General features: G+C 66.9%; 112 protein-coding genes and 1 pseudogene (2 of these 113 only partly in view). 71 read left to right on the forward strand and 42 right to left on the reverse strand.

Going from position 1 to position 113,260, the window contains the following annotated elements; all coding sequences use genetic code 11:
- Positions 1–143, reverse strand: partial view of a TetR family transcriptional regulator gene (locus A5645_RS05600; protein WP_065034330.1) — the start only. Its footprint begins 556 nt before the window's first position; the window shows 143 of its 699 coding nt (coding positions 1–143); it begins with the start codon at positions 141–143; its stop codon lies off the left edge, out of view.
- A 69-nt stretch (positions 144–212) separates the two neighbouring features.
- Here A5645_RS05600 and A5645_RS05605 point away from each other — a divergent pair, with 69 nt between their 5' ends.
- The 4 genes from A5645_RS05605 (at position 213) to A5645_RS05620 (ending at position 4,116) form a co-directional block, all read left to right on the forward strand.
- Complete coding sequence (locus A5645_RS05605) at positions 213–1,298, forward strand: flavin reductase family protein (protein WP_065128801.1); 1,086 nt, start codon at positions 213–215, stop codon at positions 1,296–1,298.
- A gap of 41 nt (positions 1,299–1,339) precedes the next feature.
- Positions 1,340–2,446: a fatty acid desaturase family protein gene (locus A5645_RS05610; protein ID WP_065128803.1), complete on the forward strand. Its 1,107-nt coding sequence runs from the start codon at positions 1,340–1,342 to the stop codon at positions 2,444–2,446.
- 108 nt (positions 2,447–2,554) lie between these two features.
- A complete protein-coding gene (locus A5645_RS05615) occupies positions 2,555–3,070 on the forward strand; it encodes an SRPBCC family protein (RefSeq protein WP_065034714.1) in 516 nt (171 codons plus the stop codon).
- Positions 3,070–4,116: an LLM class flavin-dependent oxidoreductase gene (locus tag A5645_RS05620; protein WP_065128805.1), complete on the forward strand. Its 1,047-nt coding sequence runs from the start codon at positions 3,070–3,072 to the stop codon at positions 4,114–4,116. Before A5645_RS05615 ends, A5645_RS05620 begins: the two co-directional genes overlap by 1 nt.
- Here the strand turns inward: A5645_RS05620 and A5645_RS05625 are convergent.
- On the reverse strand, positions 4,113–5,225 hold the full coding sequence (locus A5645_RS05625) for a DUF1214 domain-containing protein (protein WP_065128807.1): 1,113 nt from the start codon (positions 5,223–5,225) through the stop codon (positions 4,113–4,115). The genes A5645_RS05620 and A5645_RS05625 overlap by 4 nt on opposite strands.
- Complete coding sequence (locus A5645_RS05630) at positions 5,222–5,797, reverse strand: TetR/AcrR family transcriptional regulator (RefSeq protein WP_065128809.1); 576 nt, start codon at positions 5,795–5,797, stop codon at positions 5,222–5,224. The genes A5645_RS05625 and A5645_RS05630 overlap by 4 nt, the downstream gene beginning before the upstream one ends.
- Positions 5,798–5,897: 100 nt before the next feature.
- Here A5645_RS05630 and A5645_RS05635 point away from each other — a divergent pair, with 100 nt between their 5' ends.
- Positions 5,898–7,061, forward strand: a complete 1,164-nt coding sequence (locus tag A5645_RS05635) for a sulfotransferase family protein (RefSeq protein ID WP_253866860.1) — start codon at positions 5,898–5,900, stop codon at positions 7,059–7,061.
- Between the two features lie 19 nt (positions 7,062–7,080).
- Complete coding sequence (locus tag A5645_RS05640) at positions 7,081–7,965, forward strand: alpha/beta fold hydrolase (protein WP_065128813.1); 885 nt, start codon at positions 7,081–7,083, stop codon at positions 7,963–7,965.
- Here A5645_RS05640 and A5645_RS05645 read toward each other — a convergent pair.
- The 3 genes from A5645_RS05645 to A5645_RS05655 are packed head-to-tail and all read right to left on the reverse strand — an operon-like array spanning position 7,962 to position 9,841.
- Positions 7,962–9,008: a zinc-binding dehydrogenase gene (locus A5645_RS05645; protein WP_065128815.1), complete on the reverse strand. Its 1,047-nt coding sequence runs from the start codon at positions 9,006–9,008 to the stop codon at positions 7,962–7,964. The two genes, A5645_RS05640 and A5645_RS05645, sit on opposite strands and share 4 nt — an antisense overlap.
- Before the next feature lie 3 nt (positions 9,009–9,011).
- Positions 9,012–9,224, reverse strand: a complete 213-nt coding sequence (locus tag A5645_RS05650; RefSeq protein WP_065128817.1) for a TOBE domain-containing protein — start codon at positions 9,222–9,224, stop codon at positions 9,012–9,014.
- 11 nt (positions 9,225–9,235) lie between these two features.
- Complete coding sequence (locus A5645_RS05655; RefSeq protein WP_065034698.1) at positions 9,236–9,841, reverse strand: TetR/AcrR family transcriptional regulator; 606 nt, start codon at positions 9,839–9,841, stop codon at positions 9,236–9,238.
- Between the two features lie 126 nt (positions 9,842–9,967).
- Here A5645_RS05655 and A5645_RS05660 point away from each other — a divergent pair, with 126 nt between their 5' ends.
- Positions 9,968–11,293, forward strand: coding sequence for a cytochrome P450 (locus A5645_RS05660; protein WP_065128819.1), 1,326 nt, complete (start codon positions 9,968–9,970; stop codon positions 11,291–11,293).
- Here A5645_RS05660 and msrA read toward each other — a convergent pair.
- Positions 11,290–11,805, reverse strand: coding sequence for a peptide-methionine (S)-S-oxide reductase MsrA (msrA, locus tag A5645_RS05665; RefSeq protein ID WP_065128821.1), 516 nt, complete (start codon positions 11,803–11,805; stop codon positions 11,290–11,292). The genes A5645_RS05660 and msrA overlap by 4 nt on opposite strands.
- Before the next feature lie 81 nt (positions 11,806–11,886).
- On the opposite strand from msrA, the gene A5645_RS05670 reads away from it, so the two are divergent.
- Positions 11,887–12,393 carry a nuclear transport factor 2 family protein gene (locus tag A5645_RS05670; RefSeq protein WP_065034695.1) on the forward strand — a complete coding sequence of 169 codons (507 nt, stop codon included), beginning with the start codon at positions 11,887–11,889 and terminating at the stop codon, positions 12,391–12,393.
- The gene (locus A5645_RS05675) at positions 12,390–13,412 is read left to right on the forward strand and encodes an NAD-dependent epimerase/dehydratase family protein (RefSeq protein WP_065034694.1); all 1,023 of its coding nucleotides are present in this window, start codon (positions 12,390–12,392) and stop codon (positions 13,410–13,412) included. The genes A5645_RS05670 and A5645_RS05675 overlap by 4 nt, the downstream gene beginning before the upstream one ends.
- A gap of 18 nt (positions 13,413–13,430) precedes the next feature.
- On the opposite strand, the gene A5645_RS05680 is transcribed toward A5645_RS05675, so the two are convergent.
- Positions 13,431–15,200, reverse strand: a complete 1,770-nt coding sequence (locus A5645_RS05680; protein ID WP_081288180.1) for a sensor domain-containing diguanylate cyclase — start codon at positions 15,198–15,200, stop codon at positions 13,431–13,433.
- Between the two features lie 175 nt (positions 15,201–15,375).
- Between A5645_RS05680 and A5645_RS05685 the strand changes: the two genes are divergently transcribed.
- From A5645_RS05685 to A5645_RS05695, 3 genes are read left to right on the forward strand one after another with little or no spacing between them, the layout of a single operon-like run.
- Positions 15,376–16,020: a TetR/AcrR family transcriptional regulator gene (locus A5645_RS05685; RefSeq protein ID WP_231123021.1), complete on the forward strand. Its 645-nt coding sequence runs from the start codon at positions 15,376–15,378 to the stop codon at positions 16,018–16,020.
- A gap of 1 nt (position 16,021) precedes the next feature.
- Positions 16,022–16,858, forward strand: coding sequence for a class I SAM-dependent methyltransferase (locus A5645_RS05690; protein ID WP_172830476.1), 837 nt, complete (start codon positions 16,022–16,024; stop codon positions 16,856–16,858).
- A 25-nt stretch (positions 16,859–16,883) separates the two neighbouring features.
- Positions 16,884–17,258, forward strand: a complete 375-nt coding sequence (locus tag A5645_RS05695) for a DUF427 domain-containing protein (RefSeq protein WP_065034691.1) — start codon at positions 16,884–16,886, stop codon at positions 17,256–17,258.
- A gap of 38 nt (positions 17,259–17,296) precedes the next feature.
- On the opposite strand, the gene A5645_RS05700 is transcribed toward A5645_RS05695, so the two are convergent.
- Entirely contained in the window at positions 17,297–17,644 is a 348-nt protein-coding gene (locus A5645_RS05700) for a nuclear transport factor 2 family protein (RefSeq protein WP_155767872.1), read from the reverse strand.
- A 146-nt stretch (positions 17,645–17,790) separates the two neighbouring features.
- On the opposite strand from A5645_RS05700, the gene A5645_RS05705 reads away from it, so the two are divergent.
- On the forward strand, positions 17,791–18,702 hold the full coding sequence (locus A5645_RS05705) for a DNA-3-methyladenine glycosylase family protein (protein ID WP_065128825.1): 912 nt from the start codon (positions 17,791–17,793) through the stop codon (positions 18,700–18,702).
- Between the two features lie 59 nt (positions 18,703–18,761).
- Positions 18,762–19,337, forward strand: coding sequence for a Dps family protein (locus A5645_RS05710; protein ID WP_269199527.1), 576 nt, complete (start codon positions 18,762–18,764; stop codon positions 19,335–19,337).
- On the opposite strand, the gene A5645_RS05715 is transcribed toward A5645_RS05710, so the two are convergent.
- Positions 19,328–20,740: a chloride channel protein gene (locus A5645_RS05715; protein ID WP_253866856.1), complete on the reverse strand. Its 1,413-nt coding sequence runs from the start codon at positions 20,738–20,740 to the stop codon at positions 19,328–19,330. The genes A5645_RS05710 and A5645_RS05715 overlap by 10 nt on opposite strands.
- A gap of 88 nt (positions 20,741–20,828) precedes the next feature.
- Here A5645_RS05715 and A5645_RS05720 point away from each other — a divergent pair, with 88 nt between their 5' ends.
- The 8 genes from A5645_RS05720 (at position 20,829) to A5645_RS05755 (ending at position 28,771) form a co-directional block, all read left to right on the forward strand.
- Positions 20,829–21,791 carry a pirin family protein gene (locus A5645_RS05720; RefSeq protein WP_065128827.1) on the forward strand — a complete coding sequence of 321 codons (963 nt, stop codon included), beginning with the start codon at positions 20,829–20,831 and terminating at the stop codon, positions 21,789–21,791.
- Positions 21,792–21,793: 2 nt separating this feature from the next.
- Positions 21,794–22,426 carry a TetR/AcrR family transcriptional regulator gene (locus tag A5645_RS05725; protein ID WP_081288181.1) on the forward strand — a complete coding sequence of 211 codons (633 nt, stop codon included), beginning with the start codon at positions 21,794–21,796 and terminating at the stop codon, positions 22,424–22,426.
- A gap of 54 nt (positions 22,427–22,480) precedes the next feature.
- On the forward strand, positions 22,481–23,434 hold the full coding sequence (locus tag A5645_RS05730) for a class I SAM-dependent methyltransferase (RefSeq protein ID WP_065128829.1): 954 nt from the start codon (positions 22,481–22,483) through the stop codon (positions 23,432–23,434).
- A 5-nt stretch (positions 23,435–23,439) separates the two neighbouring features.
- Positions 23,440–24,372, forward strand: a complete 933-nt coding sequence (locus tag A5645_RS05735) for a class I SAM-dependent methyltransferase (RefSeq protein ID WP_155767873.1) — start codon at positions 23,440–23,442, stop codon at positions 24,370–24,372.
- Positions 24,372–25,295 carry an SAM-dependent methyltransferase gene (locus tag A5645_RS05740; protein WP_065128831.1) on the forward strand — a complete coding sequence of 308 codons (924 nt, stop codon included), beginning with the start codon at positions 24,372–24,374 and terminating at the stop codon, positions 25,293–25,295. The genes A5645_RS05735 and A5645_RS05740 overlap by 1 nt, the downstream gene beginning before the upstream one ends.
- 94 nt (positions 25,296–25,389) lie before the next feature.
- Positions 25,390–26,859 (forward strand): aldehyde dehydrogenase family protein, encoded by a 1,470-nt coding sequence (locus A5645_RS05745; RefSeq protein ID WP_065128833.1) that lies wholly within the window; start codon positions 25,390–25,392, stop codon positions 26,857–26,859.
- 77 nt (positions 26,860–26,936) lie between these two features.
- The gene (locus A5645_RS05750; RefSeq protein WP_065034682.1) at positions 26,937–27,797 is read left to right on the forward strand and encodes an SDR family NAD(P)-dependent oxidoreductase; all 861 of its coding nucleotides are present in this window, start codon (positions 26,937–26,939) and stop codon (positions 27,795–27,797) included.
- Positions 27,798–27,802: 5 nt separating this feature from the next.
- Positions 27,803–28,771, forward strand: a complete 969-nt coding sequence (locus A5645_RS05755) for an NADPH:quinone oxidoreductase family protein (protein WP_065034681.1) — start codon at positions 27,803–27,805, stop codon at positions 28,769–28,771.
- Positions 28,772–28,785: 14 nt separating this feature from the next.
- Here the strand turns inward: A5645_RS05755 and A5645_RS05760 are convergent, their stop codons facing one another.
- The 6 genes from A5645_RS05760 to A5645_RS05785 all read right to left on the reverse strand — a co-directional run bounded on the left by A5645_RS05760 (position 28,786) and on the right by A5645_RS05785 (position 38,211).
- Entirely contained in the window at positions 28,786–30,648 is a 1,863-nt protein-coding gene (locus A5645_RS05760) for a PE-PPE domain-containing protein (protein WP_065128947.1), read from the reverse strand.
- 210 nt (positions 30,649–30,858) lie between these two features.
- Complete coding sequence (locus tag A5645_RS05765; protein ID WP_065128835.1) at positions 30,859–32,535, reverse strand: PE family protein; 1,677 nt, start codon at positions 32,533–32,535, stop codon at positions 30,859–30,861.
- A gap of 88 nt (positions 32,536–32,623) precedes the next feature.
- Positions 32,624–34,279: a PE family protein gene (locus A5645_RS05770; RefSeq protein WP_065128837.1), complete on the reverse strand. Its 1,656-nt coding sequence runs from the start codon at positions 34,277–34,279 to the stop codon at positions 32,624–32,626.
- Positions 34,280–34,447: 168 nt separating this feature from the next.
- Complete coding sequence (locus tag A5645_RS05775; protein WP_065128839.1) at positions 34,448–36,088, reverse strand: PE family protein; 1,641 nt, start codon at positions 36,086–36,088, stop codon at positions 34,448–34,450.
- A gap of 79 nt (positions 36,089–36,167) precedes the next feature.
- Positions 36,168–36,998 carry a tyrosine-protein phosphatase gene (locus tag A5645_RS05780; protein WP_065128841.1) on the reverse strand — a complete coding sequence of 277 codons (831 nt, stop codon included), beginning with the start codon at positions 36,996–36,998 and terminating at the stop codon, positions 36,168–36,170.
- The gene (locus A5645_RS05785; protein ID WP_065034709.1) at positions 36,991–38,211 is read right to left on the reverse strand and encodes an acyl-CoA dehydrogenase family protein; all 1,221 of its coding nucleotides are present in this window, start codon (positions 38,209–38,211) and stop codon (positions 36,991–36,993) included. The genes A5645_RS05780 and A5645_RS05785 overlap by 8 nt, the downstream gene beginning before the upstream one ends.
- A gap of 118 nt (positions 38,212–38,329) precedes the next feature.
- Between A5645_RS05785 and A5645_RS05790 the strand changes: the two genes are divergently transcribed.
- Entirely contained in the window at positions 38,330–38,782 is a 453-nt protein-coding gene (locus A5645_RS05790; protein WP_065034675.1) for a nuclear transport factor 2 family protein, read from the forward strand.
- A 3-nt stretch (positions 38,783–38,785) separates the two neighbouring features.
- Here A5645_RS05790 and A5645_RS27560 read toward each other — a convergent pair whose 3' ends face one another.
- The gene (locus tag A5645_RS27560; RefSeq protein ID WP_099051159.1) at positions 38,786–38,911 is read right to left on the reverse strand and encodes a hypothetical protein; all 126 of its coding nucleotides are present in this window, start codon (positions 38,909–38,911) and stop codon (positions 38,786–38,788) included.
- A 130-nt stretch (positions 38,912–39,041) separates the two neighbouring features.
- On the opposite strand from A5645_RS27560, the gene A5645_RS05795 reads away from it, so the two are divergent.
- Complete coding sequence (locus tag A5645_RS05795; RefSeq protein ID WP_065034708.1) at positions 39,042–39,665, forward strand: TetR/AcrR family transcriptional regulator; 624 nt, start codon at positions 39,042–39,044, stop codon at positions 39,663–39,665.
- Between the two features lie 4 nt (positions 39,666–39,669).
- Here A5645_RS05795 and A5645_RS05800 read toward each other — a convergent pair whose 3' ends face one another.
- Positions 39,670–41,097: a PE family protein gene (locus tag A5645_RS05800; protein ID WP_065128843.1), complete on the reverse strand. Its 1,428-nt coding sequence runs from the start codon at positions 41,095–41,097 to the stop codon at positions 39,670–39,672.
- Between the two features lie 90 nt (positions 41,098–41,187).
- Positions 41,188–42,084, reverse strand: a complete 897-nt coding sequence (locus tag A5645_RS05805) for an alpha/beta hydrolase (protein WP_065128845.1) — start codon at positions 42,082–42,084, stop codon at positions 41,188–41,190.
- Between the two features lie 84 nt (positions 42,085–42,168).
- Between A5645_RS05805 and A5645_RS05810 the strand changes: the two genes are divergently transcribed.
- Genes A5645_RS05810 through A5645_RS05820 form a run of 3 tightly spaced genes read left to right on the forward strand, consistent with a single transcriptional unit; the run spans position 42,169 to position 45,388 of the window.
- Positions 42,169–43,254 (forward strand): NAD(P)H-dependent amine dehydrogenase family protein, encoded by a 1,086-nt coding sequence (locus A5645_RS05810; RefSeq protein WP_065128847.1) that lies wholly within the window; start codon positions 42,169–42,171, stop codon positions 43,252–43,254.
- A 17-nt stretch (positions 43,255–43,271) separates the two neighbouring features.
- The gene (locus A5645_RS05815) at positions 43,272–44,033 is read left to right on the forward strand and encodes a glucose 1-dehydrogenase (protein WP_065128849.1); all 762 of its coding nucleotides are present in this window, start codon (positions 43,272–43,274) and stop codon (positions 44,031–44,033) included.
- Positions 44,034–44,044: 11 nt separating this feature from the next.
- Positions 44,045–45,388, forward strand: a complete 1,344-nt coding sequence (locus tag A5645_RS05820) for an FAD-binding oxidoreductase (RefSeq protein ID WP_065128851.1) — start codon at positions 44,045–44,047, stop codon at positions 45,386–45,388.
- Here the strand turns inward: A5645_RS05820 and A5645_RS05825 are convergent.
- From A5645_RS05825 to A5645_RS05835, 3 genes are read right to left on the reverse strand one after another with little or no spacing between them, the layout of a single operon-like run.
- Positions 45,385–45,933 carry a TetR/AcrR family transcriptional regulator gene (locus tag A5645_RS05825; RefSeq protein ID WP_065034669.1) on the reverse strand — a complete coding sequence of 183 codons (549 nt, stop codon included), beginning with the start codon at positions 45,931–45,933 and terminating at the stop codon, positions 45,385–45,387. The two genes, A5645_RS05820 and A5645_RS05825, sit on opposite strands and share 4 nt — an antisense overlap.
- Positions 45,930–46,775: a thioesterase family protein gene (locus tag A5645_RS05830; RefSeq protein WP_065128853.1), complete on the reverse strand. Its 846-nt coding sequence runs from the start codon at positions 46,773–46,775 to the stop codon at positions 45,930–45,932. Before A5645_RS05830 ends, A5645_RS05825 begins: the two co-directional genes overlap by 4 nt.
- Positions 46,776–46,822: 47 nt before the next feature.
- Positions 46,823–47,644, reverse strand: a complete 822-nt coding sequence (locus A5645_RS05835) for an SMP-30/gluconolactonase/LRE family protein (protein ID WP_065128855.1) — start codon at positions 47,642–47,644, stop codon at positions 46,823–46,825.
- A gap of 126 nt (positions 47,645–47,770) precedes the next feature.
- Here A5645_RS05835 and A5645_RS05840 point away from each other — a divergent pair, with 126 nt between their 5' ends.
- Genes A5645_RS05840 through A5645_RS05850 form a run of 3 tightly spaced genes read left to right on the forward strand, consistent with a single transcriptional unit; the run spans position 47,771 to position 50,747 of the window.
- Complete coding sequence (locus tag A5645_RS05840; protein ID WP_436405470.1) at positions 47,771–48,652, forward strand: acyl-CoA thioesterase; 882 nt, start codon at positions 47,771–47,773, stop codon at positions 48,650–48,652.
- Between the two features lie 4 nt (positions 48,653–48,656).
- Positions 48,657–49,577, forward strand: a complete 921-nt coding sequence (locus A5645_RS05845; RefSeq protein ID WP_065128860.1) for an LLM class F420-dependent oxidoreductase — start codon at positions 48,657–48,659, stop codon at positions 49,575–49,577.
- Positions 49,578–50,747, forward strand: a complete 1,170-nt coding sequence (locus A5645_RS05850; protein WP_065128861.1) for an acyl-CoA dehydrogenase family protein — start codon at positions 49,578–49,580, stop codon at positions 50,745–50,747. It begins immediately after the preceding gene.
- On the opposite strand, the gene A5645_RS05855 is transcribed toward A5645_RS05850, so the two are convergent.
- Together A5645_RS05855 and A5645_RS05860 are read right to left on the reverse strand one after the other, a co-directional pair.
- Entirely contained in the window at positions 50,717–51,400 is a 684-nt protein-coding gene (locus tag A5645_RS05855; RefSeq protein ID WP_065128863.1) for a DUF427 domain-containing protein, read from the reverse strand. The two genes, A5645_RS05850 and A5645_RS05855, sit on opposite strands and share 31 nt — an antisense overlap.
- 129 nt (positions 51,401–51,529) lie before the next feature.
- Entirely contained in the window at positions 51,530–52,315 is a 786-nt protein-coding gene (locus tag A5645_RS05860; protein WP_172830472.1) for a crotonase/enoyl-CoA hydratase family protein, read from the reverse strand.
- Between the two features lie 220 nt (positions 52,316–52,535).
- Between A5645_RS05860 and A5645_RS05870 the strand changes: the two genes are divergently transcribed.
- The 9 genes from A5645_RS05870 to A5645_RS05910 all read left to right on the forward strand — a co-directional run bounded on the left by A5645_RS05870 (position 52,536) and on the right by A5645_RS05910 (position 59,984).
- Positions 52,536–53,705 carry a CaiB/BaiF CoA transferase family protein gene (locus A5645_RS05870; RefSeq protein ID WP_065128867.1) on the forward strand — a complete coding sequence of 390 codons (1,170 nt, stop codon included), beginning with the start codon at positions 52,536–52,538 and terminating at the stop codon, positions 53,703–53,705.
- 79 nt (positions 53,706–53,784) lie between these two features.
- On the forward strand, positions 53,785–54,330 hold the full coding sequence (locus tag A5645_RS05875; protein WP_065128869.1) for a hypothetical protein: 546 nt from the start codon (positions 53,785–53,787) through the stop codon (positions 54,328–54,330).
- A gap of 9 nt (positions 54,331–54,339) precedes the next feature.
- Complete coding sequence (locus A5645_RS05880) at positions 54,340–55,044, forward strand: NIPSNAP family protein (RefSeq protein ID WP_065128871.1); 705 nt, start codon at positions 54,340–54,342, stop codon at positions 55,042–55,044.
- On the forward strand, positions 55,041–56,249 hold the full coding sequence (locus tag A5645_RS05885; protein ID WP_065128873.1) for a cytochrome P450: 1,209 nt from the start codon (positions 55,041–55,043) through the stop codon (positions 56,247–56,249). Before A5645_RS05880 ends, A5645_RS05885 begins: the two co-directional genes overlap by 4 nt.
- Before the next feature lies 1 nt (position 56,250).
- Positions 56,251–57,219, forward strand: coding sequence for a zinc-binding dehydrogenase (locus A5645_RS05890; protein WP_065128875.1), 969 nt, complete (start codon positions 56,251–56,253; stop codon positions 57,217–57,219).
- Complete coding sequence (locus tag A5645_RS05895; protein ID WP_065128877.1) at positions 57,216–57,956, forward strand: HpcH/HpaI aldolase family protein; 741 nt, start codon at positions 57,216–57,218, stop codon at positions 57,954–57,956. Before A5645_RS05890 ends, A5645_RS05895 begins: the two co-directional genes overlap by 4 nt.
- Complete coding sequence (locus A5645_RS05900; RefSeq protein ID WP_065128878.1) at positions 57,953–58,354, forward strand: nuclear transport factor 2 family protein; 402 nt, start codon at positions 57,953–57,955, stop codon at positions 58,352–58,354. The genes A5645_RS05895 and A5645_RS05900 overlap by 4 nt, the downstream gene beginning before the upstream one ends.
- Positions 58,355–58,356: 2 nt before the next feature.
- The gene (locus tag A5645_RS05905) at positions 58,357–59,076 is read left to right on the forward strand and encodes an SDR family NAD(P)-dependent oxidoreductase (RefSeq protein WP_065128879.1); all 720 of its coding nucleotides are present in this window, start codon (positions 58,357–58,359) and stop codon (positions 59,074–59,076) included.
- Positions 59,058–59,984 (forward strand): alpha/beta hydrolase, encoded by a 927-nt coding sequence (locus tag A5645_RS05910; RefSeq protein ID WP_065128880.1) that lies wholly within the window; start codon positions 59,058–59,060, stop codon positions 59,982–59,984. The genes A5645_RS05905 and A5645_RS05910 overlap by 19 nt, the downstream gene beginning before the upstream one ends.
- On the opposite strand, the gene A5645_RS05915 is transcribed toward A5645_RS05910, so the two are convergent.
- Positions 59,974–61,074, reverse strand: coding sequence for an alcohol dehydrogenase catalytic domain-containing protein (locus A5645_RS05915; RefSeq protein ID WP_065128948.1), 1,101 nt, complete (start codon positions 61,072–61,074; stop codon positions 59,974–59,976). The two genes, A5645_RS05910 and A5645_RS05915, sit on opposite strands and share 11 nt — an antisense overlap.
- Positions 61,075–61,088: 14 nt before the next feature.
- Here A5645_RS05915 and A5645_RS05920 point away from each other — a divergent pair, with 14 nt between their 5' ends.
- Entirely contained in the window at positions 61,089–61,550 is a 462-nt protein-coding gene (locus A5645_RS05920) for an acyl-CoA thioesterase (protein ID WP_065128881.1), read from the forward strand.
- A gap of 29 nt (positions 61,551–61,579) precedes the next feature.
- Positions 61,580–62,017 carry an SRPBCC family protein gene (locus A5645_RS05925; protein WP_036361427.1) on the forward strand — a complete coding sequence of 146 codons (438 nt, stop codon included), beginning with the start codon at positions 61,580–61,582 and terminating at the stop codon, positions 62,015–62,017.
- 100 nt (positions 62,018–62,117) lie between these two features.
- Here the strand turns inward: A5645_RS05925 and A5645_RS05930 are convergent, their stop codons facing one another.
- A complete protein-coding gene (locus tag A5645_RS05930) occupies positions 62,118–62,825 on the reverse strand; it encodes a GntR family transcriptional regulator (protein WP_065128882.1) in 708 nt (235 codons plus the stop codon).
- A 168-nt stretch (positions 62,826–62,993) separates the two neighbouring features.
- Between A5645_RS05930 and fadD5 the strand changes: the two genes are divergently transcribed.
- From fadD5 to A5645_RS06000, 14 genes are all read left to right on the forward strand, one after another.
- Positions 62,994–64,658 (forward strand): fatty-acid--CoA ligase FadD5, encoded by a 1,665-nt coding sequence (fadD5, locus tag A5645_RS05935; protein WP_065128883.1) that lies wholly within the window; start codon positions 62,994–62,996, stop codon positions 64,656–64,658.
- A gap of 298 nt (positions 64,659–64,956) precedes the next feature.
- A complete protein-coding gene (locus tag A5645_RS05940; protein WP_390176232.1) occupies positions 64,957–65,694 on the forward strand; it encodes an MlaE family ABC transporter permease in 738 nt (245 codons plus the stop codon).
- A gap of 1 nt (position 65,695) precedes the next feature.
- On the forward strand, positions 65,696–66,565 hold the full coding sequence (locus tag A5645_RS05945) for an MlaE family ABC transporter permease (protein ID WP_065034648.1): 870 nt from the start codon (positions 65,696–65,698) through the stop codon (positions 66,563–66,565).
- A 4-nt stretch (positions 66,566–66,569) separates the two neighbouring features.
- The gene (locus A5645_RS05950) at positions 66,570–67,898 is read left to right on the forward strand and encodes an MCE family protein (protein WP_065034647.1); all 1,329 of its coding nucleotides are present in this window, start codon (positions 66,570–66,572) and stop codon (positions 67,896–67,898) included.
- A complete protein-coding gene (locus A5645_RS05955) occupies positions 67,895–68,935 on the forward strand; it encodes a virulence factor Mce family protein (RefSeq protein WP_065034646.1) in 1,041 nt (346 codons plus the stop codon). Before A5645_RS05950 ends, A5645_RS05955 begins: the two co-directional genes overlap by 4 nt.
- Positions 68,932–70,494: a virulence factor Mce family protein gene (locus A5645_RS05960; protein ID WP_065034645.1), complete on the forward strand. Its 1,563-nt coding sequence runs from the start codon at positions 68,932–68,934 to the stop codon at positions 70,492–70,494. Before A5645_RS05955 ends, A5645_RS05960 begins: the two co-directional genes overlap by 4 nt.
- The gene (locus tag A5645_RS05965) at positions 70,491–72,101 is read left to right on the forward strand and encodes a virulence factor Mce family protein (RefSeq protein ID WP_065128884.1); all 1,611 of its coding nucleotides are present in this window, start codon (positions 70,491–70,493) and stop codon (positions 72,099–72,101) included. The genes A5645_RS05960 and A5645_RS05965 overlap by 4 nt, the downstream gene beginning before the upstream one ends.
- Entirely contained in the window at positions 72,101–73,261 is a 1,161-nt protein-coding gene (locus A5645_RS05970; RefSeq protein ID WP_065128885.1) for a virulence factor Mce family protein, read from the forward strand. Before A5645_RS05965 ends, A5645_RS05970 begins: the two co-directional genes overlap by 1 nt.
- Entirely contained in the window at positions 73,255–74,814 is a 1,560-nt protein-coding gene (locus A5645_RS05975) for a virulence factor Mce family protein (protein WP_065128886.1), read from the forward strand. Before A5645_RS05970 ends, A5645_RS05975 begins: the two co-directional genes overlap by 7 nt.
- Positions 74,784–75,518: an Rv1363c family protein gene (locus A5645_RS05980; protein WP_065128887.1), complete on the forward strand. Its 735-nt coding sequence runs from the start codon at positions 74,784–74,786 to the stop codon at positions 75,516–75,518. The genes A5645_RS05975 and A5645_RS05980 overlap by 31 nt, the downstream gene beginning before the upstream one ends.
- Entirely contained in the window at positions 75,515–76,492 is a 978-nt protein-coding gene (locus tag A5645_RS05985) for an RDD family protein (RefSeq protein ID WP_065128888.1), read from the forward strand. Before A5645_RS05980 ends, A5645_RS05985 begins: the two co-directional genes overlap by 4 nt.
- Positions 76,489–77,040, forward strand: a complete 552-nt coding sequence (locus A5645_RS05990; protein ID WP_065128889.1) for an Rv1363c family protein — start codon at positions 76,489–76,491, stop codon at positions 77,038–77,040. The genes A5645_RS05985 and A5645_RS05990 overlap by 4 nt, the downstream gene beginning before the upstream one ends.
- A complete protein-coding gene (locus A5645_RS05995) occupies positions 77,007–77,732 on the forward strand; it encodes a mammalian cell entry protein (RefSeq protein WP_065128890.1) in 726 nt (241 codons plus the stop codon). The genes A5645_RS05990 and A5645_RS05995 overlap by 34 nt, the downstream gene beginning before the upstream one ends.
- A 17-nt stretch (positions 77,733–77,749) precedes the next feature.
- Positions 77,750–78,445: a YoaK family protein gene (locus A5645_RS06000; RefSeq protein ID WP_065128891.1), complete on the forward strand. Its 696-nt coding sequence runs from the start codon at positions 77,750–77,752 to the stop codon at positions 78,443–78,445.
- Here the strand turns inward: A5645_RS06000 and A5645_RS06005 are convergent.
- The 4 genes from A5645_RS06005 to A5645_RS06020 form a co-directional block, all read right to left on the reverse strand.
- Entirely contained in the window at positions 78,419–79,525 is a 1,107-nt protein-coding gene (locus tag A5645_RS06005) for a phosphodiester glycosidase family protein (RefSeq protein ID WP_172830477.1), read from the reverse strand. The genes A5645_RS06000 and A5645_RS06005 overlap by 27 nt on opposite strands.
- Before the next feature lie 84 nt (positions 79,526–79,609).
- Positions 79,610–81,094: a YhgE/Pip domain-containing protein gene (locus A5645_RS06010; protein WP_065128892.1), complete on the reverse strand. Its 1,485-nt coding sequence runs from the start codon at positions 81,092–81,094 to the stop codon at positions 79,610–79,612.
- 36 nt (positions 81,095–81,130) lie between these two features.
- Complete coding sequence (locus A5645_RS06015; protein WP_065128893.1) at positions 81,131–81,856, reverse strand: pirin family protein; 726 nt, start codon at positions 81,854–81,856, stop codon at positions 81,131–81,133.
- Positions 81,857–81,876: 20 nt separating this feature from the next.
- Positions 81,877–82,698: a MarR family transcriptional regulator gene (locus tag A5645_RS06020; protein WP_065128949.1), complete on the reverse strand. Its 822-nt coding sequence runs from the start codon at positions 82,696–82,698 to the stop codon at positions 81,877–81,879.
- A gap of 102 nt (positions 82,699–82,800) precedes the next feature.
- Between A5645_RS06020 and A5645_RS06025 the strand changes: the two genes are divergently transcribed.
- The gene (locus A5645_RS06025) at positions 82,801–83,943 is read left to right on the forward strand and encodes an NAD(P)H-dependent amine dehydrogenase family protein (RefSeq protein ID WP_081288183.1); all 1,143 of its coding nucleotides are present in this window, start codon (positions 82,801–82,803) and stop codon (positions 83,941–83,943) included.
- Here A5645_RS06025 and A5645_RS06030 read toward each other — a convergent pair.
- Both A5645_RS06030 and A5645_RS06035 read right to left on the reverse strand, forming a co-directional pair.
- The gene (locus A5645_RS06030; RefSeq protein WP_065128894.1) at positions 83,940–85,355 is read right to left on the reverse strand and encodes an alpha/beta hydrolase domain-containing protein; all 1,416 of its coding nucleotides are present in this window, start codon (positions 85,353–85,355) and stop codon (positions 83,940–83,942) included. The two genes, A5645_RS06025 and A5645_RS06030, sit on opposite strands and share 4 nt — an antisense overlap.
- On the reverse strand, positions 85,352–86,467 hold the full coding sequence (locus A5645_RS06035) for a sigma-70 family RNA polymerase sigma factor (protein ID WP_081288184.1): 1,116 nt from the start codon (positions 86,465–86,467) through the stop codon (positions 85,352–85,354). Before A5645_RS06035 ends, A5645_RS06030 begins: the two co-directional genes overlap by 4 nt.
- Here A5645_RS06035 and A5645_RS06040 point away from each other — a divergent pair.
- The 4 genes from A5645_RS06040 to A5645_RS06055 are packed head-to-tail and all read left to right on the forward strand — an operon-like array spanning position 86,415 to position 90,652.
- A complete protein-coding gene (locus tag A5645_RS06040; RefSeq protein WP_065036249.1) occupies positions 86,415–87,254 on the forward strand; it encodes an alpha/beta hydrolase in 840 nt (279 codons plus the stop codon). The genes A5645_RS06035 and A5645_RS06040 overlap by 53 nt on opposite strands.
- Positions 87,255–87,297: 43 nt before the next feature.
- Positions 87,298–88,047, forward strand: coding sequence for a DUF2786 domain-containing protein (locus tag A5645_RS06045; RefSeq protein WP_065036248.1), 750 nt, complete (start codon positions 87,298–87,300; stop codon positions 88,045–88,047).
- Positions 88,044–88,556 (forward strand): TIGR04338 family metallohydrolase, encoded by a 513-nt coding sequence (locus tag A5645_RS06050; RefSeq protein ID WP_065036247.1) that lies wholly within the window; start codon positions 88,044–88,046, stop codon positions 88,554–88,556. Before A5645_RS06045 ends, A5645_RS06050 begins: the two co-directional genes overlap by 4 nt.
- Positions 88,553–90,652, forward strand: coding sequence for a glycoside hydrolase family 3 C-terminal domain-containing protein (locus A5645_RS06055; protein ID WP_253866857.1), 2,100 nt, complete (start codon positions 88,553–88,555; stop codon positions 90,650–90,652). Before A5645_RS06050 ends, A5645_RS06055 begins: the two co-directional genes overlap by 4 nt.
- Positions 90,653–90,687: 35 nt before the next feature.
- Here A5645_RS06055 and mymT read toward each other — a convergent pair whose 3' ends face one another.
- Complete coding sequence (mymT, locus tag A5645_RS28540) at positions 90,688–90,843, reverse strand: copper-binding metallothionein MymT (protein WP_269199549.1); 156 nt, start codon at positions 90,841–90,843, stop codon at positions 90,688–90,690.
- Positions 90,844–91,023: 180 nt separating this feature from the next.
- Positions 91,024–92,730 (reverse strand): dihydroxy-acid dehydratase, encoded by a 1,707-nt coding sequence (gene ilvD, locus A5645_RS06060; protein ID WP_065128896.1) that lies wholly within the window; start codon positions 92,728–92,730, stop codon positions 91,024–91,026.
- 123 nt (positions 92,731–92,853) lie between these two features.
- On the opposite strand from ilvD, the gene ricR reads away from it, so the two are divergent.
- The 4 genes from ricR (at position 92,854) to A5645_RS06080 (ending at position 96,588) form a co-directional block, all read left to right on the forward strand.
- Positions 92,854–93,144: a copper-sensing transcriptional repressor RicR gene (gene ricR, locus A5645_RS06065; protein WP_065036245.1), complete on the forward strand. Its 291-nt coding sequence runs from the start codon at positions 92,854–92,856 to the stop codon at positions 93,142–93,144.
- An 82-nt stretch (positions 93,145–93,226) separates the two neighbouring features.
- Positions 93,227–94,474 (forward strand): MFS transporter, encoded by a 1,248-nt coding sequence (locus A5645_RS06070; protein WP_065036244.1) that lies wholly within the window; start codon positions 93,227–93,229, stop codon positions 94,472–94,474.
- A gap of 118 nt (positions 94,475–94,592) precedes the next feature.
- Positions 94,593–95,654: a L,D-transpeptidase gene (locus A5645_RS06075; RefSeq protein ID WP_065036243.1), complete on the forward strand. Its 1,062-nt coding sequence runs from the start codon at positions 94,593–94,595 to the stop codon at positions 95,652–95,654.
- Positions 95,655–95,676: 22 nt separating this feature from the next.
- Positions 95,677–96,588, forward strand: a complete 912-nt coding sequence (locus tag A5645_RS06080; RefSeq protein WP_065128897.1) for a L,D-transpeptidase — start codon at positions 95,677–95,679, stop codon at positions 96,586–96,588.
- 6 nt (positions 96,589–96,594) lie between these two features.
- On the opposite strand, the gene A5645_RS06085 is transcribed toward A5645_RS06080, so the two are convergent.
- Entirely contained in the window at positions 96,595–98,370 is a 1,776-nt protein-coding gene (locus A5645_RS06085) for a hydroxysqualene dehydroxylase (RefSeq protein ID WP_253866858.1), read from the reverse strand.
- 176 nt (positions 98,371–98,546) lie between these two features.
- Between A5645_RS06085 and A5645_RS06090 the strand changes: the two genes are divergently transcribed.
- Positions 98,547–99,128, forward strand: a complete 582-nt coding sequence (locus A5645_RS06090) for a TetR/AcrR family transcriptional regulator (protein WP_065128898.1) — start codon at positions 98,547–98,549, stop codon at positions 99,126–99,128.
- On the forward strand, positions 99,118–101,346 hold the full coding sequence (locus A5645_RS06095) for a molybdopterin-dependent oxidoreductase (protein WP_065128899.1): 2,229 nt from the start codon (positions 99,118–99,120) through the stop codon (positions 101,344–101,346). The genes A5645_RS06090 and A5645_RS06095 overlap by 11 nt, the downstream gene beginning before the upstream one ends.
- On the opposite strand, the gene A5645_RS06100 is transcribed toward A5645_RS06095, so the two are convergent.
- The gene (locus tag A5645_RS06100) at positions 101,347–103,332 is read right to left on the reverse strand and encodes a M13 family metallopeptidase (RefSeq protein ID WP_065128900.1); all 1,986 of its coding nucleotides are present in this window, start codon (positions 103,330–103,332) and stop codon (positions 101,347–101,349) included.
- Between the two features lie 42 nt (positions 103,333–103,374).
- Between A5645_RS06100 and A5645_RS06105 the strand changes: the two genes are divergently transcribed.
- Both A5645_RS06105 and A5645_RS06110 read left to right on the forward strand, forming a co-directional pair.
- Positions 103,375–104,061 (forward strand): hypothetical protein, encoded by a 687-nt coding sequence (locus tag A5645_RS06105; RefSeq protein ID WP_065128901.1) that lies wholly within the window; start codon positions 103,375–103,377, stop codon positions 104,059–104,061.
- Positions 104,058–104,744 carry a hypothetical protein gene (locus A5645_RS06110; protein WP_065128902.1) on the forward strand — a complete coding sequence of 229 codons (687 nt, stop codon included), beginning with the start codon at positions 104,058–104,060 and terminating at the stop codon, positions 104,742–104,744. The genes A5645_RS06105 and A5645_RS06110 overlap by 4 nt, the downstream gene beginning before the upstream one ends.
- Here A5645_RS06110 and A5645_RS06115 read toward each other — a convergent pair whose 3' ends face one another.
- The 4 genes from A5645_RS06115 to A5645_RS06130 form a co-directional block, all read right to left on the reverse strand.
- On the reverse strand, positions 104,745–105,260 hold the full coding sequence (locus tag A5645_RS06115; protein ID WP_065036237.1) for a hypothetical protein: 516 nt from the start codon (positions 105,258–105,260) through the stop codon (positions 104,745–104,747). It abuts the gene before it with no gap.
- Positions 105,257–108,244: an MMPL family transporter gene (locus A5645_RS06120; RefSeq protein WP_065128903.1), complete on the reverse strand. Its 2,988-nt coding sequence runs from the start codon at positions 108,242–108,244 to the stop codon at positions 105,257–105,259. The genes A5645_RS06115 and A5645_RS06120 overlap by 4 nt, the downstream gene beginning before the upstream one ends.
- 129 nt (positions 108,245–108,373) lie before the next feature.
- Positions 108,374–108,805, reverse strand: a complete 432-nt coding sequence (locus A5645_RS06125) for a type II toxin-antitoxin system VapC family toxin (RefSeq protein WP_065128904.1) — start codon at positions 108,803–108,805, stop codon at positions 108,374–108,376.
- A 5-nt stretch (positions 108,806–108,810) separates the two neighbouring features.
- Positions 108,811–109,071 carry a type II toxin-antitoxin system VapB family antitoxin gene (locus A5645_RS06130; protein ID WP_065128905.1) on the reverse strand — a complete coding sequence of 87 codons (261 nt, stop codon included), beginning with the start codon at positions 109,069–109,071 and terminating at the stop codon, positions 108,811–108,813.
- A gap of 145 nt (positions 109,072–109,216) precedes the next feature.
- On the opposite strand from A5645_RS06130, the gene A5645_RS06135 reads away from it, so the two are divergent.
- Entirely contained in the window at positions 109,217–109,741 is a 525-nt protein-coding gene (locus A5645_RS06135; protein ID WP_065128906.1) for a hemophore, read from the forward strand.
- Positions 109,742–109,762: 21 nt separating this feature from the next.
- On the opposite strand, the pseudogene A5645_RS06140 reads toward A5645_RS06135, so the two are convergent.
- Positions 109,763–110,811, reverse strand: a pseudogene (locus tag A5645_RS06140) (lysylphosphatidylglycerol synthase transmembrane domain-containing protein); the annotation flags it as partial.
- A 76-nt stretch (positions 110,812–110,887) separates the two neighbouring features.
- On the opposite strand from A5645_RS06140, the gene A5645_RS29035 reads away from it, so the two are divergent.
- Entirely contained in the window at positions 110,888–111,010 is a 123-nt protein-coding gene (locus A5645_RS29035; protein ID WP_301336982.1) for a hypothetical protein, read from the forward strand.
- Positions 110,997–112,145 carry an AI-2E family transporter gene (locus tag A5645_RS06145; protein WP_065128907.1) on the forward strand — a complete coding sequence of 383 codons (1,149 nt, stop codon included), beginning with the start codon at positions 110,997–110,999 and terminating at the stop codon, positions 112,143–112,145. The genes A5645_RS29035 and A5645_RS06145 overlap by 14 nt, the downstream gene beginning before the upstream one ends.
- 6 nt (positions 112,146–112,151) lie before the next feature.
- Here A5645_RS06145 and mmpL3 read toward each other — a convergent pair whose 3' ends face one another.
- On the reverse strand, positions 112,152–113,260 hold the 3' end of the coding sequence (mmpL3, locus tag A5645_RS06150; protein WP_065036231.1) for a trehalose monomycolate exporter MmpL3. It continues 1,744 nt past the right edge of the window; 1,109 of the gene's 2,853 nt are visible here — the last part of the coding sequence; its start codon lies off the right edge, out of view — the gene reads right to left on this strand; the stop codon is at positions 112,152–112,154.

The raw sequence follows: 113,260 nt of genomic DNA on the forward strand, positions 1-113,260 counted from the left end.
AGCGCCGCGGCGATGATCGCGCGCCTGGTGGCTTCCTTGCGTTCCTCGCGCGAAGGGCTTTCCCGGCCGTTGGAACCGCGCGAGTCACGGGCCCTGTCCTGGCCCGATCGCCGCGAGTGTGAGCTAGGAGTACGACTGTTCACTATGTGAACCGTAACACAGAGCCGACGAATCCCTTGACCACCTGCGGGAAACGGTGCGACGGTGTACACATGTTCACTCAAACTTTCACTCGGACGATCGCCAAGCGGGTCCTGAGTTCCGACCTTATCGATCTGCTCACCGGGCCGCATGGCGTCGACCGGTACACCGAGCTTGTGACGCCGACCTGGACGTCGGGCGAGGCCCGCGCCAAGGTGGTTGACGTCCGGCGCACTACGCCGCGCAGCGTCACGCTGACGCTGGCACCGAACGCCGCGTTCACTGACCGCTACACCGTCAGGGCCGGGCAGTTCGTCAACGTCACGGTCGAGATCGACGGGCGCAGGCACTCCCGCTGCTACTCACCGGCCAACGTCGAGGGCAGCACGCACCTCGAACTCACCATCGGCGTGCACGACGGCGGGCTGGTCTCGACTTACCTGTACGAGCGGGCCCGTCGGGGCATGGTCGTCAGCCTGGACGGCGTCGGGGGCGACTTCGTGCTGCCGGTTCATCGGCCCAAGCGGATCCTGCTCGTGTCGGGTGGCAGCGGCATCACGCCGGTCATGGCGATGCTGCGCACCCTCGTCGCCGAGCGGCACCAGCAATTCCGCAGGGGCGAGATCGCCTTCGTCCACTACGCCCGCACCCCAGAAGAGGCCTGTTACCGCGAGGATTTGGCCGCAATGCGCGGGGTACGGGTGCTGCACGGCTACACCCGGTCCGGTGACGGCGACCTGCAGGGCCGCTGCGGCGCCGAGCACCTGGCCGCCGCCATGGAATCACCCGACGCGGTGTTCGTCTGCGGGCCAACCGCTTTGGTCGACGCCGTACGGCAGCACTGTGAAAACGTGTTCACCGAAAGCTTCGTGCCGCCGGTGATCGAAGTGCCGGCCAATCCCACCGGCGGGCGAGTCAGCTTCGCCGACAGCAAGGTCGACGTCGTCGACGACGGTCGCTCCCTGTTGGAGCAGGCCGAAGCCGCCGGCCTCTCCCCGGAGAACGGATGCCGGATGGGCATCTGCCACACCTGCACGCGTCGCAAGACCTCGGGCACCGTACGCAACCTGGTCACCGGCGCCGTCTCCACCGGAGCCGACGAGAAGGTCCAGATCTGCGTTACCGTCCCCGTCGGCGACGTCGAAATCGACCTCTGACAGCCCCACCAAACACACCAAAAGACTTAGGAGGAAAAGCCATGCCTCAGGAGAAGATCACCCTCACCAAGGAGCAGGCCGAGGCCTTCGGCCGCGAACTCGACGCCATCAAGGAACGCGAGATGGCAGACCTCGGCGAAGAAGACGCCGAATACATCCGGCGCATGATCAAGATCCAGCGCGGGCTGGAAGTCGGCGGCCGAGCGCTGCTGTTCCTGCCGCCCGCCTGGCTGCTGGGCACCGGGATGCTCGGCATCGCGAAGATCATGGACAACATGGAAATCGGCCACAACGTCATGCACGGCCAGTACGACTGGATGCGTGACCCGGCGATCTCGGGCCGCGACTTCGAGTGGGACACCGCCTGCCCGGCCGACCAGTGGCGGCACTCGCACAACTACATGCACCACACCCACACCAACATCGTCGGGATGGACCGCGACATCGGCTACGGCATCCTGCGGATGAGTGAGGACCAGCGCTGGACGCCATACTTCCTGGGCAACCCGGTCTACGCGTTCCTGCTGATGGTGCTGTTCCAGTACGGCGTCGCCCTGCATGAACTGGAAACCGAGCGCATCCGCGCCGGCGAGATCAGCCTGCGGGACAAGCGCGACACCCTGAAGGAGATCTGGAAGAAGACGCGTCGCCAGTCGCTCAAGGACTACGTCGCCTTCCCGCTGCTGGCCGGCCCGTTTGCGCCGTTCGTCTTCACCGGTAACCTGACGGCCAACCTGATGCGCAACGTGTGGTCGTACATGATCATCTTCTGCGGCCACTTCCCGGACGGCACCCAGGAATTCACCATCGAGGAGACCAAGGATGAGACCCGCGGCCAGTGGTACTTCCGCCAGGTGCTCGGTTCGGCGAACCTGACCGGCGGCAACCTCTTCCACGTGCTGTCGGGCAACTTGTCGCACCAGATCGAGCACCACCTGTTCCCGGACATGCCGGCCCGCCGGTACCCCAAGATCGCGCCCGAGGTGCAGGAGATCTGCGAGCGCTACGGCATCCCCTACAACAAGGGCCCGCTGCTCAAGCAATTCGGCACCGTGGTCCGCAAGATCGTGCGGTTGTCACTGCCCGACTCGGTGCGGCTGCGCCGCAAGCCCACCGCGCCCGCCGAGTTGGAGTTGGTAGCCGCGTAAGGGACGAGGCCGGGCCGATGGCGCCGAGACTGCGTCCAGGGTGTGTCACTTCGACATCGGGTCACCCTGGACGCAGCCTCGGCGCCACATTGGGTGGACAATGGCTTGGTGCAATGGACCGGCGCACGGTATTCGGACACCCCGACGGTAGAAGGCACGACGTGGGTCGACGCCGACCAGCACCGAGTCTGGGATTTGATTTCCGATATCGAGCTGATGCCGACCCTCAGCAACGAGCTGTTGGCCGTCGAGTGGCTGGACGGCGCCACCGGTCCGCGGCTCGGATCCCGGTTCATCGGGCACAACGAGCACGACGCGTTCGGCCGGTGGTCCACCACCTCACAGATCATCGCCTGTGACGAGCCGCACGAATTCGCCTGGGCAGTAGGGGAACCCGAAACCCCGTCGGCTATCTGGCGGTTTCGGCTGACCTCCCGGGACGGCGGCACCGCGTTGTCGTTCTGGACCCAGCTGGGGCCGGGCCGGTCCGGGTTGTCCAGCGCCATCGACGCCATGCCGGACAAGGAACAGAAGATCGTGTTCGTGCGGCTACGGGAGTTCGAGGCCGCGATCGACAAGACGCTGGCGGCGATCAAGAGGTTGGCCGAACACGGGGTCCGCTGATGCGGACCGCCACCACCGTCGAACTGTCCGCGGGCCCGAACGCCAGACAGACCGCCGACTTTGTGGTCGAGTCCGAGCGACTCGGGCTCGACGTCTGCTGGGTGGCCGAGGCATGGGGCGCCGATGCGCCGTCGGCGCTGGGGTACCTGGTGGCCCGAACCGATCGGATGTTGCTCGGCTCCGGGGTCATTCAGGTCGGTACCCGCTCGCCGGTGCTGATCGCCCAGACCGCGATTACGTTGTCCAACCTTTCCGGCGGGCGGTTCCTGCTGGGTCTGGGGGCCTCGGGCCCCCAAGTGATCGAAGGCCTGCACGGCGTCGCGTTCGCGCGCCCGCTGGCCAGGGTCACCGAAACCGTCGAGGTGATCCGCCAAGCCTTCGAAGGCGGCAGAATCTCATACTCCGGCAAGGAGATTCAGATTCCGCGCCCCGGCGGGGACGGAAAACCGATGCGGTTGTCGACTCGCCCGGAACACGCCATCCCGATCTACCTGGCCACCCTGTCACCGGCGATGTTGCGGCTGACCGGAAGGATCGCTGACGGATGGCTGGGCACCAGCTTCGTCCCAGAAGGCGCCGACGACGCCTACTTCGCGCATCTCGACGAGGGCCTGGCGTCCGCCGGTCGCCGTCGCGCCGACATCGACATCTGTCAGGGCGCCGAAGTCGCTTTCGCACCGGACGAAGACGCGTTGCGCGATATGGTTGCCACCCGCAAGGCGGAACTCGCGTTCAGCCTCGGCGGCATGGGGTCGGCCACCACGAACTACTACAACCAGGCCTACAGCCGGCAGGGCTGGGCTGAGACGGCCGCGGCGGTGCGGGAACGCTGGCAGGCCGGCGACCGTGCCGGAGCGACCGGCCTGGTCACCGACGACATGGTGCTGGCCACCACGCTGATCGGCACCGAGGAGCGGGTGCGGGCCCGCCTGGCGGTCTGGCGCGACGCTGGTGTGGACACCGTCCGGCTCTATCCCGCCGGGGAGACGCTCGATGCCAAACTCTCGACACTGGGCCGCGCGATCGAGCTGGTCCGCGAAACCTAGTGCGCCGCAGTGGGCGCGTCGGACACCTTGACGAGTTCGACTTGCGGGCGTGCCGGCACACTGTCCGCGAGGAACCATCGGAATGCGAGATTCCCGCGCGGATAGCCAAGCGTGGTCAGCGAATTGGGATGCTCGGTCCTGTTCCGGGACAACACGATCGTCACCGAGCCGTCAGCGTTGGGCACCGCGCTGTGCCCGTTGACCGACCAACGGGCATCGGGACCTTCCGCGGGGCCGTAGGTCGCCATGAACTGGTTCCACACCACCATGTTCCAGAATCGGCACGACGGCGGCCGGTGCGTGATCACGAGCGCCTCTTCGTCGTCCAGTACGAAACTTCCGTAGGCGTAGCAGGCGTCGCGCGCCGACCAGCCGAAGTTGGCGTCGGGAACCTGGTAGGGGTCTGCGAATTGGTTTGCGGTATGGGCGACTTCGTGTCCCAGCGAATGCTGCCCGTCGGCCCGGCTGCCGACCGGCAGCGGCACGATCGCGAACATGGTGCGTAACCAGGTGGCCGCCGCCCGCAATCGGTCGGCGGTTTCGTTGTCCCCGTGTGCGATCGGGTCGGGTTCATCGAGCGCCTCGATATTCCAGACCACTGGGCGACCGGTCAGTGGGTCGGCCTGGTAGTCCCGGGTCATCAGGGCGGCCGCGTCGGGCGTCGGCGGGAACTCGAACGAGAAGTTGCCGTCGGCGTCGATGTCGAGATCGGTGTCGCGCACGATCGCCACCACCCGGTCTGACCATGCCCCAGGCGAGGGCTCGTTGTACGCGGTGACCGAAAAGTACACGCTGTCACCCTTATTGCCGCTGATGCGGTAGTGCCGGTCGGGGTCGACCGGGCACATGTAGTAGTACGCGTCGGTGTTGTCGCCGCCCCATCGGCGGTCGCGCCGGAAAGGCGTGTTGACCGCCACGAACTGCGGGCGGCCGGGCTCGGTGAACAGGTAGCTGTCGAACGCGACCCCGAGGGTGGCGGCGAGCATACGGTAGCCGTCGGCCACGTGCCGCTCGTCGGTGACCGCGCGGTCACCCTCGAGGAAGGAGCTGTCGAGGTCGCCCAGTGCGCTCAACAACTCCCGCCACGCGGTCGTCGATTCGTGCTTCATGCGCTGATTCCTTTCAGGAGCAACGTGGTGGTGCGATCGATCCAGGCGTCGTCGAGGCCGTTCGGGCGGGTGAGCAGGGCAAGCAGGATGACCCCGGCGACCGCGTCGGCCAGTTCGGCCGCGGTCACGTCGGCACGCACGTCGCCGCGCGCGGCGGCCTCGTCCAGCCACCCGGCCAGCGTGCCGCCGATCAGGCCGGAGAACCGTTGCAGCAGTGCCGAATGCAGGCTGGGATCGGCGGCCATCTCGCCGATCAGCCCCGGCAGCGCGGCCCTGGCCGCCGGCGTGGTCAGCACGGCCATTGTGCGGCAGACCATTTCGCGCATGTCCTGGCGCAGGGACCCCGAGTCGGGAATTGCCGTCGCGGCGTCGATCGGGAACACCGCCTCGTGGACGAGGTGCGCCTTGCTGGGCCAGCGCCGGTAGATCGCCGGCTTAGAGGTGCCGGCCCGCTCGGCGATGGCCGAAACCGCCAGTCCCGCATACCCGGTCTCGGCGAGCAACTCCACGGTGGCGGCCAGCACCGCGGCGTCGATACGCGGATCGCGGGGGCGGCCGAAGTCTACTACCATTACGAAACTCAGAGTAACATAAGTCGCCGTGACCGCCACCGTTCAACTAGACGACCTCGCCAACCCCCGGTTCAGCCCGGAGGCCCAGCCGATCCTGGACATGATGGCCGGGCTGGCCGCGGACTGCCCGCTGGACGCCGAGGCGCTGCACGCCCGGGCCAGTGCCGACACCGGCCTGCACGATTTCGGTCCCGCGGACTACCGGGAACGACTCGACGTCTACCTGGCGGCGCTGCGGGAGATCGACGGCGTGCACGGGGCCGGCGTGGTCAATTTCTACGGCCAACTGCTGCAGTTGCTCAAGAACCGCCTGCTGCTGGCCGACCTGTTGAACCGGCATCCCGAGATCAACGACATCGGGTTGCGCTCGCCGGTCGTCATCGCGGGCCTGCCCCGCACCGGCACCACCCATCTGCACAACCTGCTGGCGGCGCCGCCGACGTTCCGCACCATGCCGTACTGGGAGAGCAACGAGCCCTTCCCGCTGCCGGCCGAGGCCGGCCAGGAACCGGATCCGCGACGGATCCGGATGGATATGGCGGTCAGCGTGATCAACCTGGTGATGCCACATTTCGCGCTCATGCATGAGATGACCACCGAGCACGTGCACGAGGAGATCCAGCTGCTGGCCAACGATTTCTCCACCATGCTGTTCGAGACGCTCGCCCATGTGCCGCGCTGGCGCGACTACTACCAGGCCCACGATCAGACGCCGCACTACGAATACCTGGCGACGCAACTGAAGGCCATGCAGTTCCTTCGCGGCGGCCAGCGCTGGTTGCTCAAGTCGCCCCAGCACCTCGAGCAGGTGCCGGTCCTCGATCGGGTCTTCGGAGACGGCATCGTCGTGTTCACCCACCGCGATCCGGTTCCCGTCGCGCTGTCGATGGTCGCGATGATCACCTACTCCGCGCGCATGCACCGGTCGCCGGTGCCGGTGCGGCAGATCGCCGGGTACTGGATCGACCGGCTCGAGCAGATGCTCAATGCGCTCGTCCGCGACCGGGACACCATCGGTCCGGATCGCTCGATCGACGTTCGCTTCGACGACTTCATGGCCGACGAGCTCGGCCTGGCCGAACGGGTCTATGCCCTGGCGGGTGAGCCGTTCACGGAGGCGGCCCGGGGCGCGGTCACCGATTACCTCGCAGGCCATCGGCGTGGCCGGCTCGGCAGCGTCGAAACGTCTTTCGAGATGTTCGGGCTGAACGAAGCCGATCTGCGGGACCGCTTCGCGCCCTATGTCGAGCGGTTCCTGCGCTAGGACACTACGTTCTCAACTCATGAGTACTCTGCCCACGCTCGAAGGCGTCGAACACCGGTTTGTCGATGTGGGCGGGGGTGTCACGATCCATGTCGCCGACGCCGGACCGGCCGGAGGGCCGGCCGTGATGCTGGTGCACGGCTTCCCGGAGAACTGGTGGGAGTGGCACGAGTTGATCGGCCCGCTGGCCGCCGACGGCTACCGCGTGCTCTGCCCCGACCTGCGGGGCGCAGGCTGGAGTTCGGCGCCGCGCTCGAGCTACACCAAGGCCGAGATGGCCGACGACCTCGCGGCCGTGCTGGACCGGCTGGGGGTTGCGCAGGTGCGGTTGGCCGCGCACGACTGGGGTGGCCCGGTGGCCTTCATCCTGATGCTGCGTCATCCCGAAAAGGTGACCGGGTTCTTCGGGATGAACACCGTGGCGCCGTGGGTGAAGCGAGATCTCGGGGCGGTCCGCAACATCTGGCGGCTCTGGTACCAGATTCCGGTCTCGCTGCCGGTCATCGGTCCCCGCCTGCTTCGCGACCCCAAGGCGCGCTTCGCCCGCGCCCTGGGGAACTGGGTGGGCGGCGGGTTCAACCTGCCCGACGACGCCATCCAGCTCTACATCGACCGGATGCGCGAGCCGGGCCACGCCGAGGCCGGTTCTCGGTGGTACCGGTCCTTCCAGACCAAAGAGATGCTGAGCTGGATGCGCGGCGAGTATGACGACGTGCGGGTGGAGGTGCCGGTGCGCTGGCTGACCGGCACCGATGACCCGGTGATCACGCCGGATCTGAGCGATTCTTATGCCGACCACATCACCGATTTCGAGGCCGAGCTGGTTCCGGGCGTCGGGCACTGGATCGTTTGGCAGCGACCCGATCTGGTGCTCGACCGGCTGCGGGCGTTCCTGCGCCTCTAGCCCGGCTGTACCAGGATCCGGATCGGGTTGCCTTCCTGGCGCTCCAGCTTCTCGATGCCGGCGTGGATGTCTTCCAGCCCGATGATCTCACTGATGGATCGCGAAAGATCAAGGCGCCCAGCCGAAACCAGCTTCGCCAAGGTTTCGATGTCGACGTTCTGATAGCCGAGGTGGCCCAGCGCCTGCTTACGGCTCAGCCCGAACATCGCGGTGGGTCCCACCGTTGGTGACTCCGCGCTCATGCCCACCCCGACCAACCGCCCACCGGAGGTCAGGGAATCCAGCGCCTGCTCGAAGGTCGCCTTCAGGCCGACGGCATCGAACGCCACGTCCAGCTTCCGGCCGCCGGTGACCTCGGCGATCTTGTCCTGTAGCGCCTCGTCCCGGGTGTCGAACGCATAGTCCGCGCCGATCTCGAGCGCCCGGTCCAGTACGGCGGGGTTGATGTCGAGGGCGATCACCGGCACCGCACCGACCAGGCGCGCCAGCTGCACGATATGGGTGCCGACACCGCCGACGCCCCAGACCCCGACCGATTCCCCGACTGCGACCTTGCCGGTGCGCACGACGGCACCGAACGGAGTGGACACCGCGTCTGCCAGGATCGCGGCCTGCTCCAGCGGCACGTTGTCCGGCACCCGGGTCAGGCCCTGCGCCTGGGCGAGGGTGTATTCGGCCCACGCGCCGTCGTAGGCGAACGCCATCAATTGGATGCGCAGGCAATTCGACTCATCGCCGCGCCGGCAGTTCGGGCAACGCAGGCAGGGGCGGCCGGCGGCCACCACCACCCGGTCGCCCTCGGCCCAGCCGGTCACGTCGGGGCCGAGCTTGGCGATGGTGCCCGCGGCCTCGTGGCCCTGGGTCACCACCGGCGTCTGGGCCGGGAAGGTGCCGTTGATCAGACTCAGGTCCGAATGGCAGATCCCGCAGAACGCCACCTTGACCAGAACTTCGCCGGGGCCCGGCTCCGGAATCGGAACATCTTCCAGCACAACCTTTTTGGTGTCTGCATAGAAACGCTCAGCCCGCATGGTCGGTGCCATCGGTTAATCGACGCCGATGGTGACTTCGGTGGACTTGATGAACACCGTGGCCGGCTGGCCGACCTGCAGGCCGAGATCGGTCGCCGCGTCCTTGGTGATGGAAGAGGTGACGGTCTGATCGCCGCCGTCGAGGCGGATCTTGACGATTGCCATCACGCTGCCGAGATCGATTTCGGTGATGGTCCCCTTGAGCTGGTTTCGCGTAGACAGGCGCATGGCAACCGAGCCTAGGCCCGCGGTCCGAGCAATGCGATGGCAGCGTCCACGGCAGGTTCGACGATGTCGCGGGTGGACCTGCCGTCCTCGACCGCCAGCGCGACGAGTTCCCGCAGACCGCCCAACAGGATCACCGCCAACGGGACGCTCAGCGGCGGCAGGTTGACCCGGCGGAACCCCGGGCTGCCGCTCAGGTCGATCAGCAGGTTGGTCAGCAGGTCCAGGCCCTGGCGCTGGACGGGCCGGGCGACGTCGCCCAGGTACGGAAGCTCACGAATCCAGCTCAGGGCGATCGCCGGTCGCGACTCGATGCTGCCGACGTAGCCTTCGACCGCCTGACGGATCTGGACCTGCCAGTCGGCCTCGGGGTCGACCGCGTCGCGGATGTCGGCGGCCATGATGTCGATCTCGAGCCGCAACAACTCCAGGAAGCACTCTTCCTTGCTGGCGAAGCGGTCGTAGAACGTGCGCTTGGATGTCCGTGCGTGGCGGACGATGTCGGCGACGGTGGTCGCGCGGTATCCGCGCTCGCAGATCGAGGCATCCAAGCCGTCCAGCAGGCGACGCCGGAACGGATCGGGCTCGCTCAGAACCGTCTCGCCAGCTATTGCCGTCACGACCGGCTCCTTTCGGCCAAATGCTTGTCAGCCTGTGGTACCACAGAGTACCGTACGGGGAAAGCACTTGGTACACCGCAGTACCAACCCCCGTGTTGGGGTGTAGTCGTTGGGAGTTCCACCTCTATGAGCCACGCCATCACCGACGCACCGGCCTCCCTCGAGGTCAACTTGCCTCCGGCGGCGCGCATGCCGAAGTTGTTGCAGGGCTTGGGTTTTTCGATCTTCCGGCGGGGGATGATGCGGCGGCTGGCCGACCGCCACGGGACCGTCTTCACGGTGCACATCCCGATGTACGGCCGGCTGGTGGTGATCGGTGAGCCGCAACTGGCCAAGCAGGTCTTCACCACCAGTCCCGACGCGCTGGGCAACATTCAGCCCAATCTGAGCCGGATGTTCGGCTCGGGATCGGTGTTCGGACTCGAAGGGGACGACCACCGCCGCCGGCGGCGATTGCTGGCGCCGCCGTTCCACGGCAAGAGCATGAAGAACTACGAAGCCATCATCGAGGAAGAAACCCTACGGGAGACGGCGAATTGGCCGGAGGGACAGTTGTTTCCGACGCTGCCCTCGATGATGCACATCACCCTCAATGCCATCCTGCGAGCCGTTTTCGGCGCCGACGGCGCCGAACTCGACGAACTGCGCCGCATCATCCCGCCGTGGGTCACGCTGGGCTCACGCCTGGCCGCGGTCCCGATACCCAAACGAACGTACGGCCGGTACAGCCCATGGGGCAGGCTGGTTGAATTCCGGCGGAACTACGACCGGGTCATCGACCGCCTGATCGACCTGGAGCGCTCGGACCCCGACTTCGCCGACCGCAACGACGTGCTGGCCCTGATGCTGCGCAGTCGCTACGAAGACGGTTCGGTCATGTCCCGCAAGGACATCGGCGACGAGCTGCTGGCGCTGCTGGCGGCCGGCCACGAGACCACGGCGTCCACGCTCGCCTGGGCATTCGAACGGATCACCCGTCACCGGCAGATATTGGCCGACCTGGTCGACGAGGCCGACAACGGCGGCAGCGAACTGCGGCAGGCGACCATTCTCGAAGTGCAGCGGGCGCGGACCGTGATCGACCTGGCGGGCCGGCACGTGTACCCCGAGACGTATCAGTTGGGCGAGTGGGTCATTCCGCGCGGCGACTCGATCATCGTCAACATCGGGCAGATTCACGAGAACCCCGATGTTTTCGCCGATCCCGAGCGCTTCGACCCGCAGCGTTACCTCGGCGGCAAGCCGTCGGCGTTCGCGTGGATCCCGTTCGGCGGCGGCACCCGCCGGTGCGTGGGTGCCGCGTTCGCCAACATGGAGATGGACGTGGTGTTACGTACGGTGTTGCGCGAGTTCACCATTGAGACGACAACCGCACCCGGCGAGCGCCGGCACTCCCGAGGTGTCGCCTACACGCCCAAAGACGGCGGGCGCATCGTGGTGCACCGCCGCTAGCGGTTCGCCTCGGCGCGGCGCGGCAGCTTCCAGCCCGGCCGCACGAAGTGGCAGGTGTACCCGTTGGGGTAGCGCTGCAGGTAATCCTGATGCTCGGGTTCGGCTTCCCAGAAGTCCCCGGCCGGGCTGACCTCGGTCACTACCTTGCCGGGCCACAGGCCGGACGCGTCGACGTCGGCAATGGTGTCCAGGGCCACCCGCTTCTGCTCCTCGTCGGTGTAGAAGATGGCCGACCGGTAGCTGGGGCCCCGGTCGTTGCCCTGCCTGTTCCTCGTGCTCGGGTCGTGGATCTGGAAGAAGAACTCAAGGATGGTCCGGTAGTCGGTCACCGACGGCTCGAAGACGATCTCGACGGCCTCGGCGTGGTTGCCGTGATTGCGGTAGGTGGCGTTGGGGACCTCGCCGCCGGTGTAGCCCACGCGTGTGGAGATCACCCCGGGTTGCTTGCGGATCAGGTCCTGCACGCCCCAGAAGCAGCCACCGGCCAAGATGGCCTTCTGTGTGCTCGTCATTGCTGTCTCCTCACCTGGCCCGGGTTCTGGTGGACTCTGAGCAGCCCCAGGCTACACTCCGCCCGTGAGGTGTAACGGCTCGTGAGCGGCCCGAAATTCCCGCGCGCCGAACTGGCGGCCGCCTTCGAAAAATTCGAGGAGACGGTCGCGCAAGCCGCCGAAACACACGACTGGGACGCCTGGGTGCAGCACTACACACCCGACGTGCTCTACATCGAACACGCGGCGGGCACCATGCACGGCCGCGACGAAGTGCGGACCTGGATCCAGCGGACGATGACGTCGTTCCCGGGTAGCCACATGGTGGAGTTCCCCTCGCTGTGGTCGGTCATCGACGAACCCACCGGGCGCATCATCATGGAACTGGACAACCCGATGCGCGACCCGGGCGACGGCAGCGTGATCACCGCGACCAACATCTCGATCATCACCTACGCCGGTGACGGGTTGTGGCGCCAGCAGGAAGACATCTACAACCCACTGCGCTTCGTGCAGGCCGCGCTCAAGTGGTGCCATATCGCGCAGGAACACGGCAATCTGGACGACGACGCCGCGCAATTTCAGTCGCAGTACGGCGGCACTTCGTGAGCGCCACACCGAAACTGGTGATCGGCGCCAACGGTTTCCTCGGGTCGCATGTGACCCGGCTGCTCGTCCAGGACGGCAACCAGGTGCGCGTCATGGTGCGCCCGTCGGCGAATACCCGCTCGATCGACGACCTGGACGTCACCCGCTTTCACGGCGATGTTTTCGACACCGACGCGGTGCGGGAGGCGATGGACGGCTGCGACGACGTCTACTACTGCGTCGTGGACACCCGCGCGTGGCTGCGCGACCCCTCGCCGTTGTTCCGCACCAACGTCGAGGGCCTGCGCAACGTGCTGGACGTCGCCGTTGCAGAACCGGTTGCGGCCGGTCTGCGCAGATTCGTGTTCACCAGCACCTACGCCACGGTGGACCGTCGCCACGGCCACGTGGCCACCGAATCCGACCGAATCGGCCCGGACCGCAAGGTCACTCCCTACGTCCAATCCCGGGTGCAGGCCGAGGATCTGGTGCTGCGCTATGTCGCCGATCATGGCCTGCCCGCTGTCGCGATGTGCGTCTCGACGACCTACGGCGCCGGAGACTGGGGCCGCACTCCGCACGGCGCGTTCATCGCGGGCGCGGTCTTCGGCAAGCTGCCCTTCCTGATGAAGGACATCCAGCTGGAAGTCGTAGGCGTCGATGATGCCGCGCGGGCGATGATCCTGGCCGCCGAGCGGGGTCGCAACGGTGAGAAGTACCTGATCTCCGAACGGATGATCCCCCTGAGCGATGTGGTGCGCATCGCCGCCGACGAGGCGGGGGTGTCGCCGCCGCAACGGTCGATTCCGGTGCCGGTGCTGTACGCCCTCGGCGCGCTGGGCAGCCTGCGGGCCCGGCTCACCGGCAAGGACGCCGAACTGAGCCTCGCCTCGGTGCGGATGATGCGCGCCGAAGCCGATGTCGACCACGGCAAGGCGGTTCGCGAGTTGGGTTGGCAGCCGCGCCCGGTCGAGGAATCGATTCGCGAAGCGGCGCGCTTCTGGGCGGATATGCGCAAGGGCAAAAGCCGCTCGGGCTAGCTCAGGTGTGGGCCCGCCTCACGCGTGTTCAATCCGGTCGCGGCCCAGCGTTTTCGCCTGGTAGAGCGCGGCGTCGGCGCGGTTCACGGCCTGCGTGAGCGATTCCGGCGGTAGCCAGGTGGTATACCCGACCGAGCAGGTTTGGCCCGCGGGAATGCATGCCCGGATGCGATTCAAAAGGGAAAGGGTTTCCTGGGGTGGCGTCTCGGGAAGGGCGAGAATGAACTCTTCGCCACCCCACCGGGCGAAAAGATCGTGCGCCCGTAGTGCGGCACGTGCGGTGCCAGCGAAGTTGCGCAGCAATTCATCGCCTTGCGGGTGCCCGTAGGCATCGTTGTATGCCTTGAAGTGGTCGAAGTCGAACAGCGCTATCACCCACGGCGCAGCGTCCTGGCGGACGTGCGGCAGCAGCGCCGAAAGGCTCGTATCCCACCCGCGGCGATTTAGTAGACCGGTCAGCGGGTCGGTCGAGGCGAAACGTTCGAGTGCCGCGCGGGCGGCCGCGGCGGCGGTCACGTCGCGCATTTCCAGCAGCACCGCCGGGACGCCATGGTAGGTGATCAGCGTGGCGTTGATCTCTGCCGTAACTCGTGTTCCATCCGCCCGCTGCAGCAGGCTCTGGTGCGCGCGCAGCGGTGCCCCGCCCGCCAGCAACCCACCCAGCAGTTGACGGCCGGTGCCACGTACCCCGGCGGGCAGGAAGTCGAACGCACACCGGCTCTGCACGCGCGTTCCCGCGTCCATCCCGCACATGGCAATGGCTTGAGGATTGGCATAGGCGACCTGTCCGTCGGCGCTGACCACGGCCATGGCGACCGGGGACTGTTCGATCAACGCGCGCCAGCGTTGCTCGGCGGCCTCGTGCGCCGCGCGTGCGGCATCGAGCTCGGTGACATCCGTTGACACTCCGCCGATGCCGATGACTTCGCCTGCGTCGTTGATCAGTGGGAACTTGGTGGACCGGTAAGTGTGCGTGGATCCGTCGGGATGAATCAGATCTTCGGTGAAGACCTGACGTTCACGGGTGGCCATGATGTGGGTGTCATGGCGCCGGTATTCGTCGGCGATGTCGATCGGGAACAGTTCGTGGTCGGTGCGGCCGATCAGGCCGCCCGTTACCTGCGTCACCCGTTGTAGGGCGGCGTTGGACATCACGAAGCGCCCGTCGACGTCCTTGGCGTAGATCAGGACGTCGGTGTGCTCCAGCACAGCGGCCAGCATCCGTTGCTGTTGACGCAATGCGGCGCCCTGCCGTCGCATCTCCAATTGGCTGATCACCTGGTCCGCAAGCACGGTCAGGAACCGGCGCGCGGGCTCGTCGAGCACGCGGGTCTTGGTGTCGAGCACGCACAACGTGCCCAGCACGTGCCCGTCGGCGGTGCGCAACGGGGCGCCGGCATAGAAGCGCAGCTGCGGCCGGTCGACCACCAGGGGTATGGCGGCGAAGCGTGGATCAACCCGAGCGTCGGCAACCGTCATCGTGTCGGTGCTGTACAGCGCGTGAGCACAGAAAAAGTGGCGCCGGGCAACCTCGGTGAGGTCGAGTCCGTGTCGAGCCTTGAACCAGTGCCGCTCGGCATCCACGAGGCTGATCAACGCGATGGGTGCGGCACAGACGTGCGCCGCGAGGGCGGCGAGGTCGTCGAACACCTTCTCGGCGGGCGTATCGAGCACCGCAAAGGAGGCCAGCGCGCGCAGCCGGTCAACTTCGCCAGACTGTCGGGCGGGTGCGCAGGAGATCACGGCATCGAGCGGGGGCCCAGCGTGCCTCAGTTCAACCTGCGCCATTCGGGGATGTCCATGGTTCGTTCGCGTGTTGCACCGCCGGCCGAGCTGCTTTCGAAACGACGGTAAACATACAGATTGGCAGATCGAGCAAAGGGCCGCCACTATCACCGGTCAATTGGCTGCACGCCGCAGAATCTAGCCGAACGCGGGCGAGTTCTGAGATCATCTTGATAAATTGAGAGGTGCCGACGGCGTAGGGGGGACGGAGATTTCAGTCGCAAGCCAGCAAAGCGGCAATGCGCGCCGTGCCGACGACGAACGGTGGCAGCTGATCCGAAAAGTCGCGATGGAATTGTTCCGTCGGGAAGGGTTCGCGCGGGCCAGGCTGGAAGACGTCGCCATCGAAGTGGGCATCGACCGCGCCTCGCTGTGCTCCTACGTCCGGTCCAAGGAGGAGTTGTTCGTCGCGTTGATCGAGCGACCCGCTTACCAGATGACGCGGCGTTGCCGTGAGGCCCTCGCGTCGAATCTGACTGCCGACGAAAAGCTCCGCTATGCCTTGCGCGCCTTCGTAGAAGGGCTCACCGAGCACCCGGAGCTCTTCTTGCTGTTCAGCGAAAGTCAGCACCTGTCAGCCACTTTCGAGGCACGAGACATCGTCGCCAACGCCGATGCCTACGGCAAGACATTGGCCGCCATCGTCAGCGAGGGGATCAGATCCGGCGTGTTCCGCGCCGATCTGGACCCGCGCCTGGTCATGCTCGGCATCCTGGGCATGCACAACTGGATCCATCGTTGGTATGTCCCGGGCGGGCGCAACACGCTGACTGAGATCGGCGACACCTTCGCGGAGATGATCCTGGCCGGTCTGCGGGCCTAAGCTGGCGCCCGTGGACCGGGTTCACGTCGATCTCAACGGGCCGCCGCAGACCATGCTCGCGACGTTGTACGCCAAGGCGCTCGATGCTGACGCGCCGCAGCCGATCCTGCGCGACCAGTACGCGAAGGCGGCGGTGGCGCGCATCGATTACGACTGGGGCGTCACCACCATCACGCCCCGCCGGGCACCGTCGGTGGCGATCCGGACCGCCCACTTCGACACCTGGGTGCGCCAATTCCTCGCTGTCTACGACGCGGCCGTTGTGCTCCACGTTGGGTGCGGGCTGGATGCCCGGGTCTTTCGCATCGACCCGGGTCCGGGGGTGCGCTGGTACGACGTCGACTACCCGGAGGTGATCGAGCTGCGCAACCGGGTCTATCCGCAGCGCGCCGGATGCGTGACATTGCCGGCGTCGGTGACGGATCCGGGCTGGCTGGCCGAGATCCCGGTGGATCGTCCTGCCCTGTTCATCGGCGAGGGACTGACGATGTACCTGACCAAGGAAGACGGATTGATGCTGCTGCGTCGCGTCGTCGACCGGTTCGGTTCCGGTGAACTGCAGTTCGACGCGTTCAACACGTTCGGGATCAGGACGCAGGTGATCAATTCCGTCGTCCGTCGTTCCGGCTCGACCCTGCACTGGGGGATTGACACGCCCGCCGACATCTTGGCGGCCGTGCCGGGCTTGCGACTGCTGCAGTGGCAGTCGGTGTTCGACAGCGACACCTTCGAGCTGGTGTCGGCGCCGATACGCCTGCTGGGGCGCGCCATGTCCGCGGTACCCGCATTGCGGAACATGGCGCAGTATCACCGCTACGCATTTGGCCGGGAATGCTGACCGACGAGAGGTGTTGCAGATAACCATGAGCCATCCGGAAATCAAAGAGCCCAGTGCCGGGCACCCCATCACCATCGAACCCAACCCGAGCCGGGTGCAGGTGCGCATCAACGGCGAACTGATCGCCGACACCACCGCTGCGTTGGCGTTGCGGGAGGCGAGTTTGCCTGTGGTGCAATACATTCCGCTCGCAGATGTGGTGCAAGAGCGGCTGACGCGCACCGATACCAGCAGCTACTGCCCGTTCAAGGGTGAAGCCAGCTACTACAGCGTGACCACCACGGCCGGCGACACGGTCGCGGACGCGATCTGGACCTACGAACAGCCCTATCCCGCGGTAGCCGCGATCGCCGGGCACGTCGCCTTCTACCCGAACAAGGCCGAGATCACCCTCGGTTAGGCGTCTAGCAGGCGCCTAAAACTCGACGTAAAACTCGACTAGGAGAACATCCGCGCGAACGACTGGGTATCGCTGTATTCCCGCAGCGAGGTGATCATGCCGTCGCGCGTCTCGAAGATGCAGACGAACGGGCTCTCGTATTTGCTGCCGTCGCCGGTGACGCCTTCGGTCTGCCCCTCGATTACCACCGTCTCGCCCTCGTTGACGCAGCGGAGGAGGTCGATGTGGCTGACATCGAAGACCTGCATGCGCCGCTCGTTGGCCCGGCGCATCGTCTCCTTGTCCAAAGTTCTGCGAGTGACGATGCTCCAGTAGGTGAAGTCGTCGGCCAGCAGCGCGAAGCCTTCTTCCAAGTCTCCGCCCTGGCACAGGTTCTGCAGGAACATCCATGCCAGTTCGGCCTGCGGGTCGTCAAATGGCGTCGTCACGGCGTCATCACAAACGTCATCCTGACTTGCGACATAGTTGAGGGTCAATCGATGAAGCCGCGAAACGGACAACCGTTCGGCTATCGGATAGGAGAAGCGCCGGGTTGACCATCGCGCGAACCGTCACGTTCCCCGGCGCGGTCAGCTTCGGGCATACGCTGGCGCCGCTGCGGCGGGGTCCCCGGGACCCGTGCTTTCGGCCCGTGGGCGACGGCACGATCTGGCGAACCAGCCTGCTTGGCAGCGGCCCGGTCACGGCGCGGATCAGTCGTGCGGGCGTCGCCGAGGTGCACTGCTCGGCATGGGGTGACGGAGCGGCCGAGTTTGTCGAGGCGCTGCCCGCGCTGTTGGGCGCCGATGACGACGATTCGGACTTCGTCCCGCACCATCCGACCGTCGCCGCCGCACAGCAGCGGGTGCCGCACTTGCGGCTGGGCCGGACGGGTCGGGTGCTGGAAGCGCTGATCCCGGCGATCATCGAGCAGCGGGTGCCCGGCGCGGACGCCTTTCGGTCCTGGCGGGTGCTGGTGACCAAGTACGGGACTCCCGCCCCCGGTCCGGCGCCGGACGGCATGCGGGTGCCCCCATCGGCGGACGCGTGGCGCCACATCCCGTCCTGGGAGTTCCACCTGGCCAACGTCGATCCCGGGCGGGCGCAGACGGTGGCGGGCGCCGCCCGCCGGGCGTCGTCATTGGAACGGCTGGTGTCGGTGCCGTCGGTGCAGGCCCGCGCGGCGCTGATGACGCTTCCCGGAGTGGGCGTGTGGACCGCCGCGGAGACCGCGCAGCGGGCATTCGGTGACGCCGACGCGGTGTCCGTCGGCGACTACCACGTCCCGAAGATGATCGGCTGGACGCTGATCGGCCGACCGGTCGACGACGCAGGAATGCTCGAGCTCCTCGAGCCGATGCGGCCCCACCGCCACCGCGTGGTCCGATTGCTCGAAGCCAGCGGACTGGCGTACGAGCCCCGCCGTGGCGCACGACTGCCGGTGCAGCACATCCGGTTTCTGTAGCCGCTTTGTGTAGCGATTAGGGACCGGGCCATCGGGTACCCAAGCGAAGAGCAAAAACCGTGCAGGCGAAATCAGGAGAGAAATCCATGGCGCAGTTCACAATTCCGGGCTTGAGCGACAAGCAGGGAGTGCGGCTCACCGAGCTGTTGCAGAAGCAACTGAGCACCTACAACGATCTTCATCTGACGCTCAAGCACGTGCACTGGAATGTGGTCGGGCCGAACTTCATCGGCGTGCACGAGATGCTGGACCCGCAGGTGAAAACGGTCCGCGAGTACGCCGACGAGGTCGCCGAGCGCATTGCGGCGCTGGGCGGTTCACCGGAAGGCACCCCTGGCGCGATCGTGCGGGACCGCACCTGGGACGACTACTCGATCGGCCGTGACTGCGTACAGTCCCACCTGGCCGCATTGGACCTGGTCTACACCGGAGTCATCGAAGATCTCCGCAAGAGCATCGAGGAGACCGAGGAACTCGACCCGGTCACCCAGGATCTGCTGATCGGCCACGCGGGTCAGCTCGAGCAGTACCAGTGGTTCGTCCGCGCCCACCTGGAGAGCGCGGGTGGGGACTTGGCCCACGAGGGCGCATCAAGTGAGAAGGACGCGGCGAGTTCGGCTCGCGATCAGTCCTGATCCGGGGCGGCATTGCGGGCGCGTTGGGCCGCCTCCCGCTCCTGCAGTGCGGTTTGGCGGTCGAGCCGCTGCGCCTCGTACATGGTGACGTTGGTCAGCGACATCAGCAGCGCCGCGATACCGACGGCCAGGATCGCGCCTGGCACCACTGAGAACGACCCCGTCATCTCGGCGACCATGATCATGACCGCCAGCGGGGCGCGGGCGACGCTGCCGAAGCAGGTCATCATGCCGACCACCACGAAGATGCCGGGCTGTTCGGGCACCCCGGGCAGGCCCGTCAGCTCGCCCAGCCGCCACACGGCGGCGCCGACGAACGCGCCGATCACGATCCCGGGCCCGAACAACCCGCCCGATCCGCCGCTACCGATCGACAGACAGGTGGCGACGATCTTGGCGACGGGCAGCACCACGATGATCCACAGCGGGATCGACAGCAGCGTGCCGCGATCGGCGGCCAGTTGCGCCCACCCGTAGCCACTGCTGAGCACCTGCGGAATCAGCAGGCCCAGTAACCCGACCAGTAACCCACCCACCGCCGGCTTCACGATGGGACCGCCCGGAAGGCGGCGCGTCAGCGTGACAGACGCGTGGAAGGTGCGGGCGTAGAGGTAGCCGACAGCCGCCGCGACCACGCCGATCACCACGAACCACAGCAGCGGCCCGGCCCGCTCGAAGCGGTATTCGGCGTCGATGTAGCCGAACAGCGGCTCGAAGCCCAGGAACGAGCCGAGCACCGCGTACGCCGTGCCCGAAGTGATGAAGCCGGGCAGCAGGCTGCGGTAGTCGAAGTCGTCGCGGTAGGTGATCGAGGCCGCCAGCACCGCCCCGCCCAGCGGTGCGGCGAAGATCGCGCCGATGCCGGCGCCGATGCCCAGGGCCACCGCGATGCGCCCGTCCTCGTCGGACAGGTTGAGCCGCCGGGTCAGCAACGAGCAGAAGCCTGCCGAGATGTGCGCGGTCGGGCCTTCCCGGCCGCCCGATCCGCCCGACCCGATGGTGAGTGCACTGGCCACCAGCTTCACCAACACCGCCCGTCCGCGAATGGCGCGCGGATCGGTGTGCACCGCCTCGATGGCTTCGTCGGTGCCATGCCCGGTCGCTTCCGGGGCGAGCCTGGCCACGATGAGCGCCGAGAGCAACGCCCCGCCCGTCGTCACCAGCGGAATGGCCCACGCCCGGACGAACCCGGCGGACCCACGGTCGCCACCCTCGCCCACCGGGGTGGGCACGTGATAGCCGGCCAGGTAACCGAGCAGAAATTCGCCGGTGTATTTCAGCGCGAGATAGAACAGGACCGCGCCGAGCCCGGCGATGACACCGATCGTGATGCCCAGTCCGAGCCATTTGGGCAGGTAGGGCACGTTGCGAGCGGGCGCCTGATCCGGCTCCGGGTCGTCCACCAGGCCATCGTAGCCAGCCGGGTAGACCGGTCGGGAATAAGTGGACCCTAGTCCGGTTATACCGGGCAACCGAACGAGGAGGCGTCCAATGCCAGCTATCGCCGCAGACACACTCACCCTGACCCGGATCGGTCCACCCGCTCCGGCCGACACCGAACGCCCGGTCCGATCGGTCACCACCGGCCCGCGCGGCTACGAGGGGCTGGGGTTCCCGGTGGTGCGCGCGTTCGCCGGCGTCAGTTCCGCCGCACTCGACCCGTTCGTGCACATGGACCAGATGGGCGAAGTGGACTACGAACCCGGCGAACCACGGGGAACCGACTGGCATCCCCACCGCGGCTTCGAAACCGTGACCTACATGATCGATGGGAAGTTCGCGCACCAGGATTCCCATGGTGGCGGCGGACTGATAACCGACGGTGCCACGCAATGGATGACGGCCGGTTCGGGCATCCTACACATCGAAACTCCGCCCGTCGAGATGGTAAATAGCGGCGGCAAATTTCACGGGATCCAGTTGTGGGTGAACCTACCCAAACGGGACAAGTTCGCCACGCCCCGATACCAGGCCATCGAGGGCACCGATGCCAAGCTGCTCTCCTCCGATGACGGCGGCGCGCTGATCCGTGTGATCGCCGGCGAGATTGACGGCCACCGCGGGCCGGGCATTACCCACACCCCGATCACGATGGCGCATGCGACGATCGAAAGTGGTGCACGCCTTAATATTCCGTGGAGTCGTGACTTCAACGCCCTGGTGTATGTGCTCTCCGGCGAAGGGTCCGTCGGGCCGGTAGGGCACCCGATCAAGCAGGGCCAGCTGGCCGTGCTGGGACCCGGCGACCGGATCTCCGTCGCGGCCGGCCGCTCGGTGCTGGACGTGCTCCTGCTGGGCGGGCAGCCGATTCGGGAGCCGGTCTTCCACTACGGGCCGTTCGTGATGAACACGCGGGCAGAGGTGCTGCAGGCGCTGGAGGACTATCAAACCGGCAAGTTTCGTGGCATCCCGGCGAACGCGGTGATGCCGCACCGTGGCGGTGGCACACTCTAGTAATGCCACAAGTGGCAAGTCGCGGGCCGGGACGTCCCCCGGCCGCGAAGGCCGATGAGACGCGTAAGCGGATTGTGCGTGCTGCGCGTCAGGTGTTCAGTGAGCGTGGCTACGACGGTGCGACATTCCAGGCCATCGCCGTGCGCGCCGATCTGACCCGGCCGGCGATCAATCACTACTTCGCCAGCAAGCGCGTCTTGTACGCCGAAGTGGCCGACCGGACCAACGAACTCGTGGTCAGCGCCGGCATCGACCGCGCCCGCAGTGAAACCACGTTGATCGGCCGGGTGGCCGCCTTCATCACCGTGGCAATGGAGGTGGACGCCCAGAACCCTTGCACCGCAGCGTTTTTGGCTACGGCGGTATTGGACTCGCAGCGGCATCCGGAACTGCGTCGGGACGAGAACGACGCGGTGCGGCTGACCCGGGAATTCCTCGTCTGGGCGGTGAACGACGCCGTCAAGAGCGGGGAACTCGCCGCGCACGTCGAGGTCGACGCACTGGCCGAGGTGTTGTTACTGGTGCTGTGCGGTGTCGGGTTCTACGCCGGGTTCGTCGGCAGCTACCAACAGGTGCAGAACATCCTGGACACGCTGCGGCAGTTGATCGCCGGCAGTCTGTGGACGCCGCAGTGAACTGGCGCACAAAGCGTATAGGTTGCCTAACTTATTAGGTACCATGGGCGGGTCATGACTGAGCTCGACTCGCCCTCGCTGCGCACTGCCGGCGACAGTTGGGAAATCACCGAAAGCGTCGGCGCCACCGCTTTGGCCGTCGCGGCATCCCGCGCGGTCGAGACGGCGGGACCGCGCCCACTGATCCGTGACGAGTTCGCCGCCGCGCTGGTCTCGTCGGCCGGTCCGGCCTGGGCCAAGCTGGCCGATCCCGAGATCGCCTGGCTGGACGGAGACCGGCACGGGCAACGGCTGCACCGGATCGGCTGCGACTACCAGGCCGTGCGCACCCACTACTTCGACGGATACTTCGCCGCCGCGGGCGAGGCCGGCATCCGCCAGATGGTGATCCTGGCCGCCGGCCTGGACTCCCGGGCGTACCGGCTGCGCTGGCCGGACGGCACCAAGGTGTACGAGATCGACCAGCCGAAGGTTCTGGAGTACAAGGCCTCGATCCTGGCTGCGCACGGTGCAGCCCCGGCCGCGGACCGCCACGCCGTCCCGGTCGACTTGCGCGACGACTGGCCGGCGGCCCTCATCGCCGCGGGCTTCGAGCCCGGGCGGCCGACCGCATGGCTGGCCGAGGGCCTGCTCGCCTATTTGCCCAGCGACGCCCAGGACCGGCTGTTCGAGATGTGCACCGAGTTGAGCGCGCCGGGCAGTCGCATCGCCGTCGAGGCATTCACGATGCGGATCGACGGGAACAGGCAGCGCTGGAACCGGATGCGTGACCGGCTGGGTCTCGATGTCAACGTCGAGGCCCTCACCTATCACGAGCCGGACCGGTCCGACCCGGTGCACTGGCTGGCCGAGCACGGTTGGCAGGTCGACAGCATCGCCAACCACCAAGAGATGGCGCGGCTGGGCCGGCCGGTACCCGACGACCTGGCCCACGAGGCGGTCACGACCACGCTGATGTGGGCGACTAGATCAGTTGACGATTCGGAGAGAGTGAGAGCACGCGGATGAGCACACTGCGCAGCCACGACGACACCTGGGACATCAGGACCAGCGTCGGCAGCACCGCGGTCATGGTGGCCGCGGCGCGGGCCGTAGAAACCGAGCAGCCCGACGCGCTGATCCGCGACCCGTACGCCAAGCTGCTGGTTACCCAGGCCAACGCCGGGGTGTTGTGGGAGGCCATGCTGGACCCGGCAGTGGCGGCCAAGGTCGAAAGCCTGGACGCCGAAGCCGCCGCGATGATCCGGCACATGCGTGGTTACCAGGCGGTGCGAACCAACTTCTTCGACACCTTCTTCGCCGATGCCACCGCGGCCGGCATCAGGCAGATCGTCATTCTCGCCTCGGGACTTGATTCGCGGGCCTACCGGCTGGCCTGGCCGGCCGGCACCACCGTGTACGAGATCGACCAGCCGCAGGTGCTGGAGTACAAGTCAGCGACGCTGGCCGACAACGGGGTGACGCCGTCCGCGGACCGGCGTGCGGTGGCTGTCGACCTGCGCCAGGACTGGCCCGCCGCGTTGCGCGCGGCGGGATTCGACCCGACCGCGCGGACGGCGTGGCTGGCCGAGGGACTGCTGATGTACCTGCCGGCCGAAGCGCAGGACCGGTTGTTCACCCAGGTGGGAGAGCTGAGCCCGCCGGGAAGCCGGATCGCCGCGGAGACCGCCGCGTCCCACGCCGACGAACGGCGCGAGCAGATGCGGGCGCGGTTCAAGAAGATCGCGGAGCAGATCGGTCTCGAGGAGACCATCGACGTCGGCGAGCTGATGTATCGCGACGAGCACCGGGCCCCAGTAGCCGATTGGCTCAACGACCATGGCTGGCGGGCCGTCGGACAGAGTTCCGCCGATGAAATGCAGCGGTTGGGCCGCTGGGTCGCCGAAGTGCCGATGGCCGACGACAAGGACGCGTTCTCCGAGTTCGTGACCGCGGAGCGGTTGTAATGCCGCGCACCGCGGACGACTCCTGGGACATCGCGACAAGCGTGGGAGCGACCGCGGTCATGGTCGCGCTGGCACGCGCCGCAGAGACCACCGGCGCCGATCCACTGATCCGGGACGAGTTCGCCGAGCCCCTGGTCTCCACACCGGAATTGGCCGCGGTCCGGGAGCAGGTGGCGGCGTGGTGGGCGCCCGAGCCGGATGACGACCCGGAATACACGGTGGACTCCCAGCAGATGATCAACTACCAGGCCGTCCGGACGCACTTCTTCGACGAATTCTTCGCCGACGCCGCCGCGGCCGGTATTCGGCAGGTGGTGCTGCTGGCCGCCGGGCTGGATTCGCGCGCCTACCGGTTGGACTGGCCGGCCGGCACGACCGTGTACGAGATCGACCTGCCCAAAGTGCTCGAGTACAAGGCGGCCACATTGGCCGGCATCGGTGCCGAACCGACCGCGGACCGCCGAGCGGTTGCCGTCGACCTGCGCCACGACTGGCCCCGGGCGCTGCGCGACGCCGGCTTCGACGTCGACCGGCCGACGGCCTGGCTGGCCGAGGGTCTGCTGCCATTCCTGCCCGCGGCGGCGCAGGAATCGATGTTCGGTTCGATCGATGCGCTGAGCGCACCGGGCAGCCGGGTAGCCGTCGAGGTCTTCGGGGTCGACGGCGAGAAGCGTGCCGAAGCGCAACAGAGGTGGGAGCAACTCCGTTCCCGGCGCGCTGCACGCGGCCAGGACACGTCCTTCAACCCGTTCGATCTATGGTTCGACGACGAAGGCCGTCCCGACCCGGCAGACTGGTTCGCCGCGGGCGGTTGGACGGCCGAGGCGGTGTCGGCGCGCGACGAAGGGGCACGGTTGGGGCGGCCGCCACAAACCGACGACCGCCCGTTCCTGAACAGTTTCGTGAAGGCTGCCAAACGCTGATCGATCGGTTGGTCCTGATCTTTCCTATTGCCGTCCTACTGCCGCCCGAGCGGGGTGACTAGGATCGCGTCTATCACGGGAAGGAAGGACAACGATGACTACCGAATCCCCACCCAAGGCCGGCTCTGAGCCCGCCTCCGGGGCTGCCAATGGGCACGCGGCCCCCGACGCACCCGACATCCCCGGGACCGTGGCCCGGCTGCGCCGGACTTTCGCCACCGGACGCACCCGCGACATCGCCTGGCGAAAGCACCAGTTGCTGCAGCTGGCCAGGCTGGTGGAAGAGAACGAGCCGGCAATCGCCGCCGCTCTCGCCGAAGACCTGGACCGCAACGCTGTCGAGGCATTCATCGCCGACATCGCCACCACGGCGGGTGAGGCCAAGTATGCGGCCAAGAAACTGCGCAAGTGGACCCGTCGCAAGTACCTCCTGCTGGAGGCCCCGCAGCTGCCCGGCCGCGGTTGGGTGGAATACGAGCCCTACGGGACCGTGCTGGTCATCGGGGCGTGGAACTACCCGATCTATCTGACTCTGGGTCCAGCTGTCGGCGCTCTGGCGGCGGGCAACGCCGTGATCCTCAAGCCGTCGGAGATCGCGCCGGCGTCATCGCGGGTGATGGCGGAGTTGGTGCCCAAATACCTGGACAAGGACGCTGTCGCGGTGGTCGAGGGCGACGGTGCCGTCACCCAGGAATTGATCGCCCAGGGCCTGGACCGCGTCCTGTTCACCGGCGGCACCGAGATCGGTCGCAAGGTGTACGAGGGTGCGGCCAAGCACCTGACACCGGTCACGCTCGAACTCGGCGGGAAGAGCCCGGTGATCGTGGCGGCCGATGCGGACGTCGACGTTGCGGCCAAGCGGATCGCCTGGATCAAGATCCTCAATGGCGGCCAGACCTGCGTCGCGCCCGACTACGTGCTGGCCGACGCCTCGATTCGCGACGAGCTGGTCGAGAAGATCGGTGCTTCCCTGACCAAGTTCCGGGCCAAGGAGAACCAGGCCGGACTGCGCATCGTCAACCAGCGCCAGTTCGACCGGCTGAGCGGCTACCTCAGCGAGGTCGAGGCCGAGGCGAAGGCGGGCGCCAAGTGCAAGGTCGCCGCCGGCGGCAAGTGTGATGCATCAAGCCTGCGTATCCAGCCGACGGTGGTCGTGGACCCCGATCCGCAGGGGCCACTGATGCAGAACGAGATCTTCGGCCCGATCTTGCCGGTGATCACGGTCAAGTCGCTCGACGAGGCGATCGAGTTCGTCAACTCGCGCCCCAAGCCGCTGTCGGCCTACGTGTTCACCAAGTCCAAAGACACTCGTGAGCGGGTGATCCGGGAGGTGTCCGCGGGCGGCATGCTGGTCAATCACCTCGCCTTCCAGGTGTCGACGGCCAAACTGCCGTTCGGTGGCGTCGGCCACTCGGGCATGGGTGCCTACCACGGGAAGTGGGGGTTCGATGAGTTCAGCCACCGCAAGTCGGTGCTGACCAAGCCGACCCGCCCCGACTTCTCCGCGATGATCTACCCGCCCTACACCGACCGAGCCTTCAAGCTGGCTCGCAAACTGTTCTAGCCTGACGTCCGCCCGCGCCGGCACCGGTTGTCTCCCGGTGCCGGTGCTCAACATTGATAGCCCCAGAGAGGAACCTGATGCCCGGAGTGCAGGATCGCGTCGTCGTAGTCACCGGAGCCGGTGGCGGATTGGGCCGTGAATACGCCCTCACCCTCGCCCGGGAGGGCGCGAGTGTCGTCGTCAACGACCTCGGCGGTGCCCGGGACGGCACCGGCGGCGGATCGGCGATGGCCGACCAGGTGGTCACCGAGATCCGGGACGCGGGTGGCCGCGCGGTCGCCAACTACGACAGCGTCGCCGAGCCCGAGGGTGCGGCCAACATCATCAAGACCGCGCTCGACGAGTTCGGCGCCGTGCACGGTGTGGTCAGCAACGCCGGGATTCTGCGCGACGGCACCTTCCACAAGATGACGTTCGAGAACTGGGACGCCGTGCTCAAGGTGCACTTGTATGGCGGGTACAACGTCATCCGCGCCGCGTGGCCGCACTTCCGGGAGCAGAGTTTCGGCCGGGTGGTGGTCGCCACCTCGACCAGCGGGTTGTTCGGCAACTTCGGCCAGACCAACTACGGGGCGGCCAAGCTGGGACTTGTCGGCCTGATCAACACCCTGGCGCTGGAGGGTGCCAAGTACAACATCCACGCCAACGCCGTCGCCCCGATTGCCGCCACCCGGATGACCGAAGACATCATGCCGCCCGAGGTGCTCGAGAAGCTCACGCCCGAGTTCGTCGCCCCAGTGGTGGCCTACCTGTGCACCGAGGAAAATCCGGACAATGCATCGGTTTTCGTCGTCGGCGGTGGCAAGGTGCAGCGGGTGGCGCTGTTCCAGAACGAGGGGCTCAACTTCGACAAGCCGCCGACGGTGCAGGACATCGCGGACCACTGGAGTGAGATCACCGACCTGTCGGCGGCGCAAAAAGCTGGATTCAAGCTCTAAATGTAATGAAAGCCTGTGTCGTTCAGAAGCTTTCCGGCCCGTCCGGCATGGTCTATACCGATATTGACGACGTACCCGATGGCGGTGGCAACATCGTCATCGAGGTACGCGCCGCGGGTGTCTGCTTTCCAGACCTGCTTCTGACCAAAGGCAAATACCAGCTCAAATTGTCCCCGCCGTTCGTGCCGGGCATGGAGACTGCCGGAGTGGTGCGGTCAGCGCCCCCGGAGTCGGGTTTCCGCGTGGGCGAACGGGTTTCGGCATTCGGTGTGCTCGGGTGCTACGCCGAGCGGGTCGCCGTACCCGTTTCGAACGTGATTCGCAGCCCGGCCGAGCTCGACGACGCGGAAGCCGTGTCGTTGTTGGTCAACTACAACACCATGTACTTCGCGCTGTCGCGTCGCGCGGTGATGCGTCCCGGCCAGACGGTGCTTGTCCTCGGCGCCGCCGGCGGGGTGGGCACGGCCGCCGTCCAGATCGCGAAGGCGATGGGCGCCAGTCAGGTGATCGGCGTCGTACACCGGGAAAGCGCAATGGATTACGTCGCGGCGCTCGGAGCTGACCACGTTCTGCACCTGGCCCGGGGCTGGGTCGAGAAGGTGCACGAGCACACCAACGGCCAAGGGGTGGACATCGTCGTCGATCCCGTCGGTGGCCGCGCCTTCGACGACGCCATCCGCGCCTTGGCGATTGACGGCAAGTTGCTGGTGATCGGGTTCGCAGCGGGAAGCATCCCGACGCTGACCGTCAACCAGCTGTTACTGCGCAATGTCGGCGTACTGGGTGTCGCCTGGGGTGAATACCTCAACAAGGTCCCGGGTTCGGCCGTGGAGTTCTCCGCGGGCCTCAACCAGCTGGTCGCACTCGGGCTCAAACCCCCACCACCACAACGTTATCCATTGTCCGAAGCCCGAGCCGCGCTGCAAACGCTGGACGACGGCGGGGTGCTCGGCAAAGTGGTGCTGGAGCCCTAGGCGAAGTCAAATCTTCAGTTCGCGGCGCCGGTGAGGTCACCGATCACCGAGGAGATCGTGTCGATCGTCACGATGGTCTGGAACCCGCCGGCCAGGGTCAACAACGCGACGTCGGCGGCGATTGGATTGCCGAATGCGTTGACGATCCCCATCGGGTCACCGTTGACGGCTTGCTGGACTCCGTCGAGGAAAAGGTTGAAGTTGTACGACGGGAGCGTGGTGGCGATCGTGTTCGCGATGTCGGCGGTGGGTAGCAGCAGGGCATAGCCGTCGGCCGCCGCGCTGGTAATTGCGGTGGTGACGTTGGTGTTTGCCGCCTTGATCGCGTCGAAGATGCCATCGACGGAGAAGCCGGTGACGGGTGGCAATGCGAACGGAAGGCCGCCTCCGCCTCCGCCACCGCCGCCGCCGCTCGGCAGCAGGTCGGTCAGCGACGGCAGTGACGTCGGAACCATGGCGCTGATGTCACCGACAAAGGCACCCCAGCCCTGGTTAGCGAGGGCGATCTGATCGCCGACGAAGTTATCCGGGATCGGCGGGAGCAACCCGAATGGGGTGTGCACGTCCGCATAGCCGGTCGAGTAGCCGAGGTGCGGGTCACCGTACCCCCAGTTCACCAGGTAGGTCAGGTTCGGTTCGACCAAGTCCGCAAATGCGTTGCCGAACACCGGAATTGCGCGCAGCGGCTGCACCAGCGGCAGACCGTCGTAGGTGATCAGGAAGTAGCGGTCCAGGCCGTTGTTGCCGGGTGAGACGGGCAGCTGGATGGCGTTGTAACCGGGAGCAAGTGTGCCGTCCGGCCGGATGATGCTCGGATAGTCGCCGTGCACCGATTGGATACCCAGGAACGCATTCAGGTCGGCCAGGAAGTTGATCGGATACTTCGGGAACTGGGTGTAACCGTCGTACTGCAGCGAGAAGGTGTCGACCGGGTAACCCGAACCTGAGGGTGTCGGTCCGAAGAAATTCAGGCCGAGAGCCGGCATGTTCAGCCCCGGGAAGCGGGACAACAGGCCGCCGTTGGGTGCCATCGGGTTGCCCAGCAGGGTGAAGCTCAGTGGCGTGGCCGGATCGAACGGTATGCCAAGCGCCATCAAGTTGCGCAACTCCATCGAGGACAGGATTGCGCTCTGCGAATAACCCAGCACGGAAACGCTTGTGCCGTGGGATATCAAGCCCTCGGTGGGCCCGAACAGCGCGTTGTGCAGCATTTGAGTGCCCAGTTGGACCGACTGGGTAAGCGGTAGGTCCTTGATCTGGGTGAGCGGGTACAAGCCCTCGGGGGTGTTGAGAGGCAGCGACGGCGCCATTCCCGTCAAGAACTGAATCCAGGGTCGCACGCTGGCCATGTAAGGCAGCGAGGGGATCGGCGTGCCGCTGCCGGTCATGATCAACACCGATTCGAACGTGGTGTTTGTCAGGCCCGGCGGCGGACCTACCGGCAGGGTGACCGGAGTGCCGGGGCCCACCGAGTTCACTGCGGGGGCGAAGAAGGATTGGATTGGCGCCAGCAGCGGTTGCAGCGGCGCGAGCACCGGTGCCAGCAGCGCCTCTATCGGCGAAGCGGCGGCAAGGGCGCCCCCTACGGCGGCCGCGTTGAGGAATTCAGCGTCGGCATAGGCGATGCCGGCCGACGCCAGTGCCCGCTGGAACTGTTCGTGGAACAGCGTCGCCTGACCGATCACCTCCTGGTATTCCAGACCGAACGCACCGAACAGCTGGGCGGCTGCCTCCGACACCTCATCAGCCGCGGCGGCCGCCAGCCCGGTGGTTTGGCCGGCGACGGCCGCGTTCACCTCGCTGAGCGAGGCCTGCAAGCCCGCCAGGTTCTCGGCGGCAGCGGTCAAGAGTTGCGGTTGCGTCGTCAAATAGGACATGCGGAATCCCTTCACGGCCAATGTGTTTCGCAGCGACCGGAGCCCACACCGCTACGGCGTCGCGGAGCTGGCGCGTTCAGCCATTCGGGGAGTCCGGCACCTGTGAGCCTAGAACGGTCCGGCCGTTAGGTGGTGAAAATCGCGTGGATAGCTGCCCTAAATTTCTGTGAATTCGCTGGGGGCACCTCGGGTGTCCGGTATGCGAATTATTTAGGCGAAGAGACCCTGGATGTCCTTGACGTTGTTGCTCAGCGCCGCCAATATGGTGAGCCCTTCGACCCCGCCGGCGATCGTGGCCAAGCCGATGTCGGCCGCGATCGGATAGCCGAACGCGTTGATCAGGTTGCCCTGCGCGAGTTGCTCGACGAAGAGCTGAGCGTTGTACAGCGGCATTGCCGTCACGAAAGAAAGGCCGATGTCGGCCGTGGGCAGCAGCACGGCGTAGTCGTCCGAGATGATCGACGCGACCGTGTTGACTAGCTTCTCCGGCGACGGGAGCTTCAACGCGGCCGTCATCAGGTCGCCCGTGCTCGGCGGTGTGAACGAAGGCAGCGTCACCGGATTCGCGGCAAGGAGCTGCACGTCGCGGGTGAAGTCGTGGATGCCCTGCTGCGTCCCGGCGACCAACGCCTCGGCGATGACGTGTGGCGGCACCTCCGGGAACAGCCCGAACGGGGTGGGCACGTCGGCGTAGCTTGTCGAGTAGCCGTGGTACGGGTCGCCGTAGCCCAGGTTCACCAGCACCTTCAGGTCCGGTTGGATCAGGTTCGCCAACGGATTGCCGATCACGGGCACCGCCCGCAGCGGCGCGAGCAGCGGCAGGTTCTCGGTGGGAATCACGTAGTAGCTGGTGTTCCCGGTGTATCCAGGAGATGTCGGCAGCTGCACGGCGCTGTCGACGTGGGCCATCGTGAGGTCGAAATAGGTGGGGTGCACGAAGACGATGCCGGCCAGTGCGTTGAGGTCGGCCAGGAAGTTGATGGGGTACCGGGGGAAGTCCGCGAAGCCGTCGTATTCCAACGTGTAGTTGGCCACGTGGTAAGGGGTGTTCGAAGGCGTAGCGCCGTAGAAGTCCAGCCCCAGCGCGGCGAGATTGAGACCCGGGAACCGCGACAGCATGCCGCCGTTGGGGTTCATCTCGTTGCCGGTCAGCACGAAGTTGAGCATGCTCGGGTCCGGCGGATTGGCACCGAAGATTGACGTGCCCGCCATCAGGTTTCGCATCTCAAGGGACGCGATGATCGCGCTCTGCGAGATACCGAAGACGGTGACCGGCTTGTTGAGCGTGACGATCTGCTCGTAGAGCGTGTTGTCCAAGATCGTCAAGCCCTCTTGCACCGACGCGTTCAGGGTCAAGCTCCGTACGCCCGTCAGCGGGTACAACTGTTCTGGCGTGACGAGCGGGAATGAGACGGTTGGGTTTTGGGCGTCGGGGCGGATGTAGAGGTTGAGAGCGCCGTTGATCAGTTTTGCGGTCGGGATCGGAACTCCGGTGCCGCCCATGATGATCGACACCGGATTGGGCGGGAAAGGCGGCAATGCGGCCGCGGTCGGCGCGAAGGTCTGCCCGGGCGCGCCGCCCAGCAAGCCCTGCAAGCCGGTGGCGATGGCGGTCTCGGCGTTGGCATAGGCGGTGGCCGCCGCGGCCAGTGACAGCTGGAATTGGTTCTGGAAAGCCGAAATCTGTGTAAGCACGGCCTGGTACTCCTGGCCGTACGCACCAAAGGCATTCGCGATCGCCGCCGACACTTCGTCAGCGGCGGCCGCCAGCACAGCCGACGTCGGTGCCGCGGCCGCCGCGCTGGCGCTGGTGAGCGCTGAGCCGATCCCCTCGATGTTCGCGGCAGCCGTCGTTATGAAATCCGGCTCGGCAAGCAGAAACGACATGTATTTACGACCTTCCCGACAGGCAATGGTCGTCAGCGTAGAGGGATCTCGCGGTGCTGTCTGGCGTTTAGCCGCAGCGATACGAGGCTCAGGGAATGAGGGCCCGGATGTCGCTGATGTTTTGGGAGATCGCCTTCGAGATGACAAGGAACTGGACAATGCCGGCGATAGTGGCCAGTCCCACGTCCGCGGCGATCGGATAGCCGATCGCGTTGACGAGGTTGCCTTGCGCCAACTGTTCCACGAACAGCTGAGAGTCGTACAGCGGCAACGTGGTAGCGAATGCCATCGCGGTGTCGGCCGCCGGAAGCAGCACGGCGTAATCGGTGGAGATGACCGTGGCCGCGGTGTTGACGACCTTTTCGGGTGAGGGCAGCTGGCTCAGCTTCGCGAGGATGTCCATCGGTTGCGGCGGGGTGAACGTCGGGAACTGCGGCGGCTGGGCGGCCAGCGCCTGCAACTCGGTGTGGAAGTCGGTGATGCCCTGCTGTGTCCCCCTGGCGAACGCGTCGATGAGCGTGCCGGGACTGACCTCGGGGAACAACCCGAACGGGGTGTGCACATCGGCGTAGCCGGTCGAGTAACCCAGGTTCGGGTCGCCGTAACCCAGGTTGACGATGACTTCCAGGTTGGGCTCGATAAGCGCGGCCAGCGGGTTGCCGATCACCGGTATCGCCCGCAACGGGGTCAGCAGCGGCAGTTCCTCGGTGGGGATCATGTAGTACGTCGTATGGCCGGAGTAACCAGGAGACGTCGGCAACTGGATGGCACTGTCGACCTGCGCGGGAGTCAGATTCAGATATTTGGTGTGCACGGTGGCGATACCGAACACCGCGTTCAGGTCCGAGATGAAATTGATCGGGTAGCGCGGGAAACTGGCGAAGCCGTCGTACTCCTGTGTGTAGATCGCCACGTTGTACGGCGTGTTAGACGGTGTCGCGCCGTAGAAGTCCAGGCCAAGCGTTGGCAGCGTCAGGTTCGGGAACCGCGCGAGCATGCCGCCGTTGGGGTTCATCTCGTTCCCGACCAGGATGAAGTTGAGATTCTCTGGCGGGATGGGAAAGCCCGCCGCCGCCAGCTGCTGCATGTACAGCGACGAGATGATGGCGCTCTGCGAGTAGCCGAACACGGTGACGGAATTCTGGGGTATGGCCAATTGGGACTGAACGTAATTTCCGAGAATTGTCAAGCCTTCGGAAACCGACTGATTCAGTGTCAAGCTTTTGACGCCGGTGATCGGATACAACTCTTCCGGCGTGTACAGGATCTGCTGGAGACCGGTCGCATGCACATAAAGTTCATTGGCCAGCGTCGCGTATGCGGGCGGCGGTATGGGCACACCGGTCGGGCCAATGAATACCGAGGTTTTAAGGGCATCGAACGGCGGATTGCTCAGCGGCGACGCCGGGGGCAGTGCCGCCGGGGCGGCGGCCACTCCCAGGGCTCCGGTCAGGGCCGCGGCCGCTGCGTTCTCGGTTTGTACGTAGGCGTTCGCGGCCGCGGTCAGCGTCTGCTGGAACTGACCGGCGTACGCCTCGACCTGGCCGACCACAGCCTGGAATTGCTGTCCGTGTGCGCCAAAGAGATTCGCGATCGCCGCCGATACCTCATCGGCGGCCGCCGCCAACAGCCCGGACGTCGGCGCGGCCGCGGCCGCGCTCGCCGCTCTGATCGTCGAACCGATGCTGTCGATGTCCGTAGCGATTGTCGTGATGATCTGCGGGTCCACCAACAGCTGCGTCATCGCCTACCCCCCGTACCCCCGGCCACCAGATTTACTGGTGGAAACAATTGGTCAGCGTAATGGCTTGTGGCCATTCATGTACAAGTTTTCACGCAAAAGAAAGTTATTGAATGAAGTCTAATAGAGAACCAGCGTACAAAATGGGACGTTTGTGCAGAAATCGGCTTTTCAAATAGCGAGACTCTGCAAATCCTGAACGATCTCAGCAGCGGCCTCGACGACAGCAATGAACTCGATCATGCCGCCCAGCGCCGCCAGTCCGGCAGTGGCGGCGAGTGGCAGTTCAATGGCATCCCGGAGATTTCCTTGCGCGAGTTGGCTGAAGAACAACGTCGCGTCATAGGCCGGCATGGTAGTTAGAAACGCCGTGCCCAGGTCAGCCGTCGGAAGCAGAACCGAGTAGCCGGTGGACACCACCGAAGCAAAGGTGTTGACGATGTTGGCCGGTGTGGCCGGGACGGTCGGCGGCGGCGGCCCCACGTACTGCTGGATCAGCGGGGGGAACGCGGGCGGGGTGATCACCGGCGGCGTGGTAAGTGCCGTCGGCGCGACAGCCAGGAAGTCGTTGATGCCCTGGTGGGTGCCGGCGACGAAAGCATTGGCGATCACGTCCGGTGGCACCTCGGGGAACAGCCCGAACGGTGTCGGCACGTTCGCCGGTGACGTTGAATAGCCGTAGTTCGGATCGCCGTAGCCGAGGTTGACGATCACCTTCAGATTCGGTTGGACAAGTGCCGCAATCGGTTCCCCGATGACGGGGATGGCTCGGACCGGGTCCAGCAGTGGCAGGTCCGGGTGCGGAATGATGTAGTACTCGTTGTTCGTCGGGCCCTGGGTCGGCAATTGAATGGCCGACTGCACCTGCGCCGGAGTGAGGTCGGCGTACGTCGTGTGCACGGTGAGAATGCCGAACACCGCGTTGATGTCGGACAGGATGTTGAGGGGATATCGCGGGAAGTCGGCGAACCCGTCGTATTCGAGTGTGTAGGTGGTGGTTTGGTACGGACCGTCCGGGGTGGCGCCGTAGAACGGCAGGCCGAGGGTCGTGATGTTCAGACCCGGTATGCGTGCGAGGATCCCGCCGTTGGGGTTCATCTCGTTGCCGGTCAGGATGAAGCTGAGCCGCGACGGGTCCGGCATATTCGGGCCAAGAGAGATGTAGTGCTCCATCAGCAGCGACGAGATGATGGCGCTCTGGGAGTAACCGAAAACCGTGACGTTGTTTCCGGCCGCGAGTTGCTCTCCGATGGCCGTATTGAGGATTTGCAGTCCTTCGGACACCGATGTCGCCAGCGGCAGCGACCTGACACCGGTGATCGGATACAGCTCTTCCGGAGTGAATAAGGCTTGGACGATCGCTCCGGGCGAGATCGGCTGTACGAAGAGACTGTTGACGGCGTTCAGGTAGGTGGCTCCCGGTATCGGGGTGCCGGTGCCGCCCATGATGATTGCGGTGGTGGCGTTAGTCGGTGCGCCCACGGTCGGTGTGGTCAGACCGGCCGTGACGCTTTGCACCAATTGGGCGGTGTTGATCGCTTCGGCGTTGGCGTAGTACTCCACCGCTGCGGTCAGCCGCTGAACAATCCCGGCATAGAGAGCGCCGAATTGCGCGTTGACCGTTTGGAACTCCTGGCCGAAGCTTTGGAACAGGCCGGCGATGGCCGACGACACCTCGTCGGCTGCGGCGGTCGCAATGGCGCTCGTTGGCGCTGCCGCGATCGCGGTCGCCTCCCCGAGCGCCGACCCGATCCCCGCCAACTCAGTTGCCGCAGCAGCCAACGCGGGCGGCTGCGCGAGCACGTACGACATCTGACCCCTCCCGGTACCGGTCGAGGGTAAAGCGATTCCGCCTCGCTGTCCGGGCTTTGACCCGAGCTCATAGACTCCCTCAGCCGAGCAGCGCGCTCCGCAGCTTCGACAGGTCGGCCTCGGTGAGTCCGGCAGCACGCAGGTAGCTGTCCAGCGAGCCGAAGGACTCGTCGATCGTCTGCCATGCCGCCCAGAGGTATTCGGCGCGAACGCCGAGCACCCCGTCCGAGAGCCGCGCCTTGGTGAAGGTCTCCACCTCCGGAGTCAGCTCGACATCCGAGCGCTGCTGGATCATCTCGGTGATCCGGGTGCGCAGCTGCGGCACGGCGGCATTGCTGCGCAGATAGTCGGCGACGATCGCGTCACGGTCCACGCCCACCGCTTCCAACACCGTCGCGACCACAAACCCGGTGCGGTCCTTGCCCGCGAAGCAATGGGTGAGTACCGGCCGCCCGTCGGCCAGCAGGGTGAACACCCGGTGCACTGCGCGCTGGGCGCCGTTGCGTGTCGGGAATTCGCGGTACTCCTCGGTCATGTAACGCACCGCGTTGGCTTCGATGGCTTCATCGGATTCGTCGGAATCGCCGTTGGTGAGCAGGCGCTTGAACGCGGATTCGTGTGGTGCCTCGTCGGTTTCGTCGGCCTGGTCATCGGCAAGATCGGGAAACGGCAGCAGATGCACGTCGACCCCGTCGGGAACCCGGCCCGGACCGCGCCGGTTGACCTCGCGGGTGGAGCGCAGGTCGGCGACGTCGCTGATGCCCAGCCGGCGCAGGGTCTCCCGGCCTTGATCGTCCAGGCCGCTGAGCTCGCTGGAGCGGAACAGCCGGCCCGGCCTGATCCCGGTGGTGGCATCCGCTACGTCGCGAAAGTTCCACGCGCCGGGGAGATCTCGCAAGCCGTCAGCCATGGTTGGTGACCGCCGCGGCCAGCGCGGACTGTTCGCGTCCCAACTCGGTGCGGGCGATGGTGCGCATGTGGACCTCGTCGGGCCCGTCGAAGATCCGCATGGCGCGGTGCCAGCCGTACAGCCGGGCCAGGGGTGTGTCGTCGCAGACGCCGGCCGCGCCGTGCACCTGGATGGCCCGGTCGATCACGTCGCACGCCACCTGCGGGGCCACCGCCTTGATCTGCGACACCAGCAGATGCGCGGCCTTGTTGCCGTGCTGGTCGATGGTCCACGCCGCCTTCTCGCAGAGCAGCCTGGCCTGGTCGATTTCGTTGCGGGACTTGGCAATTGCATGCTGGACCAAGCCCTGATCGGCCAGCGGCCGGCCGAACGCGATCCGGTTGTTGGCGCGGTTGACCATCAGCGCCAGCGCCCGCTCGGCCCCGCCGAGGGCCCGCATGCAGTGGTGGATGCGTCCCGGGCCGAGCCGGGCCTGTGCGATCGCGAAGCCGGCCCCCTCTTGGCCGAGCAGGTTGGTGGCGGGCACCCGGACGTTGTCGTAGATGATTTCACAGTGACCGTGCTGGTCCTGCCAGCCGAACACGCCGGTCGAGCGGACCACCGTCACGCCGGGGGTGTCCATCGGCACCAGCACCATCGACTGCTGCTGATGGCTGGCCGCCTCGGGATTGGTGCGGCCCATCACGATCAGGATCTTGCAGCGCGGGTCCGCCGCGCCCGATGTCCACCACTTACGGCCGTTGATCACGTAGTCGGCGCCGTCGCGCACGATCGAGGTCTCGATGTTGCGGGCGTCGCTGCTGGCCACCGCGGGCTCGGTCATCGAGAACGCGCTGCGGATGTCGCCGTTCAACAACGGTTCCAGCCAGTCCTTGCGTTGCTGCTCGGTGGCGAACAGGTGCAGCGTCTCCATGTTGCCGGTGTCGGGCGCCGCGCAGTTGAGCGCTTCCGGTGCGATCTCGAGGCTCCAACCGGTCAGCTCGGCCAGCGGTGCGTATTCGAGATTCGTCAGACCCGACTCGGCCGGCAGGAACAGGTTCCACAGGCCACGCTCTTTGGCCTTGGCCTTGAGGTCCTCGATCACCGGCGGCGCCGTGTGGTCGCCCGGGCCGGCCTCCTGGCGGTAGTTCTCGTACTCGGCTTCGGCCGGGAAGACGTGGTCCGTCATGAATTCCGTCAACCGCTTGTGATAGTCGCTGGCTTTGGCCGACATTGCGAAGTCCATCCCGCCACGATATGACAATGGCCACCAACCCCCGCGAGCAGACGCAGAATCGCATCTGAGAGCACTAATGGGTGTGATTCTGTGTCTGCTCGCGGTAGAAAGGTGCATGCCCGCCCCGTTTCCGCCGTTCACCCTCGAGACCGCTCTGCAGAAGGTGCAGGCCGCCGAGGACGCCTGGAACACCTGTGACCCCGAACGCGTGAGCCTGGCCTACACCGTCGACTCGGCGTGGCGTAACCGCGACGAGCACGTTGTCGGGCGAGAGGAGATCGTCGCGTTTCTGACCCGCAAGTGGCAGCGCGAGCTCGATTACTCGCTGCGCAAGGGCTTATGGAGTTTCCACGACAACCGCATCGCGGTGCGGTTTCAGTACGAGAGCCACGACCGCACCGGGCAGTGGTTCCGCAGTTATGGCAACGAACTATGGGAGTTCGATTCCGAAGGTTTGATGGCGCGGCGCGAAGCCAGCATCAACGACGTACCGATCACCGAATCGGATCGGCGAATCTTCGGTCCGCGCCCGGCGAGCGAGCACGGTGCGGACTTCCCGCTGTGGTGAGTTCTAGACAGGCGGGTAGGCCGGCGGCGGGTATCCGTTACCGGACTCCACACCGCGTAAACCCCAGGTGAGATAGCTGAAGAAGAACTCGATCTCGTCGCTTCCGTCGTAGTCAGGAACCGGGTCCATTACTCCACCTCTCCAAGCGACTGCGTTCTCCCCAGCGAGTCTAGTCCTATCCGCTGCAGTGCGACAGGCGCGGCGTTGCTTAAACTGTCCAACCAGTTGATTGATAACGCAGCGACGATAGTGAGTGCAGATGCCGTCCGGAAATGGCCTTTCGCGCCGTGAGGAGTTGCTGGCTGTCGCCACCAAGCTGTTTGCCGCCCGCGGCTATCACGGCACTCGGATGGACGATGTCGCCGACGTGATCGGACTGAACAAGGCGACGGTATATCACTATTACGCCAGTAAGGCGCTGATCCTGTTCGATATCTACCGCCAGGCCGCCGAGGGCACCCTGGCCGCCGTGCACGACGACCCGTCCTGGACGGCCCGCGAGGCGCTGTACCAGTACACCGTGCGGTTGCTGACCGGGATCGCCGGCAACCCCGAACGCGCCGCCGTCTACTTCCAGGAACAGCCCTACATCACCGAGTGGTTCACTTCCGAACAGGTCGCCGAGGTGCGCGAGAAGGAGGCCCAGGTCTATGAGCACGTGCACGGGCTCATCGACCGTGGCATCGCCAGCGGCGAGTTCTACGAGTGCGACTCGCACGTGGTCGCGCTCGGCTACATCGGGATGACGCTGGGCAGTTACCGCTGGCTGCGGCCGAGCGGCCGGCGCACGGCCAAAGAAATCGCGGCGGAATTCAGCACCGCGCTGTTGCGCGGTTTGATTCGCGACGAGGAGATCCGCACCACCGCGCCGCTGGGTCCGTGACCGGTTAGTTGAAGATCGGCGGGATGATGTGCAGCACGTCGCCGAGTGTCCCGCTGAGCAGGGACAGCGCCGTCACCGGAGGCTGGCTCAGGGCGGGGCCGAAGTAGAGGTTCAGACCCGGGTTGACCATCGGAACCCACGGGTAGGCGTCCGGGAAGTACTCCGGTCCCCAGAGTCCGGCCTGAACGCCGATCTCGACGGCCGCGCCGTATGGCGCCTGCAGCAGTCCCTGGCCCATGTAGTAGGCGAAGTTGAACGGGTTCGGGATATTGATCAGCCCGGCGGGTGTGGGCAGATCCGCGTAACCGTCGGAATAGCCGAGGTCGATCATGACCCGTAACGGTGGCTGCAGCAGGTCGGCGATCACCGGTCCGGCGTAGGGGATGTCGCGGATCGGCTGCAGTATCGGCAGGTTCTGGGTCAGGAACATGTAGTACTCGGTGTTGCCCGTGTATCCCGGTGAGGTCGGCAGCTGTACCGCGGTGGTGGACAGCAGGTCCGGGTAATTGCTGTGCACGTAGAAGTAGCCCATCAGCGCGTTGATGTCGGCCAGGATGTTGGTCGGGTACTGCGGTACGTGCGCGATGCCGTCGTACTGCGCGGTGTAGAAGTAGGTCTCGTACGGGCTGTTCGCCGGCGTGGCGCCGTTGAAGAGCACGTCCAGACCGGGGATGTAGAAGCCTGGGAAACGCGACAGCAGACCGCCGTTGGGGTTGTTGCCGGCCGCGGCCAGGATGAAAGCCACGTCGTTCGCGTGCTGCCCACCGGCGGCGATCATGTTGACGATCTGGTTGTGGACGATCGATGCGCTCTGCGAGTAGCCGAAAACGGCGATCTTCTGGGTAGCGACGAGCGAATTGATCTCGGCGTTCAATAGGGCCACACCCCTGGCCACGGATTGCGTGTACGTCATCGTGCCAAGGTCGGGGGTTATCGGCCAGAACTGCTCCGGAGTGAAGAAGCCGAGCGGCGTGCCGCTATTGAAGATCGGCCGGATGTAGTTCTTGTTGATGTCCGCCACGTACCTGGCCAAGGGGAGCGGGTTGCCGGTGCCGCCCATGATGATCGCGGTGTCGATGTTCAATGCCGCCGCTGGCGCCGCCAATGTCGTGGCGGTCCCGCCGCCGGCGAACGTGTTCAGCAGGGCGCCGTTGAATGCTTCGGCCTGCGTGTAAGCGCGCGCCGCTTCGGACAGCGCCCGGTTGAACTCGCTCTGGAACAGCGCTGCCTGCCGGACAACGGTCTGATACTCGTCGCCAAAAGCGTTGAAAAAGCCCGCGATCGCCGCCGACACCTCATCGCCGGCCGCCGCCAGCAGGCCCGACGTCCGGCCGGCCGCGGCGGCATTGGCGGCGTGGATCGCCGCCGCGATCTGGTCGACATCCGTGGCCGCCGCCGCGAGCGACTCAGGGACTGTTAGCAAATAGGACATGGCCCCCGTCCTTCAATACCCGCAACCGCGGGTAGTAGATATGAGAGCAAGAGTAAAGCGGGTCCGTGGGGAAATCCGGCGTTTCGGCCGTTAAACGCCTGCGTTCTGCAGATGCCGGTGGAAGAAGGCGATCTGGTCGGTGACGACCCGCTCGAAGGCGTCGCCGACGTAGATGTCGAAGTGCCCCTCGGGATAGGTCTTGATTTCGCCGCGTGGAGCCTTGGCGGCGTGGCGCAGGGTCGGGCCTGACGGCGCGACCGAATCGGTCTCGCAAACGCAGAACAGAATCGGGCAGCCGATCTTCGCGGCGCTACGGCCGGGACGGTAGATCAGCACCTTCAGGCCGATGCGGGCGGCGACCTCGTTGGGCAGTTGGACACCGTCGGGCACGAGATTCAGATATCCGCTGTACGCGTCGGGCGCGGTCATCAACGCGACCTCACCTGGGCGGCCGGCCGTCGGGATCATCACCGGTGGCTTGCCCAACCGGCTGGCGATGACGTCGCGAATCCCCAATGCCGTGATGCGGGCCGCGGTCGCGGGGTTGATCGCACCTATGGATGCGAAGCCGTCGGTGAACGGGCACTGCGCCACCGCGGCGGCGATGCCCGGCAGCCGTGCCGCCGAGGCGATCACGTGTCCACCACCAAAAGAACTACCCCACAGGGCGATTCGGTTGGAATCCACTCGCGGCTGGGTCCGGGCGAAGTTGACGGCCGCCGCCCAGTCGGCCAGCTGCATGTCGATGTCGAGCAGCTGCCGCGGCTGCCCCTCGCTGTCACCGAAGTTGCGATAGTCGAACACCAGGCAGGCATAGCCGGCCGCGCTGAACCGCTCGGCATAGGCGTCCAACCGCATCGTGCGCACCGCGCCCAGACCGTGCGCCATCACGATCAGGGGGACGACGGCGTCGCCGGCGGGCCGGTACAGCCAGGCGCTGATCCGGTCGGTGCCGGAGGTGAACCACACGTCTTCGCGCTCAGGCATGACGCAACGATAGTGCCGCTTTATCGCCGACGAAATTATGGACTAGTGTCTAGAAAAATCGCAGCGTCGGGATGGAGGACACTCATGGCGATTCGCGTCGCCCACGTCGGCACCGGAAATGTCGGTGGGCTCGCTCTCGCCGCACTCATCACCAACCCGCAGTTCGAACTCACCGGCGTCTGCGTCTCCACGCCGGAAAAGGTGGGTAGAGACGCCGGCGAACTCTGCGGGGTCGGACTGGACCAGCCGGTTCAGACCGGCGTGAACGCCGTTAACGACCTGGACGAGCTACTGGCCGCCAAGCCCGACTGTGTCGTCTATTGCGCGATGGGCGATACCCGGCTACCGGATGCGATGGCCGACGTGATGCGCATCCTGGCGGCCGGCATCAACGTCGTGGGCTCGGCGCCCGGCCTCCTGCAGTATCCGTGGGGTGTGATGCCCGACAAGTACATCGGCCGGGTGGAAGCCGCTGCGCAGCAGGGTAATTCAAGTATTTTCATCACCGGTGTCGACCCCGGGTTCATCAACGACCTGTTGCCGTTCGCGCTTGCGGGAACCTGCCAGCGTATAGAGCAGGTGCGCTGCATGGAGATTCACGACTACGCGAGTTACGACGGCGCGGAGGTCATGCACTATATGGGCTTCGCGCGGCCGCTGGACGAGGTGCCGATGCTGCTGCAACCTGGCGTGCTCAGCATCGCCTGGGGGACGGCGATCCGGCAGCTCGCCGCCGGTCTGGGTATCGAGGTCGATGAGATCACCGAGTCGTATCGGCGCGAACCGGCGCCAGAGGACTTCGACATCGCGGTCGGACACGTGGCCAAAGGCACGCTGGCCGCACTGCAATTCGAGATTCGCGGCATGGTCAACGGACGCCCGGCCATCGTGATCGAGCACATCACCCGGCTACGGCCGGACCTGCAGCCGGACTGGCCGCAGCCCGCAGCGGGGGGCGGCTCGTATCGCATCGAGATCACCGGTGAGCCGTCGTACGCGGTGGATATCGTGCCCAGCAGCCGCAAGGGCGACCACAACCACGCCGCGATCGTCGGCGCCGCGGGACGGATCGTCAATTCAATCCCGGCGGTCATCGCGGCCCCGCCCGGAATCCGGTCCACTCTCGACTTACCACTGATCAGCGGCAAGGGTCTGGTCACACCGAACTAAACGGAAAGGAGCCCTTGATGGGGCGAGTAGACGGCAAGGTCGCGTTGATCAGCGGTGGCGCGCGGGGGATGGGGGCAGAGGACGCGCGCCTGCTGGCGGCCGAGGGCGCCAAGGTGGTGATCGGCGATATCCGCGATGACGAGGGCGAGGCGCTCGCCTCTGAAATTAACGATGCGATCGGTGACGCGGCGCGCTATGTCCATCTCGATGTGACCCAGCTCGACCAGTGGGAGGCTGCGGTGGCTACCGCCACCGGCGAGTTCGGCAAGCTCGACGTGCTGGTGAACAACGCCGGCATCGTCGCGGCGGGACCGCTGCGCGAGTTCCGGATGGACAAGTGGCAGAAGGTTATTGACGTCAACCTGACTGGCACGTTCCTGGGCATGCGGGCGGCCGTCGACCCGATGACCGAGGCCGGCGGCGGGTCGATCATCAACGTGTCCTCGATCGAGGGGATCCGCGGCGCGCCGCTGGTGCATCCGTATGTCGCCTCGAAGTGGGCGGTGCGCGGCATCACCAAGTCGGCGGCGCTGGAGTTGGCGCCGCTGAACATCCGGGTCAATTCGCTGCACCCGGGCTTCATCCGCACCCCGATGACCGCGCACCTGCCCGAGGACATGGTCACCATCCCGTTGGGCCGGCCGGCCGAGGCGCGCGAGGTGGCGACATTCGTCGTCTTTTTGGCCAGCGACGAGGCGTCCTACGCCACCGGCAGCGAGTTCATCATGGACGGCGGGCTGGTGACCGACGTGCCGCACAAGGACTTCAGCGCCGGATGAGGCCGTAGCCGATGCTGGAGAGCCTGGCCGCCGTGGTGGGCTCGAACCACGTCATCACCGACCCGGACGTGCTGGCCGGCCGGAGCGTCGACCACACCGGCCGGTACCGCGGCCGGGCTAGTGCGCTGGTACGTCCCGGCTCGGCGGAGGAGGTCGCCGAGGCGTTGCGGGTGTGCCGCGATGCGGGCGCGTACGTGACGGTGCAGGGCGGCCGGACGTCGCTGGTGGCCGGCACGGTACCTGAACACGACGACGTGCTGCTGTCCACCGAAAGGCTCAGTGCGATAAGCGATGTGGACACCGCGGAGCGGCGAGTGACGGCCGGTGCCGGTGCCACGCTGGCGGCGGTGCAGGGTGCCGCCGCGGCGGCGGGGCTGTTGTTCGGCGTTGATCTGGCCGCGCGTGACACCGCGACCCTCGGCGGCATGGCGTCGACGAATGCCGGCGGCTTGCGGACCGTCCGCTACGGCAACATGGGCGAGCAGGTGCTGGGACTGGATGTGGCATTGCCGGACGGCTCGGTGGTACGCCGGCACTCTGCGGTACGGCGTGACAACACCGGCTACGACCTGCCGTCGCTGTTCGTCGGAGCGGAGGGCACTCTCGGGGTGATCACCGCGCTGGATCTGCGCCTGCACCCCACCCCGTCGCACCGGGTGACCGCGGTGTGTGGATTCGACGACCTGGACGCGCTGGTCGAGGCGGGCCGGGTGTTCGCCGACGTCGACGGAATCGCGGCGCTGGAGTTGATCGACGCCCGGGGCGCGGCGCTGACGGGGGAGCACGCCGGGGTCGGCGCCCCGGTTCCCGGTGACTGGCTGTTGCTCGTCGAATTGGCCGGCGACCACGACCAGACCGACCGGCTGGCTGAGCTGCTCGACGGCATTACGGCTGCCCGAGGTTCGGAACCGGCCGTCGGCCTGGATGTGGCTGCGCAGCAACGGCTGTGGCGGGTGCGCGAGGCGCTGGCCGAGGTGCTTGGCGTGTACGGGCCGCCGCTGAAATTCGATGTGTCACTGCCGTTGTCGGCGGTGAACGGGTTCGCCCGGGACGCGGTCGCGCTGGTAGGGCGCCACGAGTCCGATGCGCTGCCGGTGCTGTTCGGTCACATCGGGGAGGGCAACCTGCACCTGAACGTGCTGCGTTTCTCGACCGAGCGCGAGGCGGCGCTGTACGCCGAGATGATGGACCTGATCGCCGGCTGCGGCGGCAACGTCAGCTCCGAACACGGCGTCGGGACCCGCAAGCGGCCCTACCTGTCGATGTCGCGTGAGCCCGCCGACATTGCGGCGATGCGGACCGTCAAGGCGGCGCTGGACCCCACGGGTTATCTCAACCCGGCCGTGCTCTTCTAATCCGCACCTTTGATGCCGACAGCGTGCCGCAGCTGCGCCAGGAACTGCTCGCCGTCGTCGCTGCGCACCACGTAGTGCGAGATGGCGATCCGGATGACGGTGGCCGCCTTCACCGCGGCGTTGGGGCCTGGCAGCAAGCGCTGCAAACCCGCGCGCATCTCCGGGATCACGCCCGACATCTGAGCAATAACGTGCTCGGGTTCGATGTCGACCATGCGCACGCCGGAGTAGGAGTACTGGTAGTCGACGATGAATCGCAGTGCGGCGTCCAGCCTTTCGACGCCCTTCAGCCCGGCGGTAGCTTTAGCCAAACCGCGTTCGAAGATCTCGCGCTCGTAGCGCGAGAACGCCGAGAGCAGTTCTTCCTTGGAGGCGAACCAGCGGTACAGCGTCGGCCGCGACACCCCGGCCTGGGTGGCGACCTCGGAAAGGCTGAGTTTGGTCTTGCCGCTGCGGGCCAGCACCTCGGCCGTGGCGGCCAGGATCCGCTGACGGGTCGAGGTGTCGGTGTCCGGGATTTCGTCCACCTGGGCATTCTGGCTCATGAGTTCTCCCCCGGTGGCTTGTTGGGCTTGGGTGGCCTGGGTCGTACCAGCACAGACTGCTGGATGGCGCCCACCGCGCTGTGTTCGTCGAACAATGTCCCGATTGTCGTTCCGATGCCGTCCGGCCCGTAGCTGGTTTCCGCCCGGATGCCGATCCAGTCTCCCTCCGGGACCCGGAACACGTGCACGGCCAGGTCCGTGTTGAGGAAAGTCCACTTGCTGATGTCGAGCTTGCTGCCGATGCCGTTGGCGCAGTCGGCCACCGCGAACAGCCGCTCCAGCTGGGTCATGGTCTCGCCGGCGACCAGGTCGGCGATCGGTCTGATCCACGATTCGCCCGGACCCGCTGTCAGCGGCTCGGTCAGCCAGAGCCACTCGAGGCTGTGCACGTAGTTGCGGTCCCAGTTCATCGCTTTGATGTTGCGGTTGTACGCCTCAGACGGCGGACGGGGCAGCGGGGTGGGTGCGTGCACCACGGCGGCGGTGTCGAGCTTCTGCAATCGCCAGCCGCTGGCCCGAGCGACCGGGCGGGGTTGGCCGTCGGGGGCCAGCGCCCGCATCTCGGCGGTCACCAGCTCGATCTGGCGGCCGCCGCGGTCCACGGAGGAACGCACCCACAGGTCGCCCTCGGCCGGGACCGGGCCAAGCAGGTCGATGACCACCCGGCTGAGCCGGGTATCCTCGCGCGCCTGGCAGCGTTCCAGCGCGCGGACCAGCAACCCTGACACCGGGCCGCCGTGCTGGATGGCCGCCGACCAGGTGCCCCGGGCCAGGTCGGTGGCCCGGAACTTTTCGCCCGCGGCGTCGTCGGCGTCGATCAGCTCGTAGTACGAGTCGGACATGGCACCTCTTTGCTCGGGGGTTCGCTCGCGGTTCGCTTCGGGTTCGCTCAGGGCAGCCCGGCGCCGGGGACGTCCACCCGCACGGCGTCCAGCCGGGACAGGCGGGTTCCCGCCAGTCGCTTGGGGTAAGCGTCGGTGCTGGACAACAGAAACAGGGTGCGGCGTTCCGGCCCGCCGAGCGCGCACGCGATCGCGACCCGGTCGCCCATGTCGATGCGGTCGGTCACCTCGCCGCCCTCGGTGATCCGCTCGAACTGGTGTGTCAGCGTCATGGCTGTCCATACTCCGCCCCCGGCGTCGAGCGCGATGCCGTCGGGCGGCCCGTCGAGCTTGTCGGCGAATATTCTTCTGTCGCTGAGGCTCCCGTCCGGGTCGATCGTGAACGCGGTGAGCCGCCGGCCCATCGACTCGGCGACGATGAGCGTCCTGCGGTCCGGCGTGATCACCATGCCGTTGGGAAACTCGAGGTCGGCGGCGACGACGGTCGCGTGATCATCGGGGTCGAGGCGAAGGATCACCCCGCCTTCATATGCCTGCGAGCCGATGTAGGCACGACCGCTGTCGTCGACGACCATGTCGCCGAGGTCGGCCGGAGCAAGTTCGGACAGGTCGACCAGGGGGAGAACGGTCTCGCCGTCGTAGCACAGCACCATCCGGTCCTCGGCCGACACGATCAGCAGACAGCCGTCGGGCCGGAAGCCCAGGCCGGACGGCGAGTGTCCCGGCAACGGGACGGTGGTCAGCGAGCCACGGATGTCGGATGTGTGGACGGCTTCACCGAGCATGTCCGAGAACCACAGCAGCCCCTCGAACCAGCGCGGACCCTCGCCGAAGCAAAAGCCGTGGGCCAGCGGCGTAGGCGGCGCCATACCTTTACAAATCACTGCAAAAGTGTCATGCACCACGGGCTGCCGTGTCAACGCGCATGCAACTTTACAAATAGTGAGCAAAGTGTCACGCTGAGCCGTGAGCTGCCGGAACGAGGGGTGAGCGCTTTGACGACAGAATCCGAACAGGTCCAGTGGTCGGTCCAGAGTCTGTTGGATCTTTTCGAGGTGGAGGCGGCCGGACCGGATCGGTTCACCGCGCAGACCGGCTTGGCCGGGCAGGACGGCAGGCAGGTCGTGGAGGGCACCCAGGTGGTCGCCCAGGCGATCGTGGCCGTGGCGAATCGTTTCCAGGGCAAGGCGGTTCGGTCCGCGCATGCGGTGTTCGCCCGCGCCGTGCTGGTGGGCCCGCCGCTCGAGTTGGTCCTCGACGTGTTGAACGAGGGCCGGTCCACCGCCACCGCGATCGTCTCTGCCGTGCAGAATGGCAAGCGCTGTGTCAGCGTGACCGTCCTGACCGACGTCCCGACCGGCGACGTTATTCGCCACCATGTGCCGCGGCCCGACGTCGCCGCACCCGCGGACGCGCACAACTCAGAGATGCCGATGCTGGGTCGGCAGGTGCGGGTCGTCGACGTGGTCGACGTCAACAGTCCCGACGAGGTCGGTCCGCCGGAATTGTACGCGTGGCTGCAGTACGACCCGATCCCCGACCGTGACGACCTGGCCAAGGCGCTCGTCGCGTACTTCACTGGACACCTGGGTATTTCGACCACGATGCGCGCGCACCCGGGAATCGGCACCAGTCAGGCTCACCTGACCGTGTCGACCGCGCCGATGTCGATCTTCGTGTCGTTCCACGAACCGGTGCGCTGGGACGACTGGTTGCTCTACTCGCACGAGAGCACTCAGGTGGGTGCGGGAATGTCGTATGTGCGCGGCACGGTGCACACCGAGGCGGGCGACCTGCTTTGTTCCTTCGCGCAGGAAGCGCTGATCCGCCCGCTGCGCACCACTGACACTTCGATCGACGCCGCGGCCCGGTTCTGATTCCATGCGATTCACCATCACCCATCCGATGCACAGCCACCCGTATAACCCGGAGCTGGCCAGTGGGTCGGGTATCGCGACCGTGGCGGGAGCGGCGGAAAAGGCGGGATTTCACGGTTTCGGGTTCACCGACCACCCCGCCCCGTCCCAACGCTGGCTGGACGCCGGCGGACACGATGCCCTGGATCCGTTTGCGGCCCTTGGCTTTGCGGCGGCACACACGACGACCCTGCGCCTGATTCCGAACGTGGTGGTGTTGCCCTACCGAAACCCGTTCGTGGTGGCCAAATCCGGGATGACACTGGATTTGCTTTCGGGTGGCCGGTTCACGCTGGCGGTGGGGGTGGGTTACCTGAAGAAGGAATTCGCCGCGCTTGGGGTGGATTACGACGAGCGCGCCGAGTTGTTCGAAGAAGCGCTGGAGGTGATTCGCGCGGTCTGGACCGGTGACGACATCACCTATGAGGGAAAGCATTTCACCGCACGCGGGATCACCGCGCATCCACGTCCGAGCTCCCAGCCGCATCCACCGATCTGGATCGGCGGCAACACGGCGGCGGCGCGCAAGCGGGTCGCCGAGCATGGTGATGGTTGGTGTCCCTTTGCGGCACCGGCGGGTTTGGCGCGCACCGCGGGCACCGCGGTCATCGATTCGGTGGATGCCCTCGCGTCCGGCATCGACGACATGCGGCGGCGGTGCGAAGCGGCCGGCAAGGACCCCGCGGCCGTCGATATCACCTTCACCAACTTCGAGGGCGGCAGCCCCGCGGCCGACGACTTCAACGCCGACGCATACCTGGCCGGGGTGGAAAAGCTTGCGGCCCTGGGCGTTACCTGGCTACAGGTCGGGCTCCCCGGCGACAGCGTGTCGCATGCGGTGGAAGTCATCGACCGGTTTGGTTCGCTGGTAATCGATGTGATCTGAATGGATTTCGCGCGCGTATCACTCTCCGATGAAGACGAGGCTTTCTACCGGCAGACCCGGGCCTTCGTCACCGAACACGTCACCGACGACGTGCGCCGCCGAAACCGCGAGTTCGGTGAGAACTTCGACGAAGGCGTGCATCTGGCATTGGGTGAAGCGGGTTACCTGGCTGGCGATTTCAAGCCCGAATCCGAGGGCGGCTTCAGCGCGGTGCGCCGGCGCATCTTCAACCTGGAGATCGGCCGGGCGCACACCCCTTGGTATCACTGGGGCACCACGTCAGCGGTCGCGCGATTGGTAGCGGAGTTCGCTCAACCGGAACTGGTGGACATGGTGCTGCCGGGGGTGCTTTCCGGGCATGTCCGGCTGTGTCTGGGCTACACCGAACCCGAGGGAGGATCCGACGTCGCCACCTGCAAGACCCGCGCGGTGCGAGAAGCGGATGGATCGTGGGTCATCAATGGCTCCAAGATGTTCACCTCGAACGCGCAGAACGCCAAATACGTCTTCCTGCTTACCAACACCGATCCCCAAGGGCTGAAACACCGGAACCTCACCATGTTTCTGGTCCCGCTGGATTCGCCTGGCATCGAGATCCAGGGGATCCGCACCCTCGACGGCGATCGCACCAACATCGTCTTCTACAGCAACGTCCGGGTCGACGACCTGTACCGGATCGGCGGGGTGAACGATGGCTGGACGGTGATGCGGTCGGCGCTCGCGGCCGAACACGGCCTGACACAGGGCGATGACGAGGGCTTACAGGACGCTGGAACCATGGCAGGACACGGCATGCTGATGGCGGAGGCGGTCGACCGGGTCGCCGCTTTGGTCTCCATCGCCGACGACTCCGCCCAGTACCGCCTCGGACGCGATTTCGCCCGTGTCGAGGCGGCGTTGTCCACGCCCAGCATGTACGGCCGCGTCGCGATCGGGCAGACGATGCGTGATATTGCCGCCGATCTGATGGATCTGTTGGGGCCGGCATCGGCCTTGCCGACCGAGGTCAAGGGGTCACCGGATGGCGGTGTCACCGAACACCTCTTCCGGCTGTCCCTGCCGATGGGAATTTACGGGGGCAGCCTGGAAGTGTTCCGCAACATGATCGCCCAGCAGGAACTGCGGCTGGGGCGGCCGGCTTATGGCGCGGGTAAATCCGCCTCGACCTGAACCTTTTCCGTATCGAAGCTCAAATAGTCTCGGATGGCCGCGCTTTCGGGTAGCGGTTCGTCGTAGCTCCAGGCGATGTCCTCGATGACCGTGCCGCCTTGGTCGATGGTGGCCGCCCAGTATGTGGCGACGCCCTTGTAGTTGCAGTACGACGACGTTTCGGTCTTGCGGAGCAAGTCGGTTCGGACGTGCTTCGGTGCCACGTAAAGCCTTGGGGCGAGCGCGGTCTCGAAGACGATCACGGTGTCGTCGGTGTCCACCAGCGGGATGCCGTCGATGGCGACGCGCAGGCGTCTGGTGGTCGGACGGCAGTCGACGCGGTGATAAGGGTTCGGCGGATAGTGCACCAGTTTGCGGCCCTCCTCGAACCAGGTGTCGACCGCGTGCCACGGAACGTGCACGTATCCGGGCGCTTCGGGTTCGGGCTCGGTAGGCAGGCCGGTGATACCTTCGGCGGGAAATGCATAGCTCAGTGGGCGATTTCGCCGGTGCACCAGCAACGCCTTCTCGGTGTCGATGACGGTCCGCCCGTGGCGGACGGCCTGAATGCGGCGCGGATGGGGTTCGATGTATACCACCTCGGCGGGTATCGGCGGCGCGAAGCGCCCCGCTGGATCGGCACTCAGTGGGCCGCGGCCGGCGACCAGGCTCATGGCGTTCCTCCCATTCCTCCCGGTGTGTAACCGTCCACCCAAACATCCCCTTGAACGACGAGGATCCCGCCGCCGGTGGCAAGACGATGTCGGCGGCCCTCAAATGCCGTTGCCGCTAACACTGTCGGATCACCACGCTTTGGAGCCATGTCGACCCGCACCATCGGCGAATCGCTGTGCGCCTGCCTGCAACTCGGATGCCGAACGTGACAGGCTGGTGAACTCGAAGTCCATGGCCTCGGCCTCGCTCCGGCCCCACTGATAGAGCATCGACATACGGTCGGAGCGCATGCACAGTTGCGGCAGCGCCGCAAGTTCGGCGGCAAGCTCCTCGGCGGCGGCTCGGGCGGTGCCAGTCGGCACAACGCGATTCGCCAAGCCGATGGCCAGCGCCTCGGTCGCGTCAACCGGGCGCCCGGTGAGGATCAGATCCATCGCCCGGCTGTGCCCGATCAGCCTTGGGAGCCGGACCGTACCGCCATCGATCAACGGTAATCCCCAGCGTCGGCAGAACACGCCGAAGGTTGCATCCTCCTCGACCACTCGCAAATCGCACCACACCGCCAGCTCTAGGCCGCCAGCGACGGCATAGCCACTGACAGCGGCGACCACCGGTTTGGACAGGACCATCCGGCTAGGACCCATCGGCCCCGGACCGGTCGGGTTCACCGGGTTGAAGTCACCTGTCTCGGCTCCTTTCAGATCCGCGCCCGAGCAGAAATTTCCGCGATCCCCCCACAGCACAGCCACCGACGCGGAATCATCATTGTCGAACTCCTCGAACGCGGCGACGAGCGCGGCGGCAGCAGATCCGTTGACCGCGTTCCGGGCCTCCGGACGATCCATGATCACGGTGGTCACTGCCCCGTTCTTCTCGACCCGAATGCCGCCGGTGCTCTTGGTTTCAGTCGTCATGCCCACACCTACGACGGTATCCGCACCGCCCGGACCGGAAGGGTAAATGCCCCGGTGCCCGCAGCACTACGGCGTCGGATTCGGACGTCGAACACTTCGATGGTCGGCGTGATCGGCAAGTCGCCGGTGACACCGTGCTTTGGACTTCGGTGACCGACCCGCGCGAACCAGAGGCGTTGCCGGACGATCCACCGTTGTAATGCGCGGTTAGGGTTCATTCATGGCCGGACCGGTTGAAGGCATCAGGGTCGTCGAACTCGGAGTTTGGGTGGCGGGGCCGGCGACGGGCGGCATCCTGGCCGACTGGGGCGCGGATGTCATCAAGATCGAGCCGCCGAGCGGTGATCCCGGACGGCTTTTCGGGCGGATGCTGGGTTGCGAGCTGGGGGTGAACCCGCCGTTCGAGATGGACAACCGCTCCAAGCGCAGCATCGTGCTGGACCTCACCACCGAGTCCGGTCGCGGCACCGCCCTCGAATTGCTCGCCGAGGCAGACGTTTTCATCACCAACGTGCGACCGGGGGCGCTGCAGCGGCTGGGGCTGGATTACGAGTCGGTGTCCGCCGCCAACCCCCGACTGGTCTACGGACTGATCACCGGCTACGGCGACAGCGGGGCCGACGCCGACCGGGCGGCCTACGACGTGGCGGCCTTCTGGTCGCGCGGCGGCATCGCGCATCTGCTCACCCGGCCCGGTGACACACCGCCCTTCCAGCGTGGCGGCATGGGCGACCATTCGGCCGGGATGACCCTGGCGGCGGCGGTCTGCGCGGCGCTGCTGGCCCGTGAGCGCACCGGCTCCGGGCAACTGGTGACCACCTCGCTCTACCGCCAGGGCGCCTACACCGTGAGCTTCGACCTCAACACCTACCTGCTCACCGGTCAACCGATCGCGATCGGACAGCGCGCGACCATGGGCAACCCGTGCATGAACAATTACGCCGCGGGCGACGGGCGGCGCTTCTGGATCGTCGGCCTCGAGGTCGACCGGCACTGGCCCGCCCTGTGCCGAGTGGTGGGCCGGACCGAGTGGCTGGACGACCCGAGGTATGCCGACGCGCGCGGCCGTGCCGTCAACGCAGTGCAACTCATCGCCGAACTGGACGAGATCTTCGCGACCAAGCCGCTGGCCGAGTGGTCGGAACTGTTCGCGGCCGAGCCGGACTTCTTCTGGTCGCCGATCAATTCCATCGAGGACGTCGTCGCCGACGAGCAGTTCCACGCCGCGGGCGGGATCGTCGACGTACCGGACGGCGATTCCAGCGTGCCGATGGTGGCCACCCCGGCGGATTTTCGCGGAACGCCCTGGTCACCGCGGTCGGTAGCGCCGACCCTCGGCCAGCACACCGACGAGGTTCTCGCTGAGCTGGCCGTCCGGCGGGACTCCTGAGCGCCCGCGACAGCTTTACAAATCTCCCTAAAACTGTCACGCTGTCCAATGCCCTGACAGCGCGGCGAGGAAGGGATCGATGGTCACTCCAACGTTCGACATCAGCGGGCACCCCGCGAACCGTGCTCGCCGGACCTCCGTCGACGGCGAGGTGCTACGGCATCGGCTGGACGTATTCGCGGCCCGGCCGGATGACGTCGTGCAGACGGCCGGCGGGTGGCTATTCGACCGGGTGATGGCGGGCTGGCAGGTGAATGTGATGCTGCCGGGCGGCGGCGATGACAGGTCGCTGCGCATCCTCGGTGTGCAGGTGCTGGACCTGGAATCGGAGCTGGACCTTTCGGCACCACTGAGCCAGAGTCTCGCCGTCAGCGGCGAAGCGTTCATCGCCCACGGGTGCCTGCGTGAAAAGATGCGCAAGGCCATGGGCAACCGGCTGGTCGAGGTCGCGCTGTGGGGTCAAGGTTGGCCCCTCGGTACCGACCGCAGCCTCGTCCGGACCGAGTACCAGCTCAGCGCGGCGGCCCGGGCCTTTAAGGGGCAGGCGTTACGCGCAGCCGGAATCGCCTACCAGTCAATCGATCCCAGCGAAACCTTGTTCACCGACTCAGCTTGGCTGGGCTGACGCATTGCGATGAAGAAGTATTTCGGCCACACCCTGCTCTACCTGCACGAGACGATCGAGCTGGGCTCCGGGCGAAGCGACCGCTTCACCGAGGTCTTCGTCGACACCTATCAGCCCTTGATGGAGGAGCTGGGCGCTCGGCTCTTCTCGATCTGGCAGAGCACGCCCTACAACGGGCACTGGCCGCAAGTGACGATCATCTGGGAGATCGACGCGTTCGGCGATTATGCCCGGATCGGGGCCGCGCAGGCCCGCGGCGGCAGCCACGAGGCCGCGGCCGGCAAATGGGCGGCGTTTCTGGCCGACATCGGCGCCAAGGGGGAGGGCCGGATCATGTACGCCGGACCGAGCAACAGGCCCCTGGCCCAGCTACGCGAGACCAATTTCGATGCGTCACTGGTCATTCAGGAGATCATGCAGACCAAGCCGGGCCGGCAGGACGACTACATCCGCGAACTGGAACGGTTGTATGTGCCATGGTCGGAGCGCACTGGCAAGCATTGGCTCGGTTCCTTCACCACAACCTTCCGGTTCAACGAAGTGATCCACTACTGGGCGCTGGAGGGCGGTTGGGAATGCTTCGCCAACCACTACCCGTCCTGGAAGGACAGCCCGCCCGCCGAGATCGTCACCTGGATGAGCGTGGCCCCGGCGCTGCGTGACGGTTGGGAGGACTCCATCCTGCAGGCGCTACCGCCGTCGCCACTGCAGTGAGTTTCTCCTACGACCCGTTCGACGCGCGTGTGATGGCCGACCCGCTGCCGTACTACCGCACGCTGCGCGACGAGCATCCGCTGTATTACATGCCGCAGTGGGACACCTACGCGTTGTCGCGCTTCGACGACATCTGGCGGGTGCTGGAAGTCAACGACGGCACCTTCGTCGCCTCGGAAGGAACGCTGCCGGCGGCATCTGTTCTGGCCCAGCACAATTCCGGGCCGATCCCCGACCCGCCACTGCATCCGCTACCGTTCCATGCGGTGTTCGACGCGGACCTGTACGGCGAGATCCGGCGTGCCCACTCACAACCGTTGCGGCCCAAGTGGGTCGCGTCGCTGGAGGGCAGGATCCGTGCGTTGGCCAATGAACGCCTCGACGAGCTGATCCCGCGTGGTTCCTTCGATCTGACCCAGGACTACGGCGGCATCGTGGTCGCCTCGATCGTCTGTGAATTACTGGGAATCGCAACGGATCTCGCTCCGCAGGTATTGGCCGCCGTCAATGCCGGCAGCCTGGCTGAGCCCGGCGAAGGCGTCGATACCGCGGAGGCCCGGCCGAACTACCTGGGCTTCCTGGTCCCAGTGGTCGAGCGGCGTCGCGCGGAGCGCAACGGCGCGTTGCCCGTCGTCGACGGACTGCTCGCCTACCGGCTGCCCGACGGCAGCGCTCTCGACGACACCGAAGTAGCCACCCAGATGCTGTGCATCTTCATCGGCGGCACCGAAACCGTGCCCAAGATCGTCGCCCACGGACTGTGGGAACTCAGCCGGCGGCCCGAGCAACTGGCGGTGGTCCGCGCCGACCCGAACGCCAACGTGCCGGTCGCCCGCGAAGAGATGATCCGCTATTGCGCACCGGCACAATGGTTTGCCCGCACCGCGCGCAAGCCGTTCACCTTGCACGACCACACCATCGCGCCGGGACAACGCATCATCACGCTGCTGGCATCGGCCAACCGAGACGAGCGGGAGTACCCCGACCCCGACCAGTTCATCTGGGACCGCCCCATCAAGCGCTCCCTGGCCTTCGGGCGGGGGCAGCACTTCTGCATCGGCTACCATCTGGCCAGACTGGAAGTCGCCGTGCTGGTTCAGGAATGGCTGCGGCGGGTTCCCGACTTCGGCGTCCGCGAGCGCGACGCCACCCGGTTGCCCTCCAGCTTCCAGTGGGGCTGGAACAACATTCCGGTGGAGGTGTGACGTGTGGTCCTACCGGATCATCGCTCCCTACCTCTTCGAGCGGACCACGATTGCGGACAAGACGCCCGAGTGCCTGGTGGATCGCCAAGTGCTGCTACGGTTTCAGGCCGCTGGTATCTGTGGCAGCGATTTGCCCGCGTTTCGCGGCGCCAAGGGACGGCTGCCGGGTGACGACGGTCGCAGCGCCGCGGAGATGGACGGCTTCCCCATTCACGAAGTGGCCGGTGAAGTCATTGCCAGCCGGCATCCCGACCACCGGCCGGGTGACCGCGTGGTGGGCTGGGCGTCGAGCTTCGACGGCCTGATGGAGCGCGTAATGAGCGACGGTGACGGACTGGCGCGCTACGACAGCGCCCTCACCCCCGCGCAGGCGGTTGGTTTGCAACCGCTGGCCTGTGTGCTGTACGCATGCGAACAGTTGCCGGACCTCGCCGGACGCCACGTGGCCATCATCGGCCAAGGCTCCATCGGACTGCTCTTCTCCTACGTGGCCAAGGCCGCCGGCGCCCGGCGGGTGACCGGGATCGATCCGGTCGACCGCGAAAAGATCTCGTACGCCTACGGTGTCGACGACGCGGTGCGGGCCACCAGCGACAGGTGGGTAAGCCGGCTCGCCCCCGAGGACCGGCCCGACGTGGTGGTCGAAGCGGTCGGCCATCAGGTGGCAACCCTGGGGCACGCCATCGAAGCCGCCGCACCGGGCGGCACCGTGTTCTACTTCGGGGTCGCCGATGACCCGACGTATCCGATCGATATGCGGGCCATGCTGCGCAAGAGCCTGACCCTGAAATCCGGTGTCACGCTGGACCGTCGGCGTGTTCTGGAAGCAGCGAGCCGATTCGCGGCCGAACACCCGGGTCTGCTCGAGAATTACCTCACCCACACGTTCCCCGTCGACCAGGTCTCCGAGGCGTTTGAGCTGGCCTGCCAACCGGACCCCGGGCGAGTCAAGATCGCGGTCACGGTATGAGTGTGTTCCGCAACAACTCCAAGTCACCCATCTGGGGCGGCTGGGTGACCGGGCCAACCCAGCACGGACCGCAGGAATTCGCCCGTGCCGGTTACGATTACGTCGGATTCGACACCCAGCACGGGTATCTCGACGACGGCGACGTGGCGAACCTGCTGCGCCACCTCGAACACGTTCCGATCGCGACCGCGGTTCGGCTGCCCAACGCCGACCCGGCACCCATCGGGCGCGTGCTGGACGCCGGCGCCGACGCTGTCATCATCGCCATGATCGAGTCAGCCGACCAGGCCGCGGCCGCGGTGGCTGCCACCCGCTACCCCCCGGCCGGCGTACGCAGCTTCGGCCCGCTGCGGGCCGGCCTGGGCCTCGATCCTGGCGCCCTGCAATCCCGGGCGAACGTATTCGCCATGATAGAGACGGCCGCGGCTCTGCAGGATGTGGAAAACATATGCGCGGTAACGGGTTTGACTGGCATCTACCTCGGACCCGCCGACTTGGCCATCTCGTTGGGTGCGAACGTTTCAGGGGCTACCAAGGATGAGCGGGTGCTCGAGGCGATCACCCGAACCCGCGAGGTGGCGGCCGCCGCGGGATTGGTCACCGGTATCCATGCCAGTGACGGCAAGACCGGTAACGCGATGGCGGAGCTCGGCTTTGAGATGATCACCCTGGCATCGGAGTCGCAGGCCCTGCGCCGGGGAGCGGCCGAACACCTGCGCGAGGCGACCGGCAAATGAGCGATATCGAGGCGATCCGGAGCCTGCTGTCGGAGTACGCGCTGGCCCTCGACGTGGGTGACTTCGACGGGGCCCTGCAACTGTTCGCCGCCGATGGCGAATTCCAGGTGTACGGCAAGACGTTCAAAGGCCGCGACGACATCGGCGGTATGTTTCGCGCGGCACCCCATGGCCTGCACCTGACCGGGGCCTCACGCATCGACATCGACCACGACACCGCCACGGCGCGATCCCAGGTGCTGTTCGTCAATGTTGTTCACCAAGCCGTCACCCAGCAGCTTCGTCCGGCTCTCTACGATGACGACCTGACCCGCCACGACGGCCGATGGCTGTTCGGCCGCCGTCGGTGCCGGTTCGTCACCGGTACCGGACTCAGCGACACACCGGAGGCCACGTAGCGATGACGCGAGTCGCATTGGTCACCGGAGCCGCCGGCGGGCAGGGCTGGGCGATCGTGCAGCGGCTGCGAGACCGCGGCTACTTCGTCGCGGCCGTCGACGTCCGAGCCGACGAACTGGGCGCAGCGGTGAGGAGAGCAGCGGACGACGCGGTGCTCGGCATCGCGCTGGACGTCACCGATCAGCGGCAGTGGGAGGCCGCCGTCGCCGCTACCGTCGACCGATTCGGCGGACTGACGACGCTGGTCAACAACGCCGGCCTGCTGCACCGCGCCGCACTCGCCGACGAGACCCCAGCGGACTTCGAAAACTCCTGGCGGGTGAACTGTTTCGGCGCGTTCCTGGGTATGCAAGCCGCGCTGCCATATCTGCAGGAGGGCGCGGCGATCGTCAACATCTGCAGCACCGGCGCGGTCCGCCCGTTCCCGCAGCACTGTGCCTATGGCTCGGCGAAGTGGGCGCTGCGGGGCCTGACCCAGACGGCCGCAGCCGAACTCGGCCCAGCCGGCATCCGCGTGAACGCCGTCCTGCCCGGACCGATCGCCACGCCGATGCTCGACGACGCCGTCCAGCAGCGGCTTGCCGCGGTAGCGATGTTCGGCCGGCTGGGCCGTCCCGCCGAAGTCGCCGATGCAGTCGCCTTCCTGGTCTCCGAGGAGGCGTCGTTCATCACCGGGGCTGAGTTGGTCGTCGACGGTGGGCAATGCCTGCAGATCCGCTGAGCGTCAGGCAGGTCGACCGGTTGGACCCGGAGTTGCGCCAAGTCGCGGTGACCCGCACCGTCTTCACCGCCGACGCGATCCCGCTGATCCGTGAGTCGATGAACCAGCGGCGCGCGCAGGCGCACCATGACGCCGCGGGCGTGCGGGTCGAACATGAGGTTGCCGCCAGTGTGCCGGTGCGCATCTATCGATGCGGCGGCACACAGGCGCCGGCGGTCGTCTACTGCCACGCGGGCGGGTTTGCGCTGGGCAACCTCGATACCGACCACCGGCAGTGCCTGGAACTCGCCCGCCGCGGACGCTGCTGCGTGGTGTCCGTCGACTACCGGCTGGCACCCGAGCACCCTTTCCCGGCAGCCCTGGATGACGCCGCCGCGGTGCTGAACTGGCTGGCGGACAACGCAACCCGACTGGGCATCGACTCAGCAAGGATGGCCGTGGCGGGCAGCAGCGCGGGCGGCGCCCTCGCCGCGGGCCTGGCGCACCGGGCTGCGGACGGCAAGTCACCGCCGGTGGTATTTCAGCTGCTCCATCAACCCGTACTCGACGATCGCCCCACCGCGTCCAAAACCGAATTCCGGGCGACTCCCGCGTTCGACGGCGAGGGCGCCGAATTGATGTGGCGCCACTATCTGGCCGGTCAGTCACCGAGTGCACAGTCGGTGCCGGCCCGGCGATCCCAAATGAACCGCATGGCACCGGCTTTGATCACTTGCGCCGAGATCGACCCGTTTCGCGACGAAGCGGTGGAGTACGGGTGGCGGCTGCTGCGCGCCGGTGTCTCCGCCGAACTGCACGTCTTTCCCGGCGCCTGTCACGGGTTCGATTCGCTGCTGCCGGAATGGCATGCGTCGCAGCGCCTGTTCGCGCTGCAAGGCGACGCCCTGTCGCGGGCGTTCAGAAGGTGATGAGCTGGCGTACGGAGGTGCCGTCGGCCAAGTGGTCCATCGCCTGATTGATGTCCTCGAGCCGGATCGTCGACGACACCAGGGATTCCACCGGCAACCGGCCCGAGCGCCACAGCGCGACGAACCGGGGAATATCGCGACTGGGTACCGCCGATCCGAGATAGCTGCCGATCAGCGACCGGCCTTCGGCGACAAAACCCAACGGTGACAGGTTGATCCGGGCATCCGGACGGGGCAGTCCCACGGTGATCGTGCGCCCACCCGGCGCGGTGATCCCGATCGCGGTTTCCAATGCCAACGGGTGCCCGACGGCTTCCACCACTACATCGGCCTTGATGCCTGCCGCCTGTTCCGGAGTGTAGGTTTCGTGCGCGCCCAAAGCGGCTGCCTTGGCGAGCTTTTCGGGCAACTGGTCCACGCCGATCACTCGTACGCCGTCGTAGGTGAGTGCGGTGAGCACCGCGGCCATGCCCACACCGCCCAACCCCACCACCGCCACGGACTGGCCCGGCCGGGGATTGCCCACGTTGAGCACCGCGCCCCCGCCGGTCAGCACCGCACAGCCCAGCAGCGCCGCGACGCCGGGTGGCACGTCGGACGGCACCGGCACCGCGCTGGCCAGATTGACCACGGCGTGCGTCGCGAAGCCCGACACCCCGAGGTGGTGATACACCGGGTGACCCTCCCGGCCCAGCCGGATGCCGCCGCCGAGCAGCGTCCCGGCGTTGTTGGCGGCGCTGCCCGGTATGCACGGCGTCATGCCCTCGGTCGCGCAGCCCGCGCAGTGGCCGCAGCGCGGCAGGAACACCAGCACCACCCGCTGACCGACGGCCAGGTCCGCCACGCCCTCACCGAGGGCCTCCACGATCCCCGCAGCTTCGTGGCCCAACAGCATCGGCACCGGCCGGACCCGGTTGCCGTCCACCACCGACAGGTCCGAATGGCAAATGCCGGCGGCCTCGATGCGTACCGCAACTTCGCCGGGACCGGGCCCGTCCAGGTCGACGTCGACGATGCTGATCGGCCGGGATTCGGCGTACGGGCGGGGGGCTCCGATGCGCTGCAGCACCGCGCCCCGGATGCCAAACATGTTGGAATACAACCATGACGTCAGTGCCGGACGCGAACGATCTCACCAGCGCCGACTTTCCGGTGCACTGGCCGGTTCTCACCCGCTGGGCCGACAACGACATGTTCGGGCACCTGAACAATGCGGTGTACTACCAGCTCTTCGACACCGCGATCAACGGCTGGATCGCCAGCGGCGCGGGCGTCGACCCGTTGACCATCCCGGAGCTGGGCATCGTCGCGGAATCGGGCTGTCGGTATCTCGTCGAGCTGGCCTTCCCGGAGCGGCTCAGCGTGGGGTTGGCGGTGACGCGACTGGGGCGCAGCAGCGTCACCTACCGCCTGGCGATCTGGAAGCAAGACCCAGCAACCGGCGAGCCCGGACCGATCGCCGCGCTGGGTCACTGGGTGCACGTCTACGTTGACCGGGTCGGCCGCAGGCCGGTGCCGATTCCCGAGGTCATCCGCTCCCTACTGGCCACCGCCTGCCTGAATTAGCCATCGTTTGCCGCACGTATGCTTCGCCAATGCCAGTTATGAGCAAGACGGTCGAGGTCAATGCCGACGCCGGCGCGATCATGGGCATCGTCTCCGACATCGAGCGGTACCCGGAATGGAACGAAGGCGTCAAGGGCGCCTGGGTGTTGGCCCGCTACGACGACGGCCGCGCCAGCCAGGTCCGGCTGGACACCAATCTCAACGGCTTCGAAGGCGTCTACATCCACGCCGTTTATTACCCGGGCGAAAACCAGATCCAGACCGTGATGCAGCAGGGCGATCTATTCGCCAAGCAGGAGCAGCTGTTCAGTGTGGTGGCCACCGGCGCCAGCAGCCTGCTGACGGTCGACATCGACGTGGAACCCAGCATGCCGGTGCCCGCCCCGATGGCGAAGATGCTGCTGAACCAGGTGCTGGACCAGCTGGCCGCCAACGTCAAGCAGCGGGCCGAGCAACTGGCTAGCTGAACTAGTGGCGATCGCAAGGGCGGCGTAGCCGGGCGCCGCGGGTCGCCACTATGAAAGTGGGGATCGCAAGGGCGGTGTAGCCGGGCGCTGCGGGTCGCCACTATGAACTGAAGATCCCGGTCCGGTCCAGCGTCTCGGTCAACCGGCGGGCCGCGTCGGTGAACTGCCACACCGTGTGCTCGACCACCGCGACGGCGTCCCGGGCCCGCAACCCGGCGATCAGCCGGCGATGGTTGTCGATCGCTGACGCTCCCCACTGCGGATCGGCGGCGTACAGCTGCGCCGGCATATAGCGCGCGGCGTTCAGCAGAAACCAGGCCAGCTTGATCCGGCCGCTGGCCTGGTTGAACACCCGGTGGAAAGAGAACTCCAGCGAGGCGATGGCTTCGGTGTCGGCGGCTGACACGGCCGCGGCGAGCAGGTCGTTGATCCGTTCGAGCTCGGCAATGTCGCGTTCGGTGATGCGGTCGGTGGCGGTGACGGCCAGCTCCCGCGCGATGGTGGCCTGCAGCCAGAAGATGTCTTCGATGTCCTGGCGGGTGAGCGGCAGCACTACATGCCCCCGGTGCGGCTCCAGCTGCACCATCCCCTCGCCGCGCAACTTCAGCAATGCCTCGCGCACCGGCGTGATGCTCACCCCGAGCTCGGCGGCGGTCTCGTCCAGCCGGATGAAGGTGCCGGGCCGCAACGTCCCGGACATGATCGCGGCGCGCAGGTGGCCCGCCACCGCATCGGACAGCTGTGCCCGGCGCAGTGGACGGCGCTTCCGGGACTTCTGCTCCGGGGCAGCCGAAAGAGGTGCGTTCACGTGGCCTGCCAGGCCTTTCAGCGGCGTATCGGGTCTTTATTCGGCTCTTGTTAAGGACTTCCAGGCCCGTTAATGTGACCCAGACAACACATGTTTTATCAAATATCAGCCTGGCGCAAGCGGTGCGTATGTAAACGGAAGACAGCTAAGGGACTTGAGGGGAACTAGTTGACCGCGCAACTGGCCAGCCACCGGACTGAGAAGTCCGAACAGGCTAAGGGCCTCGCTCTCGAGCAGCCCTATCGCGCCCGGCGCCAGAACTGGGTCAATCAGCTCGAGCGGCACGCCATGATGCAGCCGCAGGCCCCGGCGCTGAGATTCCTCGGGCGCACAGTGACGTGGGCTGAACTGCGGCAACGGGTGGTGGCGCTGGCCGGCGCGCTGAATCGTCGCGGCGTCGGATGCGGCGATCGGGTGATGATCCTGATGCTGAACCGCACCGAGTTCGTCGAATCGGTGCTGGCGGCCAACCTGCTCGGCGCTATCGCCGTCCCGCTCAATTTCCGGCTCACCCCGAGCGAGATCGCCCTCCTGGTGGAGGACAGTGGCGCCCGGCTGATCATCACCGAGTCGGTGCTTGCTCCGGTGGCAACGGGTGTCCGGGGGATCGCACCGTTGCTGGAATCGGTGATCGTCGCGGGGCATGCCGCCGGGGCGACGCGCGACGACGATGTCCTCTTCTATGAAGACCTTATGAATGAGGCGGGCGATGAGCCCGAGCCGGTGGACATCCCCAATGACTCGCCGGCGCTGATCATGTACACCTCCGGTACCACCGGCCGGCCCAAGGGTGCGGTGCTCACCCACGCCAATCTGACCGGTCAGACGATGACGATGCTGTACACCAGCGGCGTCGACCTGAATAACGACGTCGGCTTCATCGGTGTCCCGCTTTTCCACATCGCCGGCGTCGGCAACCTGCTTTCCGGGATGCTGCTCGGCCTGCCGACGGTGATCTATCCACTGGGCGCGTTCGATCCCGGGCAGCTCCTCGACGTGCTGGAAGCCGAAAAGGTCACCGGCCTGTTCCTGGTGCCCGCGCAGTGGCAGGCGGTATGCGCAGAGCAGCAGGCCAGACCGCGGGATTTACGGCTGCGGGTGATGTCGTGGGGCGCGGCGCCGGCGCCAGATGTGTTGCTGCGGCAGATGTCCGCAATCTTCCCGGGCACGCAGATCCTGGCTGCCTTCGGCCAAACGGAGATGTCGCCGGTCACCTGCATGCTGCTCGGCGACGACGCCATCCGCAAACGCGGCTCGGTCGGCCGGGTGATCCCGACAGTCGCGGCCCGCGTCGTCGACGACGACATGAATGACGTGGCGATCGGCGAGGTCGGTGAGATCGTCTACCGCGCACCGACATTGATGAGCGGGTACTGGAACAACCCGGAGGCCACCGCGGAAGCCTTCGCCGGTGGCTGGTTCCATTCCGGGGATCTGGTCCGGATGGACGCCGACGGCTACGTATGGGTCGTCGACCGCAAGAAGGACATGATCATCTCCGGCGGCGAGAACATCTACTGCGCCGAAGTGGAGAACGTGCTCGCCGGTCACCCCCGCATCGTCGAGGTCGCCGTCATCGGCCGGGCCGACGAAAAATGGGGCGAAGTGCCGATCGCGGTCGCCGCTGTAACGGACGGACCCCTCTCGATCGAAGAGCTAGATGAGTACCTGACCGAGCGGCTTGCGCGCTACAAGCATCCCAAGGCGCTCGAGATCGTAGACGCCCTGCCCCGCAACCCCGCCGGGAAGGTCCTTAAAACTGAATTGCGTTTGCGGTACGGGGCCCGGGCCGACTCCGAAAACCGTTCTGCGTCAACGGGTTCTGCGTTATGAGAGGAAGTCGACGGGCCAGAAAATGTTTGCCAGGTGCTGACGTGACACCAATTGCCGACTTGGTATACACACCTAGCCGACCATCGGGTACATTCCTGTGGTCTCCGTTACTACCTGTCGGTAGGGAGCCGTTGGTCACACACTTTGGGTCGGGGCAAGGAGGAGGCGTGCGACACCATCCGCCGCAGCGCCGTCGCATTTCTGCTTCCGCTGTGAGGGGGCAATCGTGACGACATCCTCATCCTCGCGTCCCCGCCTGGTGGGCTATCTGCGCGATCAACTCGAGACGCCGCTGACGATGATCGGCGGTTTCTTCCGGATGTGCGTTCTGACCGGCGCGGCACTGTTCCGCCGGCCGTTCCAGTGGCGCGAACTGATCCTGCAGTGCTGGTTCATCATGCGGGTCGCCTTGCTGCCGACGATCATGGTCTCGATCCCGCTGACCGTGCTGCTGATCTTCACGCTGAACGTGTTGCTCGCCCAGTTCGGCGCCGCCGATCTGTCCGGTGCGGGCGCGGCGATCGGCGCCGTCACCCAGCTCGGTCCGCTGACCACGGTGCTCGTGGTCGCCGGAGCCGGCTCCACCGCCATCTGTGCCGACCTCGGCGCGCGCACCATCCGCGAAGAGATCGACGCCATGGAGGTGCTCGGCATCGACCCGATCCACCGCCTGGTGGTGCCCCGGGTGATCGCCGCGACGGTGGTCGCCACCCTGCTCAACGCGCTGGTGATCACCGTGGGTCTGGTCGGCGGATACCTATTCGGCGTGTACCTGCAGAACGTTTCCGGCGGGGCCTACCTGGCCACACTCACCACCATCACCGGGCTGCCCGAGGTGCTGATCGCCATGATCAAGGCAGCGACGTTCGGCCTGATCGCCGGCCTGGTCGGCTGCTACCGCGGCCTCACCGTCCGCGGCGGGTCCAAGGGTCTGGGGACCGCGGTGAACGAAACCGTGGTGCTTTGCGTGGTCGCGTTGTACGCGGTCAACGTCATCTTGACCACGATCGGGGTTCGATTCGGGACGGGGCGCTGACATGTCGACATCGACGGTAGTTAAGGCGCGGTTCCCGAAGGCGGTAGCCAACGTCAACCGCTACGCGGGCGCGGTCACCCGGGGAGTCGACGAATCGGGGCAGCTCGCCTGGTTCTTCCTCACCAGCCTCGGCCAGATCCCGCACGCGATCAAGAACTACCGCAAGGAGACGCTGCGCCTGATCGCCCAGATCGGCATGGGCACCGGCGCGATGGCTGTCGTCGGCGGCACCGCCGCGATCGTGGGCTTCGTGACGTTGTCCGGTAGCTCGCTGGTGGCCATCCAGGGTTTTGCGTCGCTGGGCAACATCGGCGTCGAGGCGTTCACCGGGTTCTTCTCCGCGCTGATCAATGTGCGCATTGCCGGGCCGGTGGTGACGGGCATCGCGCTGGCGGCGACCGTCGGTGCCGGTGCGACGGCCGAACTCGGTGCAATGCGGATCAGTGAGGAGATCGACGCCCTGGAGGTGATGGGCATCAAGTCGGTCTCGTACCTGACGTCGACGCGCATCGTCGCCGGGCTGGTCGTGATCATTCCGCTCTACGCGCTGGCGATGATCATGTCGTTCCTGTCCCCCCAGATCGTCACGACCGCGCTGTACGGCCAGTCGACGGGAACTTACGAGCACTACTTCCGAACGTTCCTACGCCCCGACGACGTTTTCTGGTCGTTTTTGGAGGCGATCATCATCGCGGCCATCGTCATGGTGACCCACTGCTACTACGGGTACAACGCCGGCGGCGGCCCCGTCGGCGTCGGTGAGGCCGTCGGCCGGTCGATGCGTTTCTCGCTGGTATCGGTACAGATCGTCGTTCTGTCCGCCGCGTTGGCGCTCTACGGCGTCAACCCCAACTTCGCACTGACGGTGTAGCGCCATGACAGGTCCGTTGAAAACCAACAAGATCAAGTCGCCGCCCTACAAGACGGTGGGCCTGGCAGCCTTCCTGGTGCTGCTACTCATCTTCACCTTGGTCTACTTCCAGTTCCGCGGTGACTTCACCAAGAAGACCAATCTGACGATGTACTCCGACCGGGCCGGTTTGGTGATGGACCCCGGCTCGAAGGTGACCTACAACGGTGTTCAGGTCGGTCGGGTCGGCGAAATCCAGGAGGTCCAGCGCAACGGCAAGCCGGCGGCGAAGTTCACCCTCGAGATCTACCCGCAGTACCTGGGTTCCAAGGGCGTCATCCCGGAGAACGTGGACACGCAGATCAAGGCGACCACGGTGTTCGGCGGCAAGTACGTGTCGCTGACCACTCCGAAGGACTCGCAAGGCAACGTCATCTCTCGCGGTCACCTCACCGCCAAGAGCGAATTGCACGCCTCGGCTGTGACGACCGAGATCAACACGGTGTTCCAGACGTTGACCTCGATCTCGGAGAAGGTTGACCCGGTCAAGCTGAACCTCACCCTGAGCGCGGCCGCGCAGGCCCTGACCGGATTGGGCGACAGGTTCGGGCAGTCGATCGTGAACGGCAACGCGATCCTCGACGACATCAACCCGCAGATGCCACAGGCCCGGCGCGACATCCAGCAGTTGGCGGCCCTCGGTGACGTCTACGCCAACGCCGCGCCCGACCTGTTGGATTTCCTGAACAACTCGGTGCCCACGGCCCGCACGATCAACGCCCAGCAGCGTGACCTCGACCAGGCACTGCTCGCGGCGGCCGGCTTCGGCAACACCGGCGCCGACATCTTCGAGCGCGGTGGACCCTACCTGGCCCGGGGCGCGGCCGACCTGGTGCCGACCGCTCAGCTGCTGGACACCTACAGCCCCGAGCTGTACTGCACGCTGCGCAACTACCACGACATCGAGCCCAAGGCCTTCCAGTTCCTGGGCGGCAACGGCTACTCACTGAACAGCCACTCCCAGATCCTCTCGGCGCTGGGCGCGTTGCTGAACCCCGTGTCGCTGGTACCGCTGCTGCTGTCGCAGGTCGGCGGGCTGGCGGCGGGCCTCATCGGTGGGGCACCGAACCCCTACACCTACCCAGAGAACTTGCCGCGCGTTAACGCCCGCGGTGGGCCGGGCGGTGCGCCCGGTTGCTGGCAGCAGATCACCCGTCAGCTCTGGCCGGCCCCCGAGCTGGTCATGGACACCGGGAACAGCATCGCGCCTTATAACCACTTGGACACCGGTTCGCCCTACGTACTCGAGTACGTCTGGGGCCGTCAAGTAGGGGATAACACGATCAACCCATGAAAATCACCGGGACCCTCGTCAAACTCAGCGCCTTCGCGCTCGTGCTGCTGCTGTTCAGCATCATGATCATCATCGTGTTCGGTCAGATCCGCTTCGACCGGACGAACTCCTACACCGCTGAATTCAGCAACATCAGCGGGCTACGCAACGGCCAGTTCGTCCGCGCGTCCGGGGTGGAAATCGGCAAGGTCAGCAAGGTCGAACTCGTCGACGGCGGCAAGCGCGTGAAGGTGAACTTCAACGTCGACCGCGCGATCCCCCTCTACCAGTCGACCACCGCGCAGATCCGCTACCTCGACCTGATCGGCAACCGCTACCTGGAGCTCAAGCGTGGCGAGGGCGACGGTTCGGACAAGATCATGCCGGCGGGTGGAATGATCCCGCTCTCGCGCACCTCTCCGGCGCTCGACCTGGACGCGTTGATCGGCGGCTTCAAGCCGGTGTTCCGGGCGCTGAACCCGGACAAGGTGAACACGATCGCCGCCTCGCTCATCACCGTCTTCCAGGGCCAGGGCGGCACGATCAACGACATCCTCAATCAGACCGCCCAGCTCACCTCGCAGCTCGCCGAGCGTGACCAGGCGATCGGCGAAGTGATCAAGAACCTGAACACGGTGCTGGACACCACGGTTCGGCACCGCAAGGACTTCGACCAGACCGTCAACAACCTCGAGGTGCTGATCACTGGGCTGAAGGACCACGCCGACCCGCTCGCGGCGGGAACCGCGAACATCAGCAACGCCGCCGGGACGGTGGCCGACCTGTTGTCCGAGGACCGCGCGCTGCTGCACAAGGCGATCAACTACCTCGACGCCGTCCAGCAGCCGCTGATCGACCAGCGTCAGGAACTGAACGACTTCCTGCACAAGGTCCCGACCGCGCTGAACCTGATCGGGCGCGGCATCGGCTCCTACGGCGACTTCGTGAACTTCTACTCCTGCGACATCAGCCTCCGGATCAATGGCCTGCAGCCCGGTGGGCCGGTCCGCACCGTCCGGCTCTTCCACCAGCCGACTGGAAGGTGCGCGCCCCAATGAGAACCCTGGAACCGCCCAACCGGCTGAAGATCGGCCTCATGGGCATCGTGGTGACCCTGTTGGTCATCGGCGTGGGCCAGAGCTTCACCAGCGTGCCGATGTTGATGGCCAAGCCCTACTACTACGGGCAATTCACCGACACCGGCGGCATCAACAAGGGCGACAAGGTCCGCATCGCCGGCATGGACGTCGGCAAGGTGGAGGCCATCAAGATCGATGGCGACCACATCGTGATGAAGTTTCAAATCGGCACCGAGAGCATCGGCACGGAGAGCCGGCTGAACATCCGCACCGACACCCTGCTCGGTAAGAAGGTGCTCGAGATCGAGGCGCGCGGCAACCAGCCGCTGCGGCCGAACGGCGTGCTGCCACTGGGGCAGAGCACCACGCCCTACCAGATCTACGACGCCTTCCTGGACGTCACCAAGGCGGCCACGGGCTGGGACATCGACACGGTCAAGAAGTCGCTGCACGTGCTGTCGGAAACCATCGACCAGACCTACCCACAACTGAGCCCAGCGCTGGACGGCGTTTCCAGGTTCTCCGACACGCTTGGCAAGCGTGACGATGAGATCAAGCACCTGCTCGCCCAGGCCAACCAGGTGGCCAGCGTCCTCGGTGACCGCAGCCAGCAGGTGGACCGGCTGCTGGTCAACGCCAAGACCCTGCTCGCCGCGTTCAACGAGCGCGGCCGCGCGATCGACGCGCTGCTGAGCAACGTCGCCTCGTTCTCCACACAGGTGCAGGGCCTGATCAACGACAACCCGAACCTCAACCACGTGCTCGAGCAGCTGCGCACCGTCAGCGACCTGCTCGTCGAGCGCAAAGAAGACGTGGCTAACGGGTTGCTCATGGTCGGCGGCTTCCTGCCGTCACTGAACGAGGCGATCGGTTCCGGACCGTTCTTCAAGGTCGTCATCCACAACCTGGTGCCCGGGCAGATCATCCAGCCGTTCATCGACGCTGCCTTCAAGAAGCGTGGCCTGGACCCCGAGCAGTTCTGGCGCAGTGCCGGGCTGCCCGCCTACCGGTTCCCCGACCCGAACGGCACCCGGTTCCCCAACGGTGCGCCGCCACCGGCACCACCGGTGCTGGAAGGCACCCCGGAGCACCCGGGACCGGCCGTCCCGCCTGGGACGCCCTGCTCGTACACGCCGCCCGCCGACGGGCTGCCGCGGCCGGAGAACCCGCTGCCATGCCTCGGGCTCAACATCGGACCGTTCGGTGGCCAGGGCTTCCCGGCACCGTTGGATGTCCAGGCCTCGCCGCCGAACCCCAACGGCGTCCAGCCGGCACCGGGCATCCCGATCGCCGGACGGCCGGGTGACCCGGCACCGGACGTGCCTGGCACGCCCGTGCCGCTGCCGCCGAACTCCCCACCGGGCTCGCGCACCGAGCCGCTGGGACCGGCGGGACCGGTGGGACCACCGTCGACATTCGCGCCCGGACTGCCCCCGGGACCGCCGGCACCACCTGGACCCGGCAACCAGTTACCGGCACCGTTCATCAACCCCGGTGGCACCGGCGGTAGCGGCGCAGCGGGAGGTAGCGAGAATTGAGCACCATCTTTGACGTCCGCAACATCCGGCTCCCCCGGATGTCCCGGACCACGGTGGTCATCGGATCACTGGTGTTGGTCCTGGCCCTGCTGGCCGCTTACTTCGGCTGGCAGCTGTACCAGAAGCTGACCAACAACACCGTGGTCGCGTACTTCTCCCAGGCGCAGGCGCTGTACGCCGGGGACAAGGTCCAGATCATGGGCATGAAGGTGGGCCGGATCGACAAGATCGAACCGGCCGGCGACAAGATGAAGGTCACCTTCCACTACGAGAACAAGTACAAGGTGCCGGCCAACGCCTCGGCGGTGATCCTGAACCCGACGCTGGTCGCCTCGCGGGCCATTCAGCTGGAGCCGCCCTATAAGGGTGGTCCGGCGCTGGCCAACAACGCGGTGATCCCGCTCGAGCGCACGCAGGTGCCGGTGGAGTGGGACGAACTGCGCAACAGCATCACCAACATCATCTCCAAGCTGGGGCCCACCGAAGCGCAGCCCAAGGGTCCGTTCGGTGAGGTCATCGAGTCGTTCGCGAACGGCCTGTCCGGCAAGGGCAAGCAACTCAACTCCACGCTGGACAACTTGTCGAAGGCACTGACCGCGTTGAACGAGGGTCGCGGCGACTTCTTCGCGGTCGTCAAGAGCCTGGCGTTGTTCGTCAACGCGCTGCATCAGGACGACAAGCAGTTCGTGGCGCTCAACCAGAACCTCGCGGACGTCACCGGCCGGTTGGCCAGTTCGGACCAGGCGCTGGCCAGCGCACTGCGGCAGTTGGACAGCCTGCTGACCACCGTGCGCCCGTTCCTGGACAAGAACCGGGAGGTGTTGACGCACGACATCAACAACCTCGCGACGGTGACGAACACGCTCCTGCAGCCCGAACCGCTGAACGGGCTGGAGACCGCGCTGCACGTCCTGCCGACGGCCGCGGCGAACGTCAACATGATCTACCACCCCTCGCACGGTTCGGTGGTGGCCGTCCCGGAGATCACCAGCTTCGCCAACCCGATGCAGTTCATCTGCAGCTCGGTGCAGGCGGGTAGCCGACTGGGCTACCAGGAGTCGGCGGAGCTGTGTGCGCAGTACCTGGCCCCGGTGCTGGACGCGATCAAGTTCAACTACTTCCCGTTCGGGTTGAACACCTTCAGCACGGCCGAGATCCTGCCGAAGATGGTCGCTTACTCCGAGCCGCGGTTGCAGCCGCCCAACGGCTACAAGGACACCACCGTGCCAGGTATCTGGGTGCCGGACACCCCGTTGTCGCACCGCAACACCCAGCACGGCTGGATCGTGGCGCCCGGCATGCAGGGCACGCAGGTGGGTCCGATCACCGCTGGTCTGCTGACGCCGGAGTCACTGGCCGAGCTGATGGGTGGGCCGGACATCGAGCCGGTTCAGTCCACGCTGCAGACGCCGCCGGGACCGCCCAACGCCTACGACGAGTACCCCGTGGTGCCGCCGGTCGCGCTGAACGCACAGGTACCGGTACCGCCGCCGGCACCAGGGCCGAACGTCGTCCCCGGGCCGGTCGCTCCGACACCCGCCGCACCGGGACCGCCGCCCCCAGCACCGGTCGGCGCACCGCTGCCCGCTGAGGCAGGAGGACAGTGATGGGCTTGCTACGTAAGTTCCGCTACCGGAGCTGGCAGGTTCTCGTGCTGTTGGTGTGCGCGGTGCTGCTGAGTTCCTGTGGGTGGAAGGGCATCTCGCAGGTCCCGATCCCGGGCGCACCGGGCAGCGGCGACGGCGCCTACGTCGTCTACGCGCAGGTCCCCGACACCCTGGCCATCAACGGCAACAGCAAGGTGATGGTCGCCGACGTCGAGGTGGGCTCGATCCGCAAGATCGAGCTGAAAAACTGGGTCGCGACGCTGACGCTGGGCTTGAAGAAGGACGTCAAGCTGCCGAAGAACGCGTTGCTGAAGATCGGCCAGACCAGTTTGCTGGGCTCACAGCATGTCGAGCTGATCTCGCCGGAGCAACCGCAGGGACAGCTAAGAAACGGCGACACGATCCCGCTGAAGAATTCGTCGGTGTACCCCAACATCGAGCAGACGCTGGCCGTGGTCTCGCTAATCCTGCGCGGCGGCGGCATTCCCAACCTGGAAGTGCTGCAGAACGAGATCTACGCGATCTTCAAGGGGCGCGGCGAGCAGATCCGCGGCTTCCTGAACAAGCTCGACACCTTCACCCGCCAGCTCAACGAGCAGCGCGACGACATCACCCATGCCATCGACTCGACCAACCGGCTGCTGAGTTACGTCGGCAACCGCAACGATGTGCTGGAACGGGTGCTGACCGACTTCCCGCCGTTGCTCAAGCACTTCGCCGACACGAAGAACCTGCTGATCAACGCGGTGGACTCGGTGGGCCGGTTGAGCTCGGCGGCCGACCAGTACCTCGGCGAGGCGCGCAGCAACCTGCACACCGACCTGGAATCACTGCAGTGCCCGCTGCGGGAACTCGGCAAGGGTTCGCCGTACCTGATCGGCGCACTGAAGCTGATCCTGACGCAGCCGTTCGACATCGACGCGGTGCCGAAGATCTTCCGCGGTGACTACCAGAACGTGAACGCCACACTTGACGTCACGCTCAGCGCAGTCGACAACGCCGTGCTGACGGGCACCGGGTTCAGCGGTGTGCTGCGTGCGATCGAGCAGTCGTTCGGCCGCGACCCCGAGTCGATGATCCCGGACGTCCGCTACACGTCGAACCCCAACGACGCGCCGGGTGGACCGCTGGTGGAAAGGGCGGAGCGAGGCCAATGCTGACACCGTTCATCAAGCGCCAGTTGTGGATCTTCCTGGCCCTGACCGTGGTTGCCTTGTCCGTGCTGGGCATCTACTACCTGCAGGTGCCGACGTTGGTCGGGATCGGGCGCTACGACCTGAAGGCCGACCTGCCCGCCTCGGGTGGCCTGTACCCGACGGCGAACGTGACCTACCGTGGCATCACCATCGGCAAGGTCGACGCGGTCGAGCCGACCCCCACCGGTGCCCGGGCGATCCTGAGCATCGACAGTCGGTACAAGATCCCGATCGACGCCACGGCAAACGTGCACTCGGTGTCGGCGGTCGGTGAGCAGTACCTGGACCTGGTGTCGGAAGGCAACCCCGGACAGTTCTTCCGTTCGGGTCAGACGATCACCAAGGGCACGGTGCCCAGCGAGATCGGTCCGGCGCTGGATACGGCAAACCGCGGGCTGGAAGTGCTGCCCAAGGAGAAGATCCCGAAGCTGCTCGACGAAACCGCCCTGGCCGTCGGTGGACTGGGTCCGGCGCTGCAGCGATTGACCGACGCCACTCAGGCGCTGGTGGGCGACTTCCACAACCAGATCGGCGACATCAACGACATCATCCAGCACTCCGGTCCGATCCTGCAGAGCCAGGTCGACTCGGGCAGCGCCATCGAGCGGTGGGCGCGCAACCTCAACACGCTGGCGGCCCAGAGCGCGGCCGAGGACCAGCACCTGCGCAGCGTGCTGACCCAGGCGGCGCCGACGGCTGACCAGGTCAACGAGGTGTTCACCGACGTGCGGGATTCGCTGCCGCAGACGCTGGCGAATCTCGAGGTGGTGTTCGACCTGCTGAAGCGCTACCACAAGGGTCTCGAGCAGGTGCTGGTGTTCCTGCCGCAGGGCGCTTCGATCGCGCAGACGGTGGCCGCGCCGTTCCCGAACATGGCCGCCCTGGACCTGGCGCTGGCGATCAACCAGCCGCCGCCGTGTCTGACCGGTTTCATCCCGGCCGAGCAGTGGCGGTCGTTCGCCGACACCAGCCCGCAGCCGTTGCCGGTAGGGACGTACTGCAAGATCCCGATGGATACCCCGGCCAACAGCGTGCGCGGCTCGCGCAACATCCCCTGTGTCGACGTGCCAGGCAAGCGAGCCGCCACACCCCGGGAGTGCCGTAGCACCAAGCCGTATGAACCCGCGGGTACCAACCCGTGGTACGGCGACCCGAACCAGCTGCTCAGCTGCCCGGCGCCGGCGGCTCGGTGTGACCAGCCGGTCAAGCCCGGCCTGGTCGCCCCGGCACCGTCGGTGAACAACGGCATCAATCCCATGCCGGCCGACCGGCTGCCACCGGGCGGGTTGACACCACCGCCGATGAGCGACCCGCTGACCCGCCCCGGCACCGGGGCAGTGCAGTGCAACGGCCAACAGCCCAACCCCTGCGTCTACACTCCGGGCGGACCCCCTTCGGCGGTCTACAGCCCACAGAGCGGCGAGCTGGTGGGGCCCGACGGCGTTAAATACTCCGTCGAAAACTCAACCAAAACAGGAGACGACGGATGGAAGGAGATGCTGGCACCAGCCGGCTGAACCCCATCGGCGAGGACGATTCACTGACGGCCACGGCGACGGACGAGGATTCCGAGACCACAGCGGCCGAGGCTGAGCCCGACGCTTCGGAGACCGAGGCGTCCGAGGCGGCTGAAGCGGCTGACGTGGCCGAAGGGTCCGAGGAATCTGCAGAAGCTCCCGCCGACGAACCGGGCGTGGAGCACCCGATCGTGGAACGCCGCCCCTCGCGGGTGAATCGCACCTGGCTCGCCGGAGTGGCGGCGTTGCTGCTGTTGGCCGCCGGCGGTATCGGGGCCGGCGGATATTTCGCGTTGCGGTCCCATCAGGAAATCCAGACGTTTGCGCGCAACGACGCGCAGGCCCTGCAGATAGCCAAGGACTGCGTCGCCGCGACCCAGGCGCCGGACACCAGCAGCATGGCCGCCAGTGAACAGAAGATCATCGACTGCGGCACCGACCAGTACCGCACCCAGGCGCTGCTGTACAGCAGCATGCTCGTGCAGGCCTACCAGGCCGCCAACGTGCATCTGCAGGTGTCCGATATGCGTGCCGCCGTCGAGCGCAACAACCCGGACGGCACCGTCGACATCCTCGTCGCGCTGCGCGTAAAGGTCTCCAACGACGAGGCGCAGAACCAGGAGACGGGCTACCGCCTGCGGGTGAAGATGACGCCGACGGAGGGTAGTTACAAGATCTCCAAGCTCGACCAGGTGACCAAGTGACGGTGGTGGTCGAAGACATCCCGACCACGGACACCGCGCAGGACCTACCCGAGAAGGCCGCGGCGCCATGGCGGTTGCGGGCCGCCGCGTTCTGCGTGGACGTCCTGCCGGGGCTCGCGGTGATCGCCACCCTCACGCTGACCTCGTTTGCACTGCCGGCGCGCAGCTTGTGGTGGTGGGCATGCGTGTCGGTCCTGGCGGCCGTCGTGCTGCTGGTGCTGGTCAACCGGTTGCTGCTGCCGACCATCACCGGCTGGAGCCTGGGCCGCGCACTGTTCGGCATCGCGGTGGTCCGGTGTGACGGCACGCAGATCGGCCCGTGGCGGCTGCTGGTCCGCGAGTTCGCGCACCTGATCGACACCGCGGCGCTGCTGATCGGCTGGCTGTGGCCGCTGTGGGATTCCGAGCGCCGCACCTTCGCCGACATGCTCGCCCGCACCGAGGTGCTTCGGGTCGTCCCGCACGAGCGACCCGCCAAGGTTAGGCAGTGGATCGCGGTGACGCTCCTGGTCGCAGCCACGCTGTGCCTGGACGCCACCGGGATTGGCTACCAGGCGGTCTACGCCGAGGCGCAGGCCGGTGACCGCGCCCGCGCTGAGATCTCGACACAGGGCCCCAAGCTGGTCGCCCAGATGCTGACCTACGACCCGGCCACGTTGCACGAGGACTTCGCCCGCGCGCTGGCATTGACGACCGATCGATACCGTCCGGAGCTGGCCGCCCAGCAGCGGACCGTGGAGAAGGGCCACCCGGTCATCAATGAGTACTGGGTATCGGCCAGCTCGGTGTTGTCGGCGACGGCGGATCGAGCCACGATGCTGCTGTTCATGCAGGGCCGGCGCGGCGCCGGGAACGACGTTCGCTACATCACCGCCAGCGTCCGGGTGAAATTCGCCAAAGACTCCCAGCAGCACTGGCGCGTCGACGATCTCACCGTCCTGGCCAAGCCGAAGCCACCGGAGAATCCGAAATGAGCCCGCGCCGCAAGTTCAAGCCCGGTGAGGAATCGCTGCTCGTTGCCCGGCCGATCCCGCGGCGGCGATGGGAGCTGCAGCTCGTCTCGACCTTCGCCGCGTTGGTGATGGTTGCGGCGATCACGGTATCCACGCTGATGTTGGCCGACCACCTCACGCGCGACCGTGCCGCCGAGCGGGAGACGTCGGCGGTCAACTACGTGAAGTGGTTCATGACCGGCTTCACCTCGATCGACCCGTTCCACGCGAACGACTACATCGACCGGGTGCTGGCCCAGGCCACCGGCGATTTTCACAAGCAGTACGAGGAGAAGGCCAACGAGATCCTGCTGCAGGTGGCGCGCGCGGAGCGGGCCACCGGCACGGTGCTGGAGGCCGGCGTAGAACGATGGAACGACGACGGCAGCGTCACCGTGCTGGTTGCGACCGACGTAACCTCCAAGTCGCCGGACGGCAAGCAGGTCTTCGAGAACACCAACCGTTGGTCGGCAACAGCTAAGCAGGAAGGGAATCAGTGGAAGATCAGCAACCTGCAGCAGGTGATCTGACCGTCAACGACGAGACGGAAGCCGCGACGGAAGCCGAAGCCACGGAAGCCGAGGCTACAGACGACGCCGCAGAGACCACCGAGACCGTCGAAGAAGCTCAGGAAGACACCACGGACGAGTCCGAGGACACCGCGGCTACCGAGGCAGCTCCCAAGGAAAAGAAACAGAAGAAGAAGCGGACCGGGCGGCGGCTGGCCGCGGTGTTCGCGCTGATCGCGGCCCTGTTCGTCGGCTCCGCTGCCTTCGCCGGGGCGACGGTCCAGCCCTACCTGGCCGAGCGGGCCACCATCGAGGTCAAGCTGAAGGTGGCGCGCGCAGCGGCGAACGCGATCACCACGCTGTGGAGCTACACGCCGGAGAACATGGACAGCCTGGCCGACCGCGCCGCGAACTACCTCTCCGGGGACTTCGGTGCCCAGTACCGCAAGTTCGTCGACCAGATCGCCGCACCCAACAAGCAGGCGAAAGTCACCAACTCCACCGAGGTGACCGGCGTGGCGGTCGAGTCGCTGGACGGCCCGAACGCCGTCGCGATCGTGTACACCAACACCACCACGACCAGCCCGCTGACCAAGAACATCCCGGCGCTGAAATACCTGTCCTACCGCTTGGTGATGAAGCGCGACGACGACCGCTGGAAGGTGACCCGGATGACCACCGTCACCCAGCTGGATGTGACCCCGCACCTGTAGCGGATAGCGGTTCGGCAATGGTCGTGTCGTCCCCGGTGTCCAACCGGTTGACCGTGACGGCGCTACTGTTGCTGACGTTTTCGACCGGGCTGGCCGACGCGATCAGTGTGCTGGTGCTGGGGCATGTGTTCGTCGCCAACATGACCGGAAACGTGATCTTCCTGGGCTTCTGGTTCGCGCCCAACACCACCGTGGACCTCACCGCCGCCGTCGTGGCGTTCCCCACCTTCGTCACCGGCACCATCATCGGCGGACGGTTGATGCGGCACTTCGGTGAGCGCACCAGGCCGTGGCTGACCGCCGCGTTGGGCAGCGAGGCGATGCTGCTGGCGGCCCTGTCGGTGCTAGCGGGCACCGGGGTGCTGCACTATCACGACAACACCAAGCTCGTCCTGATCGGCGGCATGGCGATCGCGTACGGCGTGCAGCATTCCACCGCCCGGCAGTTCGGTATTCAGGAGCTCACCACCACGGTGCTGACCTCGACGATCGTCGGCCTCGGCGTGGACAGCCGGCTGGCGGGCGGAACCGGACAGCGTGAGAAGCTGCGCTACAGCGTGGTGTGCACGATGTGCGCCGGAGCGGTGGTCGGCGCCACGCTCACCTGGATCACCGTCGCACCGGTGCTGGCGCTGGCGGCGGCGGTCGTGGCGACCAGTCTGTTGATCTTCCGGTACGGGCCCGACTCAGTTGAACGCAAGCCAGCTGGGTAGCGCCCGCTCGCGCGAGTCGCACAGCACCTGACGCGTGTCGCACGAACCCTTCGGCGACCCTGCGCCGGCCCACATGCCACCGGTGTCGCGGCGCAGCACGATCGCCGACGAGCCTCCGCCATCGAGTAGCACCGCGGTGTCGCTGCCCAGGCCGCGGAACAGATCCTGGATGTTGTCGGGGGTGTAGCTGCCGCCCTCGAAGATGTACATCTCGTCGCGCTGCTTGGCGTAGGCCAGCGCGGTCCGTGCTGCACTGGGCCCCCCGTCGTGCAGCTGCCCGGTGTTGCCCGGCGACAGCAGGCCGATCCCGGCCACCGCGACGAACTTGGCGTTCTTGTTCAGCAGGTCCTCGACGACCGGGGTCGCCAGGTCATAGTCCTCTCTGCCCTTGGGCCGCAACACGTATGGCGCACCCCCGGCCGGCAGGATCATCGTCGTCAGCGAGGTCCAGGACTCGTTACCGCCGGACAGGCCCTGCTTGCCGGGATAGGCGACGGCGCCGGTGACGGCCTGGTTGGCGCGGCCCTGGCCGTTGGTGTTGTCCACGAAAGCGCCCAGCGGGGAACTGCAGCCGGTGCTGCGCCAGGAACCGCCCTTCTGTCCCCGGACATCGAAAAAGTTGGCGTTGATGGCGATCGTGGGTTGCCCCATGCGCTGCCACGCTTGCAGCGGCGGGTAGATCTCCGAGGCTTGCCACAGCCCCTCGCCGGTGCGGGCGCCCGGGTTGTTCTCGCAGCGGGCCTGGTCACCCCGGTGGGTGTCGACCAACAGGTGAGGCTGCAGCCGGGACGACGCATTCTTGATGATCATCAGGTGGCCACCGTTGTTCATCTCGTACCAGTGGCCGGACCCGTCGAGCAGCGGCATCGGATGGCCGCCGCCGAAGTTGTACACCAGGTAGGAACCCTTGGTGGTGGTGATGGCCTGCTCGAGCATCTCCCGGGCATCGGCGGCGTGAGCGACCGGCTGCCCCGCGGTGACAGCGAGGGCAGCGCAGAATGTCAGCGCGGCGAAGCTCGCCGTCAGCCTGCGCAAGACCGCGGATGGGGTCAGCACGGGGAGCCCTTTCGGCCGCGAAATCCGGAACAACCATCCAAGGATTAGTCACATCTGTCACACTGTCAACTTTGGTAACAGGTGCGTGACGGTTAGGGCGCGCCGGAATTACGTTTTCTCGCTTGGGCTTTCGGGCTTCGCGTCCATCTCGGGTGCTGGCTCGGGCTCGGTTTCAGCTTTGGTTTCGGACTCCGGCTCGGGGCCCGGCTCCGGCTCGGGCCCCGGCTCCGGCTCGGGCTGGGTCTTCTCGGCTTGTGCCTCCTTGCGCTTGCGCGCCTGATGCTGCGCCTGGTGTTCGGCGGCGATCGCCAGCGCGACCGCTCCCTGGATCCGGTGGAAGCCCTTGCGGTCGTACAGCGTGGTGACGATGCCGCCCAGTAGCAGGCCGATGACCAGCCCGATGGCGGTCATGAGCAGCGCCTGGGACAGGCCGGCTTCGGCATGGCCGTTGAGATACAGCAGCGACCGCACGCCGAGGAACACCTGATGCATCGGCTCGAACTCGGCCAGCCAGCGGAAGAACGAAGGAGTGGCTTCCAGCGGCACCGTCGCGCCCGCAGACGGCAGGCCCAGGATCACGAAGATCAACATGCTGACCAGCAGGCCCATCGAACCCAGCACCGCGATCAGCGAGCTGGACGTGATGCCGACCGCGCTGATCGCGAACACCCCGAACAGCCACAGCTGCCAGCCCTGGGGAATCGGCATGCCGAGCTTGTGGGCTATCGCCATATAGACGCCCGACGTCAGCAACGCCAGGGTCACCATCAGTCCCCACTTGACCAACAGGGTGCGGAATCGGGAGATGTGCACCTGCTCGGCGAACCGATAGACGGGGCCGAATTCGGCTGGTACATAACCGAGCATCGAATCGACCAGTGTGCTGACCACGATGCTGCCGGTGAACCCGGCGAGCAGCAGCAGCAGGGCGTAGTAGAACGCGGACAGCCCGTTACCGGTGCCGTTGGGTAGCGGGTTGTACACGTTGACTTTGACATCGATCGGGTTGGCCAGAGCCAGCACCGATGCGCCGGCCAGTGGCGCACCGCCGGTCTGGGCTGCCACGTCCGCCGAAAGCCGTTCGCCCACTTTGCCGTTCGCTACGCCGATGGCTTGGGTGAAGGTCTGGCTCGCGATGCTCGAACCCAGCGTGCCGGCCCGCGGATTGGTCGAGATGGTGATGGAGGGCCGCTCGGCGCGATTGGCGGTCACCGCGCTCTCACCGAGGTCCCGCAACTGCGAGGAGAACCCGGGCGGAATGACCAGCTCGCCGTACGCCTGGGCCCGGTCCAGCAGTTGCTTCGCCTCGGCCTGCGTCACCAACCGTACGTCGAACTTCTCCTTGTCCAGGCTGCCCACCATGCCGTCGGCGATTTGCTTACCGTACGGGCCGGCGTCCTGGTTGACGATCACGATCGGGAAATGCCGCAGGTTCGTTGTCGGATTCAGAATGCCGCCCAGGTACAGCGCGGACAGCGCGGACATCAAAGCCAGGGTGATAACGATCGGCGCCAGCCAGAACCGGACCGTGCGAAGCGCCTTGGTGCTCCGGTTGGGTTTGGGCGCCGCGTGCCGGGCGTGTTTCTGAGACATGCGGGCTCCTGTCTGTCGAGCCCACTCTAATGTCGGTCAGCCGCCCAGCTTCGCGTGCATCTCCCATACCAGCACCTCGGCGGGCTCCGATGCGATCAGGCGTCGCCCGTCGGTGTCGGTGAGCCGGAGCGCGTCGCCCGGTCCGAGCTCCCCGGCACCCTCGCATGACACCGTGCCCCGCGCCACGAACACATGCAGATAAGGTGCCGCGGGCAGGTCGACGGCATCACCGGTGTCCAGTCGGGCGACGTGCAGCGCCGCGGCGCGCTGGTGCAGTTTGATGGCGGCGTCGTGTCGGGGGCTGCCCGAGGCGATGGTGACCAGCCCGCCGCGCAGCAGGTGGTCCTCGATCTGCTGCTGCTGATAGCCCGGCGCGATGTTGGACTCGTCGGGCTGGATCCACATCTGCACGAAATGCACTGGCCGCGTGCCGGAATCGTTCTTCTCCGAGTGCAGGATCCCGCTGCCGGCCGACATGCGTTGCGCCAGTCCGGGATAGATCACGCCCTGATTTCCGGCGGAATCCCGGTGTGCCAGTTCGCCTTCCAATACCCAGGTGACGATCTCCATATCACGGTGCGGGTGGGTGTCGAAGCCGGTGGCAGGTGCCACGACATCGTCGTTGTTCACCAGCAGCAGCCCGTGGTGGGTGTTGTCCGGGTCGTAGTGGTCGCCGAACGAGAACGAGTGTCTGGACTCCAGCCACCGTGTTCTGGTGACGGCCCGGTCGGCGGCGCGCCGAATATCCACGGTGGCAGTCATGACACTCACAGTAATGACAGTTACGTCGGCGCGGTCAGCAGCCGCTGGGCATGCCGCAACGTGGTCTCGAGCTCCGCCAGCGTCATGCCGACGGCACCGCCTAGGTGGATCTCGATCTGATACTCCGGCTGGCCGTCGCGGCCGAATATCGGCATTACCACGAATTCTGTTGCGGTCAACTCGGTTTCGAGCACATCGGTCACCGAACGCAGCGTCATCATCGTCATCAGCGCGGTGAGTTGGCGGGTTACCCGCTCAGTGGGCCCCAGCGAGGCCAGCACGGCAGCTAACCGGTCGTGCAGCGATTGGTGGGTGTCGTCGAACCGCCATGCGCCATAGCCGCGGGCCCGGATATCGGCCAGCACGCGACGATGCCCGGCGATCTCGGCGGGCGTCGGCGGCGGCGTCACCCTACGCAACCATGCCTGCACGGACTCGTCGTCGCGCCATGCCATGGCGACCAGCCCGAACGGCGGGTCGATCGGGAAGCGCTGACCGACGGCGTGTTCTGAATCGGTGCCGTGGCCCACGGCGTCGATGGTGGCCAGGTGCCGTTCGCCGATCTTGGACATCGAGCAGCCCGCGCCGAGCGTGCCGTGCAGGAAGTTCAGTGCATCACGCCCCCGGTCCAGCAGCGGGAACTGCCGCCGTAACCCATGTACCAGTCCGAACAATCCGCTGCCCAGGGCGTAGCGACGGTCGTCGCGTCGGGCCACCCAGCCGCGTCGCTCCAGCTCGGTCAGGATCAACGAGCAGGTCGAGGTGCTGATCCGGCAGTGCTTGGCCAGCTCTGCCGAGGACCGCGGACCGGGCGAATCCGCCAGCGCGGCAAGCACATCCATCACCCTGGCCGTCGGCGGCGACTTCGCGGTTGACGTCACCGGTGTCGGCTCCCTACCATGCGTCCGAAATATAGCGATAGCAATCCTAATAATAGGAGAAAAATGCTGAAGGTGGGGGTGTGGGGACCGGGCTCGATGGGCCTGATCGCGCTGCGTGGTGTCATCGACCATCCGCAACTGCAGTTGGTGGACCTGGTGGTGCACAGCGATGCCAAATCCGGTCGGGACGCCGGCGAGCTCTGCGGCGTGCCACCCGTGGGAGTGGTGGCGACCCAGGATCCCGCGGCAATGCTGGCCGGTAACGCCGACGTGGTCGTGTATGCCGCCGCCGCCAACCTGCGCCCGGTGGAGGCCATTGCGGACATGGCCTCGATCCTGCGGGCCGGAAAGAACGTGGTGTCGTGCTCGGTGGTGCCGCTGGTGTTCCCGGACGCACCGGAGCCGGAGCGTCAGGCGCTCACCGAGCCGCTGCGGGAGGCGGCCCTGGCCGGTGGCGCTTCGTTTTTCACTACCGGCATCGACTCGGGATTCGCCAACGATCTTCTGCCACTTGTGCTTACGGGTGTCTCGCGGGTAATCGAGTCCGTACGGGTGACGGAGATCTTCAACTACGCCACCTACCCGGACCGGGCCGCGGTGTATGACATTCTCGGCTTCGGCCAGCCGCCGGAGGTCACCCCGTTCGCCGCCACGCCCGGGATCTTCACGTTCGGCTGGGGCCCGGTGCTGCATCAGCTGGCCGCCGGGTTGGACATCAGGCTCGACCGCATCGAGGAGAACGTCGAACGCATCGCCAGCCCGACAGCCTTCGACACGCCGACCGGCCACATCGCGGCCGGCACCATCGCGGCGATGCGCTCCACCCTGACCGGCTACGTCGGCGAAACGCCGATTCTGGTCGTCGACCATGTGACCCGGATGCGCGACGACATCGCACCGGACTGGCCGCAACCGCGCATCAGCATCGAGCCCAAAGACCTGGGCTTCGGGCCGGCCTCGGGACGCGGCCTGTATCGCGTGGAAATCGACGGATCCCCGAGCATGCGGTGTGAATTCGAGATGGCCGAGGACCGCGACCACGACCTCGGTGCCCGCGTCGCGGGCGCGTCGCGGATGGTCAACGCGATTCCCGCGGTGTGTGCGGCCAAGCCCGGGCTGCTGTCCGCCCTCGACCTGCCGTTGGTCACCGGCGCGGGCCTGGTGCGCGCGGTGTCCGGCCCCCCGCCGGACAGCCGGCTGTTTTAACTGCTGGGGTAGGCCGCCGCCGCGAGCTGCAGGATCTCCTCGCGGTCTGCGGCCAGGATGAAGCCAGACTGGATAGCCCGGTCGAGTGCCGCGGTGAAGCCCGCGACATAGTCCTCCGCTCCGCCTGGGTAGAGGCGTTGCAATGTCGCGTCGTCGAAGGGTTCACCGGAGCCGAAGATGGCCGCCATGATGTTCTCGTCGGTGGTGACCCCGGTGGTGCGGGCAATCGGGACATCCACCCACGGGGTGCGCACGCCGCCCTCGGCGATGCCGTGGGCATCGAGCACCGGCTCGGGATGGCCGTTGGGATGGCCATCGCGCACGGTGAGTGGCGGGCCGCTCGGCGGCGGGGTGCCGGTGCGCACCCAGGTGTCGAGCGCGGACAACGATGCCTGGAGCACGTAGTGGTGTTGCGGGCCGAAATTGATGAAGTGCCCGAGTTGCTGGCCCATCAGGTTGTCGGTCGGCGCCCATGCGGCCACCAGCGCTTCGAGGGGCGCGGAGCCCGAATCGATGGCCGCGACCTGGATTGTGTAGTTGTCGGCGTGCGCGGCGCCGGCGATCTCCCACACCCGCAGCAGATCGTGGTCGGGTTGACGTGCCCCGTAATAGCCCTGCCGTCCGGCGCCGTACAGGTCGGTTTCGGTGATGATCGCCATCAGCGGTACCCGCAGATCCGGCCGGAACTTCACCGCGGGTGCCGCGCTGTCGTTTTGCAGTTCGTCGAAGATAGAGCTGCTGTCCAACGGCCCGACCGGCCCCAGTCGAGAATGCACCAGGAAACCGTCGTACGCCTTGGCCAGCGGGTCGACCGCGTTGATGTAAGTGGTGAGGAACATCGCCGACTGGGATTCGCCCAGCGCAATCACGTGTTCGGCCCTCAGCCCGCCCAGCACGCCGTTGGCCCCACTGTCGCGGACCAGGCCGCCGATCTGGGAGAAGATGTCGTAGGCGAACGCGTCACCGGGATGGCTCAGGGCGGCGTAACGCGTCGGGTTCTGGCTCTTGAGGGACAGATCGAAACCAAGCAGGTTCTGCCCGCCGTCCACGCCCACCTTCTGCGCCGAGACGGTGACGTAGGCATAACCCGCGCGCAGCACCTCTCGGTGGGCCATCATCCACACAGCGGGAGCATCGATGCCGCCGCTGACGTTGAGCCATTCCACCAGCGCCGTCCCGGTGAACCGCAGCGGATCGGCCGGGGTGAGAACCACGATCCGGGTGGTGTATTCGGCTGTGTCCCTAGCCGATACGTTCCACCGCCCGTCTTGACCCGGTTCGGAATCCGGGCCGAAGGACGAGGCCGTCCCGGACACGAAGAACTCCTGCGCGACGTAACCCGCCTCGCCGATGTCGAAGCCGCCCAGCAACAGCGTCGGCGTCCCGGCCACCGGTGTCACATCCGGCTTCACAGCGACTCCGGCAAGCCGAACTTGGCGAACAGGGATCCGTCGAGGAAGGCCACCACGTGCGACACTCCGTCCGGCCGGATGTCGAGCACGTGCAGCTGGAACGGCACGTGGTGGTCGCCGGCGCGCATGTACATGGCGGCGCCGGGCTGCCCGTTGGCTTCGAACGGGATCATTCGCATGTCGCCGGGCAGCTCGGCCGGGCACTGCTGGTGGATGAGCGCGATGATGTCGCGCGCGCCCTGGTACCAGCCGGTGTAGGGCGGCATCTCCCAGATCGCCTCGGCGGTGAACAGGTCGACCAGCTTGTCGATGTCATAGGACTCGAATGCGGCGATGTAACGGGCCAGCAAGTCTTGCGCCTCGGCCGAATCCGGCGCCACCAACCGATCGTCGGCGCTGGGCGCGACGGCGTCCATCTGGGTGCGGGCCCTCTGCAGCAGACTGTTGACGGCGACAGTCGAGGTGCCGATCGCTTCGGCGACCTCAGCCGCCTTCCACTGCAGGACGTCGCGCATCAACAGCACCGCGCGCTGCCGCGGCGACAGATGCTGCAGCGCGGCGACGAATGCCAGCCGCACCGATTCCCGGGAGCCGACGATGTCGGACGGGTCCTCTGCCGCTTGCGGAAGTGGTTCCAGCCAGGGCACTTCGGCGCGCTCCACCAACTCGTCCGTGGGGTCCGAGCTGGGCGCGCCCAGCCCCGTCGGCAAGGGCCGCCGCTGCCGGCCCTCCAGTGCGGTAAGGCAGGTGTTGGTGGCGATCCGGTGCAGCCAGGTGCGCACCGAGGACTTCCCCTCGAACCGGTCGAAGGATTTCCAGGCCCGCAGCAGCGTCTCCTGCACCAAATCCTCGGCGTCATGCAGGGAGCCGGTCATCCGGTAGCAGTGCGCGAGCAGTTCACGGCGGTAGGGCTCGGCATGGGCGGAGAAATCCCCACCCGGCCCGCCCGGGCTTTCGCCAATTGGATTCTCAGCGAGGACACTCACCCGTCTGAGGTTACGCAGCATCTCTGACAAACACAGCGAGAGGAGCGTTCGGCAAACCCGTAAGCTGCCCGTGATGACTACCACCCGTTCTGAACGGACCTTCGACGGCGTCGGCGGCGTGCGCATCGTCTACGACGTTTGGACCCCGGGTGTTCCGGCGCGTGCAGTGGTGATCCTTGCGCACGGCTTCGGCGAACACGCCCGCCGCTACGACCACGTCGCGCAGCGGCTCGGCGCGGCCGGCCTGATCACCTACGCCCTCGATCACCGCGGCCACGGCCGCTCGGGCGGCAAGCGGGTGCTGGTGAAGGACGTCGCGGAGTTCACCGCCGACTTCGACACCCTGGTCGGCATCGCGACCCGGGAGAACCCGGGCGCCAAGCGCATCGTGCTCGGACACAGCATGGGTGGTGCGATCGTGTTCGCCTACGGAGTGGAACGGCCGGACAACTACGACCTGATGGTGCTCTCCGCCCCGGCGATCGCCGCCCAGGAGATGGTGCCGGGGGTGGTGGCGCTGGCCGCCAAGGTGCTCGGCGTGCTGGCGCCCGGCCTGCCGGTGCAGGCCCTGGATTTCAACGCGATCTCGCGAGACCCCGACGTGGTGAGCGCCTACAACAACGACCCGCTCGTCTACCACGGCAAGGTGCCCGCCGGGACCGGCCGCGCGTTGCTGCAGGTGGGCGAGACGATGCCGCAGCGGGCCCCGGCGCTGACGGCCCCCATGCTGGTGGTGCACGGCACCGGGGACACGCTGATCCCCATCGAGGGCAGCCGCCGCCTGGTGCAGTGCGTGGGTTCGGCCGATGTCGCACTGAAGGAATACCCCGGGCTCTACCACGAGGTGTTCAACGAGCCCGAGCAGAACCAGGTGCTCGACGACGTGGTGTCGTGGATCAATCTGCGCCTGTGAATAGCGAACTCGAGATGTCCGGCGGCTGCGTTAGTTTGGCGAGATGACCGACGACAAGATGTTGTCCCGTATCGCGGCGTTGCTGCGTCAGGCCGAAGGCACCGACAATCCCCACGAGGCGGACGCCTTCCTCAGTGCCGCCCAGCGGTTGGCCACCGCATCGTCCATTGACCTGGCGGTGGCGCGGTCCCATTCGGCGAACCGTTCGGCAGCGCAGGCCCCGACTCAGCGCACCATCACCATCGGTGAGGCGGGCACTCGTGGCCTGCGTACCTACGTGCAGCTGTTCGTGCTGATCGCGGCCGCCAACGACGTGCGCTGCGACATCGCGTCCAACTCGACATTCCTCTATGCGTATGGGTTCGCCGAGGACATCGACGCGACGCATGCCCTGTACGCCAGCCTGGTGGTGCAGATGGTCCGGGCCTCCGATACCTACCTGGCAACCGGTGCGCACCGGCCCACCCCGACCATCACCGCGCGGCTCAATTTCCAGCTGGCCTTCGGGGCTCGCGTCGGCCAGCGGCTGGCCGAGGCTCGCGAGCAGGCCCGCCAGGAGGTGACCAAGGATCGCAGTCGCGCGCCGGGCACCGCGATCGCCCTGCGGGACAAGGAACTTGAGCTGCGGGATTACTACCGCAGCGCATCGAAGGCCCGCGGTACCTGGCAGGCGCATCGGGCCTCGGCCGGATATTCGTCGGCGGCGCGACGCGCGGGCGACCGGGCCGGCCGCCGGGCCCGGCTGGGCGATAGTCCCGAGCTGCCCGGGGCACGAACCGCGCTGGGCCGGTGACGCGGGCCGACCCATCCGGGCGCGACTCGCAGCGCGCCAAGGTTTACGCGGCCGAGGAATTCGTGCGGCTCATGTTCGACCGTGCCGCCGAGCGCGGCTCACCCAGCGTGGAGTTCTTCGGCACCCAGCTGACGTTGCCGCCCGAGGGCCGGTTCGCCTCGGTGGCCTCGGCGCAGCGTTACGTCGACGAGGTACTGGATCTGCCGGCGGTGCGCGATCAGTGGCCCGGCGCCTCGGCGCCGCGGGTGCGGGCCCGGCGGGCCGCGACCGCCGCCCATTACGAAAACCGCGGCGGCGTAGGCGTTATCGCCGTCCCCGACCGGGTGAGCGCCGGCTGGGCGATGCGCGAGCTGGTGATCCTGCATGAGGTGGCCCATCACCTGTGCCAGGAATCCCCGCCACACGGACCGGCCTTCGTGACGACCATGTGCACGCTGACCGAGCTGGTGATGGGCCCCGAGGTGGGCCATGTGCTGCGCGTCGTCTACGCCAAGGAAGGGGTGCGGTGAACGAACGGGCCGATCCTGATGCACGGGCTCGGGAGGTCGAAGCCGAGCTGACCGACGACGAGCGCCTCTCTTTGCTGGTCGGCGTGATGGGCGCCGGGGACTTCTGGCCGCTGCGCGACGAGCGGATACCGCCGGACGTCCAGATGAGCGCCGCGTACGTGCCCGGGGTTCCCCGGCTGGGGGTGCCCGCACTGCGGATGAGCGACGCCGGTCTGGGCGTGACCAATCCCGGGTTCCGGCCCGGCGACTCCGCCACCGCGCTGCCGGCGGGACTGGCGTTGGCGGCCACCTTCAACCCGGCGCTGGCCCGGGCCGCCGGGGCGGTGCTCGGGGCGGAGGCGCGCAGCCGCGGCCTCAACGTACAGCTGGCCGGTGCCATGAACCTGGCCCGCGACCCGCGCAATGGCCGCAACTTCGAGTACTTCTCCGAGGACCCCTGGCTGACCGGGCTGCTGGCGGCCGAGCAGGTCATCGGGATCCAGCGGCACGGGGTCATCTCCACGGTCAAGCACTTTTCGCTGAACTGCAATGAGACGAACCGGCACTGGCTGGACGCGGTGATCGATCCCGACGCGCATCGCGAATCCGACCTGTTGGCCTTCGAGATCGCCATCGAGCGCGGTGAGCCCGGCGCGGTGATGGCGGCCTACAACAAGGTCAACGGTGAGTACGCCGCCGCGAACGATGTCCTGCTCAATCAGATACTCAAGGGCGCTTGGGGATTTCCGGGCTGGGTGATGTCGGACTGGGGTGGGACACCGGGCTGGGAGTGCGCGCTTCACGGATTGGATCAGGAGTGCGGCGCTCAGATCGACGCCATTCTGTGGCAGGCCGAGGCGTTCGGTGGGCCGCTGCGCGCGGCGCTGGCCGATGGCCGGTTGCCAAGGCAGCGGTTATCGGACATGGTCCGGCGGATCCTGCGATCGATCTACGCTGTCGGACTCGACCGGTGGGGCGCCGCTGCCGAACCGGATGTGCAGGCGCACAACGACATCGCGTTGGAGATCGCGCGGCAGGGCATCGTGTTGCTGCAGAACCGCGGCGTGCTGCCCCTGATGTCGGCCGGGCGCATCGCCGTCATCGGTGGCTATGCGCAACGCGGGGTGCCGGCCGGTTTCGGTTCCAGCACCGTGCTGCCCGCGGGCGGGTACGCCGACGTGATCCCGATCGGTGGGGCGGGCTTGGAGGCTGGCTTCCGCAATCTGTATCTGTTGCCGTCAAGCCCGCTCGACGAACTGCGAAAGTTGTTCGGCCAGGCCCAGATCGACTTCGACCCCGGCATCAGCCCGGCGGAGGCGGTGCCGGTCGCGCGGGCGGCCGACGTGGTGATCGTGTTCGCGGTCCGGGCCGAAGGGGAGGGTTTCGACAGTGTCGATTTGTCGTTGCCCTGGGGCCAGGACGCTCTTATCGCCGCGGTCGCCGCGGTGAACCCGAACACGGTGGTGGTGCTCGAGACCGGCAACCCGGTGGCGATGCCGTGGCGGGATTCGGTCAACGCGATCATTCAGGCCTGGTACCCCGGGCAGCAGGGCGGCCGGGCAATTGCGGAAATCATTGCCGGACAGGTCAATCCGTCCGGTCGGTTGCCGCTGACCTTCCCCGTCGACCTGGACCAGACGCCGCGGCCGGAGTTGGGGACGCCGACCACCATCGAGTACTCGGAGGGCGCCGAGGTCGGGCATCGCTGGTTCGCCGCCACCGGCCGGACCCCGTTGTTCGCGTTCGGACACGGGTTGTCCTACACCAGCTTCGAGTATCACGACCTGGAAGTGACCGGCGGCGACACCGTCACGGCTACCTTCAGCGTCGTCAACACCGGTGACCGCCGCGGCAGCGATGTGCCGCAGCTCTATCTGACCGGCGCGCCGGACGGGCGACGACTGCGGCTGCTCGGGTTCGAGCGGGTCGAGTTGCAGCCCGGCGAATCGCGGCGGGTGAGCATCAAGGCCGACCCGCGCCTACTGGCTCGCTACGACGGCAAGGCGCAGTGTTGGCGGATCAGCCGGGGCCGCTTCGCCGTGGCGGTCGGGGCCTCGGCGGCGGCCGTCGATTTGGCAGGAGAAGTAGAGGTGGCCGGCCGTACGTTCGGACGCTGAGGGGCGCACCCGTACGCACGACCGGCCGACCGGGCCTACTGGACGGGAACGAGTTCCGCGCCGCAGGTGCAGCGGTACGGTTCGGTGGCGTTGGAGCAGTGGCAGGGGACCTCGACACGGACGCGACAGCCACAGCCCTCGTGGCCACAGCTCAACAGGGTGCCGGCTTCGTTGGTTGCCATTCGAATCACCTTCATTCGTCGTGGGTTTCTTGCACCTCAGTATATACCCCTCGGGGGTAAGGGTAAACAGGCCGACCCATGCGAATTCGGGTTGACGGTCCGCGCGACCAGAACACCCGCGCCCGTCACCGCGGTGCTGCGAAGCGTCGGTGGCAAGGGCTGGGACGGGTTCGCGATGGCGCCGGTGGGTCAGCCGCAGACCGCGCCGGTCGCCGCCGACCCGACCAGCTTGACGTACTTGGCCAGCACGCCGGTCTTGTAGCGGGCCGGCGGGGGAGTGAATCCCTCTCGCCGCGCGGCGAATTCGTCGGGATCCACCAGCACGTCCAGGGTGTGGTTGGCGACGTCGAGCCGGATGCGGTCGCCGTCGCGCAAGAACGCAATGGGGCCGGCGTCCACGGCCTCCGGCGCGATGTGGCCCACGCACAGGCCGGTCGTCCCACCGGAGAACCGGCCGTCGGTGAGCAGCAGCACGTCCTTGCCCAGCCCGGCGCCCTTGATGGCGCCGGTGATGGCCAGCATCTCGCGCATGCCGGGGCCGCCCTTGGGGCCCTCGTAGCGGATCACCACGGCGTCACCATGGGTGATGGTGCCGTCCTCGAGCGCGTCCAGCGCCGCCCGCTCACCGTCGAAAACCCTTGCGGTGCCTTCGAACACGTCGGAATCGAAGCCGGCGGACTTGACCACCGCACCCTCCGGCGCCAGCGATCCGCGCAAGATGGTGATGCCGCCGGTCGGGTGGATCGGGTTGTTCAGCGCGCGCAGCACCTTGCCGTCCGGGTCCGGCGGCGCGATGTCGGCAAGATTCTCGGCCAGGGTCTTGCCGGTCACCGTCAAGCATTCGCCGTGTAGCAGGCCGGCGTCCAGCAGCGCTTTCATTACCACCGGCACCCCGCCGATGTGGTCGACGTGCGACATCACGTGCCGGCCGAACGGCTTGACGTCGGCCAGGTGCGGCACCTTCGAGCCGATCCGGCTGAAGTCGTCCAGGGTCAGCTCGACTTCGGCTTCGTGGGCGATGGCCAGCAGGTGCAGCACCGCGTTGGTCGACCCGCCGAACGCCATCACCACCGCGATGGCGTTCTCGAAGGCCTCCTTGGTCAGGATGTCGCGGGCGGTGATGCCGTGGCGCAGCAGCTCGACGACGGCCTGGCCGCTGCGCCGGGCGAACCCGTCCCGGCGTCGGTCGGTGGCCGGCGGGGCGGCGCTGCCCGGCAACGACATGCCCAAGGCCTCGGCGGCGCTGGCCATCGTGTTGGCGGTGTACATGCCACCGCAGGCGCCCTCGCCGGGGCAGATGGCCCGCTCGATGGCGTCGACGTCGGCGCGGCTCATCAGCCCGCGTGCGCACGCGCCGACCGCCTCGAAGGCGTCGATGATGGTGACCTCGCGCTCGCTGCCGTCGGAGAGCTTGGCCACCCCGGGCAGGATCGATCCGGCGTAGAGGAACACCGAGGCCAGATCCAGGCGGGCCGCGGCCATCAGCATCCCGGGCAGCGACTTGTCGCAGCCGGCCAGCAGCACCGAACCGTCGAGGCGCTCGGCCTGCATCACGGTCTCGACGCTGTCCGCGATCACCTCACGCGACACCAGCGAGAAGTGCATGCCCTCGTGACCCATCGAGATGCCGTCGGACACCGAGATGGTGCCGAACTCCAGCGGGTAGCCGCCGGCGGCGAAAACGCCTTCCTTGACGGCCTTGGCCAGCCGGTCCAGGGAAAGGTTGCACGGCGTGATCTCGTTCCAGGACGACGCGACGCCGATCTGCGCCTTGGCGAAGTCCTCGTCGCCCATGCCTACCGCCCGCAACATCCCACGCGCGGCGGCCTTCTCCAGACCGTCGGTAACGTCGCGACTGCGGGGTTTGATGTCAGCTTGCTCGACGGGAGGGGTCATGGTGCAAGTATGCGGTGCGGCGCGATCCCGCCAAAATCAATTAACCGCGCGGCCTGATACCCTAGCGGGGTATAGAATGGTGCGGCAACCCACCCGTCCGCCCGGTATTCGTTTGGAGAGCAGATGACCACACCACACGGATACACGCAGCAGAAGGACAACTACGCCAAACGGCTGCGTCGCATCGAGGGTCAGGTGCGCGGTATCGCGCGCATGATCGACGAGGACAAGTACTGCATTGACGTGCTCACTCAGATCAGCGCCGTCAACAGCGCGCTGCGGTCGGTGGCGCTGAATCTGCTCGATGAGCACCTCAACCACTGCGTCACCCGGGCGGTGGCCGAAGGCGGTGACGAGGCCGACGACAAGATCGCCGAGGCGTCGGCGGCGATTGCGCGCCTCGTTCGTTCCTGATCTGGCGTGTTGGCGGGGTAAAGCGGGGTAAAGCCCCGCTGGGTGCGTACCGTGAGGACAACGCGCACCTGCGTCTCACACTATGACTGCCATGACTGCCGAACCCGGAACCACCGCGCGAACGTGGACGCCACGGATCGCGGTGCAGCTGGTGGTGCTGGCCTCGGCGGCCTTCATCTACGTCACCGCCGAATTGCTGCCGGTCGGCGCTTTGTCGGCGATCGCCCGCAATCTCAACGTCAGCGTGGTGTGGGTGGGCACGCTGTTGTCCTGGTACGCCCTGGTCGCTGCGGTGACGACGGTGCCGCTGGTGCGCTGGACCGCGCATTGGCCGCGGCGCCGGACGCTGCTGCTCAGCCTGGTCTGCCTGACCCTGTCGCAGCTCATTTCGGCAGTGGCGCCCAACTTCACGGTGCTGGCCGCCGGACGGGTGCTGTGCGCGGTGACGCACGGCCTGCTGTGGTCGGTGATCGCGCCGATCGCCACCCGGCTGGTGCCCCCGAGCCACGCCGGCCGGGCGACCATGTCGATCTACATCGGCACCAGCCTGGCGCTGGTGATCGGCAGCCCGCTGACCGCGGCGCTGAGCCTGATGTGGGGCTGGCGGCTGGCGGTTGTCTGTGTGACCGTCGCGGCCGTGCTGGTCACCGTGGCGGCGCGGCTGGTCCTGCCGGAACTGGTCCTGACCGACGACCAGCTGCAATTCGTCGGCCGACGCTCCACCCATCACCGCAACCGGGGGCTGATTCTGGTCAGCCTGATCACCATGGTCGGCGTCACCGGTCACTTCGTCTCCTACACCTACATCGTGGTGATCATCCGCCAGATCGTCGGTGTGCGCGGACCCAATGTGGCGTGGCTGCTGGCGGCGTACGGCGTCGCCGGGGTGCTGGCGGTGGCCCTGGTGGCGCGGCCGCTGGACCGGCGGCCCAAGGGCGCGATCATCTTCTGCATAGCCGGCCTGACTGCGGCCTTCGTTCTGCTCAGTGCGCTGGCCTACGGCTGGCACCGCTCGGCGCTGACGGCGCTGGTGGTCGGGACGGGCGCGATCGTGCTGTGGGGTGCGATGGCCACCGCGGTGTCGCCGATGCTGCAGTCCGCGGCGATGCGCGCGGGTGCCGACGACCCGGACGGGGCTTCCGGGTTGTATGTGACGGCGTTCCAGGTCGGCATCATGGCCGGGTCCCTGGCCGGGGGTTTGCTGTACGAGCGCAGTGTGGCGATGATGCTCACCGCGTCGGCGGGTCTGATGGGTGTCGCGCTGGTGGCGATGACGGCGATCAGGCCGATCGTCGAGGCCCCGCCCGTACCAGATTCTCAGGGCGACTAACGCCGCTGGTCAGGGCCGTGAACGGCGGTCCGTAACGATGTGTTGGCGTCCGCCGAATGGCTAACGGGGAGTTCCGTTGTGCCACACTGGGGCGAGAATTTGACCGGAGGGAATCGATATGGCGCGCTGGATCACAGGCCGCGCGAAGGGGCGGCGAACGGCTAGAGTCGTCGCCGCTGCCAATGCTTGCGGCGTGGTCGCCGTGCTGATGTTGGGCGCCGGACCGGCCCTGGCGGACCCCGAGGACGCGCCGGCCGATCCTGGCCCAGTGGTCGGCCCCGCCGAGCCGCTCCCGCCGGGCCCGTTGGCGCTGCCGCCGCTGCCCGACCCGCTCGCGCTGCCGCCACTTCCGGGTGACCCGTCCCCCGTCCCGGGCGGTGTCCCTGCCCCTGTCCCGGGCGCTGACCCGGCAGCGGTGCCGGTCGCTTCCGGGCCGGTGGCAGGGCAGGACCCGACGCCGTTCGTCGGTGACCCGCCGTTCCGGCCGCCATCGTTCAACCCCGTGAATGGCGCGATGGTCGGGGTGGCCAAACCGATCATCATCAACTTCCAGGTGCCCATCGCCGACCAGGCGATGGCCGAGCGGGCCATTCACATCTCGTCGATCCCGGCGGTGCCGGGCAAGTTCTACTGGATGACCCCGAGCCAGCTGCGGTGGCGGCCGCTCAGCTTCTGGCCGGCCAACACCGCGGTCAACATCGACGCGGCCGGCACGAAATCAAGCTTCCGGACCGGTGACGCGTTGGTGGCCACCGCCGACGACGCCACCCACCAGATGACCATCACCCGCAACGGGACCGTGGTGCAGACCTTCCCGATGTCGATGGGAATGGCTTCCGGCGGCCACCAGACCCCGAACGGCACGTATTACGTGCTGGAGAAGATGGCGTCGGTGGTGATGGATTCCTCGACCTACGGGGTGCCGGTGAACTCGGCCAACGGCTACAAGGTGACGGTGTCGGACGCCGTCCGGATCGACAACAGCGGCAACTTCGTGCACAGCGCGCCGTGGTCGGTGGGTGATCAGGGCCGCCGCGACGTCAGCCACGGCTGCATCAACCTGAGTCCATCTAACGCCAAGTGGTTCTTCGACAACTTCGGCAGCGGTGACCCCGTGGTCGTGAAGAACTCCGTCGGGGTCTACAACAAGCCCGACGGTGCATCAGACTGGCAGCTGTAAAACACGACCGGAGGGATGCTTCATGAGGGGACGCCGTTTCGGGACACCGGGGGCACTGCGGGCCGCCTTGATCGGCTCCGTGGTCGGTTGCCTGCTGATGCTGAGCGGGGGGACCGCGCTGGCCGACCCCGAACCCGCTCCGGATGATCCCGGGGTGATCGCGCCACCGGCGGTGCCCGCCGCGGACGCCCCGCCGCCGTTCGCCCCGCCGCCGTTCGTCGGCACGGCGCCGTTCGGGCCGCCGCGGATCGCTCCCGCCAACGGCGCGACGGTGGGCGTGGCCCAGCCGATCATCATCGACTTCCCGGCCCGGGTGGACGATGCGGGCGCCGCCGAAGCCGCAATCCGGGTGACCTCGACACCGCCGGTCGACGGAAAGTTCTACTGGCAGACGCCCACCCAGTTGCGGTGGCGTCCGCTGAGCTTCTGGCCGGCCCACACCGACGTGACGGTCGACGCGGGCGGCACGGTGTCCAGCTTTCGCACCGGCGATCAGCTGATCGCCACCGCCGACGACGCCACCCACCAATTGATCGTCGCGCGCAACGGCACCGTGGTGCAGACCTTCCCGATGTCGATGGGCATGGCGTCCGGCGGCCACCAGACCGCCAACGGCACCTACTACGTGCAGGAGAAGATGGCGTCGGTGGTGATGGACTCCTCGACGTACGGGGTGCCGGTCAACTCGGCCAACGGCTACAAGATCACGGTCGCCGACGCCGTGCGATTCGACAACAGCGGCAACTTCGTGCACAGCGCGCCGTGGTCGGTCGACGATCAGGGCCGCCGCGACGTCAGCCACGGTTGCATCAACCTCAGCCCGGCCAACGCCAAATGGTTCTTCACCAACTTCGGTCCCGGCGACCCGATCATCGTGAAGAACTCGGTGGGCACCTACACCCGCAACGATGGGTCCAACGACTGGATGAGCTGATCCGGGTCAACTTCCGGGGCGGCGCGTGTCGAGCAGGTCCAGCACGTTGGGCTTACCGGCCCGGTAGCGGGCCTTGTCGGCCGCTTTGAACGGCTTCCACCACGGCGCCTGGAACAGCGTGACGATCTTGACCGTCTGACCCGAGTAGTTCGACGCGTGCAGCACCGCGTTGGCGGCCTGGCGTCCGCCTTCGTTGGCGCCCTCCATGGTCGTTACGTTCTGGTCGGTCTGAACCCACTCGCCGGCCAGGAACAGGTTGTCGATGCCGGTGCCCGAGGTGGGGCGCCGCCCCCACGAGCCCGGATCCTGGATGAACAGCGGCTCGTCGTTGCGCACGTTGGGTGTCCCCGAATCGATGATCGCCGGATCCAGGAACCAGGAATGCAGCATCCCGTCGTCGAGCACGCGACCGGTGTCGTTGAGGTGGGCCTTGATCTGGGCCCACGCCTCGGCGGCGATTTCGGCGGGCGTGCACCGCCGCGCGCTCTTGCCGTTGAAGTTTCCCGGCGTGCTCCAGTCCGAAAGGATCGCCGAGAGACAATCTTTGACGGTGCCGTCGCCATAGGTGGTGAGGCTGCGTTTCCAGAACTGTTCCTCACTGATCGACGTGATGCCCCAGCCGGAGTCGACATAGTTGACGTGGCCCTTGGTGACGTCCACGCGCTCCCGCAGATAGAACATCAGCCCGTTCATCCACTCGGTGCGTAGCGCGGCTACGTTGGCCAGGCCCGGGTCGGCGGCGATGACGTCGTCGGTGAGGACCGCGGCGAGCTTCTCGCAGGGGATCGCCGAGACGTACCAGTCCGCGACGACCGGCTGCTGGATGCCATTGGCATCGACGACGGTCGCCGAGGCGATGTGCCGGCCATTCGGTGTCAGGCGCGAAAGGGCCTGTCCCACTCTGAATGTCACACCCATCGAGGTGAGGTGGTCCACCCACGGATCCAGCCACTGGGAACTGGTCGGGCCGTTGAGCACTCGGTCGAAGCCCTTGCAGTCGGTGTCGTTGCCGAACAACAGGATCGACCACACCGACGCCTCGCCCACCAGCCCGATCGAATGCGCGCTGGCGTCCCTGGACTTCGATGCGGCGAGATTACGGATGATCCCGTCGGCGAGGTACCGGTTGTACTCCACCGACCGCTTGTTCGCGCCGATGTAGTCCTCCCACGTCATGTGGTCCCACTGACCGAGTTTGCGTTCGTCGCAACTGGTTACGTAGACGGCGAGCTTCTGGGCCGCATACGCCGCCTCCCACAGTGGCAGCCGGAAGAGCGTCTGCAGCACGGTGGTCACCGATTCGATGAAGGACTTCGGTGTGATCGGGTTCGGGATGGTGGGCAGTGGAAACGGCAGCGGGATGGTCAGGTCCGCGCGGCCCAGTCCCGAATGCAGATAGGACGTCGCGCGGGTCAGATTGTTCCAGACGCCATTGCGGTTGCCCGGGAACGGGATTCGGCGCATGGTGTCGGTGACGTTGCGGTAGAAGCCGGGGAAGAACCGGAAGCCGTGTTCGGCCGGCAGCGGGGTCGTCCCGGAGTTCGGCACCGGAATCGAGCGCGCCTTGCCGCCGAGGGCCTTACGTTCATACACCGTGACGGTGTAGCCGCGCTCGGCGAGCTCGTGCGCCGCGGTCAACCCGGCCACGCCCGCCCCGAACACCGCCACCGACTTGCCCGGCGCCGCGTTGGTGACCGGCATGGAACGGGTCAGCGCGGCCGCGGTCCCGGCGGCAACCGTCGCGGTGAGCAGGGTGCGACGTGACATCGTCGAGCCGGTCACGTCACTAAGTTAATGACGATTCTGATGTGGCTATGGATGCTGAGCGGCGTGTCGTCGCGTTAAGCGGAACAAGTGAACAGCCAATGTCATGTGTGGATGGGTGTGGCGCTCGTGGGTGTGGCGTGTCATTATGTAGAGCGTCATACATATTTTGTTGCGTTGCCCCGGGGAGTCTGATGCGTAGTCCACGTGAGCGGATGGTGGTATCCGCTGCGCTTCTGATCAGGGAGCGCGGTGCGCACGCGACGGCCATCTCCGATGTGCTGGCGCACAGCGGCGCGCCGCGCGGATCGGCCTACCACCACTTCCCCGGCGGGCGGACCCAACTGCTATGCGAGGCGGTGGATTACGCCGGTGAGTACATTGCCGCGCTGATCGACCAGGCCGGCGGCGGCTTGGATCTGCTGGACGCGATGATCGAGTGGTACCGCGAGCAGTTGCTCAGCACCGACTTCCGGGCCGGATGCCCGATCGCCGCGGTGGCGGTGGAAGCCGGCGAGCCGCAGGACCGCGAGCGGATGGCCCCGGTGGTCGAGCGCGCGGCGGCGGTGTTCGACCGCTGGTCGGAGCTGATCGGACAGCGTCTCATCGCCCACGGTGTGGCACCGGACCGCGCGGCGGAGTTGGCGACCTTGACCCTTTGCGCACTCGAGGGCGCGCTGCTGCTGGCCCGGGCCCGGCAAGACCTGGCGCCATTGGACGTCGTGCACCGTCAGCTGCGCGAGGAATTTGAAAGGAGCCTGCCCGATGACCAATGAGTGGCAGCACACCGCCTGCATCCTGTGCGAATGCAACTGCGGCATCGTCGTCCAGGTCGAAGACCGCAAGCTGGCGCGGATCCGGGGCGACAAAGAGCATCCATGGTCGCAGGGTTACACCTGCAACAAGGCCCTGCGGCTGGACCACTACCAGAACAACCGCGCCCGCCTGACGTCGCCGATGCGTCGGCGCGCGGACGGTACTTTCGAGGAGATCGACTGGGACACCGCGATTGTCGAGATCGCCGAGGGGTTCAAGCACATCCGGGACACCTACGGCGGCGACAAGATCTTCTACTACGGCGGCGGCGGGCAGGGCAACCACCTGGGCGGGGCCTACAGTGGGGCATTCCTGAAGGCGCTGGGTGCCAAGTACCGGTCGAATGCGTTGGCGCAGGAGAAGACCGGGGAGGCCTGGGTTGACGCGCAGCTGTATGGCAGCCATACCCGCGGCGAGTTCGAGCATGCCGAGGTATCGGTGTTCGTCGGCAAGAACCCCTGGATGTCGCAGAGTTTCCCGCGGGCCCGGGTGGTGCTCAACGAGATCGCCAAAGATCCCGCACGGTCGATGATCGTGATCGACCCCGTCGTCACCGATACCGCCAAGATGGCCGACTTCCACCTGCGAGTGCGGCCGGGGACGGACGCGTGGTGCCTGGCGGCGCTGGCCGCCGTGCTGGTTCAGGAAAACCTCTGCGACGAAACCTTTCTCACCGAACACGTGCACGGAGTGGAACCCGTTCGCGCGCAGCTGCGCGCGGTTCCCGTCGCAGACTATGCGGGGCGCTGCGGCGTGGACGAGGAGCTGCTACGAACGGCAGCCCGGCGCATCGCCGATGCGGACAGTGTGGCGGTGTTCGAGGACCTGGGCGTCCAGCAGGGCCCGAACAGCACCCTGTGCTCCTACCTCAACAAGCTGCTGTGGATCCTGACCGGCAACTTCGCGAAAAAGGGTGCGCAGCATCTGCATTCATCGTTCGCGCCGTTGTTCAGCACGGTTTCCGGCAAGACGCCCGTCACCGGCGCGCCGATCATCGCCGGGTTGATACCGGCCAATGCCGTGCCCGAGGAGATTCTGACCGATCACCCGGACCGGTTCCGCGCCATGATCGTCGAAAGCGGCAATCCCGCGCACTCGCTGGCCGATTCGACGGCGTGCCGCAAGGCCTTTGAATCGCTGGAACTGATGGTGGTGGTCGACGTCGCGATGACCGAGACCGCCAGGCTGGCCCACTACGTGTTGCCCGCGGCTTCCCAGTTCGAGAAACCGGAAGCCACCTTCTTCAATTTCGAGTTCCCGGCCAACGGGTTTCAGCTGCGCCGGCCGCTGCTCGAACCGCTGCCCGGTACGCTGCCGGAGCCGGAGATCTGGGCCAGGCTGGTGCGTGCCCTGGGCGTCATCGACGACGCCGAGCTACGGCCGCTGCGCGAGGCCGCGCAGGAGGGCCGCCAGGCGTTCACCGAGGCGTTTCTTCCGACGGTGGCCGGCAATCCCATCATGTCGAAGCTGCTGCCCTACGTCCTCTACGAAACCCTCGGGCCCACGCTGCCCGAGGGAATGGCGGGCGCGGCGGCGGTGTGGGGGCTCGCGCAGAAGACGGCGATGACCTACCCCGACGCGGTGCGGCGGGCCGGCCACGCCGACGGCAACGCATTGTTCGACGCGATTCTCGCGGGACCGTCGGGCGTGACGTTCACGGTGCACAACTACGAGGACGACTTCGCGCTGATCAGCCACTCCGACCACAAGATCGCGCTGGAAATCCCGGAGATCCTGGCCGACCTCGAGGCGCTCGCCGCCACACCAGCCCAGCTGACCACCGCAGAACTGCCGATCGTGCTGTCGGTGGGGGAGCGGCGCGCCTACACCGCCAACGACATCTTCCGTGACCCGTCCTGGCGTAAACGCGACGCCGACGGGGCACTGCGGGTCAGCGTGCAGGACGCCCAGTTGCTCGGGCTTGCCGACGGCGGCCGCGCCCGGATCACCACGGCGGCCGGCAGCGCCGAGGCGACCGTGGAGATCACCGAGGTGATGCTGCCCGGACATGCCTCGTTGCCCAACGGTTTCGGGCTGGACTACGTGGACGAGGACGGGCGGACGGTGGTGCCGGGGGTGGCGCCCAACTCGCTCACCTCGACGAGTTGGCGCGACTCCTACGCGGGAACGCCGTGGCACAAGCACGTGCCGGCCCGGATCGAACCCTGCTCGGCATGACTAGTTCCAGATGCGCACGCGGCGTTGGGATTCCAGGAACAGCTCGTCGTTTTCGGCGACCTCGAACGCCTCGTAGAACGCGTCGAGGTTGCGGATCACGCCGTTGCATCTGAACTCCGGCGGTGAGTGCGGGTCCACCGCCAGCCGCCGAATAGCTTCGGCCGCACGGGATTTCGTCCGCCACACCTGGGCCCAGCCGAAGAACACCCGCTGCACACCGGTCAGACCGTCGATCACCGGCGCGGGCTCGCCGCCCAGCGACAACTGGTAGGCCAGCAGCGCGATTGACAGGCCACCGAGGTCGCCGATGTTTTCCCCGACGGTGAAGGCACCGTTCACGTGGTGGTTGCCATCCAGTCCGCGTGGCGTGTAGTCCTCGTACTGCTCGATCAGCGCCTTGGTGCGGGCGCTGAACTCGGTGCGGTCGTCATCGGTCCACCAGTCCACCAGGTTGCCGTCGCCGTCGTACTTGGCGCCCTGGTCGTCGAATCCGTGCCCGATCTCGTGCCCGATCACCGCGCCGATACCGCCGTAGTTGGCGGCATCGTCGCCCTCGGCGTCGAAGAATGGCGGCTGCAGAATTGCTGCGGGGAAGACGATTTCGTTCATCCCGGGGTTGTAGTAGGCGTTGACGGTCTGCGGCGTCATGAACCATTCGTCCCGGTCGACGGGCCCGCCGAGCTTGGCCAGCTCGCGGTCGTGGTTGACGACATAGCCGCGCTGGTAGTTGCCGTACAGATCATCGCGGTCGATCACCAGCGCGGAGTAGTCCCGCCACTTCACCGGGTAGCCGACCTTGGCGGTGAACTTGGCCAGTTTGGTCAGCGCCCGCTCCCGTGTTTGCGGCGTCATCCAGTCCAGGTCGCTGATGCTGATCCGGTACGCCTCGCGCAGGTTGTCCACCAGCTCGTCGATGCGGGACTTGGCCCCCGGCGGAAAGTGCTTCTGCACGTACAACTTTCCGACCGCGTCGCCCATCAGCGTCTCGACCAGGGCCACCGCCCGCTTCCAGCGGTCGCGGATCTGCTCGGTGCCGGTAAGCCTGCGGCCGTAGAAGTCGAAGTCCGCGGCGACCATCGCGTCGGTCAGCCAGGGTGCGCGGGCCCGGATCAGCCGCCACCGCGCCCAGCTCTTCCAGTCCTCGAGATCCTGACTCTTCCACAGCTGGGCGAAGGTGGTGAGGTAATCGGGTTGGCGCACAACCACTTCCGCGACCGCCTCCGGCGTCGTGCCCAGGCCGGTCACCCAGCCGCCCCAGTCGAACCCGCTGCCCTCACTCTGCAGGTCGGCGAACGTGCGCAAGTTGTACGTCAGGTCGGCGTCGCGGCGCTTGACCACGTCCCAGTGGGCGGCGGCGAGCTTGCTTTCCAACGCCACGATGCGGGCGGCGGTGTCGGCGTGGTCGTCGGTCTCACCGCCGTACACCAACGCGAACATCCGGGCGATGTGGCCGGGGTAGGCCGCCAGGACATCGGCGTGCTGCTCGTCGCGGAAGTAGGACTCGTCGGGCAGCCCGATCCCGGACTGGCTGAAGTGCACCAGGTAACGGCTGGAGTTCTTCGAGTCGGTGTCGACGTACAGGCCGACGCCGCCGCCCACCCCGGTGCGTTGCAGGGCCCCCACCACCGCGGCCAGCGCGGCGCGATCGGCGGCGCCGTCGATGGTGGTCAGCTCGTCATGCAGCGGTTGCAGGCCGCGGCGCTCGACGGCGTCCTCGTCGAGGAAGCTGGCGTACAGGTCGCCGATGCGCTGCTCATCGGTGCCCGCCGCCGCCCCGCTTTCGGATGCCTCGATGATCAGGTCGCGAACCTGCTCCTCGGCGCGATCGAACAGGGTGCGGAAGGCGCCGTCGGTCGCACGGTCGGCCGGGATCTCGTATTCGGCCAGCCAGCGGCCGTTCACGTGCCCGAAAAGGTCGTCCTGGGGGCGGGCGGTGGCGTCGACGTAGCTCAGGTCGATCCCCGAGCGAATGGTCTCTACTGTCACCCCGCCATCCTTCCATCTGTTTTCGGGTGCAACGATCGGGCCATGCCTGACCAGCAGAAAACCAAGGCGACCAAGGACGTCGACGAAGCAGAAGACGAGATCGAAGACAAGGACGAGGACAAGGACAAGAACGAGGACATCGACGAGGACGAGGACGAGGACGAGGCCGCCGACGGCGGCATCTTCTCCACCTACGGCATCGCATCGACCGTGCTGGGACTGATCGCAGTAACGGCCGTGGTGCTCGGCGCAATGATCTGGACCACGCACCGCGACGACTCCGCCGAGCGCGTGTACCTGTCCCGGGTGATGCAGGCGGCCACCGACTGGGCCGACGTGCTGATCAACATGAACAGCAGCAACATCGACGCCAGCCTGCAGCGCCTGCACGACGGCACGGTTGGCCAGCTGAACACCGACTTCGACGCCGCCGTCCAGCCCTACCGGCAGGTGGTCGCCAAACTGCAGAGCCGCAGCACCGGCCAGATCGAGGCGGTGGCCATCGACACGGTGCACCGCGACCTGGACACCCAGCCGGGCAGCCCCCGGCCGGTGGTGACCACAAAGTTGCCCGCCTTCGCCACCCGGACCGACTCGGTGATGCTGATCGCGACCTCGCTCAGTGAAAATGCCGGCGGCAAGCCGCAAACCGTGCACTGGAGCCTGCGCCTGGACGTCTCCAACGTCGACAACAAACTGATGATCTCGAAGCTGGAGTCGATCCGATGAGAAACGCGTGGCGGCTGTTCGCTTTCGACATCCTGGCCCCGCTGGCGGCGATCACCGCACTGGTGGCGATCGGCGGGGTGCTCGCGTGGCCCCGCTGGTGGGTGGCCGTCGGCACCGCGCTGGTGTTGCTGGTGGTCGAGGGCGTCGCCATCAACTTCTGGCTGCTGCGCCGGGACGCGGTCACCGTCGGGACCGACGACGACGCACCGGCGCTGCGGCTGGCGGTCGTTTTCCTGGCCACGGCGGCGCTGAGTGCGGCGGTGGTGACCGGTTACACGCACTGGACTACCAAGGACGAGGACTTCAAGCGGGACTCGGTCGCGGTGACCCAGGTCGCCACCGGGCTGGCCGAAGCGGTCGCGTCGTTCTCCCCGACGGCGCCGGCGGCCTCCATCGACCGGGCCGCGGGATTGATGGTGCCGGAGCGGGCCGGCAAGTTCAAAGAGGAATTCACCAAGTCCAGCGCCGAGATGGTGCAGCAGAAGGTCTCCGTCCAGGCCGCCACGCTGGCGGCGGGCGTCGAGGCCATCGGGCCGTCGGCGGCCAGCGTCGCGGTGGTCCTGCGGGTCACCAAGAACGCGCCCGGCCAACCCACCAGTCAGGCCAACCCGGCGGTGCGGGTGACGCTGGCCAAACGGGGCAACGACTGGCTGGTGAACGACTTCGTGCCGATCGGCCGCTGATCAGTTGGAGTTGGACGACCGCTCGTTCTTCACCCGGACGAAGCGGTCGGACAACCGGCGCATCCGGATCATCAGCGAGGCCGACGGGCTGACGCTGCCGTCGAGGTAGGTGGCGAGGTCGTCGGCGGCCACACCGATGCGTGACGCGAACTCCTGTCGGCCCAGACCGGAACGGTCCATCAACAGCTGCACGTGCCGGGCGACTTCGGCGCGCTCGTTGGCCTCGAGGTGGGTGCGGGCGCGCTCGAGCACCTCCCAGAGCGCCTTGGCGATCCCGACCGGGCGGGACCCGCGCAGGATCTCCTCGACCTGGCGGGCGGTGCGCCCGTAGGGGTCCCGCTTCAGAGCGCCGGCTATGCGCTTCCAGGTGCCGATGTCGCCGCCCTGCAGGGCGGCGTTGATGGCGGCGGTGGACCAGAATTCGACGGGCTGGTCCGGGTCGGGCCGCCGCACCGAGTCGGATCGTGCGGAGGGCGCGGCCGGCACCCCTTTCCAGCGGTCGGCAGCCAACGTCACCTCGCCTCCTCCAACATCGCCACGGCCACGGACAGGCAGCGCTGCCTGACCTCCTCCCAGTTTGCCTTGTCGTCCTCGGACCATTCTTCGTCGAGGCCGGAGTCGGGGTCAGACGGCTCGGGATCGGCCAGCCGGCGGACCAGCTCGGTGGCCATCCACTGCTGCCGTGCGGCCGATCCGGCAGGTTGACCAGAGTAATACCTGTCCATGCCGCCCAGCACCATCGCGGCGGTCTCCGGATCCATGACGTCGACCATGTCTGCAAATTCGGCGTAATCGCGGCTGCTGTTACGGACCATGATCAAGTAGCCCTTGAGCCGCAGCGTTTCGGCGCCGGTGGGGATCAGCAGGCGGTCGCCGGTGGGCAGCTGGACGTTGGTGGTCTCCACCGGGGTGCGGCGCCGGTACTTGGGTCGCGCTCGGCCACCGCTCTCCAGGGCGTCGAGGGCGACCGAGAGGCGCCCGCGCCAGAGCGTGACCGGATGGACCGGCCGGTCGGTCCACGACATCGCCTTGGCGATGCCGTTGCGATACGCGAGGCCGACCCGTTTGGCCTTGGTGGCCGCGAAGGCCTGACCGACGGGACCGGTGGCCAGCGCGACCGTGTCGGCCTCGGCGCTTTCGGGTTGGGGTTCGCGGTCGGGTTCCTTGCGTTCGCAGCCGATGAAGGCCAGCGGGTCGGCGACGCAAACGGCGTCCGGCGCAAGGTGTTTGAGTTTCGCCGCGGATTTGATCACCATGCGCAGATCGGCGCTGGGTGCGATGGCCGCGGTGATGTCGTCGGGGATTGTGACGACGCCACCCAGGTCGACGTCGGGCAGCGGCCGGTCGAAGTCGACCGACGGCAGGATGCGGCCCAACCAGCCCGGGATCCACCAGTTCCACTTGGCGAACATCGCCATCAGCGCCGGAACCAGGACCAGCCGCACCACCGTCGCGTCGACGGCGATCGCCACGGCACAGGCCACACCGATCTCGGCGACCAGCGGCATGCCGGCGAAGGCGAACCCACAGAACACCGCGATCATGATCAGCGCGGCGCTGGTGATGGTGCGGGCGCTGGTGCTCACGCCGTAGGCGACCGCGTCGCGGGTGTGCCCCGTCAGCAGGAAGCGCTCCCGGATGCGGGTGAGCAGGAAGATCTCGTAGTCCATGGACAGACCGAAGGTCATCGCCAGGACCAGCGGCGGGACCGTGCTGTCGATCGACGTCAGGTGCGGGAAGCCGAGCTTGTCCGCCCAGCCCCACTGGAAGACCATCACCAGGCTGCCGTAGGCCGCAGCCACCGACAGCAACGTCATCAGCACGCCCTTGACCGCCAGCAGCACCGAATGCACGGACAGCAGCAGCATCAGGAAGGCGATCAGCGCGACGAAGCCCAGCACCAGGGGCTGGGTGGCCGAAACCCGGTCGTCGAAGTCCTTGATCAGCGCGGTCGACCCGCCGACCGCCACCTGTGCGTCGCCGGCGACCGTGGGGACCTGGCTGCGCATCCAGTCGACGGTGTGCCGGGCGCGCAGGTCCTCCGGGTCGACGGACAACACCGCACTGAGCACCGCGCTGCGGTTGTCGTCGGCGTACTCCGGTGGCGTCACCGACGCGACCTCAGGGCCCTCCGCCATCTTCTGCCGGATCGTGCCGAGCAGCTGTGCGCGGGCCGGAGCGGCGTCGGGGCCCTGCGCGGAGTCCGGGAAGGTGACCAGCACCTGTACCGGGCCCAGCGCGCCGGGACCGAGGGCCTGGGAGGCGGCCGCCACGCCTCCCCGTATCTCGTGGGAGGAGTCGAACTGGCGTAACAGGCTGTTGCCCAGCACCATCGACAGCGCGGGCGCCGCCATCAGCAGCAACACGGCCGAGGCCGCCAGTGCCGAAATCCACGGCCGGCGCATCACCCAGGTGACCCAGCGGGTCCAGAACCGCGACACCGTGCTCTCCGGCCGCCGCGACCAGTGCAGCAGCGCGGACCGCTTGGCCGCGGCCCGGGCGAAGGTGGCCAGCAGCGCCGGGGTGAGCGTGGCCGACGTCAGCATCGCGATGGCGACGGCCAGGATCGCGCCGGTGGCCATCGATCTCAGCGCCGGGGTGTTGATCAGGTAAATGCCGGTCAGCGAGGCGATGACGGTCATGCCGGACAGCACCACCGCGAGCCCGGAGGTGGCCATCGCCGCGTCCACCGCCTCTTGCGGCTGCCGGCCGCTGCGCAGTTCCTCGCGATATCGCATCAGGATGAACAGCGAATAGTCCACCGCCAGCGCGATGCCGAACATGGACACCGTCGAGGTGACGAACACCGACATGGTGGTGTGCATGGACAGGGCATAGACCAGCCCCATCGTCACCACGACCGTGCAAACGCCCAACGCCAGGGGGATCGCGGCGGCGGCCAGCGAACCGAACACCGCCAACAGCACGATCAGGATGATCGGCAGGTTCCACTCTTCGGCCTTGGCGATGTCGTGCTTGGTGTTGGCGGCCGCGGCCGCCGACAACGCGCCCTGCCCGATGACGTAGAGCCGCACGCGTCCGCTGGCGGTCTGCCCGGACCGGTCGTCTTCGACGCCGATCCGCTGGCGCAGCTTCTTGGCGACGTCGCTGGTGCCCGGATTGCGGGCGTCCAAGCGCAGCGTTATCACGTAGGGCCGGTCCGGCTGCGGCGGCCGCTGGGTGGGGTTGGGCGCTTCGGACACCCCGGGGAACTCGCCTGCGATGTGCCGGAGTTGGGCGACGGCTTCGTCGATGTCCTGATAGGTGGCATCGGCGCGCGGGGCCGCCACCAGCGCCAACGGCGACGCGCCCAGGTCGGGGTACTGGGCGACCAGCTCATCGTGCACGGCCAGCGACTGGGAACCGGCAACCTCGAACCCGCCGCCGGTCAGGTTTCCCGACTGCGTCAACGCCAGATACACCGCCGGCACCAGGGCAAGCAACCAGCCCGTGAAGACCAACCAGCGGAATCTGCGCAGGTTGCGGCTCAGCCGCATCATGAACTGCTGGATTTCTAACTCCCCGAATTTGATCGCCAGCGCGTGCCCGCGAGCCTACCCGAGAACACGGATCTCAAGTCTGCTTATCGGTTCCTGAACTGGGACGACACCGGTTCGGCCGGATTGTTGTTAAGTCGTGATCGGAGGTGCGGCGGGCCAGTGCCCGACGACGCCGTCGAACTTGAGATCCGTCGCGGCGAAGTCGTTGCCGACCGCGAGCAGCGGTTGGTGAGCGACTCTGGCCGCGGCGTAGGTCATGCAGTCGCCGAAGTTCAGCGCGGCCGGGTGTCGGCCCTTGCCGTAGCGCAGAAACGCCCGCTGGGCGGCAACCGCGTGCTCATCGGTGAAAGGGTCTACAGCCAAACCGATCTCGGCGCGTAGGCGTTCGAAGATGGTTCTGGCCACGGGTCCGTGGCGGGCGGTCAGCACGATGAGGCACTCGGCAACCGTCGGTGCGGACATGGCCAGGCTGCGGGCTCCCGCGAGGGCGGTCGCCACCCGGCCCGCGTCGGGGTCTTCCTGCTGGATCAGGGCCACGACGGCGCTGCGTTCGCCGATCACGACGGTCAGACGCCCGTCGCGGGGTCGTAGCCGAGGATCTCTTCCCGTTCCGCCTTGCTGATCGGTGTGCGGTCGGCGAGCAGCGGCCAGATCTCGGTGCGCATGACCTCGAACAAGGGGGCCTCGCGATCGCTGGTCTGCGACTCCAGCCGTGCCAGCTGAGCCTGCAGTGCATGCCGGATGGCGGCGGTCTTGGTGGTGTGCAAGCGGGTCGCAAGTTCGCTGGCCAGCCGGTCGACTTCTGGGTCCTTGATGTTCAGCGCCATGGGTAGATAGGACCTAATACAGGCTCCTTCTACCTTCGACGCCGGGGTTACCACGTCACACGAGTTGGCAGCCGCGCTGCCGCAGATGGCAGGATGAGGACGGCCGCAGTCGGGGGACATCAGCGGCAATCGTGAGGAGTAATTGATGAAGCCAAGCAGGGCGGCCGTGCGCCGTGGGCTTTTCGCAGTGGTCACCGCGACGGGCCTGTCGTGCGCCGGCAGTGCGATGGTGGCGACCCCGGCGGCGACAGGCGCGACGGACCCGTGCGCGGCCAGCGAAGTGGCCCGGACGGTCGGCTCGGTGGCCAAGTCGATGGGTGACTACCTGGACTCGCATCCGGAGACCAACCAGGTGATGACCAGCGCTCTGCAGCAGCAGCCCGGGCCGCAATCATTGGGCTCGATCAAGACCTACCTGGACGCCAACCCCAAAGTGGCGCTGGACCTGCAGGGACTGGCCAACCCGCTGAACAAGCTGGGGACGCAGTGCCGACTGCCGATCTCGTTGCCGCAGGCGCTGAGCATGGTGCAGGCCGCTCAGGGCGGGGGCCTGCCGAACTTGCCGGGTGCCGGCACGCCCGCGGGGACGCAACCGCCGGCGCTCTCCCCGGTCTCCGGCGGTGGAGCGTTGCCCGCGCCGCTGCCGGGACCCAAGCCCAGCAACGGCTGATAAGGGCACTCAACCGGCCGGCCGCATCCGCGGATCGGTCGGCGGATCCTCGGCGTCCGCGTCGGGCGTCTCGGTGCGGAACACGAAGAAGAACACCACCCAGCCGATCGCGGCGATGAACAACCAGCTGATCAGCCGGTAGATCAGCATTGCCGAGATGGCGTTGGGCAGCGCCATGCCACTGGACACCAGTCCCGGCACCAGCACCGCCTCGACGATCAGCAGGCCGCCGGGCATCAGCGGAATCGTGCCGACCGCCCGCGCCGCGGCGTAGGCGACCGTCAGGCCGGCAACCGAGGCGTGGTCACCCGCGGCGTACGCGGCGAACCCCAGACACGCGACGTCGGCGACCCAGTTGAACAGTGACCAGCTGAACGCGACGCCTAAATCGCGGCGGCTCAGGCTCACCGATTCGAGCTGCGTCAGGATCTCGCGCCACTTCGCAAGCCCGGTGTCCGCCGGTTTGCCGCGGACCGAATTGACCGTCGCCAGGACCCGGCCGCCGATCCCCTCGATCAGCTCCGGCCGCGAGGCCACCGCCTGGGCCAGCAACAGCAGCGCGACGAAACCGCCCAGCGTGAACAGCAGCGAGAACGGATTGTTCTTGGCGCCCAGGAAGAACGCGCCGCCCAGCCCCAGCACCGCCAGCCCCACCGCCTGCAGCGCGCCGGACATGACCAGCTGCCAGGACGCCACCACCGTCGAGGCACCCCAGATCCGCTGCTGACGCAACAGGAACGTCGCCGAGATCACCGGCCCGCCGGGCAGCGTGGTGCTCAGCGCGTTGGCGGCGTAAAACGCGCCCTCCGAACGTAGCTGCTTGACGTGCACCCCGGCCGAGCGCAGCAGGGTGCGCTGAATCTGGGCGAAACTGTGCATCGAGGCCGCCGCGGCCACCATCGCGGCGATCAGCCACCACCACTCAGCCTGGAACAGGCTCGTCCAGGCTTTGGCCAGTTGGTCCCATCCCAACGCGATTTCGACGCCCAGCACCACCGCGACGACGGCAAGCACGACCCACCGCAGCCACCAGTACTTGCCCCGCGCGGCCGTCTCCCCTCGCTGCAGGGAGACCCCCGCGAGCTTGCGGGCGGCAGCGTCGTACGGCATCGCATTAGGTTAACCGCGCCGGTAACGCTGCCAAAGGTGCACGTCGCCGACGTGTCGGGGTCGTTCCTGGGATGTGACCGGATCGTGCCGCCCGGGTTTGCGGGGATCGGCCACGCCGCCCCGTTAGAGTGGCCCAATGTCCCCAATGTCGACGAGTGAAGACGACGCCGCGGTAAGCCCGCTGGTTCGCAAAACCGCCGCGTGGTCGTGGCGGCTGCTGGTCATCCTGGCGGCCGGGGTGGCCCTGCTGTGGGTGGTCGACAAGCTGGAAGTCATCGTGGTGCCGGTGTTGCTGGCGTTGATGCTCAGCGCGTTGCTGGTGCCATTGGTCGACTGGCTGGACAAAAAGGGGTTGCCGCGCGGTCTCGCGGTGACGCTGGTGTTGCTCGGCGGCTTCGCGATCCTGGGCGGCATCCTGGCGTTCGTCGTCAGTCAGTTCATCGTCGGCCTGCCCGACCTGGTCAAACAGGTCGAGCGCAGTATCGACTCGAGCCGCAGATGGCTGATCGAAGGGCCGGCGCACATCCGGAACGACCAGATCGATCACGCGGGCAATGCCGCGATCGAGGCGCTGCGCAACAACCAGGCGAAGGTGACCAGCGGAGCGATCTCGACCGCGGCCACCATCACCGAATTACTCACGGCAGCGGTACTTGTGCTGTTCACGCTGATCTTCTTCCTCTACGGCGGCCGCAACATCTGGAAGTACGTGCAGCAGATCTTCCCGGGGCACGTCCGGGACCGCGTCCATGAGGCCGGACTGGCCGGATACGGCGCGCTGACCGGATACATTCGGGCCACGTTCCTGGTCGCCCTGACTGACGCGATCGGGGTGGGCGCCGGTCTGGCGATCATGGGCGTTCCGCTGGCGCTGCCGTTGGCCTCCATCGTCTTTCTCGGTGCGTTCGTGCCGCTGATCGGTGCTCTGGTGTCGGGCCTGCTGGCCGTGGTGGTGGCGCTGCTGGCCAAAGGCCTGGTGTATGCGCTGCTTACCCTCGCGTTACTGATCGTGGTGAACCAGCTCGAGGCGCACGTGTTGCAGCCGCTGGTGATGGGCCGCGCGGTGTCGATCCACCCGCTGGCGGTGGTGCTGGCGATCGCCGCCGGCGGCGTGCTGGCCGGGATCGTCGGCGCCCTGCTGGCGATACCGACGGTGGCGTTCCTCAACAACGCGCTGCAGGTGCTGTTGGCCAGGGATCCCGAGGCCGCCCAGGAGCAGCAGCGCGAAGACGAAGAGGTGTCCGCGCTGGTGCAGGCCAAGCCGGACAACCCGGAGGAGCCCGACGCGGGGTAGCGCAGGCTACATCCGGCCTTCGCGACGCAGCAGGTCCTGGGCTGAGAGGCCGCCACCGCCGGTACGGCGTCGCCGCCCGGTGTCCACGCCGCTCTCGTCCGCAATGCCGCGGGCGTTGAGCTTCTCGGTGGCGGTCTCGGAGTCGTCGCCCTCCGGACGCTGCGCGGGGATGGCCGCGGTCTTGTCGGCCGGGTCCCCCTTGTAGTCCGATTTGGCGTCGGGTTTGCCGCCCGGGCGATTTCCGGCCGCCGGCATCTTGTTCGTTTCACCGGCCGACGGGGCGGGCGGTGGGACCCTCGGACGCGTCTTCGCCGTCGACGGGCCGCCCTGCGCGGTCAGCCGCGTCGTCGGCGCCTCGGCGGGCTGGTTGGCCGGCTTCGCCGGCGCCGGTGTGGGCGCTGTCGCCCGGACCGGAACCTGAGCGGTGGCGCCCGGCCCGAGTTCGGGCCTGGCGGTCGGCCGGGGACGCTCCAGCGCCGCCGGATGCGTCGGGTCGTGCGGTGTGCGTGGACCAGAAGTGGCGCCGGCGGCGACGAGGCCTGCCGTCACCGGGGGCCGCACCGTGCTGACGGGGCGCTTGCGCTCGTCGGGCAGCTGGATCTCGCCGAGGCCGATGCGGTTCTGCAGGCGCCGCATCCAGCGCGGCGCCCACCAGCAGTCGTCGCCCAGTAGCTTCATCACCGACGGCACCAGGAACATCCGGACCACGGTCGCGTCCAGCAGCAACGCCGCCATCAACCCGAACGCCAGGTACTTCATCATCACCAGGTCGGAGAACACGAACGACCCCGCGACCACGGCCAGCACCAGCGCCGCCGCGGTGATCAGGCGGCCGGTGGTGGCGGTGCCGATCCGGATCGCCTCCTGGGTCGACATGCCGTTCTCGCGCGCCTCGACCATTCGGGAGACCAGGAACACCTCGTAGTCGGTGGCCAGGCCGTAGCCGACCGCAACCACCAACGCGATGATCACCACCATCAACGGCGTCGGCGTGAAATTCAGCAGGCCGGCGCCGTGGCCTTCGATGAATATCCAGGTCAGGATGCCCATGGTGGACCCGAGCGTCAGCACGCTCATGACGGCCGCCTTGATCGGCAGCACCACCGAGCCGAATG

Origin of the sequence: Mycobacterium asiaticum (genome assembly GCF_001673635.1) — a bacterium.
In the GTDB taxonomy this organism is placed as follows: Bacteria; Actinomycetota; Actinomycetes; order Mycobacteriales; family Mycobacteriaceae; genus Mycobacterium; species Mycobacterium asiaticum_C.

Excerpts from the sequence above, each read along its gene's own strand:
- A5645_RS05605 (WP_065128801.1), top strand. The coding sequence starts at position 213 with ATGTTCACTCAAACTTTCACTCGGACGATCGCCAAGCGGGTCCTGAGT.
- A5645_RS05610 (WP_065128803.1), top strand. The coding sequence starts at position 1,340 with ATGCCTCAGGAGAAGATCACCCTCACCAAGGAGCAGGCCGAGGCCTTC.
- A5645_RS05620 (WP_065128805.1), top strand. The coding sequence starts at position 3,070 with ATGCGGACCGCCACCACCGTCGAACTGTCCGCGGGCCCGAACGCCAGA.
- A5645_RS05625 (WP_065128807.1), bottom strand. The coding sequence starts at position 5,225 with ATGAAGCACGAATCGACGACCGCGTGGCGGGAGTTGTTGAGCGCACTG.
- A5645_RS05630 (WP_065128809.1), bottom strand. The coding sequence starts at position 5,797 with ATGGTAGTAGACTTCGGCCGCCCCCGCGATCCGCGTATCGACGCCGCG.
- A5645_RS05635 (WP_253866860.1), top strand. The coding sequence starts at position 5,898 with ATGATGGCCGGGCTGGCCGCGGACTGCCCGCTGGACGCCGAGGCGCTG.
- A5645_RS05640 (WP_065128813.1), top strand. The coding sequence starts at position 7,081 with ATGAGTACTCTGCCCACGCTCGAAGGCGTCGAACACCGGTTTGTCGAT.
- A5645_RS05645 (WP_065128815.1), bottom strand. The coding sequence starts at position 9,008 with ATGGCACCGACCATGCGGGCTGAGCGTTTCTATGCAGACACCAAAAAG.
- A5645_RS05650 (WP_065128817.1), bottom strand. The coding sequence starts at position 9,224 with ATGCGCCTGTCTACGCGAAACCAGCTCAAGGGGACCATCACCGAAATC.
- A5645_RS05660 (WP_065128819.1), top strand. The coding sequence starts at position 9,968 with ATGAGCCACGCCATCACCGACGCACCGGCCTCCCTCGAGGTCAACTTG.
- msrA (WP_065128821.1), bottom strand. The coding sequence starts at position 11,805 with ATGACGAGCACACAGAAGGCCATCTTGGCCGGTGGCTGCTTCTGGGGC.
- A5645_RS05680 (WP_081288180.1), bottom strand. The coding sequence starts at position 15,200 with ATGGCGCAGGTTGAACTGAGGCACGCTGGGCCCCCGCTCGATGCCGTG.
- A5645_RS05695 (WP_065034691.1), top strand. The coding sequence starts at position 16,884 with ATGAGCCATCCGGAAATCAAAGAGCCCAGTGCCGGGCACCCCATCACC.
- A5645_RS05700 (WP_155767872.1), bottom strand. The coding sequence starts at position 17,644 with ATGTTCCTGCAGAACCTGTGCCAGGGCGGAGACTTGGAAGAAGGCTTC.
- A5645_RS05720 (WP_065128827.1), top strand. The coding sequence starts at position 20,829 with ATGCCAGCTATCGCCGCAGACACACTCACCCTGACCCGGATCGGTCCA.
- A5645_RS05725 (WP_081288181.1), top strand. The coding sequence starts at position 21,794 with ATGCCACAAGTGGCAAGTCGCGGGCCGGGACGTCCCCCGGCCGCGAAG.
- A5645_RS05730 (WP_065128829.1), top strand. The coding sequence starts at position 22,481 with ATGACTGAGCTCGACTCGCCCTCGCTGCGCACTGCCGGCGACAGTTGG.
- A5645_RS05740 (WP_065128831.1), top strand. The coding sequence starts at position 24,372 with ATGCCGCGCACCGCGGACGACTCCTGGGACATCGCGACAAGCGTGGGA.
- A5645_RS05745 (WP_065128833.1), top strand. The coding sequence starts at position 25,390 with ATGACTACCGAATCCCCACCCAAGGCCGGCTCTGAGCCCGCCTCCGGG.
- A5645_RS05750 (WP_065034682.1), top strand. The coding sequence starts at position 26,937 with ATGCCCGGAGTGCAGGATCGCGTCGTCGTAGTCACCGGAGCCGGTGGC.
- A5645_RS05755 (WP_065034681.1), top strand. The coding sequence starts at position 27,803 with ATGAAAGCCTGTGTCGTTCAGAAGCTTTCCGGCCCGTCCGGCATGGTC.
- A5645_RS05760 (WP_065128947.1), bottom strand. The coding sequence starts at position 30,648 with ATGTCCTATTTGACGACGCAACCGCAACTCTTGACCGCTGCCGCCGAG.
- A5645_RS05765 (WP_065128835.1), bottom strand. The coding sequence starts at position 32,535 with ATGTCGTTTCTGCTTGCCGAGCCGGATTTCATAACGACGGCTGCCGCG.
- A5645_RS05770 (WP_065128837.1), bottom strand. The coding sequence starts at position 34,279 with ATGACGCAGCTGTTGGTGGACCCGCAGATCATCACGACAATCGCTACG.
- A5645_RS05775 (WP_065128839.1), bottom strand. The coding sequence starts at position 36,088 with ATGTCGTACGTGCTCGCGCAGCCGCCCGCGTTGGCTGCTGCGGCAACT.
- A5645_RS05780 (WP_065128841.1), bottom strand. The coding sequence starts at position 36,998 with ATGGCTGACGGCTTGCGAGATCTCCCCGGCGCGTGGAACTTTCGCGAC.
- A5645_RS05785 (WP_065034709.1), bottom strand. The coding sequence starts at position 38,211 with ATGTCGGCCAAAGCCAGCGACTATCACAAGCGGTTGACGGAATTCATG.
- A5645_RS05790 (WP_065034675.1), top strand. The coding sequence starts at position 38,330 with ATGCCCGCCCCGTTTCCGCCGTTCACCCTCGAGACCGCTCTGCAGAAG.
- A5645_RS27560 (WP_099051159.1), bottom strand. The coding sequence starts at position 38,911 with ATGGACCCGGTTCCTGACTACGACGGAAGCGACGAGATCGAGTTCTTC.
- A5645_RS05795 (WP_065034708.1), top strand. The coding sequence starts at position 39,042 with ATGCCGTCCGGAAATGGCCTTTCGCGCCGTGAGGAGTTGCTGGCTGTC.
- A5645_RS05800 (WP_065128843.1), bottom strand. The coding sequence starts at position 41,097 with ATGTCCTATTTGCTAACAGTCCCTGAGTCGCTCGCGGCGGCGGCCACG.
- A5645_RS05805 (WP_065128845.1), bottom strand. The coding sequence starts at position 42,084 with ATGCCTGAGCGCGAAGACGTGTGGTTCACCTCCGGCACCGACCGGATC.
- A5645_RS05810 (WP_065128847.1), top strand. The coding sequence starts at position 42,169 with ATGGCGATTCGCGTCGCCCACGTCGGCACCGGAAATGTCGGTGGGCTC.
- A5645_RS05815 (WP_065128849.1), top strand. The coding sequence starts at position 43,272 with ATGGGGCGAGTAGACGGCAAGGTCGCGTTGATCAGCGGTGGCGCGCGG.
- A5645_RS05820 (WP_065128851.1), top strand. The coding sequence starts at position 44,045 with ATGCTGGAGAGCCTGGCCGCCGTGGTGGGCTCGAACCACGTCATCACC.
- A5645_RS05825 (WP_065034669.1), bottom strand. The coding sequence starts at position 45,933 with ATGAGCCAGAATGCCCAGGTGGACGAAATCCCGGACACCGACACCTCG.
- A5645_RS05830 (WP_065128853.1), bottom strand. The coding sequence starts at position 46,775 with ATGTCCGACTCGTACTACGAGCTGATCGACGCCGACGACGCCGCGGGC.
- A5645_RS05835 (WP_065128855.1), bottom strand. The coding sequence starts at position 47,644 with ATGGCGCCGCCTACGCCGCTGGCCCACGGCTTTTGCTTCGGCGAGGGT.
- A5645_RS05845 (WP_065128860.1), top strand. The coding sequence starts at position 48,657 with ATGCGATTCACCATCACCCATCCGATGCACAGCCACCCGTATAACCCG.
- A5645_RS05850 (WP_065128861.1), top strand. The coding sequence starts at position 49,578 with ATGGATTTCGCGCGCGTATCACTCTCCGATGAAGACGAGGCTTTCTAC.
- A5645_RS05855 (WP_065128863.1), bottom strand. The coding sequence starts at position 51,400 with ATGAGCCTGGTCGCCGGCCGCGGCCCACTGAGTGCCGATCCAGCGGGG.
- A5645_RS05860 (WP_172830472.1), bottom strand. The coding sequence starts at position 52,315 with ATGACGACTGAAACCAAGAGCACCGGCGGCATTCGGGTCGAGAAGAAC.
- A5645_RS05870 (WP_065128867.1), top strand. The coding sequence starts at position 52,536 with ATGGCCGGACCGGTTGAAGGCATCAGGGTCGTCGAACTCGGAGTTTGG.
- A5645_RS05875 (WP_065128869.1), top strand. The coding sequence starts at position 53,785 with ATGGTCACTCCAACGTTCGACATCAGCGGGCACCCCGCGAACCGTGCT.
- A5645_RS05880 (WP_065128871.1), top strand. The coding sequence starts at position 54,340 with ATGAAGAAGTATTTCGGCCACACCCTGCTCTACCTGCACGAGACGATC.
- A5645_RS05895 (WP_065128877.1), top strand. The coding sequence starts at position 57,216 with ATGAGTGTGTTCCGCAACAACTCCAAGTCACCCATCTGGGGCGGCTGG.
- A5645_RS05900 (WP_065128878.1), top strand. The coding sequence starts at position 57,953 with ATGAGCGATATCGAGGCGATCCGGAGCCTGCTGTCGGAGTACGCGCTG.
- A5645_RS05905 (WP_065128879.1), top strand. The coding sequence starts at position 58,357 with ATGACGCGAGTCGCATTGGTCACCGGAGCCGCCGGCGGGCAGGGCTGG.
- A5645_RS05910 (WP_065128880.1), top strand. The coding sequence starts at position 59,058 with ATGCCTGCAGATCCGCTGAGCGTCAGGCAGGTCGACCGGTTGGACCCG.
- A5645_RS05915 (WP_065128948.1), bottom strand. The coding sequence starts at position 61,074 with ATGTTTGGCATCCGGGGCGCGGTGCTGCAGCGCATCGGAGCCCCCCGC.
- A5645_RS05920 (WP_065128881.1), top strand. The coding sequence starts at position 61,089 with ATGACGTCAGTGCCGGACGCGAACGATCTCACCAGCGCCGACTTTCCG.
- A5645_RS05925 (WP_036361427.1), top strand. The coding sequence starts at position 61,580 with ATGCCAGTTATGAGCAAGACGGTCGAGGTCAATGCCGACGCCGGCGCG.
- A5645_RS05940 (WP_390176232.1), top strand. The coding sequence starts at position 64,957 with ATGATCGGCGGTTTCTTCCGGATGTGCGTTCTGACCGGCGCGGCACTG.
- A5645_RS05945 (WP_065034648.1), top strand. The coding sequence starts at position 65,696 with ATGTCGACATCGACGGTAGTTAAGGCGCGGTTCCCGAAGGCGGTAGCC.
- A5645_RS05950 (WP_065034647.1), top strand. The coding sequence starts at position 66,570 with ATGACAGGTCCGTTGAAAACCAACAAGATCAAGTCGCCGCCCTACAAG.
- A5645_RS05955 (WP_065034646.1), top strand. The coding sequence starts at position 67,895 with ATGAAAATCACCGGGACCCTCGTCAAACTCAGCGCCTTCGCGCTCGTG.
- A5645_RS05960 (WP_065034645.1), top strand. The coding sequence starts at position 68,932 with ATGAGAACCCTGGAACCGCCCAACCGGCTGAAGATCGGCCTCATGGGC.
- A5645_RS05970 (WP_065128885.1), top strand. The coding sequence starts at position 72,101 with ATGGGCTTGCTACGTAAGTTCCGCTACCGGAGCTGGCAGGTTCTCGTG.
- A5645_RS05975 (WP_065128886.1), top strand. The coding sequence starts at position 73,255 with ATGCTGACACCGTTCATCAAGCGCCAGTTGTGGATCTTCCTGGCCCTG.
- A5645_RS05980 (WP_065128887.1), top strand. The coding sequence starts at position 74,784 with ATGGAAGGAGATGCTGGCACCAGCCGGCTGAACCCCATCGGCGAGGAC.
- A5645_RS05990 (WP_065128889.1), top strand. The coding sequence starts at position 76,489 with ATGAGCCCGCGCCGCAAGTTCAAGCCCGGTGAGGAATCGCTGCTCGTT.
- A5645_RS06000 (WP_065128891.1), top strand. The coding sequence starts at position 77,750 with ATGGTCGTGTCGTCCCCGGTGTCCAACCGGTTGACCGTGACGGCGCTA.
- A5645_RS06010 (WP_065128892.1), bottom strand. The coding sequence starts at position 81,094 with ATGTCTCAGAAACACGCCCGGCACGCGGCGCCCAAACCCAACCGGAGC.
- A5645_RS06015 (WP_065128893.1), bottom strand. The coding sequence starts at position 81,856 with ATGACTGCCACCGTGGATATTCGGCGCGCCGCCGACCGGGCCGTCACC.
- A5645_RS06020 (WP_065128949.1), bottom strand. The coding sequence starts at position 82,698 with ATGGATGTGCTTGCCGCGCTGGCGGATTCGCCCGGTCCGCGGTCCTCG.
- A5645_RS06025 (WP_081288183.1), top strand. The coding sequence starts at position 82,801 with ATGCTGAAGGTGGGGGTGTGGGGACCGGGCTCGATGGGCCTGATCGCG.
- A5645_RS06040 (WP_065036249.1), top strand. The coding sequence starts at position 86,415 with ATGACTACCACCCGTTCTGAACGGACCTTCGACGGCGTCGGCGGCGTG.
- A5645_RS06035 (WP_081288184.1), bottom strand. The coding sequence starts at position 86,467 with ATGCGCACGCCGCCGACGCCGTCGAAGGTCCGTTCAGAACGGGTGGTA.
- A5645_RS06045 (WP_065036248.1), top strand. The coding sequence starts at position 87,298 with ATGACCGACGACAAGATGTTGTCCCGTATCGCGGCGTTGCTGCGTCAG.
- ilvD (WP_065128896.1), bottom strand. The coding sequence starts at position 92,730 with ATGACCCCTCCCGTCGAGCAAGCTGACATCAAACCCCGCAGTCGCGAC.
- ricR (WP_065036245.1), top strand. The coding sequence starts at position 92,854 with ATGACCACACCACACGGATACACGCAGCAGAAGGACAACTACGCCAAA.
- A5645_RS06070 (WP_065036244.1), top strand. The coding sequence starts at position 93,227 with ATGACTGCCATGACTGCCGAACCCGGAACCACCGCGCGAACGTGGACG.
- A5645_RS06075 (WP_065036243.1), top strand. The coding sequence starts at position 94,593 with ATGGCGCGCTGGATCACAGGCCGCGCGAAGGGGCGGCGAACGGCTAGA.
- A5645_RS06080 (WP_065128897.1), top strand. The coding sequence starts at position 95,677 with ATGAGGGGACGCCGTTTCGGGACACCGGGGGCACTGCGGGCCGCCTTG.
- A5645_RS06090 (WP_065128898.1), top strand. The coding sequence starts at position 98,547 with ATGCGTAGTCCACGTGAGCGGATGGTGGTATCCGCTGCGCTTCTGATC.
- A5645_RS06095 (WP_065128899.1), top strand. The coding sequence starts at position 99,118 with ATGACCAATGAGTGGCAGCACACCGCCTGCATCCTGTGCGAATGCAAC.
- A5645_RS06105 (WP_065128901.1), top strand. The coding sequence starts at position 103,375 with ATGCCTGACCAGCAGAAAACCAAGGCGACCAAGGACGTCGACGAAGCA.
- A5645_RS06110 (WP_065128902.1), top strand. The coding sequence starts at position 104,058 with ATGAGAAACGCGTGGCGGCTGTTCGCTTTCGACATCCTGGCCCCGCTG.
- A5645_RS06120 (WP_065128903.1), bottom strand. The coding sequence starts at position 108,244 with ATGATGCGGCTGAGCCGCAACCTGCGCAGATTCCGCTGGTTGGTCTTC.
- A5645_RS06130 (WP_065128905.1), bottom strand. The coding sequence starts at position 109,071 with ATGGCGCTGAACATCAAGGACCCAGAAGTCGACCGGCTGGCCAGCGAA.
- A5645_RS06135 (WP_065128906.1), top strand. The coding sequence starts at position 109,217 with ATGAAGCCAAGCAGGGCGGCCGTGCGCCGTGGGCTTTTCGCAGTGGTC.
- A5645_RS06145 (WP_065128907.1), top strand. The coding sequence starts at position 110,997 with ATGTCGACGAGTGAAGACGACGCCGCGGTAAGCCCGCTGGTTCGCAAA.